At 45.8% G+C, this 115,343-nt stretch carries 100 protein-coding genes and 1 riboswitch (2 of these 101 only partly in view); of the genes, 26 read left to right on the forward strand and 74 right to left on the reverse strand.

Annotation, left to right across the window (positions count from 1 at the left end; translation table 11 throughout):
- The 38 genes from wecB to speE form a co-directional block, all read right to left on the reverse strand.
- Positions 1-184: the 5' end (the start) of a non-hydrolyzing UDP-N-acetylglucosamine 2-epimerase gene (gene wecB / locus ACQCN2_RS10280; RefSeq protein ID WP_426928817.1), read on the reverse strand. It extends 971 nt beyond the left edge of the window; only the first 184 of its 1,155 coding nucleotides appear in the window; it begins with the start codon at positions 182-184; the stop codon falls past the left edge of the window.
- A 9-nt stretch (positions 185-193) separates the two neighbouring features.
- Positions 194-823: a uracil phosphoribosyltransferase gene (upp, locus tag ACQCN2_RS10285; protein WP_426928818.1), complete on the reverse strand. Its 630-nt coding sequence runs from the start codon at positions 821-823 to the stop codon at positions 194-196.
- Positions 824-1,254: 431 nt separating this feature from the next.
- A complete protein-coding gene (locus ACQCN2_RS10290) occupies positions 1,255-2,505 on the reverse strand; it encodes a serine hydroxymethyltransferase (protein WP_426928819.1) in 1,251 nt (416 codons plus the stop codon).
- 30 nt (positions 2,506-2,535) lie between these two features.
- A complete protein-coding gene (locus tag ACQCN2_RS10295) occupies positions 2,536-3,105 on the reverse strand; it encodes a TIGR01440 family protein (RefSeq protein WP_426928820.1) in 570 nt (189 codons plus the stop codon).
- A 1-nt stretch (position 3,106) separates the two neighbouring features.
- Complete coding sequence (gene rpiB, locus ACQCN2_RS10300; protein ID WP_426928821.1) at positions 3,107-3,562, reverse strand: ribose 5-phosphate isomerase B; 456 nt, start codon at positions 3,560-3,562, stop codon at positions 3,107-3,109.
- 219 nt (positions 3,563-3,781) lie between these two features.
- Entirely contained in the window at positions 3,782-4,222 is a 441-nt protein-coding gene (locus ACQCN2_RS10305) for a low molecular weight protein arginine phosphatase (protein ID WP_426928822.1), read from the reverse strand.
- Between the two features lie 30 nt (positions 4,223-4,252).
- Complete coding sequence (locus ACQCN2_RS10310) at positions 4,253-4,813, reverse strand: manganese efflux pump MntP (RefSeq protein WP_426928823.1); 561 nt, start codon at positions 4,811-4,813, stop codon at positions 4,253-4,255.
- Positions 4,814-4,870: 57 nt separating this feature from the next.
- Positions 4,871-5,938 (reverse strand): L-threonylcarbamoyladenylate synthase, encoded by a 1,068-nt coding sequence (locus ACQCN2_RS10315; RefSeq protein ID WP_426928824.1) that lies wholly within the window; start codon positions 5,936-5,938, stop codon positions 4,871-4,873.
- A gap of 158 nt (positions 5,939-6,096) precedes the next feature.
- Positions 6,097-6,831: a stage II sporulation protein R gene (gene spoIIR / locus ACQCN2_RS10320; protein ID WP_426929046.1), complete on the reverse strand. Its 735-nt coding sequence runs from the start codon at positions 6,829-6,831 to the stop codon at positions 6,097-6,099.
- Between the two features lie 109 nt (positions 6,832-6,940).
- On the reverse strand, positions 6,941-7,849 hold the full coding sequence (gene prmC / locus ACQCN2_RS10325; RefSeq protein WP_426928825.1) for a peptide chain release factor N(5)-glutamine methyltransferase: 909 nt from the start codon (positions 7,847-7,849) through the stop codon (positions 6,941-6,943).
- Entirely contained in the window at positions 7,833-8,909 is a 1,077-nt protein-coding gene (prfA, locus tag ACQCN2_RS10330) for a peptide chain release factor 1 (protein ID WP_426928826.1), read from the reverse strand. Before prfA ends, prmC begins: the two co-directional genes overlap by 17 nt.
- Before the next feature lie 78 nt (positions 8,910-8,987).
- Entirely contained in the window at positions 8,988-9,485 is a 498-nt protein-coding gene (locus ACQCN2_RS10335; protein ID WP_426928827.1) for a sporulation protein, read from the reverse strand.
- A gap of 78 nt (positions 9,486-9,563) precedes the next feature.
- Positions 9,564-10,184 carry a thymidine kinase gene (locus ACQCN2_RS10340; RefSeq protein WP_426928828.1) on the reverse strand — a complete coding sequence of 207 codons (621 nt, stop codon included), beginning with the start codon at positions 10,182-10,184 and terminating at the stop codon, positions 9,564-9,566.
- A 186-nt stretch (positions 10,185-10,370) separates the two neighbouring features.
- A complete protein-coding gene (gene rpmE / locus ACQCN2_RS10345; protein WP_426928829.1) occupies positions 10,371-10,571 on the reverse strand; it encodes a 50S ribosomal protein L31 in 201 nt (66 codons plus the stop codon).
- A gap of 104 nt (positions 10,572-10,675) precedes the next feature.
- Complete coding sequence (locus ACQCN2_RS10350) at positions 10,676-11,941, reverse strand: radical SAM family protein (RefSeq protein ID WP_426928830.1); 1,266 nt, start codon at positions 11,939-11,941, stop codon at positions 10,676-10,678.
- Between the two features lie 65 nt (positions 11,942-12,006).
- The gene (locus ACQCN2_RS10355; protein ID WP_426928831.1) at positions 12,007-12,897 is read right to left on the reverse strand and encodes a peptidoglycan DD-metalloendopeptidase family protein; all 891 of its coding nucleotides are present in this window, start codon (positions 12,895-12,897) and stop codon (positions 12,007-12,009) included.
- Positions 12,898-12,968: 71 nt separating this feature from the next.
- Complete coding sequence (gene rho / locus ACQCN2_RS10360; RefSeq protein ID WP_426928832.1) at positions 12,969-14,321, reverse strand: transcription termination factor Rho; 1,353 nt, start codon at positions 14,319-14,321, stop codon at positions 12,969-12,971.
- 52 nt (positions 14,322-14,373) lie between these two features.
- Positions 14,374-15,336: a class II fructose-bisphosphatase gene (gene glpX, locus ACQCN2_RS10365; protein ID WP_426928833.1), complete on the reverse strand. Its 963-nt coding sequence runs from the start codon at positions 15,334-15,336 to the stop codon at positions 14,374-14,376.
- A 34-nt stretch (positions 15,337-15,370) separates the two neighbouring features.
- The gene (locus ACQCN2_RS10370; RefSeq protein WP_426928834.1) at positions 15,371-16,642 is read right to left on the reverse strand and encodes a UDP-N-acetylglucosamine 1-carboxyvinyltransferase; all 1,272 of its coding nucleotides are present in this window, start codon (positions 16,640-16,642) and stop codon (positions 15,371-15,373) included.
- A gap of 102 nt (positions 16,643-16,744) precedes the next feature.
- On the reverse strand, positions 16,745-17,389 hold the full coding sequence (gene fsa / locus ACQCN2_RS10375) for a fructose-6-phosphate aldolase (protein ID WP_426928835.1): 645 nt from the start codon (positions 17,387-17,389) through the stop codon (positions 16,745-16,747).
- 13 nt (positions 17,390-17,402) lie between these two features.
- Positions 17,403-18,257 (reverse strand): class II fructose-1,6-bisphosphate aldolase, encoded by an 855-nt coding sequence (gene fba / locus ACQCN2_RS10380; RefSeq protein ID WP_426928836.1) that lies wholly within the window; start codon positions 18,255-18,257, stop codon positions 17,403-17,405.
- A gap of 150 nt (positions 18,258-18,407) precedes the next feature.
- Positions 18,408-18,773 carry a response regulator gene (locus tag ACQCN2_RS10385; protein WP_426928837.1) on the reverse strand — a complete coding sequence of 122 codons (366 nt, stop codon included), beginning with the start codon at positions 18,771-18,773 and terminating at the stop codon, positions 18,408-18,410.
- A gap of 426 nt (positions 18,774-19,199) precedes the next feature.
- Complete coding sequence (gene pyrG, locus ACQCN2_RS10390) at positions 19,200-20,798, reverse strand: CTP synthase (RefSeq protein ID WP_426928838.1); 1,599 nt, start codon at positions 20,796-20,798, stop codon at positions 19,200-19,202.
- 218 nt (positions 20,799-21,016) lie between these two features.
- Complete coding sequence (gene rpoE, locus ACQCN2_RS10395) at positions 21,017-21,565, reverse strand: DNA-directed RNA polymerase subunit delta (protein WP_426928839.1); 549 nt, start codon at positions 21,563-21,565, stop codon at positions 21,017-21,019.
- A gap of 197 nt (positions 21,566-21,762) precedes the next feature.
- Positions 21,763-25,008, reverse strand: coding sequence for a fused isobutyryl-CoA mutase/GTPase IcmF (gene icmF / locus ACQCN2_RS10400; RefSeq protein WP_426928840.1), 3,246 nt, complete (start codon positions 25,006-25,008; stop codon positions 21,763-21,765).
- Between the two features lie 33 nt (positions 25,009-25,041).
- The gene (locus tag ACQCN2_RS10405) at positions 25,042-25,671 is read right to left on the reverse strand and encodes a TetR/AcrR family transcriptional regulator (protein ID WP_426928841.1); all 630 of its coding nucleotides are present in this window, start codon (positions 25,669-25,671) and stop codon (positions 25,042-25,044) included.
- 146 nt (positions 25,672-25,817) lie between these two features.
- Complete coding sequence (meaB, locus tag ACQCN2_RS10410) at positions 25,818-26,759, reverse strand: methylmalonyl Co-A mutase-associated GTPase MeaB (protein WP_426928842.1); 942 nt, start codon at positions 26,757-26,759, stop codon at positions 25,818-25,820.
- Between the two features lie 13 nt (positions 26,760-26,772).
- On the reverse strand, positions 26,773-27,915 hold the full coding sequence (locus ACQCN2_RS10415) for an acyl-CoA dehydrogenase (protein ID WP_426928843.1): 1,143 nt from the start codon (positions 27,913-27,915) through the stop codon (positions 26,773-26,775).
- 20 nt (positions 27,916-27,935) lie between these two features.
- Positions 27,936-29,075: an acyl-CoA dehydrogenase gene (locus ACQCN2_RS10420; RefSeq protein ID WP_426928844.1), complete on the reverse strand. Its 1,140-nt coding sequence runs from the start codon at positions 29,073-29,075 to the stop codon at positions 27,936-27,938.
- Positions 29,076-29,138: 63 nt separating this feature from the next.
- Positions 29,139-29,990 carry a 3-hydroxybutyryl-CoA dehydrogenase gene (locus ACQCN2_RS10425; RefSeq protein WP_426928845.1) on the reverse strand — a complete coding sequence of 284 codons (852 nt, stop codon included), beginning with the start codon at positions 29,988-29,990 and terminating at the stop codon, positions 29,139-29,141.
- A gap of 53 nt (positions 29,991-30,043) precedes the next feature.
- Entirely contained in the window at positions 30,044-31,222 is a 1,179-nt protein-coding gene (locus tag ACQCN2_RS10430) for an acetyl-CoA C-acetyltransferase (RefSeq protein WP_426928846.1), read from the reverse strand.
- A 211-nt stretch (positions 31,223-31,433) separates the two neighbouring features.
- Complete coding sequence (locus ACQCN2_RS10435) at positions 31,434-33,512, reverse strand: (Fe-S)-binding protein (RefSeq protein WP_426928847.1); 2,079 nt, start codon at positions 33,510-33,512, stop codon at positions 31,434-31,436.
- A 248-nt stretch (positions 33,513-33,760) separates the two neighbouring features.
- Positions 33,761-35,116, reverse strand: coding sequence for a lysine 2,3-aminomutase (gene kamA, locus ACQCN2_RS10440; RefSeq protein ID WP_426928848.1), 1,356 nt, complete (start codon positions 35,114-35,116; stop codon positions 33,761-33,763).
- A gap of 143 nt (positions 35,117-35,259) precedes the next feature.
- The gene (locus ACQCN2_RS10445) at positions 35,260-36,708 is read right to left on the reverse strand and encodes a sigma-54 interaction domain-containing protein (protein WP_426929047.1); all 1,449 of its coding nucleotides are present in this window, start codon (positions 36,706-36,708) and stop codon (positions 35,260-35,262) included.
- Between the two features lie 243 nt (positions 36,709-36,951).
- The gene (locus ACQCN2_RS10450; protein WP_426928849.1) at positions 36,952-37,368 is read right to left on the reverse strand and encodes a YwiB family protein; all 417 of its coding nucleotides are present in this window, start codon (positions 37,366-37,368) and stop codon (positions 36,952-36,954) included.
- Positions 37,369-37,430: 62 nt separating this feature from the next.
- A complete protein-coding gene (locus ACQCN2_RS10455) occupies positions 37,431-38,678 on the reverse strand; it encodes an MFS transporter (protein WP_426928850.1) in 1,248 nt (415 codons plus the stop codon).
- A 425-nt stretch (positions 38,679-39,103) separates the two neighbouring features.
- Positions 39,104-39,973 carry an agmatinase gene (speB, locus tag ACQCN2_RS10460; RefSeq protein WP_426928851.1) on the reverse strand — a complete coding sequence of 290 codons (870 nt, stop codon included), beginning with the start codon at positions 39,971-39,973 and terminating at the stop codon, positions 39,104-39,106.
- A gap of 13 nt (positions 39,974-39,986) precedes the next feature.
- On the reverse strand, positions 39,987-40,820 hold the full coding sequence (speE, locus tag ACQCN2_RS10465) for a polyamine aminopropyltransferase (RefSeq protein WP_426929048.1): 834 nt from the start codon (positions 40,818-40,820) through the stop codon (positions 39,987-39,989).
- Positions 40,821-41,203: 383 nt separating this feature from the next.
- Between speE and ACQCN2_RS10470 the strand changes: the two genes are divergently transcribed.
- Positions 41,204-43,252 carry a transglycosylase domain-containing protein gene (locus tag ACQCN2_RS10470; protein WP_426928852.1) on the forward strand — a complete coding sequence of 683 codons (2,049 nt, stop codon included), beginning with the start codon at positions 41,204-41,206 and terminating at the stop codon, positions 43,250-43,252.
- Between the two features lie 105 nt (positions 43,253-43,357).
- Here the strand turns inward: ACQCN2_RS10470 and ACQCN2_RS10475 are convergent, their stop codons facing one another.
- Both ACQCN2_RS10475 and ACQCN2_RS10480 read right to left on the reverse strand, forming a co-directional pair.
- Positions 43,358-43,579 carry a hypothetical protein gene (locus ACQCN2_RS10475; RefSeq protein WP_426928853.1) on the reverse strand — a complete coding sequence of 74 codons (222 nt, stop codon included), beginning with the start codon at positions 43,577-43,579 and terminating at the stop codon, positions 43,358-43,360.
- Between the two features lie 339 nt (positions 43,580-43,918).
- Positions 43,919-44,422, reverse strand: a complete 504-nt coding sequence (locus tag ACQCN2_RS10480) for a YwhD family protein (RefSeq protein ID WP_426928854.1) — start codon at positions 44,420-44,422, stop codon at positions 43,919-43,921.
- A 148-nt stretch (positions 44,423-44,570) separates the two neighbouring features.
- Here ACQCN2_RS10480 and ACQCN2_RS10485 point away from each other — a divergent pair, with 148 nt between their 5' ends.
- Positions 44,571-44,837 (forward strand): hypothetical protein, encoded by a 267-nt coding sequence (locus ACQCN2_RS10485; RefSeq protein WP_426928855.1) that lies wholly within the window; start codon positions 44,571-44,573, stop codon positions 44,835-44,837.
- 96 nt (positions 44,838-44,933) lie between these two features.
- On the opposite strand, the gene ACQCN2_RS10490 is transcribed toward ACQCN2_RS10485, so the two are convergent.
- From ACQCN2_RS10490 to mnmH, 12 genes are all read right to left on the reverse strand, one after another.
- Positions 44,934-47,276, reverse strand: a complete 2,343-nt coding sequence (locus ACQCN2_RS10490; protein WP_426928856.1) for a lipase/acyltransferase domain-containing protein — start codon at positions 47,274-47,276, stop codon at positions 44,934-44,936.
- A gap of 62 nt (positions 47,277-47,338) precedes the next feature.
- Entirely contained in the window at positions 47,339-51,826 is a 4,488-nt protein-coding gene (locus ACQCN2_RS10495) for a hypothetical protein (protein WP_426928857.1), read from the reverse strand.
- Complete coding sequence (locus ACQCN2_RS10500; RefSeq protein ID WP_426928858.1) at positions 51,826-52,605, reverse strand: copper amine oxidase N-terminal domain-containing protein; 780 nt, start codon at positions 52,603-52,605, stop codon at positions 51,826-51,828. The genes ACQCN2_RS10495 and ACQCN2_RS10500 overlap by 1 nt, the downstream gene beginning before the upstream one ends.
- Complete coding sequence (locus ACQCN2_RS10505) at positions 52,571-53,203, reverse strand: hypothetical protein (protein ID WP_426928859.1); 633 nt, start codon at positions 53,201-53,203, stop codon at positions 52,571-52,573. Before ACQCN2_RS10505 ends, ACQCN2_RS10500 begins: the two co-directional genes overlap by 35 nt.
- Before the next feature lie 405 nt (positions 53,204-53,608).
- Positions 53,609-54,133, reverse strand: coding sequence for a YwgA family protein (locus tag ACQCN2_RS10510; protein ID WP_426928860.1), 525 nt, complete (start codon positions 54,131-54,133; stop codon positions 53,609-53,611).
- The gene (locus tag ACQCN2_RS10515; protein WP_426928861.1) at positions 54,126-55,418 is read right to left on the reverse strand and encodes an HD domain-containing protein; all 1,293 of its coding nucleotides are present in this window, start codon (positions 55,416-55,418) and stop codon (positions 54,126-54,128) included. The genes ACQCN2_RS10510 and ACQCN2_RS10515 overlap by 8 nt, the downstream gene beginning before the upstream one ends.
- A 394-nt stretch (positions 55,419-55,812) precedes the next feature.
- A complete protein-coding gene (locus ACQCN2_RS10520) occupies positions 55,813-58,926 on the reverse strand; it encodes an efflux RND transporter permease subunit (RefSeq protein ID WP_426928862.1) in 3,114 nt (1,037 codons plus the stop codon).
- Between the two features lie 2 nt (positions 58,927-58,928).
- Positions 58,929-60,161, reverse strand: coding sequence for an efflux RND transporter periplasmic adaptor subunit (locus tag ACQCN2_RS10525; RefSeq protein ID WP_426928863.1), 1,233 nt, complete (start codon positions 60,159-60,161; stop codon positions 58,929-58,931).
- A gap of 63 nt (positions 60,162-60,224) precedes the next feature.
- Complete coding sequence (locus ACQCN2_RS10530) at positions 60,225-60,848, reverse strand: TetR/AcrR family transcriptional regulator (RefSeq protein ID WP_426928864.1); 624 nt, start codon at positions 60,846-60,848, stop codon at positions 60,225-60,227.
- Between the two features lie 136 nt (positions 60,849-60,984).
- Positions 60,985-61,941, reverse strand: a complete 957-nt coding sequence (locus ACQCN2_RS10535; protein WP_426928865.1) for an RluA family pseudouridine synthase — start codon at positions 61,939-61,941, stop codon at positions 60,985-60,987.
- Between the two features lie 116 nt (positions 61,942-62,057).
- Complete coding sequence (locus ACQCN2_RS10540) at positions 62,058-63,170, reverse strand: aminopeptidase (protein WP_426928866.1); 1,113 nt, start codon at positions 63,168-63,170, stop codon at positions 62,058-62,060.
- A 115-nt stretch (positions 63,171-63,285) separates the two neighbouring features.
- Positions 63,286-64,344, reverse strand: a complete 1,059-nt coding sequence (gene mnmH, locus ACQCN2_RS10545; RefSeq protein ID WP_426928867.1) for a tRNA 2-selenouridine(34) synthase MnmH — start codon at positions 64,342-64,344, stop codon at positions 63,286-63,288.
- A gap of 101 nt (positions 64,345-64,445) precedes the next feature.
- Between mnmH and selD the strand changes: the two genes are divergently transcribed.
- Both selD and ACQCN2_RS10555 read left to right on the forward strand, forming a co-directional pair.
- Complete coding sequence (gene selD / locus ACQCN2_RS10550; RefSeq protein WP_426928868.1) at positions 64,446-65,495, forward strand: selenide, water dikinase SelD; 1,050 nt, start codon at positions 64,446-64,448, stop codon at positions 65,493-65,495.
- Between the two features lie 510 nt (positions 65,496-66,005).
- Complete coding sequence (locus ACQCN2_RS10555; RefSeq protein ID WP_426928869.1) at positions 66,006-67,301, forward strand: MDR family MFS transporter; 1,296 nt, start codon at positions 66,006-66,008, stop codon at positions 67,299-67,301.
- Between the two features lie 52 nt (positions 67,302-67,353).
- Here the strand turns inward: ACQCN2_RS10555 and ACQCN2_RS10560 are convergent, their stop codons facing one another.
- Entirely contained in the window at positions 67,354-70,008 is a 2,655-nt protein-coding gene (locus tag ACQCN2_RS10560; protein ID WP_426928870.1) for a DUF4855 domain-containing protein, read from the reverse strand.
- A gap of 77 nt (positions 70,009-70,085) precedes the next feature.
- Positions 70,086-71,252: a THUMP domain-containing class I SAM-dependent RNA methyltransferase gene (locus tag ACQCN2_RS10565; protein ID WP_426928871.1), complete on the reverse strand. Its 1,167-nt coding sequence runs from the start codon at positions 71,250-71,252 to the stop codon at positions 70,086-70,088.
- Between the two features lie 147 nt (positions 71,253-71,399).
- Here ACQCN2_RS10565 and ACQCN2_RS10570 point away from each other — a divergent pair, with 147 nt between their 5' ends.
- The 6 genes from ACQCN2_RS10570 (at position 71,400) to ACQCN2_RS10595 (ending at position 77,576) form a co-directional block, all read left to right on the forward strand.
- Positions 71,400-71,798, forward strand: coding sequence for a hypothetical protein (locus ACQCN2_RS10570; RefSeq protein ID WP_426928872.1), 399 nt, complete (start codon positions 71,400-71,402; stop codon positions 71,796-71,798).
- Positions 71,795-72,736, forward strand: a complete 942-nt coding sequence (locus tag ACQCN2_RS10575) for an FAD:protein FMN transferase (protein WP_426928873.1) — start codon at positions 71,795-71,797, stop codon at positions 72,734-72,736. The genes ACQCN2_RS10570 and ACQCN2_RS10575 overlap by 4 nt, the downstream gene beginning before the upstream one ends.
- Positions 72,733-73,278: a hypothetical protein gene (locus tag ACQCN2_RS10580; RefSeq protein ID WP_426928874.1), complete on the forward strand. Its 546-nt coding sequence runs from the start codon at positions 72,733-72,735 to the stop codon at positions 73,276-73,278. Before ACQCN2_RS10575 ends, ACQCN2_RS10580 begins: the two co-directional genes overlap by 4 nt.
- 6 nt (positions 73,279-73,284) lie before the next feature.
- The gene (locus ACQCN2_RS10585; RefSeq protein ID WP_426928875.1) at positions 73,285-73,980 is read left to right on the forward strand and encodes a response regulator transcription factor; all 696 of its coding nucleotides are present in this window, start codon (positions 73,285-73,287) and stop codon (positions 73,978-73,980) included.
- Positions 73,958-75,385 (forward strand): sensor histidine kinase, encoded by a 1,428-nt coding sequence (locus ACQCN2_RS10590; RefSeq protein WP_426928876.1) that lies wholly within the window; start codon positions 73,958-73,960, stop codon positions 75,383-75,385. Before ACQCN2_RS10585 ends, ACQCN2_RS10590 begins: the two co-directional genes overlap by 23 nt.
- A 226-nt stretch (positions 75,386-75,611) precedes the next feature.
- Complete coding sequence (locus tag ACQCN2_RS10595; RefSeq protein WP_426928877.1) at positions 75,612-77,576, forward strand: heavy metal translocating P-type ATPase; 1,965 nt, start codon at positions 75,612-75,614, stop codon at positions 77,574-77,576.
- A gap of 328 nt (positions 77,577-77,904) precedes the next feature.
- Here the strand turns inward: ACQCN2_RS10595 and ACQCN2_RS10600 are convergent, their stop codons facing one another.
- From ACQCN2_RS10600 to ACQCN2_RS10610, 3 genes are all read right to left on the reverse strand, one after another.
- Positions 77,905-78,897, reverse strand: coding sequence for a potassium channel family protein (locus ACQCN2_RS10600; protein WP_426928878.1), 993 nt, complete (start codon positions 78,895-78,897; stop codon positions 77,905-77,907).
- Between the two features lie 109 nt (positions 78,898-79,006).
- Entirely contained in the window at positions 79,007-79,780 is a 774-nt protein-coding gene (locus ACQCN2_RS10605; protein WP_426928879.1) for an aminoglycoside adenylyltransferase domain-containing protein, read from the reverse strand.
- 67 nt (positions 79,781-79,847) lie between these two features.
- Positions 79,848-80,522, reverse strand: a complete 675-nt coding sequence (locus tag ACQCN2_RS10610; protein WP_426928880.1) for a uracil-DNA glycosylase — start codon at positions 80,520-80,522, stop codon at positions 79,848-79,850.
- Positions 80,523-80,678: 156 nt separating this feature from the next.
- Between ACQCN2_RS10610 and ACQCN2_RS10615 the strand changes: the two genes are divergently transcribed.
- Together ACQCN2_RS10615 and ACQCN2_RS10620 are read left to right on the forward strand one after the other, a co-directional pair.
- Positions 80,679-81,044, forward strand: coding sequence for a MerR family transcriptional regulator (locus ACQCN2_RS10615; RefSeq protein ID WP_426928881.1), 366 nt, complete (start codon positions 80,679-80,681; stop codon positions 81,042-81,044).
- 14 nt (positions 81,045-81,058) lie between these two features.
- The gene (locus ACQCN2_RS10620; protein WP_426928882.1) at positions 81,059-81,661 is read left to right on the forward strand and encodes an NAD(P)H-dependent oxidoreductase; all 603 of its coding nucleotides are present in this window, start codon (positions 81,059-81,061) and stop codon (positions 81,659-81,661) included.
- Positions 81,662-81,751: 90 nt separating this feature from the next.
- On the opposite strand, the gene ACQCN2_RS10625 is transcribed toward ACQCN2_RS10620, so the two are convergent.
- The 8 genes from ACQCN2_RS10625 to ACQCN2_RS10660 form a co-directional block, all read right to left on the reverse strand.
- Positions 81,752-82,531: an aldo/keto reductase gene (locus ACQCN2_RS10625; RefSeq protein ID WP_426929049.1), complete on the reverse strand. Its 780-nt coding sequence runs from the start codon at positions 82,529-82,531 to the stop codon at positions 81,752-81,754.
- A gap of 214 nt (positions 82,532-82,745) precedes the next feature.
- Entirely contained in the window at positions 82,746-84,410 is a 1,665-nt protein-coding gene (locus ACQCN2_RS10630) for a glutamine--tRNA ligase/YqeY domain fusion protein (RefSeq protein ID WP_426929050.1), read from the reverse strand.
- A 115-nt stretch (positions 84,411-84,525) separates the two neighbouring features.
- Positions 84,526-84,837 carry a YciI family protein gene (locus ACQCN2_RS10635; RefSeq protein ID WP_426928883.1) on the reverse strand — a complete coding sequence of 104 codons (312 nt, stop codon included), beginning with the start codon at positions 84,835-84,837 and terminating at the stop codon, positions 84,526-84,528.
- A 152-nt stretch (positions 84,838-84,989) separates the two neighbouring features.
- Positions 84,990-86,426 (reverse strand): NAD(P)/FAD-dependent oxidoreductase, encoded by a 1,437-nt coding sequence (locus ACQCN2_RS10640; RefSeq protein ID WP_426928884.1) that lies wholly within the window; start codon positions 86,424-86,426, stop codon positions 84,990-84,992.
- Positions 86,427-86,516: 90 nt separating this feature from the next.
- Positions 86,517-86,615, reverse strand: a riboswitch (purine riboswitch).
- A 294-nt stretch (positions 86,616-86,909) separates the two neighbouring features.
- A complete protein-coding gene (gene thiE, locus ACQCN2_RS10645; protein ID WP_426928885.1) occupies positions 86,910-87,566 on the reverse strand; it encodes a thiamine phosphate synthase in 657 nt (218 codons plus the stop codon).
- A gap of 1 nt (position 87,567) precedes the next feature.
- Positions 87,568-88,395: a bifunctional hydroxymethylpyrimidine kinase/phosphomethylpyrimidine kinase gene (gene thiD, locus ACQCN2_RS10650; protein ID WP_426928886.1), complete on the reverse strand. Its 828-nt coding sequence runs from the start codon at positions 88,393-88,395 to the stop codon at positions 87,568-87,570.
- A gap of 74 nt (positions 88,396-88,469) precedes the next feature.
- Entirely contained in the window at positions 88,470-89,279 is an 810-nt protein-coding gene (gene thiM, locus ACQCN2_RS10655) for a hydroxyethylthiazole kinase (protein WP_426928887.1), read from the reverse strand.
- Positions 89,280-89,549: 270 nt separating this feature from the next.
- Complete coding sequence (locus ACQCN2_RS10660) at positions 89,550-90,434, reverse strand: LysR family transcriptional regulator (RefSeq protein WP_426928888.1); 885 nt, start codon at positions 90,432-90,434, stop codon at positions 89,550-89,552.
- Between the two features lie 142 nt (positions 90,435-90,576).
- Between ACQCN2_RS10660 and ACQCN2_RS10665 the strand changes: the two genes are divergently transcribed.
- Positions 90,577-91,626: a YeiH family protein gene (locus ACQCN2_RS10665; RefSeq protein ID WP_426928889.1), complete on the forward strand. Its 1,050-nt coding sequence runs from the start codon at positions 90,577-90,579 to the stop codon at positions 91,624-91,626.
- A 66-nt stretch (positions 91,627-91,692) separates the two neighbouring features.
- On the opposite strand, the gene ptsP is transcribed toward ACQCN2_RS10665, so the two are convergent.
- The 5 genes from ptsP to ACQCN2_RS10690 form a co-directional block, all read right to left on the reverse strand.
- Positions 91,693-93,417: a phosphoenolpyruvate--protein phosphotransferase gene (ptsP, locus tag ACQCN2_RS10670; protein ID WP_426928890.1), complete on the reverse strand. Its 1,725-nt coding sequence runs from the start codon at positions 93,415-93,417 to the stop codon at positions 91,693-91,695.
- A gap of 16 nt (positions 93,418-93,433) precedes the next feature.
- Positions 93,434-93,694 carry an HPr family phosphocarrier protein gene (locus ACQCN2_RS10675; RefSeq protein ID WP_426928891.1) on the reverse strand — a complete coding sequence of 87 codons (261 nt, stop codon included), beginning with the start codon at positions 93,692-93,694 and terminating at the stop codon, positions 93,434-93,436.
- A 123-nt stretch (positions 93,695-93,817) separates the two neighbouring features.
- Positions 93,818-94,732, reverse strand: a complete 915-nt coding sequence (gene pfkB, locus ACQCN2_RS10680; protein WP_426928892.1) for a 1-phosphofructokinase — start codon at positions 94,730-94,732, stop codon at positions 93,818-93,820.
- Complete coding sequence (locus tag ACQCN2_RS10685) at positions 94,729-95,481, reverse strand: DeoR/GlpR family DNA-binding transcription regulator (protein WP_426928893.1); 753 nt, start codon at positions 95,479-95,481, stop codon at positions 94,729-94,731. Before ACQCN2_RS10685 ends, pfkB begins: the two co-directional genes overlap by 4 nt.
- A gap of 138 nt (positions 95,482-95,619) precedes the next feature.
- Positions 95,620-96,495 (reverse strand): LysR family transcriptional regulator, encoded by an 876-nt coding sequence (locus tag ACQCN2_RS10690; RefSeq protein WP_426928894.1) that lies wholly within the window; start codon positions 96,493-96,495, stop codon positions 95,620-95,622.
- Between the two features lie 143 nt (positions 96,496-96,638).
- Here ACQCN2_RS10690 and ACQCN2_RS10695 point away from each other — a divergent pair, with 143 nt between their 5' ends.
- Positions 96,639-97,790, forward strand: a complete 1,152-nt coding sequence (locus ACQCN2_RS10695; protein WP_426928895.1) for an MFS transporter — start codon at positions 96,639-96,641, stop codon at positions 97,788-97,790.
- A 58-nt stretch (positions 97,791-97,848) separates the two neighbouring features.
- Here the strand turns inward: ACQCN2_RS10695 and ACQCN2_RS10700 are convergent, their stop codons facing one another.
- The gene (locus tag ACQCN2_RS10700; protein WP_426928896.1) at positions 97,849-98,226 is read right to left on the reverse strand and encodes a PH domain-containing protein; all 378 of its coding nucleotides are present in this window, start codon (positions 98,224-98,226) and stop codon (positions 97,849-97,851) included.
- Between the two features lie 179 nt (positions 98,227-98,405).
- Between ACQCN2_RS10700 and ACQCN2_RS10705 the strand changes: the two genes are divergently transcribed.
- The 5 genes from ACQCN2_RS10705 to ACQCN2_RS10725 all read left to right on the forward strand — a co-directional run bounded on the left by ACQCN2_RS10705 (position 98,406) and on the right by ACQCN2_RS10725 (position 104,144).
- Entirely contained in the window at positions 98,406-99,776 is a 1,371-nt protein-coding gene (locus tag ACQCN2_RS10705; RefSeq protein WP_426928897.1) for a sensor histidine kinase, read from the forward strand.
- A gap of 20 nt (positions 99,777-99,796) precedes the next feature.
- The gene (locus ACQCN2_RS10710; protein ID WP_426928898.1) at positions 99,797-100,435 is read left to right on the forward strand and encodes a response regulator; all 639 of its coding nucleotides are present in this window, start codon (positions 99,797-99,799) and stop codon (positions 100,433-100,435) included.
- A gap of 115 nt (positions 100,436-100,550) precedes the next feature.
- Entirely contained in the window at positions 100,551-102,656 is a 2,106-nt protein-coding gene (locus ACQCN2_RS10715; RefSeq protein ID WP_426928899.1) for an AMP-binding protein, read from the forward strand.
- A 5-nt stretch (positions 102,657-102,661) separates the two neighbouring features.
- Complete coding sequence (lplT, locus tag ACQCN2_RS10720; protein ID WP_426928900.1) at positions 102,662-103,888, forward strand: lysophospholipid transporter LplT; 1,227 nt, start codon at positions 102,662-102,664, stop codon at positions 103,886-103,888.
- 13 nt (positions 103,889-103,901) lie between these two features.
- Positions 103,902-104,144, forward strand: coding sequence for a YiaA/YiaB family inner membrane protein (locus ACQCN2_RS10725; RefSeq protein ID WP_426928901.1), 243 nt, complete (start codon positions 103,902-103,904; stop codon positions 104,142-104,144).
- 71 nt (positions 104,145-104,215) lie between these two features.
- Here the strand turns inward: ACQCN2_RS10725 and ACQCN2_RS10730 are convergent, their stop codons facing one another.
- On the reverse strand, positions 104,216-105,187 hold the full coding sequence (locus tag ACQCN2_RS10730) for an NAD(P)H-dependent flavin oxidoreductase (protein WP_426929051.1): 972 nt from the start codon (positions 105,185-105,187) through the stop codon (positions 104,216-104,218).
- Between the two features lie 300 nt (positions 105,188-105,487).
- On the opposite strand from ACQCN2_RS10730, the gene ACQCN2_RS10735 reads away from it, so the two are divergent.
- Positions 105,488-106,180: a response regulator transcription factor gene (locus ACQCN2_RS10735; RefSeq protein ID WP_426928902.1), complete on the forward strand. Its 693-nt coding sequence runs from the start codon at positions 105,488-105,490 to the stop codon at positions 106,178-106,180.
- A complete protein-coding gene (locus ACQCN2_RS10740) occupies positions 106,158-108,326 on the forward strand; it encodes a sensor histidine kinase (RefSeq protein WP_426928903.1) in 2,169 nt (722 codons plus the stop codon). The genes ACQCN2_RS10735 and ACQCN2_RS10740 overlap by 23 nt, the downstream gene beginning before the upstream one ends.
- A 73-nt stretch (positions 108,327-108,399) precedes the next feature.
- Here the strand turns inward: ACQCN2_RS10740 and cidR are convergent, their stop codons facing one another.
- Positions 108,400-109,314 (reverse strand): cidABC operon transcriptional activator CidR, encoded by a 915-nt coding sequence (gene cidR, locus ACQCN2_RS10745; RefSeq protein WP_426928904.1) that lies wholly within the window; start codon positions 109,312-109,314, stop codon positions 108,400-108,402.
- An 81-nt stretch (positions 109,315-109,395) separates the two neighbouring features.
- On the opposite strand from cidR, the gene ACQCN2_RS10750 reads away from it, so the two are divergent.
- From ACQCN2_RS10750 to ACQCN2_RS10770, 5 genes are all read left to right on the forward strand, one after another.
- A complete protein-coding gene (locus tag ACQCN2_RS10750) occupies positions 109,396-109,812 on the forward strand; it encodes a CidA/LrgA family holin-like protein (protein ID WP_426928905.1) in 417 nt (138 codons plus the stop codon).
- Positions 109,809-110,495, forward strand: coding sequence for a CidB/LrgB family autolysis modulator (locus ACQCN2_RS10755; RefSeq protein WP_426928906.1), 687 nt, complete (start codon positions 109,809-109,811; stop codon positions 110,493-110,495). The genes ACQCN2_RS10750 and ACQCN2_RS10755 overlap by 4 nt, the downstream gene beginning before the upstream one ends.
- A 474-nt stretch (positions 110,496-110,969) precedes the next feature.
- Positions 110,970-113,315, forward strand: coding sequence for an RNA polymerase recycling motor HelD (helD, locus tag ACQCN2_RS10760; RefSeq protein WP_426928907.1), 2,346 nt, complete (start codon positions 110,970-110,972; stop codon positions 113,313-113,315).
- 131 nt (positions 113,316-113,446) lie between these two features.
- Entirely contained in the window at positions 113,447-114,301 is an 855-nt protein-coding gene (gene glcT, locus ACQCN2_RS10765) for a glucose PTS transporter transcription antiterminator GlcT (protein ID WP_426928908.1), read from the forward strand.
- Between the two features lie 186 nt (positions 114,302-114,487).
- Entirely contained in the window at positions 114,488-114,745 is a 258-nt protein-coding gene (locus tag ACQCN2_RS10770) for an HPr family phosphocarrier protein (protein ID WP_426928909.1), read from the forward strand.
- On the opposite strand, the gene ACQCN2_RS10775 is transcribed toward ACQCN2_RS10770, so the two are convergent.
- Positions 114,742-115,343, reverse strand: the end of a protein-coding gene (locus ACQCN2_RS10775; protein ID WP_426928910.1) for an MATE family efflux transporter. 754 nt of this gene lie beyond the right edge of the window; only the last 602 of its 1,356 coding nucleotides appear in the window; its start codon lies off the right edge, out of view; it ends in the stop codon at positions 114,742-114,744. The two genes, ACQCN2_RS10770 and ACQCN2_RS10775, sit on opposite strands and share 4 nt — an antisense overlap.

Here is a 115,343-nt window from a genome sequence, read left to right on the forward strand (position 1 = left end):
AATCAATATCCGGTTCAATCGAAAAAATCTCCAACACCTGATCAAGCATTTGGCGGTGTTGTGCCGTTACACAAACAATCGGCTCGATTTGATCCGGGTATTTCTTCAATTCATGAACGAGCGGAGCCATTTTGATTGCTTCCGGACGTGTACCGAAGACAGTCATTACTTTAATTTTACTCATATCTGACACCTACTTGGTTCCGAATAAACGGTCGCCTGCATCGCCCAGACCAGGAACAATGTAGCCGTGATCATTCAATTTTTCATCCACAGCAGCTACGAAAATATCCACATCCGGGTGATCATTCTGTACCATTTGGACACCCTCTGGCGCAGCAATCAGGCACATTAATTTAAGATGTTTCGCTCCACGCTTCTTCAGAGCCGACAATGCCATCGAAGCAGATCCACCTGTCGCAAGCATTGGGTCAATGACGATCAGATCACGCTCTTCAATATCGCTAGGCAACTTCACATAATACTCAACTGGAGACAATGTTTCTGGGTCACGGTATAGCCCAACATGTCCAACCTTGGCAGCCGGGATCAGATCCAAAATACCATCGATCATGCCTAACCCTGCGCGTAAAATTGGAACCAAGCCAACCTTTTTACCCGAAATGACTTTGGCACTGCAAGGCCCAACCGGCGTTTCAATTACCGTATCCTCCAATGGCATATCACGAGTAATCTCATAAGCCATCAAAGTGGCCACTTCGTTAACAAGCTCGCGAAACTCCTTGGTACCAGTATGTTTGTCACGGATAAACGTCAGTTTGTGTTGAATAAGAGGATGATCAAACACATAGACACGACTCATAACATTTCCCCCATTTCTATTGTCCGAATGATTTTTACTGCAAAGTCAACTGTCCAAATAAATCCTGTCATGGACATACCTTTCTTATCATAAAGGAGCAAAAGGGTAACGTCAATTTTTCAGAAAGTAAGCAAGAAAAGACTTCGTCCCTCGTCGCTCTGTTTAAGCTCGCTTGTAGCATCTGCTATCCGTTCCGTTCACTACGGAAGGGAGTCGACAAGAAAATCACTTCGTTACTCAGTCTGATGTAAAGAGTGCCGACTCTTTTCCTTCCTATGTTCTCTACACTAAGTATCGCTTAAAATGAGCTTTAGTGACGAAGTCTTTTCTTGGATGAGCTGACGCGAAAGGAGAGAAAGTCGATAAAAAACCCGCTTGACTCTAGCTTGCGCTTTTGTCAGCGGGTTTACCATTTGGTTGGGTGCCAAATATTAGATTGTCAAACCTTCATACATCGGATAACGGCTGCACAGAGCAGCTACACGATCGCGTGCTTCTTGGTGCTTCTCGGCATTCTCTGGGTTTTTCAATGCCAATGCAATGATCGCGGCTACTTCTTTCATTGCTTCCTCGTCAAAACCACGAGTGGTTACAGCAGGCGTACCCATGCGAACACCGCTCGTTACGAACGGACTTTCTGGATCGTAAGGGATGGTATTTTTGTTGGTCGTGATACTTACTTCATCCAGCAAATGCTCAGCAACTTTACCAGTTAAGCCGAGGTTGCGCACATCAATCAGCACAAGGTGATTATCTGTTCCGCCAGAAACAAGTGTTAAACCTTCAGCGATTAAAGCATCAGCAAAAGCTTTTGCATTTTTAACGATTTGTTCAGCGTATTTTTTAAATTCTGGTTGAAGTGCTTCACCAAAGGCAACTGCTTTTGCCGCGATGATATGCATCAACGGTCCGCCTTGCACACCTGGGAATACGGATTTATCAATAGCTTTCGCAAATTCCTCTTTGCAAAGAATCAATCCACCGCGTGGTCCGCGAAGTGTCTTATGAGTAGTAGAGGTTACAAAATGAGCATGTGGTACTGGATTTGGGTGAAGCCCCGCAGCAACCAATCCAGCAATGTGCGCCATATCTACCATGAAGTAAGCGCCAACCTCATCAGCGATCTCACGGAATTTTGCAAAATCAATGACACGCGGGTAAGCACTCGCACCACATACGATAAGCTTTGGCTTGTGTTCAAGAGCTTTGGCGCGAACGACATCATAATTGATTTGGTGGGTATGTTCATCCACACCGTACTCAACAAAATTATAAAGGGAACCAGAGAAGTTGACTGGGCTTCCGTGAGTTAAGTGACCGCCATGGGAGAGGTTCATCCCGAGAACAGTGTCGCCCGGTTTCAAAATCGTAAAGTATACCGCCATGTTCGCTTGAGCGCCAGAATGAGGTTGAACGTTGGCATGTTCTGCTCCGAAGATTTCTTTTACGCGATCACGCGCAATGTTTTCGGCAATATCCACATATTCACAGCCACCGTAATAGCGGCGGCCAGGATATCCTTCAGCATATTTGTTGGTCAGTACTGTTCCTGCTGCTTCCATAACCGCACGGCTAACGAAGTTCTCGGAAGCGATCAATTCAATTTTGTCACGCTGTCTGCCAAGCTCCAAGCGAACTGCTTCCAATACCTGTGGATCTTGCTTACTCAAAAACTCAAACATGCCTATCTTCCTCCTCAAATATGTATCGTTTTATTTACAACTATTGTTGGCTTGCGTCACTTCATATACAGCTCTTGCTCCACCAATCAACTTCGGACGAGAATAGGCCGCTGTCACATGGGCCTCGCCAATGGCTCGCAAGCTTGGACGAATAGGAACAGCCACATGCTTCAAATGCATCCCGATAAAGGTGTCTCCAATATCAATTCCAGCGTCAGCCTTTACCGCTTCCACCACTACAGGGGCAGCCAACTGCCTGTAGGCATAGGCCGCCATGGATCCTCCTGCTGATGGAATTGGCACAACAGATACTTCCTCAAGTCGTAATTGTTCCATGGTGGAGCGCTCCATGACCAGTGCGCGATTCAAATGCTCACAACACTGAAACGCAAGCGCAAAACCCCGTTTCGTTGCGACCTCGTTCAATCCGTTGAATAAGGCAACCGCTACTTCTGAACTTCCAGCTCTGCCGATATGTTTTCCTAGAACTTCACTTGTACTGCAGCCGATCACGACCAGTTTGCCTTGTGAAAGCGCCGCTTGATCCGCTACTTCCTTCAGAATTGTTTCAGCTTGTTGCTGAATACCGGAGAGATCCACCTTACTTCACTCCTACGTGCTTCGCTTCAATCTCCTTGATCTTTTCTACACGTTTGGTATGTCGTCCGCCTTCAAATTCTGTTTCCAACCAGATTTTGACGATATCCGACGCCAATCCAGGTCCGATTACACGTTCTCCCAACGCAAGCACGTTGGTGTCATTGTGTTGACGGGTTGCTCTAGCCGAGAATGTATCATGTGCCAACGCACAGCGAATGCCCGGAACCTTATTGGCCGCAATGGACATCCCAATGCCTGTCCCACAGACCAGAATTCCACGATCAAATTCACCCGCTGCTACTTTCTCTGCCACTGGCAACGCATAGTCCGGATAATCAACAGATACATCACATTTACAACCAAAATCCTCAACTGCGATATTCATGGACTGAAGTAATTTGAGAATCTCTTCTTTGAGCTTATAGCCACCGTGGTCAGACGCCAATGCTACTTTCATGTTGACCCTCCGTTAGTTTTTTATTGTATTATACCTTATTTCTCGAAAAGGAAATAGTAAAAGTGACACTTTTTTCTCTGAAACTAAACAAAACCTGTACATTATCAGTATCATACACCGAAAATGTTCGTGTATAAAACAAAAAAGAGAAAAGCTCTTATTTGAGACTCCTTCCTCTTTGTTAGCTACTTCCTTGTCTTCAAGTTATTCCGAGCGAGTTTATTTGGTTACTTTTTGATAAAGCTGATTGAGCGCCTGTTCGATTTCCCTGGCACTTCTTTCATAGGTTCCCAAACTACCGCCAAACGGATCAGCAATATCCAGATCCCCCTGATGTCCCACGTACTCCTTTAACGTATAGGTCTTAATGGAAGCGTGCGGAAACCATTCCGAAATCATATCTTTATGGGTGCGTGTCATGGTCAAAATCAGATCAGCCCACGCAATTAAGTCTTCCCGAAGACGTTGAGATTTATGGTTGTGAATGATTCCACGGTCTTCTAATACTTTCCCAGCGTGAGCAGACGCGGAAGAGCCCTCCATTGCGGCAATTCCAGCGGATTGAACGGAAATCGGCAACCCTTGCACCTTGTCGCGAAACAATGCCTCGGCCATTGGACTTCTACATGTATTTCCCGTACAAACGAATAAAATCCGCATGGTAACCTCCTTGCAAGCAATTCTTTATTCCTAAAATACCAACCGGATACCGAAAAATAGGAGAATAATTCCTCCTAAGACCTCACTATATTCACCTAACCAACCGCCTACTCTTCTCCCCAATAAAAGGCCGCATCCGGCAAGCAAGCCTCCCATGATCCCAAACAAGCAGACGGCTAGAAACACATTTACTTCCAACAAGCCGCAAGAAAATCCTACAGATAGGGCATCTAGGCTTACACTAAAAGCAAATAAAAATAACCCCATTCCCTTCGTCTGCATGATACTTCCTTCTTCTGAGCGAAAAAAACCATTCCACAGCATATGCAATCCTAGCACCATCAGAATTCCTCCGCCGATCAGAACGGCAATGTCCCCTATCATTTCAGACAGATAAATTCCAATAAAGATGCCCAATAGCGGCATGCCAATATGAAAAAGACCAATTGTAACACTGACTTTTAGAATATCCTTGAAGCGCATTCCCACCATGCCTACCCCGATACCTAAGGAGAACGCATCCATACCAAGCGCACATGCCACCATTAACAGCGTAACAAACTGTCCCCACTGGAATAACGTTATATCCACGAATCGCCACCCTCCTCGTCATTTCACCTTATGCGGACAAGAAGGGAAAGATTCGCTTTATACGTTGATTATTCTGCCACCTGCTGCTTTTTCTAAACGATTCATAACCGCAAGGCCCAGACCTTCTCTAGAAAAGGCTTCCGCAACAATGAATTGCACGCCGCATTCGTCAAATTGACGAAGAGTTCCGTACAAATCGCGGGCAGCACTGCTTAAATCATGACGGGAACCGCAAACCAACACAATATCAGCACTCTCCTGCTGGTTCCAGTATTCCCCAGTTTCTTGGGTTGCCAATACTCCCGTTTTGCGGCCAAGCTGTTTGGCTTCTTGCAGCATGTGGTTCATCTGATTTTGGGTTTGCTCTACATTTCCTGCAACGATCCACAGTTCACCCTGTGGCGCATAATGAGTATATTTCATTCCAGGGGAACGGGGCTTCAGGTCTTCAGTAGCCAAGAAAACCGGATCAATTGTTACCTCCGGGATAATCTCTTGCAGTTGTTCCAGTGTAATCCCGCCAGGACGCAAAATCATTGGAGGTTCCACGGTGACATCAAGTACAGTGGATTCGACCCCAACGCCTGTACTCCCCGCATCGATGATTCCTGCAATTCTTCCGTTCAAATCTTCCATGACGTGTTGCGCGGTCGTCGGACTTGGGCGACCTGAGCGATTGGCGCTTGGAGCCGCTATTGGGACGCCCGCTTGACGAATCAATTCAAGGGCTACCGGATGATCAGGCATTCGCACACCGACACTATCGAGATTCGCTGTCACACGTGTGGCAACCTGATCGGTTTTGGGTAGAATCAAGGTTAGTGGTCCTGGCCAAAAAGCACCCATCACTTGCTTCGCATGCGGCGGAAGCTCTCTTGCGATCATTGAAAGCTGCGATTGATCTCCAATGTGAACAATCAGTGGATTATCGCTGGGACGCCCCTTGGCTGTGAATATTTTTTCCACCGCCTCATTACTCAATGCATTCGCACCGAGCCCGTAAACTGTTTCCGTTGGAAAAGCAACGACCTCTCCTGTCTTCAACAATTGGGCGGCATCCGCAATTTGTGTACAACTCGAATGATTCTCCACATGTTTATCCACATTCCATACTTTCGTTTCCATCTTGCAAACTCCTTCTATCCGTTGATTTCCAACGGTTCGTTTCCCTAGTATAGAATCTACTTGAAAAGTTTTCAACAGCCTGTGCATAACCTGTGAATAAGTCGTAAAAAAACCTACCCGGTTTAAAGGTAGGTTAGGGGGAGCAATCGTTAGTCTTCCTAAAATAAGGAGGCGAGCTTATCCCAAAGGTAGAATCGGATTTCTACTTCAGGGGCCTGGGATTTCAGGTCTACTTGCGCAACTTGTTGCTTCACTTCAGGCTGGGAATTTTCCGATTGAAAATTTTCTTTCACAAGGTTATCCACATTATCCACAGTTCTACGTGATTGTTGTACATCTTCGGTTGGCTTGGCCTCTTCTTCTTTTGGTTTTGCAGTTTCTTTAACCTGAACAGCATCACCGTTCGACATATCAATGAAGCAAAGCGGCGGGAACAATACACACCACCAATTCTGTCCCTTGGCTTCACCGATTCGTACGCGAAGCGCCTCATAATTACCGGCAGGGTACACATAAGAACCGTACAGCTTGGTTGGAAACGGCACCTCTCCAAAATCAACATCTGCTTTATAGGTAAATCCATATTGAGATATGGTATGATCCACAACTTTTTGTAATTCCGGCACCTTGGTCGCCACATAAGCGTGTGCCTCATCATAGGAATGCAAATCCTTAACCCATACGTTCATCTGGTCTACGATGGCATCTCGAACTTTGCGCTTTAACCATTGATCTTGGAATGAATCACTGTTGGCGATAATCCGTAAACGAATCGACTCTTGGGGGATTGGCCCCTTGTCTTGTGCAGTAGCAGAAGCTGCTTCTGAACGTTGCATCTCCCAACTCATCACCAAAAGAACTAGCGCAAAAAGAATCAAAAAGAACCGCTTCATCATGACCGTCTCCCCTCAAACTTTAACGGTAGGATTTGTTATCTCTCTAGCCGTCAGTATAGACAAGATTCAGATCATTCATACGCGATTCCAGTAAATTTACAGAAAATTATTGAGACTTGACCTTATAACCGATGACTACTCGATCAATTCCAGCGAGATCCGGAATAATCTCGACGTGTTCCATCTGACCAATTGTTTGTAAAAGGCTCGCAACGTCTTGTGCCTGATGAATCCCAACTTCAAAACCAACAAGTGAAGTCGGCTTCATCATCTGGGGAAGCGCCGTACAAATACGTCGATAGAAATCAAGACCGTCTTCTCCCCCATCAAGTGCTAACCGCGGCTCAAACTGGCGGACTTCTTCATCCAGTTCTTCTACATCAGCCGTAGGAATATAGGGTGGATTGGAGACGAGAATATCCAGCTGCGCCTTCTCATGGAGGAGAGGCTCGACCAAATCTCCATGCAAGAAGCGGACCTGATTCTCTACTCCGAGAGACTTGGCATTCTGACGAGCGATCTCAATTGCTTCAAGGGAAATATCGACGGTGGATACCCTCCACCCAGGCCGTTCACTACTAAGCGTGATCGGAATAGCTCCACTCCCCGTTCCAATATCCACAACCTCAAGTACCTGAGTTTCATCGGGCCAGAGACGCTTGGCATGGCGCAAGAGCTGTTCGATCAGGATTTCCGTTTCCGGCCTAGGGATTAACACTCCCGGAGCGACCATAAACTCCCGTCCATAAAACTCCTGAACGCCCAGCATGTATTGAATCGGTTCGGAATTGGCTCGGCGCTGACAAAGGTCTGCCAGCTTCTCTACAACCTCCGCCTCAATCGGATCGGGCATGGATACCAGAAAGGCTGTACGATCCATATTCAGCAGGTGCCGCAAGAGAAGTTCAGCCTCAAACTGCGGGTCTTTACTGCCCGATTCCTTTAAAAAAGAAGAAGCCGCAAGATGGGCTTCACGAATAGTTCCTATGTTCATTCCATTAAATTGCGGCTGCATGACTCTTCATCAACTCCGTCTGCTCGTGCAGAATCAATGTATCAATGACTTCATCCAAATCTCCAGCCAAAATAGCGTCTAGCCGATGCAAGGTAAGTCCAATACGGTGATCGGTTACGCGGCTTTGCGGGAAGTTATACGTACGAATACGTTCACTTCGGTCACCAGTACCGACCAAACTCTTGCGTGCCGCATCCTGCTCAGCCATCGCTTGTTGTTGATGGAAGTCAAACAGGCGAGCGCGAAGAACGCGAAGCGCCTTATCCTTGTTGGAGTGCTGTGATTTCTCATCCTGACAGGAAACGACGATTCCCGTAGGTACATGCGTTACACGAACCGCGGATTTGGTGGTGTTAACGCTTTGTCCACCAGCTCCACTTGAACAGAATGTATCGATACGAATATCTTTTTCATTGATTTCAACTTCAAGTTCCTCAACTTCAGGAAGAACGAGTACAGTAGAAGTAGATGTGTGAATACGACCGCCAGACTCGGTTGCTGGGATACGTTGTACACGGTGAGCTCCACTCTCAAACTTCAGTTTGCTGTAGGCTCCCTGTCCATTTACAGAGAAAATAACCTCTTTGTAGCCACCAATACCTGTAGCATTGGCTTCCAAAACCTCAACTTTAAAGCCGTGACTCTCCGCAAAACGAGTGTACATACGGAACAAATCAGAAGCAAACAAAGCAGCTTCATCTCCGCCTGCTGCCCCGCGAATCTCCACGATTACGTTCTTATCATCGTTCGGATCTTTTGGCAGAAGCAAGATTTTCAGCTTTTGCTCCAGCTGTTCCTTGCGCTCGGACAATTCAGAGATTTCCATTTTGACCATCTCGCGCATCTCATCGTCCAGCTTTTCATCGAACATGGCTTTGGCGTCTTCTAGTTGGGTTACAACAGATTTATATTCACGATAAACGGTTACCGTCTCTTCTAAAGAGGATTGTTCCTTGGAGAGTTCCCGCAACTTCTTGGTGTCACTGATGACGTCGGGGTCACACAATAGGTTTGTAACTTCTTCATACCGCTCTTCAACAGCAGATAAGCGATTTATCACCGTAATTCACCCCAATTTACAAAATGCTAGATAACAGCACAATTATAGGGGATACCGGTAAAAAAGTCAAAACATTCTTCAACGATGATAACCGTCGTTTGACGTAATATGGAAGTTGTATCGCGGAGCTTTTTGACTTAATTTCTGAATGACCTGGCGCTCAACACTCCTCGCTTGATTTGCTGTTACATTGTGGACTAAATCAAGAGTAACAAAGGCATTGACGCCGCTTACCGTGATACGGGCATTCTCTACGCCAGGTACGCTCTTGGCCATCATCTGCATATTTTTGATATCAACACCAGTATTTTGCACATCTTGGTGACCGATTACGAGATTGGGGTTAGCATTTCGTCCCATCAAAGTATCCCTATCCCCCATCGAACGGCTTGTTCCTGTCACATTCTTGTTGGCATCTGTTCCTGGGGTTGCAATTTGCTGACGGTCCATTTTCCGTACACCATAGCTCCGCGCATCGGGAGTAGAGGTAGAATTACAGCCAACGACTCCTGTTAAGAGGCAGCCAGCCAAACTGATCGATAGAAGCCCGCGCCCCACTGTTACGATTTTGTGCATAAGAAAAGCCACCTCCTGTTGTATGCCTAGTTTGTGCAGGAAGTGGCATGATTTATCCTTCTTTTACAGATGAGCTGATTAGATTCCTTGCGGGCAAAGTTCTTCAACCTCTAGCGTGTTGCTGGAACTGTCACTTGGAGGATTGTAGTAATGGCGGCGGCAAACACTGCTGTAGGTCTCTTCTCCGCCAATTTGAATCGTCTCTCCAGCATAGACGGGAACTCCGTCTTTAAATTTAAGAATATGAGTCGCTTTCTTGTTGCAGTATACACAGACGGTTTTGATTTCTTCGATTTTGTCCGCTTCGCATAAAAGCTTCTCGCTGCCTTCGAACAATTCGTTTTTAAAATTCTTCAATAAACCGTATACGATAACTGGAATCTGCAAAAGATCCACGATCTTCGTGATTTGTATTACGTGATGCGCACTTAAGAATTGTCCTTCATCAATTAAGACACAATCCGGTTTGCACTCTTGCTCCTCAACTAAACGAAAGATGTCCGTATGGGTCTGGATTGGATATGCTTCCCGACTAACACCAACTCGAGATGCTACCTTGCCGACGCCGTACCGGTCATCGATCGCTGGAGTAAGTACCATTACTTTTTTTCCAGACTGCTCATAATTGTGGGCTACCGTTAATAATTGTATGGATTTGGATGCGTTCATTGCTCCGTATCGAAAGTACAACTGTGCCACGTCATTTTCCCCCTAACAACCTACCCGCTCGACTTCAGATCAGCTAACTTGTACGTTTTGTGGTGATCATTGAACACTCGATCAAGACATTCAGGTTTCATCATACCACCTAACAATGATCACGCCAATGAGTTGTGAGAAAAGAAAAGAACCAGGCAGAATAATCTACCTGGTTCTTGGTTTGAATTAAGAAAGGTTGTATTTGCGTTTGAAGCGATCTACACGACCACCAGCATCCACGAATTTTTGTTTACCTGTGTAGAATGGATGGCAGTTGGAGCAAATCTCAACTTTAAGAGTTTGCTTAACAGAACCGGATTCAAACACGTTACCGCAAGCGCAAGTAACATTCACTAAATTGTATTTAGGATGAATACCTTGTTTCATTATTTCCACCTCTTTCCGCCCTGAATCGTTTGCCGAAACAGAGTTATATAAAAGCACATGAAAAGATATTAACACGTTCACATAGCGAATGCAATAGCAATGCCTTAGACCATTTTTTTGTTGCGCAGCTGATCGGCTGGCGGAAGGTGCGTAAATGAGCCAATCACCACATCTGGCAATTCTTGCTGGTAAATCTCAATCGCCTGCTTCATCCCAAATACTTCGCCCTGCGCTTTCGGAATCATTTCCAGGTAGCTGTCAGGGTCAATGTTCAGATTGCGAAGCTGAATCAATTTGATTCCCGTACGACGAATGAACTCAATCATCGCTTCCATCTCTTCTTCACGGTCAAATACTCCCGGGAAGCACAAATAGTTGATGGAGGTATAAACCCCTTGCTTCGAGGCATACTCGGCCGAACGCGCTACGTTCTCCAACGTGTATCCACGTGGTCGATAATACGCGTTGTAATGCTCTTCAATCGCACTAATCGTACTAATCCGCATTAAATCCAGACCCGCGTCCACAATTCCTTTGATATGGTCGGTCAAGCCCGCATTCGTATTGATATTAATAAAGCCCATGTCAGTGGTCTGACGCACTCGGCGCATCGCAGGAACAATGATGGACGCCATCGTGGAAGGCTCACCTTCACATCCCTGACCAAAGCTAATGATGCTTTCTGGAGTTTTCAGGTGGTTCAGCATCACTTCAACCAGTTCATCCTCTGTTGGTTTGAAGTTCATTCGTGTCTGCGGAGCGACAAATCCGCTCTCTTCTGGTTGTTCAGAAATACAACCGTAGCATCCAGCGTTACAGGTGTACGATACTGGCAGCGAGCCCTCCCAACGATTGAAGAAGTTATTGGAGGCTGTTAAGCATTCGTACTCCAACGCACAGTGGGACAGATGCTTGAGAATTCGATTCTCAGGGAACTGGTTCAGCGTCTGATCCACTAGTCCTCTTAGCTCATCCATCGGAAAGTTCAACGGATTCCACTTGTGCGGATTATCACTTTTGCGACCGGCAACCCAGAAGCCGCCGTCTTTCCACACCACTGCGGTATAGCCAAACAACGGGAATTTTTTCGTTTTGTCTGTCTTCACATAACCAGGTAAAAGTAAACGGGTGTATCCCTGCGGCAACAACGCTCCCACAGCTGTGTAACCCGATAGTTTTGTCATTTTGCCAGTTTCCGGATCCATCCCCACAGGCTCCGTATCAGGAAGACTTACCAGTGTTGCTCCCTCTGGCAATGGAATCAGTTCTTCCTCCAGGATTTCCGTTAACATCTCTCCATTTCTGGCAACGGACCAAATGGCGGGGTGATCGTATACTTTTCCACACGCATCTGCATAGACCAAATTCATTGTGTACAATCCCTTCCTCATCATGCTTAGGCCATTGTATCGTATTCGAAAGGGCTTGTAAAACGTTAGCGCAGATAGCGAATGGGATTCATCGGCACTTGATCTTGCCTCACTTCAAAATGCAAATGGTACCCTGTCGAATCTCCCGTATTCCCCATCAACCCAAGTACCTGTCCTCGCTGAACCACCTCGCCGATGCTCACAAGAATTTTGCGCAAATGGGCATAGCAGGTCTGTAATCCACCCCCATGATCAATGATGACCATATAACCATATCCTTCATGATTGGCTCCTGCTTCAATAACCGTTCCTTCCTTTGCCGCGACGATTTGGGTATTTCCCTTCGCTTCGTTCCATAGGTCCAACCCTTTGTGCAGCTTTCCCCACCTCTTGCCGAAACCACTCGTAATTGTCGCATGCTCAACGGGCCAGTCCATCTCTCGGCTTCGGTATGAACCCCGACTTGCTACCTGCGCTATTTGACGCCGTAACGGCAAAGAACCTGCCAACACAGTCTTGGCCTCTGGAATCGGAATGTACAGAACCTGTCCAACATACAGGTTATCCGGGATCACTTGCAGCAGGGGGTTGCGAGCAATCAGCTTCTCTTTCGGCACCTGATAGCGCTCGGCAATTTGATCGAGTGTTTCACCGCGGCTTACTGTATGCGTGATATTATTTTGTCCGATCATTAGCTTCATCCCAATGCCTACCAAATGAGGGTTGGTGATTTTGTTTTCTTCAATCAGCTCTCGTAGGGTAATCCCATATCGATGGGCAATCTCCGAGAGAGTATCACCCGGCTTCACACTGTACATAATGGTTGATCCTTGTGAAGTTGTGTTAGATGGCAAAGAGGCAAATGGATTAAATACTTGAAACAGTGTTTTTTCAATCACAGTTTGTTTCGCCTCATCTGCCGTAGAAAACGTCACTGGCACTTCCGAGTACACCATTCCGCTTCCTCCTTCTCATCACAATACCATCCTAAATGTATGCGTACGAAAACAAAAAAATGACGACCAAATTACTTGGTCGTCGTAGTTGTCGCCGCAGTTGCGGCGGTTTGCCTTGTTCTTGTTGTTTTGGTCGTTGTTTTGGTCGTTGTTTGGGAAGAAGTTGTCTTCGAACCGGGACGGGAATTCTTCAAATCCAGCGTTTTGAAAAACTCTTCATTCGTTTTTGTATCTTGCAGCTTTTTCAAGAAAGATTCTACGAACTCCTGGCTGTCCGACATGCTTTTGCGAATGGACCATAATTTGTCCAATTCATCCTTAGACAGCAACAATTCTTCTCGACGAGTCCCAGAACGACGAATATCGATAGCTGGGAAGATCCGTCTTTCGGATAGCTTGCGATCCAGATGAAGCTCCATATTACCAGTACCTTTAAACTCTTCGTAAATGACGTCATCCATTCTGGAACCTGTTTCAACCAACGCGGTTGCCAAAATTGTTAAACTGCCGCCTTCCTCAATATTACGCGCCGAACCAAAGAATCGCTTCGGTCTATGAAAAGCAGCCGGATCGATCCCTCCAGACAACGTTCGACCACTTGGCGGTATAACCAGATTGTAAGCTCGCGCCAATCGTGTAATCGAATCGAGCAAAATAACAACGTCCTTCTTATGCTCAACAAGTCGCTTGGCACGCTCCAGCACAAGCTCCGCTACTTTAATATGATTTTCAGGAAGCTCATCAAAAGTAGAAGCAATGACTTCACCTTTTACCGAGCGTTGCATATCCGTTACTTCTTCCGGTCGTTCATCAATGAGGAGCACGAATAAGGAGATATCCGGGTGGTTTTCCGAAATACTGTTGGCAATCTCTTTGAGCAGCAACGTCTTCCCAGCTTTCGGTGGGGCTACAATAAGTCCGCGTTGTCCTAGTCCAACCGGTGCCAACAGATCCATGATTCGGGCAGATAACCTAGAGGGCTCTGTCTCAAGAATCAGCTTTTGTTGAGGATAAAGTGGTGTTAACGCAGGGAAGTGAAGGCGTTCAGACGCCAATTCGGGGTCTTCTCCGTTTACAGCCTCGACTTGTAAAAGTCCAAAATAACGTTCATTTTCTTTTGGCGGGCGAACTTTACCCGAAACCAAATCACCCATCCGCAAATCAAATCGTCGAATTTGAGATTGAGAAATATAGATATCCTCAGAGCTTGGCAAGTAGTTGATCGGTCTGAGGAACCCGTATCCCTCAGGCAAAATGTCAAGGACACCTTCCATGAACATTAACCCGTCTCGTTCCGCTCTAGCTCTAAGAATAGCAAAAATCAATTCTTTCTTTTTTAACTGAGAGTAAGACGTGATTTGAAATTCTTTGGCAAGCTTATATAACTCAGTTAATTTCAGTTCTTCTAATTCAGACAACAACACGTATTATTCCACCACTCTTTACGTCTTCTCTTACTCTATTCTAGCCTAGAAATTATAATGCAAATCGTGGATTTCTCTCCAATCGATGGGTTCCTTCAATAAAACGAACGGTTCCTGTTTTGGCACGCATGACAACGGAGTGAGTTGTCGCCATTGTTCCACGGAAGCGGACGCCACGTAAGAGCTCACCATCTGTTACCCCAGTAGCCGCAAAAATCGCGTCGTCTCCTTTTACCAAATCATCCATGAGCAAGATTTGACGAGGGTTTGTCAAGCCCATTTGAATACAGCGTTGTTCTTCTTCCGGGCATTGCGGAAGTAACTTCCCTTGAATTTCGCCACCCAGACATTTCAAGGCAACTGCTGCTAACACACCTTCAGGAGCACCGCCAGAACCAAACAAAATATCTACACCTGTGTCAGGAAAGGCGGTATTAATCGCTGCCGCTACATCTCCATCCGAGATTAGTTTGATTCGAGCACCCGCTTCACGGATCTCATGAATCACACGTTCATGGCGTTCTCTGTCCAGTACGATCGCTACCAGGTCGCTTACATCCTTACCTTGTGCTTGAGCAACCGCTTTGAGATTATCAATGACCGGAGCGTTAATGTCAACTTTACCGACTGCTTGTGGGCCAACAGCAATCTTTTCCATATACATATCAGGAGCATGAAGCAGATTTCCTTTGTCCGCAATCGCAATAACCGAAATGGCGTTCCATGTTCCTTTGGCTACGATATTGGTGCCTTCTAGAGGGTCAACCGCTACATCGACATATGGAGGCACTCCTTGACCAAGCTTCTCTCCAATATATAACATCGGGGCTTCATCCATTTCCCCTTCACCAATGACGACAACGCCTTCCATAGGGACTTTCTCAAATTCCCTGCGCATCGCAGTAGTTGCTGCATCATCCGCTTCATCTTTTTTGCCCAAACCCATCCATCTGGCCGAGGCTAAAGCAGCCGCTTCTGTTACGCGTACCAATTCGAGTGTTAAACTGCGCTCCATTTCAATCTCTCCTTTAGTTGCCGTTCTCTTATCTCTATTTGTATTCTGTCTGCTTACGAATTTGACGAAGCATATCCGCACCAAGACTTCGTAATTTTCCTAGCAAATTCTCATATCCACGATCGATATGATGTAAACCGTCTATCTCAGTAATTCCATCAGCAAGCAAGCCTGCGATGACCAATGCAGCTCCAGCACGCAAATCAGTCGCCACTACTTTGGCTCCCATCAGCTTTTTTTCACCTTCAATAACAGCTGATCTGCCTTCTACCTTCAAATTGGCTCCCATGCGACGCAGTTCATCAATGTGGCGAAAACGAGAACCATAGATATTATCCGTTACAATACTTGTACCTTTGGCCTGAGTTAAAAGAGTCGTCATTGGTTGTTGCAAATCCGTAGGGAATCCGGGATATGGGTTGGTTTTGAGATCAATTGCCCGATATTCACGTTGTCCAATTACTCGGATACTGTCATCGTACACCTCAACCGTTACACCCATCTCACGAAGCTTAGAAGTAATAGGTTCCAAATGTTTGGGAATGACGTTCTCAACAGTTACATCTCCACGGGTTGCCGCAGCAGCAATCATGTAAGTGCCCGCTTCAATTCGGTCAGGAATAATCGTATGTCTGCAGCCGTGCAGTTGTGTAACGCCTTGTATACGAATCACATCTGTTCCGGCACCTTTAATATTGGCCCCCATATTATTCAAGAGGGTAGCAACATCGACAATTTCCGGCTCTCTCGCCGCATTCTCAATAATCGTTAAACCTTCTGCGCGAGTAGCCGCAAGCATAATGTTAATGGTAGCGCCAACACTTACCATATCCAGATAAATTCTAGCGCCTGTCAACTTCTCCGCTTTGATCGTCATGACCCCGTTGCGATTCTCAACACGAGCGCCCAGCGCTTCAAACCCCTTAATATGTTGATCAATCGGACGCGGCCCCAAATCACAGCCTCCTGGCAAGCCAATTTGAGCTTCCCCGCTTTTGGATAGCAAGGCTCCCCATAAATAATAAGAGGCGCGCAGTTTTTTTATGCGTCCATTCGGCATAATGACTGGTTTAATGGATCGGCTGTCGACTTCCATCCAATCCTCTTCAAACAGAACTTCGACTCCCATTTCACGCAATAGTTCTACAAAGATTTCGACGTCTTGGATATGGGGCAAATTCTCAATCACAACTGGACCATCTGCCATCAAAGCGGCAGGAATCAAGGCAACTGCACTATTTTTCGCCCCGCTAATGGACACTTTTCCAGAAAGCGTCTTGCCTCCTCGAACGATCAGTTTCTCCATCGTTAGCTCTCCCCAATGTACTTTCATGTCTATTTAGCAGGTATCTCGAAAGGAGCACCTTCTCCTGCGGGAAAAGGTGCTCCAAACATACCACTTCAAACATTATTTCTGCATACCTGCCCAGTCGGCAAGGAATTTTTCAATTCCAATGTCTGTCAATGGGTGTTGCAGAAGTTGTTTGAATACTTTATAAGGAATCGTTGCGATATGTGATCCACGGCGAGCTGCTTCTGTTACATGCAATGGGTGACGGATACTTGCAGAGATAATTTCAGTTTCAATATCGTGGATCGCAAAAATATCAGCGATTTCAGTAATTAGCTTAAGCCCATCCTGTCCGATATCATCCAAACGGCCCAAAAACGGAGAAACATACGTAGCTCCGGAACGAGCAGCCATTAAAGCTTGATTGGCATTAAAAATGAGCGTGACGTTTGTTTTGATTTTACGTTTGGATAAAGCTTTTACCGCCTTTAATCCATCTTCTGTCATCGGAATCTTGACGACAATGTTTTTGGACAAGGAAGCCAGCTTCTCGCCTTCTTCAATCATTCCTTTGGCATCTGTGCTGATTACCTCGGCGCTGATCGGTCCATCTACAATGTCGATGATTTCCTTTAACGTCTCAATAAAATCACGGCCTTCTTTTGCAACAAGTGAAGGATTGGTTGTTACACCAGCCACTACACCCCAATCATGAATCTCACGTATTTCCTCGATATTGGCTGTATCAATAAAAAAACGCATAGGTACCTCCTAATTATGCACGGTTGCTGCTGCCGAACAAACGAATTTTACCTTTAACCGTTTCTTTGATCGCATCGCGAGCAGGTCCGAGATATTTGCGAGGGTCGATTTCATTTGGTTTCTCAGCCAAAACTTTACGAATAACGGCAGTGCTAGCCACTTGGTTCTCAGTGTTTACGTTGATTTTACCAACACCGTTGCGGATTGCTTCTACGATCGCTTCGTCTGGAACCCCAGAACCACCGTGCAATACAATCGGAGCTCCGATGTTTTTCGCTACTTGATCGATGATATCGAAGTGAATTTTTGGCACGCCTTTGTACACACCGTGAGCTGTACCTACAGCGATTGCCATATAGTCTACCTTGGTTTCTTCCCAGAAACGGATCGCTTCTTCAGGTTTAGCCAAAGCTGCGCTTTCTTCATCTACAGAGAGGTCATCTTCCACCCCGCCAATTGTACCTAGCTCACCTTCAACGGAAACACCAACAGCATGAGCTGCTTCAACCACTTGTTTGGTCAAACGGATGTTATCTTCAAATGAGTGATGAGAACCGTCAAACATAACAGAAGAGAATCCAGCTTGGATACATTTCATCACAACATCAAAGCTGCTTCCATGGTCTAAGTGAAGGGCGATTGGAACACCCGCACGTTTAGCCGCTACTTTCGCCATAGCTACTGTGTAGTCGAGTCCCATGTAACGCATTGCGCCTTCGGATACACCAAAAATAACCGGTGCTTTTTCTTCGATTGCAGCATCTGTAATGGCTTGAACGAATTCAAGGTTGTTGATGTTGAATTGGCCCACCGCATATTTATTCTTCTTCACGTCTTCAAGAAACGCGGTCATAGGTACTAGTGGCATAATGAGGTTTCCTCCTTGAGTTATCTAGTAACAACTTGGCTTATTATACCACAATCATTCTTTTCTTAGCAGGGCGTAAACAATAAATTTTGTCCAAAGTGTATATGTTATTAAAGCGCTACAATTACCAATTTTCCCAACAGTGGTGCACTATCCAGCGAGTTGCTGATTCACTGCGTGACGAAGCTCATCGATATCAAACGGCTTCGTAAAATGTGTAAGCGCACCCAATTGCGTCGCTTCTTTAATCATATCTAATTCACCATAAGCAGTCATCATGATGACTTTGATGTTTTGGTCAATTTTTTTAATATGCTTTAATATTTCAATTCCGTCCATGCCTGGAATTTTCATATCCAGAATAACCAGATGGGGTTGTTCTTTCTGTACAATCTCTAACGCCTGTTTGCCGTTGGCCGCTTGGAAAGTCGAATAACCTTCCTTGCCCAATACCTCATATAAGAGGATGCGAATTCCATATTGATCATCTACTACTAAAACCTTCTTCTTTTGCATGTATTTTTCCCCCTAGTGAAGATGATTAGGATCATTCTGCATCAAGCGCAAAGTACTCGCTTTTAAACCTTCTCCAACTTTCAGGAAAATCCTGCCTTATTTGCTAAGAAAAGATGAAATTAAACAGAAAAGACTTCGTCCCTTTTCACTCTGTGGAAGTTCGCATTGATGCGGAAAAGTCCGCTTATCCACTACGAAAGGGGAGTCGCCAAACGCTTCGCGCCCTTCGGGTTGGGTGGCGACTCTTTTTCCCTTTCTCCGTTCCTAAGCTAAGTATCGCTTCCAAGGAGTCTAGAAGTGGCCGAAGTCTTTTCTGTTTTGGGCTTACGCAATGAAAATCAGCAATCACCTTACTATAGTAAAGTGATTGCTGATTTATAAGAAAAGAGAATGCCATTTAGCATTCCCTTTTCCTGTGAAGCTCGATTATTTTTGTTGCAAAGCCGCTTTTACAAATTCACGGAACAAAGGCTGTGGTCGGTTCGGACGGGAAGTGAACTCAGGATGGAATTGAGTAGCCAAGAACCAAGGATGGTCTGGAACTTCCACAATCTCAACCAAGCGTCCGTCTGGTGAAGTTCCCGCAAAGGAAAGACCCGCCTGTGCCATTTGGTCACGATATTCGTTGTTCACTTCATAACGATGACGATGACGTTCATAGATCAAGGTATCATTGTACGCACGAGCAGCCAAGCTTCCTTCTATCGCTTTCGTTGGTCCAAGACCAAGTCTCATTGTACCGCCCATATCTTCAATATCTTTTTGTTCAGGCAATAGATCAATTACAGGGTACTTCGTTTCCGGATTGATTTCGGAGCTGTTCGCGCCTTCGAATCCAAGCACGTGGCGAGCATATTCGATTACTGCGATTTGCATACCCAGGCAAATTCCCAAGAACGGGATTTTGTTCTCACGAGCGTAACGAGTCGCTGTGATTTTACCTTCAATACCGCGATCCCCGAATCCGCCAGGAACGAGAATACCATTTACGTCTCCAAGGAGTTCCGCAACATTATCACTTGTCACTTCTTCAGCATTGACCCATTTAATCTCCACGTCGGAATCATTAGCAAACCCTGCGTGGTACAAAGCTTCCGCTACGGACAAATAGGCGTCATGAAGCTGAACATATTTACCAACGATTGCGATACGAGTAGAGTTGCTCAAGTTCTTCACCTTGTTAACCAACGATTTCCACTCGGTCATATTCGCTTCTTGGCAAGTAAGACCTAAATGACGGCAAACATACTCATCCAATCCCTGTTCTTGCAACATAAGTGGTACTTCGTATAATGTATCCGCGTCTCTTGCTTCAATAACGGCATTTTTATCAATATCACAGAACAGAGCAAGCTTGTCCTTCATGTCTTGAGAAAGAGGTTGTTCATTACGGGTTACGATTACGTTTGGCTGGATACCCAAGCTGCGCAATTCTTTAACACTGTGTTGGGTAGGCTTGGTTTTCATTTCACCAGCCGCATTGATATAAGGAACGAGTGTAACGTGGACGTACATAACATTATCTCGTCCAATGTCACTTTTAATTTGACGAATTGCTTCCAAGAATGGCAGGCTCTCGATATCGCCAACAGTTCCTCCAATTTCGGTGATGACTACATCTGCGCCAGTTTCACGTCCCGCGCGAAATACGCGTTCTTTGATTTCATTGGTGATATGAGGAATAACTTGTACGGTTCCTCCCAAATAATCACCACGGCGTTCTTTGGCGATGACAGCAGAATAGATTTTTCCGGCAGTTACGTTCGAGTTTGCATTCAGATTGATATCGATGAAGCGCTCATAGTGTCCCAGATCCAGGTCAGTCTCAGCTCCATCATCTGTAACAAACACTTCTCCATGCTGGTACGGACTCATTGTTCCCGGGTCTACGTTAATGTACGGGTCAAACTTTTGAATCGTTACTTTAAGACCCCTATTTTTCAGCAGTCGTCCCAGTGATGCTGCTGTAATTCCTTTTCCAAGTGAAGACACAACCCCACCTGTAACAAAAATGTACTTCGCCATTGAATTCCGTCCCCTCTTTCCCTGTACCGTTCAGTAAATGTGCGTATATAAACAATGAGGATAGCTCCCAAAAAAAGAAAAAACAAAAGAGGTTCCTATCCCGTTATAAACGAGTAGGGGTCACTTTTGTTTTATAGCTTTCCATATTTGGTATTCCTTCATGTGAAGCCCAAGCAGTATTTTATAATGTCTTTTACACCAAAGTCAAGACAGATAAATTAATCTTCTTCACTTTCTTCATCATACTCTTCTTCTGCGAGTTCTTCTTCTTCAAACATTTCTTCCTCGTCCAGTTCTTCATCGAGTTCTTCGTCGAGGTCCTCATCTTCGTCTTCTTCGTCGGTTGCTTCATCGTCAACGAATTCTTCATCATCGTCGAACGCTACGAGATCATCTTCCTCTTCAAACACTTCTTCAACCTCGTCATCCATATCATAATCATCATCGAAGTCATCGGTAACAATTTTCTTCTTCTTGCCGCCGCCTTCTTGGGTCTCTTCAACGGTTTCAGTAGGATACCAGCGTTTCAAGCCCCAATTGTTTTCACCCAAGCACACGAAACGACCATCAATATTTACTTCTGTGTAAACCTGAGCGATCATTGACATCACTTGCTCTTCGGTCATATTACGCAGCGCAGCGATTTCACCCATTAATTCACGAAAGTTATACGGGCGGTTCTGTTCTCTTAAAACCTCATATGCGATGTCCACCATCGCCATTTCGAAAAGTTTCTCTTGGTCGATATTTTGGAGTAATTGACTCAAGCCGTGCACGTCCTTTCACAACAATAAGTTGGCTATCATACAGTATTCCTCATTTTAACCTAAAATGCAAGAGTTTCAAACTAAAGCAATTGACTTCACTTCATACTGGATTGGCTAAGCCGTGCGAAACCGAAAAACCCCCTTAAAAAGCTCTTAAGGGGGTACATTCATTGAAATTCGCTTATTGATGAAGAGACTTACATGTTGCGTCGGTATTGACCGCCCACCTCGTACAGCGCGGCTGAAATCTGGCCGAGAGAAGCAACCTTAACCGACTCCATTAACTCAGCGAAGATGTTGCCTCCAGACACAGCAACCTCTTGCAATCGCTTGAGGGCTGTGCCCGCTTCATCGCGATGAGACTCCTGGAAGGCGCGCAGGTTATGAATCTGTTGTTGTTTCTCTTCTTCTGTAGCGCGAGCCAATTCAATTTCATAGTCTTCTTCAGATGAGTTCGGGTTCAAGAACGTGTTGACCCCGATGATCGGCAATTCTCCCGTATGCTTCTTCATCTCGTAGTACATGGATTCGTCCTGGATTTTGCCACGTTGATACTGGGTCTCCATTGCGCCCAATACGCCTCCGCGAGAACTGATCCGTTCGAATTCCTGTAGAACGGCTTCTTCCACCAGATCGGTTAATTCCTCGATGATGAATGAGCCCTGAAGCGGGTTCTCGTTCTTCGCAAGGCCGAGTTCCTTGTTAATGATCATCTGAATCGCCATCGCGCGGCGTACAGAGTTCTCAGTAGGCGTCGTGATCGCTTCATCATAAGCATTGGTATGAAGCGAGTTGCAGTTGTCATAGATGGCGATCAGCGCTTGCAGGGTGGTCCGAATGTCGTTGAAGTCCATCTCTTGGGCGTGCAAGGAACGGCCAGATGTCTGGATATGGTATTTCAATTTTTGACTGCGATCATTTGCCCCGTATTTGTTCTTTAACGCAGCGGCCCAGATTCTGCGGGCTACACGTCCGATTACGGTATATTCCGGGTCGAGTCCGTTGGAGAAGAAGAACGACAGATTTGGCGCAAAATCATCGACTTTCATGCCACGGCTTAAATAATATTCAATGTAGGTAAAACCATTTGCCAACGTAAAGGCCAATTGGGAAATCGGATTCGCTCCCGCTTCCGCAATATGATAGCCAGAAATGGAGACAGAGTAGTAATTGCGAACCTTGTGATCGATAAAGTACTGCTGGATATCTCCCATCATGCGCAGAGCAAACTCCGTGGAGAAGATACAGGTGTTCTGCCCCTGATCTTCTTTGAGAATGTCCGCCTGAACGGTTCCGCGTACAGTAGAAAGGGCGTAGGCTTTAATTTGAGCAAACTCTTCCACGTTTGGTTGTCGACCTTCTCGTTCCACAAACATCTCCACTTGTTGATCAATAGCCGTATTCATAAACATCGCCAGAATCATCGGTGCCGGTCCATTAATGGTCATGGAGACAGAGGTGGCTGGAGCGCACAGGTCAAAGCCGGCATACAGCTTCTTCATATCGTCCAGCGTACAAATACTTACGCCGCTGTTTCCAATTTTCCCATAGATGTCCGGACGGTAATCCGGGTCTTCTCCATATAAGGTCACGCTGTCAAAAGCCGTACTGAGACGCTTGGCGTCGTCGTTCTTGGACAAGAAGTGAAAACGCCGGTTGGTACGCTCTGGAGTTCCCTCTCCAGCGAACTGACGTCTAGGGTCCTCGCCCTCCCGTTTAAACGGAAATACACCAGCCGTATACGGGAATTCTCCTGGAACATTATCCTTCAATGACCATTTGAGGATTTCTCCCCAATCTTCAAACTGTGGCACACTTACTTTGGAGATGCGCGTTCCAGACAAGGATTCGCTAAACAGCTTCGTTACGATCTCTTTATCGCGAATTTTGGTGACGAGCTGATCCTGAGCGTACTCCGCTTTAAGAGAAGGCCATCTGTCCAGAATGCGACGGCTATCTGGGTGCAGCTTTCCTTCGAAATGAGTAATTTGAACATCAATCGCGGCCAAGAGTTCCCCATCATGACCAGCAGAGGCCAACGTCTCCTTGGCACCATGGAGTTGGTATAGCTTGCGGGCAACAACTGCTTGCTCCTCGGCAAACTGGCGATAACTGCGCACAGTATTGGCAATCTCCTGAAGATAATTAATACGTTCTACGGGGATCACCGATTTCTTCATGACAGCGACTGGAGTATCATCCAGTTGATCTACTTGCCAGTCGACATTCGTCTTTTGCACAACTTTTTTCATTAAAGCGGCGAACAGGACATTGGTTCCCTTATCATTGAATTGGCTGGCAATCGTGCCGTAGACCGGAATTTGCTCATCCGTGAGTTCAAACTGATTGTGATTGCGGCGATACTGCTTGCGTACTTCTCTCAGCGCATCATCAGAGCCTTTGCGATCAAACTTGTTGATGGCGATCAGATCAGCAAAATCCAACATGTCGATCTTCTCCAACTGAGAAGGCGCTCCGAATTCACTGGTCATCACGTACATGGCGATATCACAAATGTCTTTAACCTGAGCGTCGCCTTGACCGATACCACTGGTTTCTACAATGATCAGATCGAAGCAAGCGGCCTTAAGTACCTTCAAGGAATCCTCTACGGCCATCGACAATTCGGAACCAGATTTGCGTGTTGCCAAGCTGCGCATATACACTCGTGGTGTGTTGTTGGCATTCATGCGAATTCGGTCTCCAAGCAGCGCTCCGCCTGTTTTTTGCTTCGAAGGATCAATGGAAAGAATGGCTACGGTTTTATCTGGATACGTATGAATAAACCGACGGACCAACTCATCTGTTAGCGAGCTTTTGCCTGCTCCGCCCGTACCGGTAATCCCAAGGACAGGAATGGTCTGTTCTTGCGTTCCAAGCTGCTCTTCCACCTGTTGAAAAAAAGAAGCATCCGAAACAGCATACTCCGCTACCGAAATCAATCGCGCTACAGCCTTGTGGTTCTGTTCACGCAATTCATTGATTTCAGATTCGACCTGCTTCACTGTTGGAAAGTCAGTTTCTTGCAACATCTGGTTAATCATACCTTGTAGACCTAAGGCGCGACCGTTGTCAGGCGAAAAGATCTTCGCAACCCCGTACTCTTCCAATTCACGGATTTCACGTGGTACGATTACTCCGCCGCCACCGCCATATACACGGATATGACCGGCTCCACGCTCCTTCAGCAGATCTACCATGTATTTAAAATACTCGACGTGCCCCCCTTGGTAGGAGCTAATCGCAATCCCTTGGACGTCTTCCTGGATAGCCGCCGTGACAACTTCATCAACAGAGCGATTATGACCCAAGTGAATAACCTCGGCACCTGATGCTTGCAGAATTCTACGCATAATGTTAATTGACGCATCATGACCATCATACAAACTGGCAGCCGTTACAAAGCGAACTTTATTTGTCGGACGATACACTTCTGTTTCCATTCTCACGTGCCTCCTTAATTAGCCTTCATCAATCTACTCAGCGCTCACTTCACGGAGTAAAAGGGCAGTTTGTTTATCAATATACTCATCTAAGCTATAGTTTCTCTTCAAAGACCAACGGCGGAAAACCCACATCTCACCCAGCACGACAATATTGGCCGCCATTAATTTGACCTGCTTTTCGTCTACTCTGATGGAACCATCTTCTATTCCCTTTTGCAGAATTCCCTCAAAAATAGACGTAATCGCCTCTTCTTTTCCTAACACATAGCGCAGCGTTTCACGCGGCAGCGACTTGGTTTCTTGGTAGATCAGCATAACGCGATCGCTCATCTGATCCATTACGCGGAAGAAGCTTCGCAGGGCCATCTTGAGTATTTTCAGTCCCGTTCCTTTAAATGTGATCGCTTCACGCAAGCGGTTCTCCACTTCACCGTGAATCGCATCACATACGAGATAAAGCACATCTTCTTTGGACTCGATATATTCATATAACGTCCCGATGCTAAATCCGGACGCTCTGGCAATTTCGCGTGTTGTGGTTTTGTGGAAACCCTTGTGGATAAATAAATCCACCGCCGCTTCAATAATTTGTTCACGGCGTTTCTCTATCAGTTTAGGATCCTTCACTAGGGAAGGAATCATTTTTTTCTTTTCAGACACCTAAGACTCCCCCTGCTTCTGACTGAGCGTTTAATCAGAGAACCTTGGAAATATAAAGATTGCGGCTCCCTCTTCGTATTATACCCACAGAGGAAAATCAGCGACAATCTTTAAATCTCTTGAGACTGTGAATGTCATACTATCTTCTATTCATGGAACCACTTGCTGACGATCTCATTGGCTACGCCATAAGGGTCTTCACGTCTTGATGCCACATTAGCCAACTCCTGTGCAAAAGCTCCCGATTCAATCCCACGGATCATCCGTTGATAAATCTGATAGTTGACGATTTCGATAACTTCCTCACGCAAATGTCGGGATCGTCTCGCTTCCCATTCACCGCTTGTTTGAAGATATTCATGATGGCGGAGCGTTTCTTGCCAAAGCTGGTCAATGCCTTGACTGAGAGTGGAGATTGTTTTGATGACAGGGGGACGCCATGGAGCATCATGCTTGACGAGGTCGAGCATCTGCTCCACTTCAATCTCCAGCTTATCCGTCCCTGGCAAATCCGCCTTATTGATAACGAACAGATCGGCAATTTCCATGATTCCCGCTTTGAACGCCTGAACAGAATCTCCACCGCCGGGATTCAGTAAAACAATGGTTGAATCGGCAATGTTCATGACATCGAGTTCAGACTGCCCTACACCAACCGTCTCAATTAAGATGACGTCACAGCCGTAGGCATCGAGAATTCGCACCGCATCCTTGGTATTGCGCGCCAAACCACCCAGACTGCCTCTCGTTCCCATACTGCGGATGAACACCCCAGGATCTGTCGCGTGAGACTGCATCCGTACACGATCCCCCAAAAGCGCACCGCCAGTAAACGGACTAGTCGGGTCAACGGCAACTACCCCGACCAGTAACTCCTTCGCCCGCAAAAAGCTGATCAAAACGTCTACCAGCGAGCTTTTACCGGCACCGGGAGTTCCTGTGATTCCAATCAGCCGGGCACGTCCTGTATGAGGAAAAATCTCTCGCAAAATCTGTGTCCGCTCGGGATAATCGTTCTCTATACAAGTAATGGCGCGAGCTGCCCCGCGCACATCACCTGCAAGAATCCGACGAGTAATTTCGTGCATACTGTCGTTCCCTCTATTCTTTCAAAAGGAAGTTACTAATGACCACACGTTGGATCTCGTTTGTTCCTTCATAGATTTGTGTAATCTTCGCATCACGCATGAATCGCTCGACTGGATAATCTCGGGTATACCCGTATCCACCGAAGACTTGTACCGCTTCTGTGGTAACTTCCATCGCCGTGTCACCAGCAAATACCTTGGACATTGCCGATGCTTTACCGTACGGCAAGCCTTGATCCTCCAACCATGCCGCTTGATAGGTTAAGAGACGGGACGCTTCGATTTTGGTCGCCATATCAGCCAGTTTGAATTGGATGGCTTGCAAGGCAGCAATAGGCTTGCCAAACTGGTTGCGTTCCTTCGCGTAGTTAAGCGCATGCTCATAAGCACCTTGAGCGATGCCCAATGCTTGTGCGGCAATTCCGTTGCGACCGCCGTCCAAGGTCATCATGGCGATTTTGAAACCTTGCCCTTCTTCACCCAGCATGTTTTCTTTAGGAACTCGCACATCTTCAAAGATCACTTCAAGCGTAGTAGAAGAACGGATTCCCAGTTTCTTCTCTTTTTTACCCATTGAGAAGCCTGGCATACCTTTCTCTACGATGAAAGCGCTGACGCCTTTATGTTTCATTGCAGCATCTGTTACCGCAAATACGATATAAGTATCCGCTTCACCGGCATTGGTGATGAAAATTTTGCTTCCGTTGAGGATGTAGTCATCGCCATCTTTTACAGCAGTCGTGCGCATACCTGCCGAGTCAGAACCCGAACCTGCCTCCGTCAAGCAGTAAGCACCCATTTTCTTGCCTTCTGCGAGTGGACGAAGGAATTTTTGCTTTTGTTCTTCTGTTCCGAATTTATAGAGTGGCCAGCTAGCCAGCGATACATGAGCGGAGAGTGTTACCCCGATGGAGGCATCCACGCGGGACAGCTCTTCCACAGCGATCACGTAGCTCATATAATCGGCTCCGGCTCCGCCGTATTCTTCCGGCCACGGAATACCGGTGAGACCCAACTCTGCCATCTGTTCGAAGATGGAACGGTCAAAGCGCTCTTCTTCATCGCGCTCAGCGGCTGTTGGCGCAACAACCTCCTCGGCAAATTCACGAATCATTTTACGCAGCATCTCTTGTTCTTCGGTTAAATGGAAATTCATTACTCCCACTCCTCTGTTTTTTATGAAAATAAATGCTTGGCAATAACGATTTGTTGAATCTGATTGGTACCTTCGTAGATCTGTGTAATCTTGGCATCGCGGAACAATCGCTCTACCGGATACTCTCGGGTATAGCCATAACCGCCCAATACCTGAATAGCTTCCGTTGTAACTTTCATCGCAGCGTCTGAGGCGAAGCGTTTAGCCATGGAGGCTTCTTTGCCGCATGGGAGTCCTTGACTGCGAAGGAATGCCGCATGGTAGACCAAAAGTCGAGCTGCCTCTACCAATGTCGCCATATCGGCTAACTTGAAGGCAATCGCTTGCTTGTTGGCGATAGCTTCACCGAACTGCTTGCGTTCCTTGGCATAATCCTTGGCGTATTCCAAAGCCGCTTCAGCTATCCCCAACGATTGTGCCGCGATTCCAATTCGTCCGACTTCCAGATTGGCCATCGCAATGGTGAAGCCGTCACCTTCTTTGCCCAACAAATTCTCGACTGGAACTCTTGCGTCTTCAAAAATAAGCTCAGTGGTGTTGGAACCGTGAAGTCCCATCTTTTTCTCTTTTTTTCCGACGGTAAATCCTGGGGTGTCCTTCTCCACGATAAAAGCACTGATTCCTCTTGAGCCTTTGGAGGGATCCGTTACAGCAAACGTCAGATACGTATCGGCTTCTCCGCCATTCGTGATAAATACCTTGGAGCCATTCAAAATGTATTCGTCGCCTTTGCGAACGGCCTGCGTACGGATACTGCTTGCGTCCGATCCGGCACTTGGTTCGGTTAAGGCAAACGCGCCCAAGAGCTCACCCGCTGCCAATCGTTTGACGTATTTATTCTTTTGCTCAGGTGTTCCGAAATAGAGAATCGGATTCGTTCCTACGGATGTATGAACGGAAAGAATTACGCCCAGTGTTGCGCTGACTTTGGAAATCTCATGAATAGCCAAGATATAGGAAGTGAAATCGGCTCCGACTCCTCCCCATTCTTCGGGAATTGGAATCCCCATCAATCCCATCTCGCCCATTTTCTTCACAATGTGTCGAGGAAACTGTTCAGTCTCTTCCATAACCGGAATGAATGGCGCAATCTCCTTTTGAGCAAAATCACGAACCATTTTGCTCATCATTAGTTGTTCTTCGGTCAAACGAAGATCCATGATTGTCCTACCTTTCCCACAGGAGATAGGGAGACACCTGAAGAAGATGCCCCCATCCGCTGATTACTGATATGAGTAAAATCCGCGACCGGTCTTCTTGCCCAACCAGCCGGCTTTCACGTATTTGCGCAAAAGTGGGCATGGACGATACTTGGAATCGCCGAACCCTTCATACAGAACTTCCATGATGTACAGACAAGTGTCCAAGCCGATAAAGTCTGCCAGCGTAAGCGGCCCCATCGGATGATTCATCCCCAGCTTCATTACTTCGTCAATCGCTTCTGGTGTCGCTACGCCTTCATAGACACAATAAATCGCTTCATTGATCATCGGCATCAGGACACGATTGGAGACGAAACCTGGGAAGTCGTTGACGCTAACAGGTACCTTGCCCATTTGTTTGGACAGATCTTCGACTAATTGGTACACTTCATCAGCTGTTTGCAACCCGCGAATGATCTCAACCAGCTTCATCACGGGAACAGGATTCATGAAGTGCATGCCAATCACTTTCTCTGGGCGTTGGGTCATTGCGGCAATCTCGGTAATTGGCAAAGAGGATGTATTGCTTGCCAAAACCGTATGCTTTGGACAAACTTCGTCCAGCTTCTTGAAAATTTGAGCTTTCACTGCCATGTTTTCAGTTACGGCTTCTACGACAAAATCAACATCTTTTCCGTCTGCCAAGTCTGTGGATAGTGTAATGCGAGCCAGAATCGCTTGCTTTTCTTCTTCTGTCAGTTTGCCTTTTTCTACATTGCGGGTCAGATTCTTCGTGATGTTGGCAAGCCCACGGTCAACGAATTCTTGCTTCACATCATTCAAAACAACTTGTAAGCCAGCCTGAGCAGCTACTTGGGCAATCCCGCTGCCCATTTGTCCGGCCCCAACCACCATAAATTTGTTCACGTTCATCTTCTTACCTCCAAACAATCAATAGATTTACAACTCTTTCTTTTAAGGAATTCTTAGTTTACTTGTATTAAAACCGCATCGCCTTGAGCTGCTCCGCTACAGATAGCCGCAATTCCAAGTCCACCGCCACGACGACGAAGTTCATAAATAAGGCTCATAATAATCCTCGCACCGCTGGCTCCGATCGGGTGACCGAGAGCGATTGCTCCTCCGTTGACGTTCACCTTCTCTTCATCCCAGCCAACGATTTTGCCGCTCGTCAATGTAACAGCCGCAAAAGCTTCATTTACCTCGAACAAATCAATCTCTTCTAATTTGACGCCTGTTTTTTGAAGCAATTTGTTGATCGCGTGTCCTGGTGTGGTCGCAATATACGGTGCTTCAGCTCCTACTTCCGCGTGTCCAAGAATTTTGGCTAACGGTTGAAGTCCCAGCTCTTGCGCTTTTGTCTCGGACATCACGACCATCGCAGCAGCACCATCATTAATCCCTGGTGCGTTACCTGCTGTAATCGTTCCATCTTTTTTATAAACAGGAGGCAGCTTAGCTAGAACGTCTAATGTGGTTTCAGGACGTGGTCCCTCGTCTTTATTAATCGTGATGGAGTTGCCTTTCTTCTGCGGAATCTCAACCGGCACAATCTCTTCATCGAAGATTCCGTTCGCTACAGCTTGCGAGGCGCGTTGCTGACTCCGATAAGCCCATTGATCCTGCGCTTCACGGGTAATACCATATTCTTCCGACACATTACTGCCGTGTACGGCCATCGGTACAAAATCAAATGGACAGGTAAGACCATCAAACATCATCAAATCTTTCACTTGGCTGTCTCCCATACGCATTCCGTAGCGAGCTTGCGGCAACGCATAAGGAACATTGCTCATGCTTTCCATCCCACCAGCTACGAGAATATCGGCATCGCCAGTTCGGATGATTTGATCGGCCAACGTGACGGCACGCATGCCAGATGCGCACACTTTGTTAATGGTTTCACTCGCCACTTCCCACGGCAATCCAGCTTTACGCGCGGCCTGGCGGGATGGGATCTGTCCGGCTCCAGCTTGCAATACCATCCCCATGATGACCTCTTCCACCATGTCACCACTTACTCCAGCCCGATTAAGCGCTTCTTTGATAACAATGGCTCCCAAGTCTACCGCAGCCAGATCCTTCAATGCTCCACCGAACTTGCCAAATGGCGTACGAGCAGCACCAACAATCACTGAACCCATCCACGCTCACTCCTTTTATCGTGTTTACTCTTTTTCGTTTGAGTTGTCTCAAACTGATTGAGCGATCGCTCACCTTACTCCCCTCATCATATCAAAACTGTGGTCAGACTAGAAGGGGAAAAGGGAAAATTCTATGAATTTCAAAATCTCCTTCTCATGGCTAGTGATAAAGAAGCCGTACCGCTTTCTAGCGCAGTACGGCCTATTTTTCTCAAATTGCATCCGCTAAGATTTCAGCGATGTCTCTTGTTTTTACTTCTTCATCCTTTTCTTTCATCTTTACGCCGTCGCTCATCATGGTTAAGCAATAAGGACACGCACTGGCAATGGCAGTTGGCTGCACTTCCAGAGCCTGTTCTGTACGAGCCACGTTGATACGGCTACCTTCATGCTCTTCCATCCACATCAAACCACCACCGGCACCGCAGCACATACTGTCGCAGCCGCTGCGATTCATCTCCAGAATCTCAACTCCTGGAATCGCTTCAAGAATCTGACGAGGTTTATCATAAATTTCGTTATAACGTCCCAAGTAGCAGGAATCGTGGTAGGTAATGCGTTCTTTTACTTCCTTGGTTGGTTTTAAGCGGCCTTCTTTTACCCATTGAGCGAGCAATTCTGAATGGTGGAACACTTCTGCCTGCAAACCAAACTCAGGATATTCGTTTTTGAACGTATTGAAAGCGTGTGGATCACATGTGACGATTTTCTTCACGCCGTATCCTTCAAACAACGCAATGTTCTCTTGCGCCAATTGCTGGAACAAGAATTCGTTACCAATCCGGCGTGCAGTGTCCCCGGAGTTCTTCTCTTCGTTACCGAGAATGGCGAACTTGACGCCCGCTTCATGCATCAGCTTCACGAAGGCGTGGCTGATTTTCATGCTGCGATTATCGTAAGAGCCCATGGAACCTACCCAGAAAAGGTATTCAAATTCTTCTGTGTCTTTCACTGTTGGCACTTCTGCTTCCCCATTCAGACCTTCAATCCATTTCATGCGGTCTTTACGGTTGATTCCCCAAGGGTTCCCTTGACGCTCGATGTTGTTCAAGGCGCGCTGCGCTTCAGCTGGCATGCTGCCTTCTGTCATGACGAGATAACGACGCATGTCAATGATTTTGTCTACATGCTCATTCATTACCGGGCACTGGTCTTCACAATTGCGGCAAGTCGTACAAGCCCATAGCTCTTGTTCTGTAATAACATCTCCCACGAGATTTACGTTGAACTCGAACGTGGATGCTTGCGAACCCTCTGCTGCAGCGGCTACCTCTCCGGATTGCATCGCAATTTGATTGGCTTGAGTATTGGAGAATGCGAAGCTTGGCATCCACGGTGTACGAGAAGTAACCGCAGCGCCTTTTTGCGTCAAGTGATCGCGCATTTTCACAATCAAATCCATTGGAGACAGCATCTTACCTGTGCCAGCTGCCGGACACATATTCGTGCATCGTCCACATTCTACGCAGGCGTACAAGTCAATTAATTGGGTTTGTGTGAAATCTTCAATTTTTCCGACACCGAACACTTCTTGGGTCTCGTCTTCAAAGTTGATCGTAGACAATTTGCCAGGAGGGTCCAGCTTCTTGAACCAAACGTTAAACGGAGCAAAAATCAAGTGTGCATGCTTGGATTGCGGAACATACACAGCGAATGAAAGCAAAATCAGTAAGTGCATCCACCAGAACACATAGAATAGTCCGGCACCAACCGTTTCTCCAACTCCCCCGAATGCGGCTGCAATCAAGGATGAAACTGGTGCGAATGGAGACGCTTCTTCATGGAGCCAAATCCGTTCAAATCCTAGGGACAAGAGAACGGATGCCATTAAGCTTGTAAGGAAAATCAGAACCAAACCGGATTTGAGGCCGCGCTTGAGTCGTTTGAGCTTCTCGATATAGCGACGATAGAAGGCGTAAGAGACAGCGAGCAGAATCAGGAGTGTCGTAATCTCCTGCATCAAGCTGAAGTACTTGTGAGCGCTACCAAAAGGGAGTTCAAAGCCATTCACCAGCCCTTTGATAATTAGCTCGATCGCACCAAATTGCAAAATGATAAAGCCGTAGAACATGATGACGTGCATAAAACCGCTTTTCTTGTCTTTCAACAGCTTCTTCTGAAACACGACGTTCTCAAGTACCAAATTCAGGCGTGTACCAAAATCGTCCTTGATGTCACCCTTCTTCCCGAGCTTGATGAAGAGGTAACGGCTGTAGACCACGTGTGCGAACAAATAAAGTCCATACGCCAGCACAAGGAAAAATGCAATAAGGTTCAATAATGGCAGCAATGTTCTCAGCTCCCTTTTCCAAATTTCTTTTTGTCTATTTTTTCATATTACCAGAACTACCCCAGAAAATGAATGACTATTCATTTGAATTTTCCCAAAGTTGCAAATTCCAGTACAACCAGAATGATAGCCTTCTATTTTGACTGAGCGTTCGTTCAGATTTATTAGTTTGAATATAGCATATTCTCTGAGAAAGGGCTAGGGATAAAAAAGACCCTGCTAGTTGGCAGGGTCCTGAGTGGAGTTCGTTATTTACCCGAGACGTCCAGTTGCTTATTGGATTCGGGTTTCTTATCTTTTTGCTCTTTGCGCACGTCGGCAAGCGACTTGACTTTGGTCTCATGAATCCGCTCGTTTCGCTTCAATCTTGAAGGCTCCAGGTTATCGCCTTCGTCCTTCATCAGAGAAGCGACGCCGACATGCGTACCCTTGGCTGTCTGGCAGAATTCGCAGTTCTCTTCATCGTGAGCATGGTAGTTTTTCGGTTCTGGATAGGAAGTGATCACGCCTTCAAAGTTACGGAGCACCACTTTGTCAGCGGACTGTGAAATCATATAGTTCGGCATCACTGGAATCTTGCCGCCGCCATGTGGTGCGTCTACGACGAAGGTTGGCACAGCGTATCCGGAAGTATGGCCGCGAAGGTGCTCGATGATTTCGATCCCTTTGCTGACAGGGGCACGGAAATGTCCGATTCCTTCAGAGAGGTCGCATTGATAGATGTAGTATGGACGGACGCGAATCTTCACCAGATCTTGCACCAGCTTTTTCATCACGTTCGGGCAATCGTTGATACCGGAGAGAATGACGGACTGATTCCCCAGAGGAATCCCGACGTTGGCGAGCATTTCGCACGCCTTTTTGGCTTCTGGCGTAATTTCGCGCGGGTGGTTGAAGTGCGTGTTGAGCCAGATTGGATGGTATTTTTTCAGCATATTACAGAGATTCTCTGTAATGCGCTGCGGGAATACGACCGGAGCACGTGTCCCAATGCGAATGATCTCCACATGTGGAATCGCCCTCAGGTTGCTGATGACATATTCCAAAATACGGTCATTGATGAGCAAGCCATCCCCACCTGAAATAAGTACGTCGCGGATCTCAGGAGTACGACGGATATATTCGATGCACGCATCCAATTGCTTCTTCGGCACGCCCATTCCTACCTGTCCGGAGAACCTGCGGCGCGTACAATAACGGCAGTACATTGAGCATTGGTTAGTTACGAGGAACAGGACGCGGTCGGGATAACGGTGGGTAAGTCCCGGAACTGGAGAATCCTCATCCTCATGTAGCGGGTCTTCCATATCATATTTGGTTCTCACCATTTCATTGGAAAGCGGAACGGATTGCATGCGAACCGGGTCATGTGGATTGTCAGGGTCCATCAACAAAGCGTAATAGGGGGTAATATTCAATGGAATCGTCGCATTGGAGATTCTGACTCCCTCTTCTTCTTCCGGGGTCAAGTTGACAACTTGCTTCAGTTCATCAACTGTGCGGATGGTATGGGTTAATTGCCACATCCAATCGTTCCACTGATCCTCTGTTACGTCTTTCCACATCTCAATTTGTCGCCAGTCTCTTACTTGCGTTATCGTCATGGGTAATCCCCCTTTTGGCTTAATAAGGCTCTCTTGTAAAACCTCTTTAGCCAAAAGAGATTGCAAAACTCATGCCAATCAAATCAAAAAATTCAGAATACTGTAACAGCAAGCTTTTAGCCGATTACATCCACAGAAAGCGGCTATTTGCCTGCCGAATTTTTGGCACTATTAGGTTGATCGGCTGATAGCCCCAGCTGAGTCAGCTTATATTGAAGCGTTTGACGAGGAATCCCCAGCAATTGAGCGGCATGCTTAATGTTACCTCGCGTCTCGGCTAACGCTTGGAGGACCAGCTTTTCTTCAGTTTGACGCAGGGCCTCGCGCAGATTCGGCAATTCTCCTGTAGTCGGCTGATAATCTACAGTCTCTCGCTTGATTAACGCTCGCTCCACAATATGCATGGGCAGATGCTCCAGGTGGATCATGTCGCCCTCGACCAAATTCATTGCGGCTTCGATCGTATGCTCCAATTCACGCACATTCCCCGGCCACTCATAGCTGTTCAAATATTTGCATGTCCGATCGTCTACTCCAGTAACCTTTAGGTGGAATTTCCGGTTGAATTTATCAATAAAATGACGAGTGAGAAGCGGAATATCTTCCCGACGGTCGCGAAGAGGCGGCAGAGCAAAAGAGACTACATTCAGCCGATAATAAAGGTCTGGCCGCAACGCTCCCTGCTTCACAACCAAGGATGGTTCCTCGTTGGTGGCGGCAATCACCCGGACATCCACCTGTACCGATGACAAGCTGCCAATCCGGCGAATTTGGCCGTCTTGCAGGACCCGCAACAGCTTCGCCTGCAATTCAAGGGGCATACTGTTCAATTCATCGAGAAACAGTGTTCCTCCATTCGCTAACTCAAAGAGACCAGGGCGATCCTCCGCACCAGTGAAACTCCCTTTGGTCGTCCCAAACAGGATGCTTTCCAAGAGAGATGCCGGCAAGGCCGCACAGTTTTGGGCGATGAACGGCCGACTGTTTCTGCCTGAGGCTTGATGGATCGATTGGACGAGCAACTCTTTTCCCGTTCCTGTCTCCCCATAGATCAAAACAGGCGAAGAAGTACGCGCCGCTCTCCTTGCCCTCTCAATAATCATCAGAAGCGCAGGACTACACGTAACGATATCTTCAAAGCGATACACGACCTCGTCTGTCTCTGATTTTTTCAGTTTCTTGGGGTTCCCCACCTGTGCTTGCAGCTTCAGCAACCGATCCGACAGCTCCCGAAGTTTGCGAATATCCTTCGCTACCTCTACCGCTGCCACCAACCGCTGTTCCACATAAACAGGCAATGTAGTATTTACGGCTTCTACATGGACTCCGCGCCAGTTCGTATAGGTTTGGTGCTGATTGTAGATCGGCTGGCCATTGTCGATTACTTGCAGGAGTGTGCTCGATTCTTTGGACAAAGACGGGAACACCTCTAAAAGCGGTTTGCCCAGCACTTCGTCCGGTGTTAGACCATCCAGCTTGGCAGCTACATGATTGTAAAAAATAGAGATACCCTCCGCATCCACAACATGGATCCCCTCATCGATTGTGCCTAAAATGGCTTGAAGCATTTCAACCGTATCTGACATAGGCAATCTTTGCATGAAGCCCTCCCCCAACAAGAGTTACTGATTTACGATCAAAAGGAACAAACTGCCGAAAAATTGTCAATAGTGCCAAAAATCCGTCACTTATGTGTAAACTTCTTGATTTGAAAAGCGAGAAGAGGGTAAACCTGTTGACCACATAACGGGGTATGGCAAAGCTGCGAGGGTAAAATCAGAAGAAATAGTCAGGAAAGCGATTGAAGCGCTGCTCCCCCGACTCGTCCTGAGCTTCTACGTCCACTTCAACGAATAATGAAGCTCAACATCACTAGTGTATTGATCATTTAACCATAACTGATACCCTACTGAAATTTCTTGAGGTTGACCGTTTTCCTCTTTTATACGCAAGTGATGAGTATGTACCTCCATAAGGTAGGAGCCATAAGGGCTAACATAGCGGGACGAGCTGCTCAACCCTTTCTGAAAGGATTGCTTCATCTGCACCGCTCCTTGGCGTAAAAGCGTGAAATCTTGCTTCCCAACTTTCAAAACAGCATTCACTTCCAGCTGGTCTTCCAGTTGTTCTTTATACGTAATGAACCACACGTCGTGCTTCAAAACCGCTTTGGCTTCATAGTTGTGTCGGCTCACATCTGACTGCCCATTGATTTGTTGTTTGCTCGTTAATTGCAGGATGACTTGCTGCATAGATGTGTCTCACCTTTATTCTGATCCAAATTCGCTTGGCTCTATTGTACCTTATTGTACACTCACTCTTCTACCGTATTGAGATGAAGCGCTTGATCACTGTCTTCCGTCAATAATGAGCGCATTGAGAAAAAGCATCCGAGGGCTCCAAGGATAACCAAAAAAGCCAATACCAAATAGGCTGCCCCTGCTCCTGTGATGTCAATCATGAGTGTGAACGATCCTAGCAAAATCAGACGAACGAACATGCCAACCGATTGAAAAAAGCTCAACACTCTACCCATATGCTGTTTGGGTACGATGCGCATGTACACGTTTTGACGGATTAAGCGAACAGAAGTATTTCCCCAGCCGATAAAAGTCGTGAGAAAAACAAACATCCAACCATAGGGCAGCATCACAATGAATCCTAGCACCAAAGAAAACATCACCATATTCCCGACCATCGCAGCAAGCGCTCCGAATCTTCTCGTCATGTGCATGACCAAAAATCCTGCGGCAACAGCTCCAACAGCATATGTCATCTCATGAGTAGAGAAAATGATAACATTGGCGTGCAGCGTCTGATTGACCCACACCGGAGCAAGCAGGTTTCCTACCATAACCGCAACAAAGGGCAACATAGCCGTTGTTCCAAAAACCAGGAATCCCCTTTTCCCGCGAATGAATAACCAGCTGTCATGAAGCTGACTCCACCAGTTCTTCCCTGCATTGGCTTTTACGTGATGAGCTAACGTGAATCGATAGTCCAACGTCGAAATCAATCCAAAAGCGAACAAATAAGTTAACCCATCAAACAACAGAACAATGGGCAAGCCTAGCTGTTCCAAGAATATTCCGGCAACTCCCCCCGCAAGTACTGATGCAGTCTGTGATTCAATCTCCAGCAAGCTGTTAATGTCGTTGTAATGGCGATCAGTGAAGCTCTCCTGAACCAACGCGGATTGAGTAGGATAATGAATCTGATTGATGAATAGCGTGACCATATAAATGAGAATGAGCATCCAATCCTGATAAGGAAGGGCGAAACCCCAAACCGCACAGAATCCCAGCACAACAAAGCCTAATCCGTTCACGAACAACAGCAGGTTTTTCCGAGAAAAACGATCAATCAAGGTTCCCAGATAAGGACCGATGAAAAAGAACAGAATCGATGAGATAAACATCGTGGTTCCCAATACGTGAGCTGACCCAGCCTGATTCACCAGGTACCACGAGATCCCGATTATGCTCATCCCTTGGCCAAAGCCTGAAAATAAATTGGAGAAAAATATTTTTTGAAAACTCCGCTGTCTGAACACTTCCCTCATCCGTACACCCCCATTTATTGCCACTTTCATATCCTACCATTAAATTATCGGAAAGAAAAAGAGTTCGTCCCTTTACGTTCTGTGGAAGTTCGCAATGTAGCGCCAACTGTCCGTTCACTCACTCCGAAAGGGACGCCGCCATATACCCACCCGACTATAGCTAACGCTGCCGTCGGGCGGGGCCCCTTCTTGCTGGCGCCCCTACGGGGTTGGGTGGCGGCTTTTTTCCCTTTCTCCGCTCCCTCGCTAGGTGTCACTTCCAAGGAGGCTACAAGTGACGAACTCTTTTTCTTGGTGGGCTTGCGCGAAATGAAAAGAAAGATAAATTGTCTTATGTGAGGCAATTTATCTTTCTTTTTTAGCGGAAAAAGTGCCCTCATTTCTGAGAGCACTTTTTCCATGTTCTATAGCGTATTCTTGAGGCCTTATTTCACGAAGCTAAGAATCATTTCACGCAAAATCTTCGAAGCGACGATTTGCGTCATTTCACTGCTGTCATAGATTGGCGCTACTTCCACGAGGTCGCATCCGATTACATTGGCTCCGTTTTGGGCCATGAAATGGATGGTTTCGAGCAACTCACGGGATGTGATGCCGCCCGCTTCAGTAGTACCGGTACCTGGCGCATGTGCTGGGTCAAGTACGTCGATGTCAATCGTGAGATAAATTGGACGGTTCCCGATGGTAGGAAGAACTTTCTTCACTGGCTCAAGAACGTCAAATTTATACAGGTGCATGTTTTCTTTGGCCCACTCGAATTCTTCTTTCATTCCGCTGCGGATACCAAAAGAGTAGACATTTTTGCCGCCGATCAGATTGCAAGCTTTCTTGATCGGAGTCGAGTGAGAATACTCATAGCCCTCGTAGTTGTCACGCAGGTCTGTATGAGCGTCGAAGTGGAAGATAACCAAGTCTTTGTACTTCTCATATACCGCTTGAATAACCGGCCAAGTGACAAGATGTTCTCCACCCATACCGATTGGCATTTTGCCGTCTGCAAGCACTTTGCTTACAAACGAACGAATGGCATCCAGACTTCCTTCTACGTGTCCGAACGGAAGTGGAATATCTCCTGCGTCGAAGTATTTCACGTCTTCCAACAGGCGGTCCAGATAAGGACTATATTCTTCAAGGCCAACAGAAACCTCACGAATACGAGGAGGACCGAAACGGGAACCTGGACGGAAGCTTACCGTCCAGTCCATTGGCATGCCGTAAATTACAGCTTGGCTTTCTTCGTAGTTTTGGTGGCTTCGGATAAATACATTACCAGAGTAAGCTTCATCAAAACGCATCAATTACAGCCTCCTATTCGCGAGTCAGCTCAGCCACGAAATTAGGCAGCTTGAACACGGAATGATGAATCTCAGGGGAGTAGTACTTGGTGTCAAGATTTTTGATTTTAGTCGCATCTACTTCCAATGGGTCGTATTGTTTAGAAGCGATGGTGAAGCTCCACAATCCGGATGGATAGGTTGGAATGCTTGCTGTGTACAAACGAGTCACAGGGAAGATGGATTTCAAATCTTTAAATACGCGCTTGATCAAATCGCGGTTAAACCAAGGAGATTCCGTTTGCGCAACCATGATACCATCTGGTTTCAAAGCGTCATGAATGCCTTGGTAGAAGCCTTTTTCGAACAAGCCTACTGCTGGCCCAACAGGTTCTGTAGAGTCAACCATGATCACGTCATATTCGCCTTTGTGGTCATGGATGTGCTTGATTCCGTCGATTACTTGCACATCTACACGAGGATTGCCAGTCAAAGCGCTTGCGATATTAGGGAAGTACTTTTTGCAGGATTCAATTACGCCGCCGTCGATTTCAGCAAGAACTGCTTTTTCAACAGACGCGTGTTTGACGATTTCACGGATTGCTCCGCCGTCTCCGCCACCGACAACCAAAACTTTTTTCGGATTTGGGTGGGTGTTCAATGCGATGTGAGTGATCATTTCATGGTAAACAAACTCATCCACATCCGTTGTCATAACCATTCCATCGAGCACGAGCATGCGGCCAAATTGCTTGGTCGTGAAGACATCGAGTTTTTGGAAGTCAGTTTGTTCTGTATATAGAGTTTCCGTAACTTTCGTTGTAATGCCGTGATTTTCAGTTTGCTTCTCGGTGTACCACAATTCCATATCCATTTTCTAAAAACCTCCTCTTATGTAAGGGAAACTTGGCCGTTAAAGCCGCCATGTGTTTCTTCATCCGGGGTATTTTATGCATATCAAATTGAATTATAGTGTCTACCACCCAAAAAGCAAGTAAATTTTTCTTTGAAAAACGTCTCGACGTTTTTCATAAAAATTGATGTGACTGCATGGCGGTCAGCATAAAACGGTCATGACCGTTTATGTAACCAAGCAAAACCTGTTAGAAGAAGTATATCATCCGATAGATTTTTCCATACTGATTGAGAAGTGACTTTTCTAGTATGCCCAAAAAAGGGGAGTAAATCCCGCTCGGATCTCGCAGCCAGTTCGAAGGTAAAACCTGTTCAACGTAAGGATGTGATTAAAGTATGGAAGTAGTACGAGAGCCGAGGATAATTCGGTGGCTTAGACGACTCAAACAACTCCTCAAATTAACCGTAATGTCCACGCTTGTGGGAGCATTTGTTATCTTAATGTTCATTTTATATCTTCGTTCACAGCCCTTGCCTGCAACAACTATTCATCAAACCACCACGATCTACGCGAGTAACGGACAATCGCTGGATGAGATTCATCAGGGAGAAAATCGAACCGTGGTACCCCTAAAGGAGATTGCTCCCACTCTCGTTCAAGCCACCATCGCTATAGAAGACCGCTCCTTTTACAGTCATCTTGGCTTTGACTTTAAGCGTCTCGGAATGGCTGCCTATACGGATATCGTTAACATGAGTAAAGCTCAGGGCGCCAGTACGATCACCCAACAATTGGCCCGAAATCTTTATTTAAGTCACGATAAAACATGGGAACGCAAACTCAAGGAAGCCCTTCTCACCGTACAGCTGGAGCTTAACTACTCCAAAGAGGAAATTCTTGAGTTGTACATGAACCAAATCTACTACGGCTACTCGGCATATGGAGCTGAGGCGGCCGCCCAAACGTATTTTGGAAAAAGCGCGAAGGATCTAACCCTGGCCGAAAGTTCTATGCTGGCTTCCGTCCCCAAAGGACCTACTTATTACAATCCTTTCGATCATTATGACAACGCGAAAAAGAGACAAAAAATCGTCCTGGATTCCATGCAAAAAATGGGCTTTATCTCAGCGGACCAAGCCAATCAAGCTCTCACAGAAAAGCTCGTCTTCCAGAGCCGAGAGCAACTGAAATCACCGGCAACCGCTCCGTATTTTCGGGATTACATTTCTTCTCTTATCAAAGACAAATACGGCATCGAGGAAGACTTGTTCGCCAAGGGCGGGCTGAAGATCTATACAACGCTTGATTACGACATGCAAAAAAAGGCAGAAGAAATTATCGCCAAAGAACTGCCGAAGGACAAACTAGACCTGCAAGCCGCATTAATCGCCATAGACCCTTCCACCGGACAGATCAAGGCACTGGTTGGGGGCAGAGATTATCAAAAAAGCCAGTTTAACCGTGTGTTTGCCAAGCGGCAGCCTGGTTCATCCTTTAAGGCCTTCTTGTATTTAACCGCACTTCAGCAAGGCTTCACACCTTTGACACTGATGAAAAGCGAGCCAACCGTCTTTACGTACGACAATGGCAAACAGTATACCCCAAGCAATTTTGGCGATCATTACGCGAACGATTACATTACACTTGAGCATGCAATTGCTACCTCTGACAACATTTATGCCGTAAAAACCATCCAACAAATTACGCCGGAAAAGGTTATCCAGCAGGCCCAAGCTCTAGGGATTACGAGCGAGCTGCAAGCTGTTCCTTCGCTTGCGTTAGGCACATCTCCCACTTCACCTTATGAGATGGCGGCAGCCTATGGAACCATTGCCAATCATGGTGTCAAAGCAAAGACAATCGCAATTACCAAAATTGAAGATAGTGAAGGAAACCTGCTCGCCGAAGAAAAACCGGAAAGTACTCAGGTCGTTGATCCTACGTTCACATTTTTGCTTACTCATCTCATGCAAAGTGTATTTGAACCAGGTGGTACCGCTTATCGGGTATCTCAGTTCCTCAATCGTCCTGTAGCGGGCAAAACCGGATCAACCGATTACGATGCGTGGTTATGTGGATTTACACCCCAGCTTGTTACAGCGGTGTGGGTGGGATATGACGAAGGGAAGAAGCTAGATTCCGTTACCGATGCGAGACTGGCCGCTCCAATCTGGGCAAAATTCATGGAAAGCTCCTTGAATAAACAGCCCCCTACCTTGTTTGACGTTCCCCCTGGGGTTGTCCCCGCCTACATTGATCCGATAAACGGCAAATTGGCGACAGAGAGTTGTCCCAACCCGCGGTTTATGTACTTTCAGGCAGGAACTGAGCCACAGGATTACTGTACAGAACACCTGCCGAACTCCAAAGCACAGCCCAAACCAATCAAGACTCCAGATAAACAATCGATCTGGCAGCGGATGGGTAAAATCTGGCGACCCTAAATAAAAGAAAAAGGGATGTTTAATTGCTTTACGGAGGTAAGTAATTGAACATCCCTTCTATTTGCGTTAGCCCGCTAAAGAAAAGACTTCGTCCGCCGTCTTTTCTTATTCTTCGCCCCCACCAACGATACCGTTTCCATCGGTGAAAACATGATCATTTAATACGGTGATCAAACCCGCTTTGTCAAGATTATCAAGTACTTCGAACAAGCTGTCCCTTTTTCCAGCCGGAAGTTTGCGCACATAGTTATTAATTTCTTCGGAGGTTACATTGTTGCGAAAATGAATTCCTCCATGACGCGCGAAATGATCGTTATCGGTTGGCATCTGGATCGCACTCCTTTACCCAATTGTTTTGGAATACTCGGCTCTCACAGAGTTATGCTCTGACGAAGCCCGCAGAATACAATTGTAGTTTGTCTCGATCGCAACAATTGTAAACATAGGGAAAAACTATGTACACAGTCAGAAAGCCAACCATTATAAACAAAAATACATCCCTAAAAAAGACAAACAGAGAAAGATGACGGAATCTTCCTCTGCTTGTTGATCTACTGCTATTTTTGTATGCTTTGTACCAATAGTTTACAAAAGTTAAACGGAGTTCACAATCGGTTTCCTCATTTGTTCACATTCCGTTCAAGATTCTTCTGGGCTTGTTAAAGCCTATGCTAATGAGCTTTTCAACTCGTCTGTCGAGTTTTCCCAGATTGCAGGATTGTTCTCGATAAGGAGTTTCTTCAATGCGGCTTTGCTTACTTCGTCCAATTCGGAAACCAGGATTCGTCTCTTCATGGAATAATCCATTCGGTTAACATGATCGGCCAAAATTTTATAGCCCTTCCGTTCTTCGCGATCTATCTCCATGTAGCATGCGGTTACTCCAGCGTAGTAGGCTCCCTTTTCATTCCGGTCCACAGTTACCCACACAAGCCAATATGGTTTTCCGTTAGGAACTTCGTCTTTATTCGTAGTCCATTTGATACCTTTTTCAACTGCGCTTTTTGCATGCAACGCTCCCATATCAATATAGGCATCTTCGCCATCAATAATTACTGAGGTTACTGCATTCAAGTCAAGTACGCCCTGACCATATCCACCATGTACATCTGTTTTGGCAGAGATAATCGTGAAACCGGCTTTCTTCTTGTCGTTATTTAAGAGATCCACTCTCCCGCCTCCTAATGAAACATTTTCACTTACTATGTATTGTACCCTGAAATAATCATCATGTGCAATTTAATGGCTGTACACTTCATGTTTTTTCATCAGGAGGGCAGACTACCGTAGATGACATTAGACAAGGTGGGATTATTCCATGACGGATGGACCTCGCGAACGAGATGTTCAACTGAACCGTGAACGGCAACTTCAGGAACCTTACCCCAACCCCGCTTTTGTTGTGGACCAGCTGTCTGCGGAAAAACAATCTCAAGCAACTACACCACCCCCTCAAGGACCAGTACCCTCTGGTGAGAATCTGGGCCTAAAAACGGGCGTCCCAAGTAACTATGAAAACAGCTTGGGTGGAGAGCCTCGTCACCTAACCGCTTTCGAAGTGAAAAGACCGCCCGGAAGATTATAAGTTGAGGAAGGGAATCCACTATGTGGAGGTATACCCGCCCAGTATTGACTTTTGGTGCAATGCTGGGCGGTTTTTCGCGGTCACAAAAGCATGAAGCTACTCGATAATCGATTGTCCATTTGATTTAATCGAGTGGTTGGTGACATTATCCTTATTGGTTTGTGTGTTGACATGATGTCTTTCAATGATTATGCCTGAATTTTTTTGTACTTGATATTGCGGGACCATACGAACTTGACGATTGGCATCTTCCAACGGCAAAAAGATCACGATCACATTGCCAATGTAATCGATTTTCATATCCTTGCTTTCCTTGTTCCGAATCTCTTCTTCTACACGTTCCTGTTCTGTCTGGTTCTTAAAGACTCGCTGTTTGCCTGCGATATCAAGGGAAAACTCGGGGAATTCCCCATCCTCACGATAAATGATCAGATAGTCCTGTTGATTGAGAACTGGTTGTGGCTTGTCCCGCATGCCTGTTAATGTGGTTTCAATTCCTTTTAACAGGTTAACTACCTGTTCAATCACATTTTTATTTTTTACTAGGTCCAAATGTGAGGAATTGATATAAAACTTCTTTTTGATCTCGTCTTTTAACGAGAAGCTGCTGCTTATAACCGGTACAGTTCCATCTCCTTGTGCCTTATCATACATTGGAACGAGCTGGTTAGTTGCTGCCTTGACCTCGTATCCTACAGGAGTATATTGACCTTCCCCGATAATGGCATACTGCGGTACCGTCACCATCCTCGAATCCCATTTGGCATGCTGTGCATCAGCATATTTCAGTAAAGGCTGGTATATGGAGTTCACATGTCGGTTACTGTATAGGTCTTGGTACGATAGCGGCTTAAGCTGTTCCTGATCCCGAAGGTAAAGAAATTTTTGTTTTTCTACAAACTGACGTGAAGGTAAAAGCTCGAAGACAGCAGGTGCAAACTGAGAAATCTGTTTGCCTGTTTTTTCGCTAAAAGGTGGAATGTCAAAATTATACCCCGATGTAAGTGCTTCAAAAGCCCGTGGCGCACCTAGAAAGGGGGTCCCTATATAGATGACTTTACGTACCTTCTGCTGATAACTCGGATTAGAAAGGAGAGTTTCTTTAATCAGTATGCCTCCCATGCTGTGAGCCACTAATTGGACTTGTTTGGCTCCAGAATTCTGTAAGGCACGATCAATTGTCTGCTTGAGTTGTGTTGAGTTTGTACTGCCGCTTAACCTCCAATCGTAAGGAAACCCGAACAAAGTTCTTCCCTTCTGGTATCCAATGGACTGTAGCTTTTGCGCCATGGAGAAGTATTCCTCCGACAGAGACTGCCCAACCCCATAGTCTAAATATTCAATTGCATGAAAACCGTCATCCCCCGCTTCAGGTAAAATCGATATTTCAGGATGTAACTGGACAACTTGATTACTTCCTGGCTCTTTTGGCTTTAGAGACAGGCTTCGCATATGGTTACTTTCGTTAAATACCATTCCAGACAAATTTAGCCACGATTCTGACAGAATTCCTTTTTCAAGCATACTTAATCGAGAACCGCCAATACCGGGGACGAGGATAACCGGGATTGTTTTCACCGCTACTCGTAATTGGTACTTGTTCATTACAATTGTGGAACGCTTGTTAAACTCCACTTTCACATAATAAGTACCCGGATCTCCCTGATAAACAATCGATTCGTCAGAGTTTTTAGCATTACACGATTTCATCACAGGTTTGAAATTACTGTCAAGCAGGTACAAGTCCAGGTCCATGCCTTCGGGAATATCCGTTAACGATAGGTTGATAGTTGAGCCCAGGGCATGGCTCATTTTGTAATAATCAACATCTGCCGCATCATGAATGGTTGCTTCGATAAAATCATTTCCCGTAATGCCCTTGGCCTCTTGCGGACTATTGTTGGGTTCGTAGGTATCAGGATTTACCGTCAACCCTACTGGTATGTAAGTAAGTCTAATCATGTAGTAGAGCTTATTATTAAAGCTTCTATTACTGCTGCTAACCGCTAAGTAATACCAATGGTCTTTTGTAATGGGAATCGAATCAATTTGCTCCGTGGTCGACCCTTCCTGATCGGAGTGAGTGATCTCCTTTTTGTCTTCCCCATACACTTGCAGTCTGTAATTTACGTCTTTCGGCATCTGAAGAGTAACGGACAAAGCCCCATCTCCCGGCGCTTTAAATTTCCAGAAATCAATATCATCTGCCGTTTGGATTTTCCCATAAACAACACGGGCAGCATTTATCCAATCGGCCTTGCTAGAATCATTATTCGGCTCCAGCTCATATCCTACATTTACGGAAGTACCCGATTCTGGATCGTCTATCGTTACGGGAGTATCCGAACCTGGTTTATCCGCAGATACGGGAATTACCCCACACATGATCGAAGAAAGCAAAAGGAACATACAACTGAGTACATAGACAATTCTTGGCATACAAAACCCCTCCCATCTCTACCAAAATGGTAATAAAAGACAGAAGGGGTCTGCAAATTAATTTATTGCTTCGTGTGATTGCGAATTCCCTGTCGCTCCCAAGCATTGGCTATAACCCTAAATGGTAGTTTGTAATCGGCTTGATTATGCCCGGAATACGCAAGTTTATTGTAGGGAGCATAGCCTTTGGAGACTCCAAACGCAAAATTGACCTGGAAGTAAACCGCATACTGACCGCCTTTGGCGAATCCCTTCATCTTGTCCCCCATTTCAGGAGTATCCACGCCTGCTTCTCTTTGGCCAAGCTTCTGGACATTCTGTTTGGGCCCGACCCATAGCTCGTTTACCTTCTTTACTAGGGACAATTGAGATTGAAGGCTTTCTCCGTTCTTTCCGGCCTCCGAAATCCAAGACGAAACAGCCAAAATCTGAGGAAATTGCTTGCTGAACGGGTGTCGATGCCGATCTGTCATTTGAAGATGGGCAATGATCCTTTCACCCGCATAGAAATCATTCGCCTGACTACCCGGATATCGATCTCTTGCGTGATACTCCGCCCATTCCGCCGTATGATTGAGCAGCCCATTCGCGTTAGGCTCATAAACTTCAAATGAGGTCTGATCCCCTTGAACCGTAATTGAAAATGAGTTGCTTATCTGCCCAGAATCTGTTCCCGGTGTGCATTTCTTAATTTGCGGAGGAGTCGAGTTAGGATCATTCGGGTCAGGTGTCCAATTCGGGTCATTTATCATCTCGCACTTCTCATAGCTGACGTTAAACTTGACATCGTATGGCACATCAATCGTAAACGGTTCTACCTGTACAGCATAATCTCGATTGTTTAGCGTACTGCTCCATGTTGTGAGTGTTGGAGTGATCGTACCCGTGTAAATGCTGGATTGTGACGGTTGCTTGGGATCGAGATGAAAGCTACCGTCAATTCCTGGCCCGGTTACGGTAAGTGGTACCAAAGCTGGCCATCTCGTCAGCGCATTCGATTGCGAATTCCAGGTTGGGGGTTCTGCGGTGACGACTACATTTTCATACTCTGGAGCCGGGTATTTTCCTTTTAATTCAGCGATCTTGTCATTAATAGCTTGATTGATTTTCCCGTCTATGGAGGTAAATGCGGTTTGAATATTGGTTTGATCAATAACTACCTCGATCCGGGCTGGCTCCCTCTCCCAAGTACCATCAGCAGTACTAACCAATTTGCGATTAGAGGAGTCGTAGATGTTGATCTTCATTTTTCCGCCGTCTATGTCACCACCTGGAGCTGGCGTACCTCCACCACCGCCTGCCCCTACAATTACCGTTACGTTAAAAGTACAACCAATCGCATTGGGAAACGCTGTATCTGTTATGGTGGCTGATATCGTGTAGGTTCCCGGCCCGACATTACTCATCCGATAACCTTGTGGCCCACCTATCTCATTCGGTTTGGTTCCATTAAAATTCCCCTTTATACCTACACCGATATAATCAGTTGGACTATTGTTTGCAACTAACCCGATTAGGTCGACATGATCGGCGTTGACGGTTACTGTACTTCCGTTTGCCACATCTAAGGTCCATTGATTTACCGAATCATACAGATGATAATGAACACCGCCGCAACCAATTTGACCATCCTGAATTTCGAAGGTAAACGTGAACTGACAGCCCGCAAGCTGCGGATAGCTTGGGTCATTGACGGTTGCCGTTACGGTGTAAGTTCCCTTCGGTGTGGCTTTATGCTCATAGTAGGTAGCTGGGGTTGAAGACTGATTGGATAATGTCGCTGTCCAGCTGACCTTAATTGGCTTTCCGCCATAATCCGGGGCGTGCCCATCGGTGACAACCACTTTCCAATCAAGAGGCGATTTTGCAAGGAAACTTGCCTTACCATTCGATACGCTGGTCCATGAGCTTTTTTCAGAATGGGTGTAATACATCGTCAAGTCAGCGCATTGAATTCCCGTTAAGTTTATGGTGACTGTATGCGGACATGTCATGGTACCCAGTTTGACATTGACCGTGAGCGTATAAGTGGCAGGGGCAGTATCCGTAAACGTATAGGAAAACGCGCCTTTACCAACGAGAGTGTTGCTTCCTGTCGAACCATTTTTCTTCAATATCCAATCGGCTGTTACACCCGTAGAACTTCCGCTGTACAACGCTTTGAAGTCCACATTGTACGATGGAGCTTTGCCCAAAACAAGATGCAACGTATCATTTTGCATACTCACACTACTTCCATTTACATTTGCGGAAATAGATGTTTCGCTGCAGGAGTACGGTGAGAAGGTAACATAAAAGACCTTCACGCACGTAATGCCTCGGTAAGTGATCGTTGCTTTTATTGTATAGGTTGTGGGAGTTGCGAGCGGTGTAAGCCATACTTGATAGAATTCCCGATTATTCACTGTGATCGGGCTTGATAGGTTTCCGCCTGTTATCTCCCAGTTAGCCGGAATCCTGGCCCCTTGATAGCTTGCTTCCAAGGTTGTCCAGACTTTCTCACCAGCATCCCTAGCCCCTGTGTACGGATCACTTATGGGTCCGCTTCCCGTGTATGTAAAACCTGCTGTAGCGCTATAGGCAACTGCTTGAAGATCGCTACAAGAAATGCTGTCATCAACGTTAATCGTAATGGACCAAGAGCATTTGTCTTCCCAATCAGGATATCCCGTGTAGTCATGCCATAACGTATAGGTTCCTGTTTGATTGAGCAGCACCGAAATATCATGGCCGGGTCCTGGTACAAAAGTTCCTCTGTCGTTGATACGTCCACTGACCTTTTTAATCGTGTGGTCTGGATATTCCATCATCCACGGAATATCGGCATCCAGTTTTTGACTTGTATTCGGATTATAATACTTGGAATAAAGTTTCAAAGTATCCCCAAGGTGTCGATTGAGCGTTGCACCTTTATCAATCATTGGATCGAACGTATCATTTGCCCAACCGGTATCGCTAGGTTGGTAAACTTTTGGACAATCTGCCGGCTTGTTGCTTGATGAAACTACTACAAATGTTTTGTTCCAGCAGCGTTTGCCAGTTGAGCTGACGAACTTCACGTTCAGATTCGAACTTGAACTAAGTGGAATGTTATTAAATGTGCTCTTGCTTGTGGGGCCATTCAACCATCCTGTTGTATCTGTCGAGCTTCCTCCGTACTTGTAGAAAAAATCCCCTTGGATAGTCGATTCAATGTCTACTTGCACACCTTCATCGACATTAAGTGTCCCTCCGCTAGCCTGTGTGGTGTCAATTGCGCCTTTCCAAACTTGCATGGTGACATCGTTGGTAAGGCACTCGACTGTACCGCCACCAGTCGGAACAAGTGTAAAAGTCATCGGACATTTTGTTTTGTCAGTGGGCGTGAATTCAAACGTAGTTGCCCCATTAATGAGGATATTGTTGAACTGTGTATTAGCGGGAAGTTGTGTGCTACCGACCGTTAGTGTGCCAGGTACGGGGAAAGCCAGTGAAATGGTGTTGATGTTCGCGGGTAGGTTTTTGGTATTCCCGGAGTTTATGGATTGGTCTGGGTTGCCGGAGACTCTTAATGCGGCTGAGATTGCGGTACATGGGCCGCCGCTGTTGTCTATCACTTGAAATGTGGTTTTGACCGGCAGTGCCGTACTCATGTCCGAAGATCCTTGTGGGGTTCGGCCGTGTTTATCGGTGTAGATCCACGTGACTTCGTAAGTTCCGGGTCCGTAGGTTGGATCTATTGTGTACGATTTAATGGATTGTGTAGACGCGTCGAGGAGTTGTTCAGAGCCTTTTCCTAGGGTTTTGTTGTATACGGAAAAGCTGATATGTTTTAGGCCTTTGTCGTAGATGGAGTAATCTGTGGCTTCATGGAGTGTAAAGGTGATCTGATCGCCTAGGTTGTAGGTTGTTTTGCTAGGAAATAATTTGATGGAGCCGTAACTAGGGCGTGGGGTTACTTTGTAGGTGGTATAGTTGTACCAATTTCCTGCTGCATCTTTCTTAAAGCCGAATTGATCTCCCATGCCGCCGCATTCAGCAGCGATTTCGGCTAGGTTATAGGCCTGGTATGAAATAGTATCGCTAACATTATGAATCGTGTATGTTTTGACAACACTTCCTCCAAAGACATACGAAGGGTTACCATTAAATACGTCAATCCATTTTAATGCTTCTGTCTGGTCAACCATGACATAGCCATTATCCGCAGTTTTATTAGCATCTGAAAATAATAATGCCTTACCAGTAATGGAATCTATAGTAATTCCATTTCTGTCAACACGATTAACTGTAACGTCATTACGCACAACGCCATAGTCAGATTTTGGAAGACCGTCGATAATGAGTATTGTGGAATTCTCAATAGTTTGATTACTATTTAATGAACCAACTTTGAGTTTATGTAAGTGATTACTATTCAATTCATTTTCTGTGACTGGGGAAGCAGATGGCCATTGGTATCCATCTGCAACCGTCACAGTCCTAGCTAATACATAATCTGTATTAATTAACTGACTTAATAACAATGTAGCCAGCAAAAAATACTTATAAAAAAGCTCTTTTCTCCTCATTAGTAGTCGGTCACATCCAGTGGGGCAAGATCTGGTAAGCTTCTATACGAATAATGACCCAATCTTTTTCCATTCTTTCGGTCATAAATTACATAAGACAACGAACTTATTTCCTTTACTGGATACGAAAAACTATCCGCTTTCTCTAATATTTTGTCTTCAATACCCTCTTTGACAAAACTTATTTCCAAGTGAACCAAAAGATCCTCGGTAGATTTTATCGGCAACTTCCCTGATAGAACTCCGTTTTTAATCTTTAGACTAGCCTGGAACTGTTTATACAACTTTGTCCCATAGGCGTCATGTACTTTAGGCTTTGTGACAATATAAACATCCTTGTGTAACTTATCCCAGATCACCTGCGCCCCATAAGCCTCACTTACAAACCGCAAAGGAACAAACGTCCGCCCCTCTTTAATCGTAGCCGCTGTATCAAACGAAATCGTCTTACCATCAACTGTCGCTTTCTTTTCTCCGATCTTCAAAGCAATATTCTTTCCCGCCCTCGTAATCGTAACGGTTCTCTTCGCATCGTCCCAATTCACCTGTGCACCAAGTGATTGACTCACAAAACGAACGGGTACTAATGTCCGAGCTGAAGCGGAATCAATGAAAGGCTTAACATCCGGAAGTTGGATAACCTTATCATCCACATAAACTTTAATTTCATTTTCAGCCGCATTTCCCACTCCTACAAGGGAAGCTACCGTTAGGAGCGCAGCAAACATCACGGCGGATAATACACTACTTACGAACTTGCCCATCATTTTTCGGATCATCTTTTTTCCCTCCTTTCTCTAGTAGATTTGCTTCTACCATACCATCCATTTTATGTAAAAAGGAAGAAACTTCTGTGTACGTTACAGGCGTGGTGATATCCCCATTGTGCTTCACCCATGATTGAACATCTTCTAGCTTGACCAACTCCTTCCCGGCCTTCTTGTTAATGGCCCGAAAGATAAACTTGCTGGCATCGAGAAACGTAATCTTTTCATCCGGTTTGATCTGGCAAGAGCAATCAAAAAGCGCTTCATTTTGAGCGGTAGCATAAATTGGCGCAGCCCAGTGATTCTCTGCACCATGAGGGACGATAACTCCTTGCTGAGCTGGCTTGTATACGGCTAACAGCATCTTGAGGAATTCTGCCTGAGTCATAGACTGATTGCCTGAAGAATTGGCTGATACCAATCCCTTACTCATTGCCCATTGCAGGTCACTAAGGGGCTGATTGGGTTGCTCCTTGACTACTTGGGGTAAAGTCCCTTCACTGGCTACCACAATGCCTCCCGCAAAAAAGCAAATGCCGATCAGCGTAACGAGCAGCAACAATCGCTTGTCTTTCCACTTCGAACTCTTTGTCCACAACAACTTTCCCACTAAACTCCCCCCTACATAATCATTCTATGGCCTTCCCTCAGGCGATTATCTGGTACGAGAGTGGGACAAAAAAAGAGAAGAAAAGACTTCGTCCCTATACGCTCTGTTTAAGCTCGCTCTGATGCTGGTTCTGTCCGCTCCGTTCACTGCGGAAGGGAGTCGGCAAGAAAATCACTTAGTTTCTCAGTCTGATGTAAAGAATGCCGACTCTGTTCCTTCCTTCGCTCACTACACTGGGTTTCGCTTAAAATGAGTCTTCAGTGACGAAGTCTTTTCTTTGGTGGGCTTGCGCAGATGGGAGAAACCCCAAAACACTTTACTACTTGAAGTGTTTTGGGGTTCCTATATTTAAACAAAAAAGAGACCAATCCTGATCGATTAGTCTCTTACTTGCACTCGTATATCCTAGCTGCCAACTTCCTCTGTTTGTCCGGGCAAATCTCGCAGCTCTGCCAAAAACCCTATGGCTCGCTGGATTTCATCATCTGTGTAGCGTTGCATGCTTTTGAGCGTTAACACCTTGTTACACATCTCTTCATACGAAAGCTGTTCAAAATATAGCACGGTCGATACCAGCTCAAGGAAGCGGGAGTTTTCCTCATTCATGCGACGAATCAGGTATGTACCATGACCCAAGTCTACATTTTGGTAGCGTAGAAAATCCCTGCCCGCTTCGTTCAAGGTGTAACGATAGGTATCCACTGCCCCTTTGGATTCTTTACACTCGTCCAGTAACCCAAGGTTGCACAATTCATCTACCTTCATCGTCAGCTCTTCTGAGTATGGTCCATACATATGAAACCCAAAATGCTCATCAAAATCAACCTGAAGCTTCTTGGCGATGTACACCATCTTGTGAAGCTTCTTGCGTCCCGTCACTTCGCCGACCAATTCGACAAGGCGCATGATTTTGGCATGATCCCTAAACATCCTCCATCACCTCTAGGCGTTCTCGTATCTTAGAAGACATATTTTCTGGCAGAGACAGTATTTTATCAAGTGGAAAAAATAGTTTATAGTCAAAACGTCGTTTCCCGCTGATCGATTCTACAATTTCAGATTTCGTGGACAGCTCCTGCAACTGACCGGAAGGCATAAGCAACATGATCGGAATGCGTTCTTCTTCGCCCGGACGGTAAAAGTCATAGGGAAGATCCGAGGTAGAATCTACCTCCATGTAATAGTCTGGATCAATTCCCGCTTCCGCCATCAGTTGCTTGCATTCCTCAAGGACTCGATAATGCCTTGGATTAAATTCGACGTATTTAAATAATTTCCTGTCAAGAAAGCGATTACATAGATCCGATAAGATCGGGTCTTGTTCCTCGCGCCATTGATGCATATAGAAAAAAGCAATCGATTCATCCAGCTCCAGATAGTTGCGAAGTACAATCTGTTCCTTGAAAAACGGAATGAAATGTTTGGGTTCGATCTCGAATGAATAGCCTTCCAGATAGAGCTGCTTGGCTCTTTTAAAGATTTTGTTCAGCACGACCTCCGCGCTTCGCGTCACTGGATGAAAGTATACCTGCCAATACATTTGATAGCGAGACATGATGTAGTCCTCTACGGCATGCATGCCGCTGAATTTGATCACCGCTCCATCCTCATGAGGACGCATCACCCGCAAAATCCGCTCAATGTCAAAGTTCCCGTAGTTGACGCCCGTATAATACGCATCGCGCAGCAGGTAATCCATTCGATCAGCATCAATCTGGCTGGAGATCAGACTGACAATCAGTTTGTTCTCGTAGGTTTTGGCAATAACCTCCGCTACCTTCTGTGGAAATTGTTCTCCCACCGTACACAAAATCTGGTTGATCTGCGTATCCCCAAGAAGAATCGCTTTGGTCCAGTCTTCGTGATGAAACCGAAATACTTTTTCAAAAGAATGCGAGAATGGCCCGTGACCGACATCATGAAGCAGAGCCGCACACATACACAACAGGCGTTCTTCACGGTTCAAATTGGCTCGTCCCTCAAAGGTCTCCAGGATTCGTCGCATGATCTCATACACACCAAGGGAGTGATTAAACCGGCTATGCTCACCGCCATGAAAGGTAAGATAGCTGGTTCCCAATTGTTTGATCCGACGCAGACGCTGAAACTCTCGTGAATTAATTAAGTCCCAAATGAGTTTCTCGCGCACGTGAACATAGCGATGAACGGGGTCCTTAAATACCTTCTCTTCTTGTAATAGCTGAGGCTCCTGCATACCATGGACACTCCCTTCTCTTACCCGAGCTTGCGCTTGACACACTTGTTAAATCATTATACCAAAACTTGTCTGAAAACCTACCGAAAAGACTTCGTCCCTCTATGCTCTGTTTAAGCTCGTGTAGCATTTGCTGTCCGCTACGTTCACTACGGAAGGGAGTCGACAAGAAAATCACTTCGCTTCTCATTGACGCAAAAAATGCCGACTCTTTTCCTTCCTACGTTCACTCCGCTTTGTTTCGCTTAAAATGAGCGGCGAGCGGACGAAGTCTTTTCTTGGCAGGCTGGCGCAAATGGAAGGAATGCTTAATCACTTTACTTCTGTTAAGCAATTAAGCATTCCGATATTATGAAAAGACTTCGCCATCAGACGAAGCCTTCTTCTGGTTAGCCTATGAGTACAAGTCAGCATCAGGACCATATAAATCCGGTCGCTTCGCTGCTTTCTTCGCTAGTTTCTTTTCTTTACGCTGTGCCAGTACGGTGTAGAAGGATGGTACAACGATCAAGGTCAGCATGGTAGAGAACAACAGACCAAAGATAATCGTTACCGCTAATGGCCTGAATAATACGTCTCCAGAGAGTGCGAGGGGCGTTAAACCAGCGATAGCCGTCATCGTGGTCAACAGGATGGGACGAAGGCGAGCTTCACCCGCTTGAATAACCGCTTGCTTCAACCCGACTCCCTCATGTCGCGCGTCTTCGATAAATTCAATTAACACGATACCGTTCCGAACGACGATACCAGAGAGCGAGATCACTCCCATCATCGTCATAAAACCAAGCGGAGTCTGGGTGATGAACAGACCGATCAAGCTGCCCGCAAAGGCGAGATAGACCGTGCTCATCACAAGCACAGGGATGGTAAGCGAGTAGAATTGCATCGCGATCAGGATAATGATCAGGAAGACGACGATAATAGACAGTTTCCCCAAATCAATGAAAATATCAGTCTGTTTGGAGGTTTCCCCAGCCACTTCCCAGCGATACCCTTCTGGGAACTTCATGCTTTGTATAAGCGGCCGAACTTCTTTCATGACCTCCGTAGCTGTCCTCCCTTTTACATCAGAGGATACTGTGACGATGCGCGATAAATCTCGGTGGGGGATTTTTTGAATGCTAAAGGTTGGTTTGAGATGGGCGATCTCTGAGAGCGGTATCTGTTCTCCTCGCGCATTGGCCACCGTCAAGCGTTGGAACACCACTTCTGGGTCTTCGTTCTTGGACTGAGAGTACAATTTGATATTGATTAAATCATTTCCGTTATCAAATTCACTCACCGTAAGCCCTTCTCCCAAAAGTCGAATCGTTCGGGTCAGATCCGTGTAGTTGACTAGCTTTTGATCCATCAAATCCTTATTAACCTCAAACTCAACGGCATAGCGCTCGATCCCAAAATCATCCTGCACATCAAACGTCCCCGGAACCTTGGAAACCTTGCTCTGGACTTGCTGAGAAAGACTCCGAAGCGTGTTGATGTCCTCTCCATAAATACGGATAACAACTGGCATCCCAACTGGAGGACCGGTTTCCAATTCTTTTGGAATGATGCTCGCTTCCGGGAACCGTTTTTTAAATTCTGTACCCCATTGATCAACTGCCTGTGCTGTTTTCAGATGAACCTTATCGACTTTTACGACCAATTGAGCAACCGTGACTCCACTTCCTGCACTCACATCTCCGCCAAACATTTTCGGAGCACTGCCGCCTACATAGCTGGCAACCATCGTTACGCCTGGCTGCTTCAAGATATAGTTGGTTACTTCTTGTGTCAGGGAGTCTGTCTTTGCGATGCTGCTGCCCACTGGCACGCGAATGTTAACTAACATCTCGGCACGGTCATCAATCGGGAATAATTCAACCGGAGTCATTGGAATTAACCCGTAAGCAGCCGTTCCGATCAATACACCAACCATTCCTGTAAATAACGGCCGTTTCAGCATACGAGGCATCAGGTTATTCGAATACCATTTGATTAATTGAGCGATTTGATTACCTAAGAGTCCTGCTGGCTTACGGTAGCCTTCAGCCCCTTTGGAGAATCGTTGTTCATGCCACTGGCGGAAAATCGGTATAATCGTAAGCGACATAATCATCGAAGCCAACATAGTCAATGAAATAATCGTCGGGATCGGCCGGATGAATTGCCCTACATCGCCCTGTAAGAAAAGCAACGGAGCAAACGAGGCGATCGTAGCCAGGGTAGCTGTCAGAATAGAGATCGACACTTCCTTAGCCCCATTTACGGCAGCTCGAAATGGCTTCTCACCTAGTACGGATAGACGCCGCTCGATGTTGTCATTCACAACTACTGCGTCATCCACCAGGATACCCAGTACGATGATGAGTCCGACAATAGTCATTTGGTTCAGAGTAATATGGAGCGATGGCAGGAAGACTAATCCGATGGCCAGAGAAATCGGGATCGCCAAGGCAACCACAAGTGCTGTCGTTATATTGAGACCAAGCGTACATACAAGCAGGACGGCAATAATGGCAATCACCATTTCCCGGGTAAGCTGGCCAAACAATATATCGACGCGTTCATTCTGCGAGAAAATCGAATCTTTTTTCGCCCATGCCGGCAGACTCTTTTCCAAGGTCACCATCATATCGTCCACTTGTTTCTGTAGAGCTGGCACATCGCTGCCCATTTCGGCATTAATGCTCATCGTTACAGCCGGTTTGCCATTGTGATAGGCCAGATAATCAACCTTTTCAGTCGCTAAGCTGACTTTGCCGATGTCTCGCAAATAAATCGGGAATCCGTCTTTCGAACGGCTGACAATGACCTTCTCCAATTCCAGCGGGTCTTTGCTTTCTTGAATTTTCAACTGATAGGTACGATTTTTTACGTCATAATTGCCGAGTGGAATCTTCTCATTTTCTGTCTTCACGGCATTTAATACCTGACCCCAGGTAATTCCGTATTGTTGAAGTTTTTGCGTATCAACATCAATTCGAATTTCCTGCTTAGGAAGTCCATCAATCGTGACATCTGCTACACCATGAATGGTGCGAAGCTGATCCTTCCAGGTTTTTAACATGTCGCGAAGACTATACAGCTGCTCGCGGCTATCCGCCGTAATATTGATGGTCTGAACAAACGTACGGTTCAGGTCATCGTTGATGATGGGCTGTTTAGCGTCAGCGGGAAGGTCTTTTTCCGCATCTTTTACCTTTTTGCGCAGTTCATCCCACTTCTGCTTAGCGTCTACCTCTGGTTTGGCTTCGACAAGAATGAAGGAAACACCGAAGCTTGAGGTGGAGGAAACATAGTTGAGACCTTGCAATTCGTTGATTTTTTCCTCGATTTTCTTCGTGACTGTCTGCTCTACCTTTTCAGGGGAGGCACCGGGAAGAACTGTTGTAACAGTTGCCATGCTGACGACGATCTCCGGAATCTCTTGCTTGGGCAATTGAAAGAAGCTGAGGAAGCCAACCAGCATAATCATCACAAAGAATAGCAGGGTGATCTTCCGTTTGCGGACGATGTATTCAATCACGGTTACTTCCCTCCTGTTGCCTCGATTGGATCACCGTCAAACAAACGGTCTACTCCCTTAACGACAACCTGCTGGCCCACTTGCAATCCTGAAGTAATTTCGAGCTGGTTTCCGATCAGTTCCCCAATCGTTACTGGGGTTTTAATCACTTTATTTTGGGATGCGACAAATACGTAGGGTTTGGCTTCTCCCCGGCTGATGACCGCTTCAATTGGCAGGAAGATTCCCTCTTTGGATTCAAGCTTGCGCGTGGCTTTTACCACTTGCCCGGCGAACCAGTCATGCTTCGGATTGGCGATGGTGACTTCTACTCCGATTGTGCCTGTGCTTTGATTGGTGGAAGGAAACAGCTTCGTTACTTTCCCTTCACGGCTTGAGTCATACAAGGAGAGGGAGACTGAATCCCCTTCTTTCCATGAAGTAATTTCTCGATCTGGAACCGGGAGCACAATCTTCAAAGAGTCAATGTTCCCGATTCGATACACGGGAGCTCCTACGGACGTCAACTGACCGATTGAGGACTGTTTCGCAATCACGGTTCCCTCGATTGGAGACTTCAATTGAGTCTTGGATAAGGTCAAAGCCGCCATTTCCTTGCCGATTACGGCTTGATCATAGCTCGAGCGCTGTGCTTGCCGATCCTCAGAGCGGGCACCTTCCACGGTGAGCGCATACGATTGCTTGGTAGACAGCAGGTCTTTTTCGGCAATCGTCAAACGATTCTTCGCATTCTCATAATCATTTAAGGAAATCGCCTTTTCCTGATACAGCTTCTCCATACGCTTGAAATCGTCCAAGGCTTTTTGATAAGAGACGGTAGCTTTATCGAGTATGGATTTCGATTGAATGATTTCTTCCTGTCTTGCTCCATTGATCGTCTTGTCTAAAGCGGCTCCGGTTTGTGTTACGGTAGAGTTAGCCCTGGCGAGTTGAAGTGAGTAATCACTTGTGTCAATACGCGCAAGAATTTCGCCTACCTTGACATGATCCCCCTCGTTTACGCTTAGTTGAGTAATTCGACCTGCCACTTCAAACGACACGGTTGCTTCTTCTCTCGGAGCCAATGTTCCTGATAATTCTGACACGCGGGAAGCTTTTCCTGAAGTTACAGTTTGTACTCCCACCTGCTTCGCTTCCATCTGGGGTTGCGCAGTTGTTGCAGGTTGATTACTGTTACAAGCTGTTGTGGCTAAAACAGTTGTAGCCATCAAGACGATCAGCCACTTCTTATTCATCCGTACCTCTCTCCAATCGCTATGGGGATTCATCAAACACTACGGCCAACATCCAACATAATTTCAAGAAACTTGCAACGCTCGGATCAATATATCGACAGAGCGATCCAAGAGACGCTTCTCGTCAATCGCAAAATTCTCAATACCCGCTTGAATTCGGACGAAAAAAGCCGAATAGAATGAGGAAATAAGCATATGCGCGGCAACTGCCAAGTCACAGTCCACAATTTTTCCGGCTTGATGTAAGAGAGCAAGTTTGTCAATCAGAACGAATATTGCAGCGCTTGGCAGCTTGTAAAAAATACAGTGCGTTTCATCCATTAGATTCTTGGCCTCGATGAAGGTGATCATTAGGATTTCCTTTCGTTCCTGAAGCGCTTGATTAAACACTTCCGTATAGCTGATTAAGAAATCTCTTACGGTTGGATAATCGAGTGGATTCAACACTTCCAACTGCGGCTGGATCGTAGAAACCTCCTCCAGCAAAGCGGTAATCAAGCCTTCCTTGTTGCCAAAATGGCGAAAGATTGTGACTTCATTCACCCCAGCTTCTTCCGCAATCAGTCGCGTTGTCGCTCCCTTAAAACCCTTCTGAGCCATCAGATGACGAGCGGCTGCAAGGATTTTCTTCCTGGTTTCCTGTTCCTCTGCCTTCCCCTCCGTATGATGCTGCTTGTTTTGATCCATGATAACCCCCGCCATGCAAGTACTTACTTACAATTTTTTCAACACTGCCAATTATAACCACAAAAGTTTATGCATGTAAATACTTGCATGCAGTTATCAGGCTATCCGAAAAAAAGGAGACTTCCTCTAGATCGCTCTAGAGGAAATCTCCTTTGGCTGTGGCAGATAGTTGCTGTTGAAAATGGTTCTGAAAATAGCTTTGAAAATCGTTCGGCAGTGTCGCCTCGACACTGATCGACTCCTGCGTCACGGGATGGGTAAATGCTAGCTTGCTCGCATGCAAAGCTGCTCGGTAGAATCCTGATTTCTTCCCGCCGTACAGCGTATCACCCAGCAACGGATGGCCTAACCAGGCAAAATGCACGCGAATCTGATGGGTTCTTCCCGTTTCCAGCTCTACTTGGACAAGGGAGCCGCTTTCATGACTTTCCATCACCTCATAGTGTGTGATAGCCGCATCTCCATTGGGATGAACTCGTCGTCTGGTCGAGTGATTCGGATCGCGCGCAATCGGTTGATTGATGGTCTCTTTTGCACCCTTCGCTTCTGATACTTCACCCGTTACGATTGCGAGGTATTCACGGTGCAGTTCATTGGCTCGCAAAAGTTTATCGGCCAGTTGATGAGCATAGCTGCTTTTGGCGATGAGGACCGTCCCTGTTGTCTCTTTATCCAAACGATGAACAGCATGCGGAGTGGCGCCCTGAGCTTCCAGGTAAGCAGCTAATTGCTGAACGAGTGTGCCTGTCTGACTTGGATTGGTCGGGTGTACAGGCATTCCAGCAGGCTTGTTCACTACGAGAAATAGTTGATCCTCAAACAAAATCGGAACCGGAGCCTCTATAGCTCCCGCATGGACAGGCGGAATTGCACCTGGTGGCTTCTGATCCGTGATTCTGACCGATATTCGATCACCCACTTTTACTTCACGCTTCAAAAAGGGAGCTTTTCGATTTAATTGAATGCCCTTGCTTCTCGTCAGACGTTGAATCATTCTGCCGGAGATATTCAGCGTTTCCTTCAAAATCTGTTCAACCGTGCGGCCTACGTCTTCATCTGTTGCCGTATATTCTAACCACGCCTTATTCTTCATGGAAACCTCCCGCTTACATCACTTCTTGCCCATTGTATCCGAAACCAGAACCAGAAGAAAAGCCCAGGTCATCACACGCACCTGGGCTTCCATTCCTATTGTATAATCTTCGCTTCTTAACCTTTAAGATTTTCCGGGTTCAAGCCTAGCAATTCAGGCAGAACGAACAAACCATCTTTACGAATTAGTTTATCGTCAAACCAAATTTCGCCGCCACCGTATTCTGGGCGCTGGATGTTGACCATGTCCCAGTGAACGGTGCTTTTGTTGCCATTGTTGGCGTCTTCATATGCCTGACCTGGAGTGAAGTGGAAGCTTCCCGCAATCTTCTCATCGAAGAGAATATCATTCATTGGGTTTAAGATATACGGATTCACACCGATGGCGAACTCCCCGATATAACGAGCGCCTTCATCGCTATCCAGAATCTCGTTCAGTCGTTTGGTATTATTCGCAGTCGCTTCTACGATCTGACCATCGCGGAAGGTGAGGCGGACATTCTCGAATTTGGTTCCCATGTACTGGGTTGGCGTATTATAAGAAATCGTTCCGTTGACGGAATCACGCACAGGAGCGGTGAAGATTTCCCCGTCCGGAATGTTATTCTCGCCAGAGCAGATCACATTCGGGATTCCTTTGATGGAGAAGCTCAGGTCCGTTCCCGGTCCAACCAGACGGACGCGATCCGTACGATTCATTAATTCTTTCAGCGGCAGGAATGCCTCGTGCATTTTCTTGTAGTCGGTTGAGCACACATCAAAGTAGAAGTCCTCGAACGCCTCTGTTGACATGTTGGCACTTTGCGCCATTCCAGGTGTCGGGTAGTTGAGCAGCACCCATTTCACATTGGATGTAATGTAGTTGTTCATATCTTTCAGCACTTTTTGATAAGCTTGGCGTCGTTCAACCGGTACGTCAGACATCTCGCTGTCATTGCTTGTTCCTGCGATCACGACCATCGCGTGCATGTCTTTCCACATGGGCTCTTCCCATTTCAACACACGATGAGCGCGTTCTTCTGTTGTGCCCATCATCAGTTCACGCTGGATCGATGGATTAATGAAGCGTACAAAAGGGTGAGCACCCAACGCATACGCTTGCTTCACCAACTCACCCGCCAACACGTCACCTTCCCCGCGCACTTCAATCATGACGTTCTCGCCAGCCTGCAAGCGGACAGAATGGTTGAGAAGATTCTGTGCCAAGGTAACAATCCGTGGATCTTTCATCAAACATACCCCCATATCATTATTTGTCCATATATTTCTGACAATTATTGTAGCACACAGGGGTACCGCGAAACAGACTTGTTAAAAATTTTTCTATCGACAGAAAAAGCCAATCCTACTCAGAAAACCGCTCCTGCAAAAACTGGCGGACTTGTTGCTCTGCCATGTGAAGGTCCGCTCCATCTATTGTTAGGAATTCCCCTTGGTAGTCTCCAGAATGACCAGAATATCGCGGATCATAATAGTCAACGAGCAAAGAAGCAATAGCGGTAGAATAATCACCTTCAAGCAAAGCTCGTTTAATCAAATTGGCCTGGTCGGTAGGAATTTTTCGATAGATCTTTTGGAACGAATCCAATACATTCGATTGGAAATCTGGCCGCCATTTGAAGGGGGCAACATAATCTTCATACAAGCGACATACTCTTACATCCAGAGGCGCTTGCACGAGCAGATGGATGGTCGCCGATGTTTTGGCGTTTAGTAAAAATTCCGGCAACGTCGCATTGCCAATCCGTTTACTCTCCGCTTCCATGATGATGTAGGGCGCATTCTCCAATCGGCGAAGACCCTCAAACAATCTTGCGTCGAACATCTTTTGATTGGCTGGTTTTCCTTTGCCCAAATGACCAAATACAGACCCGCGATGACCAGCCATCCGTTCCAAATCCAGCACGGGCTGTCCGCTTGCCTCCAGCGTTTGAAGCAGTGTGGTTTTGCCTACTCCCGTCATTCCATGCACGAGCACTAAGGGAGCCTTTAGCTCATATGGTTCAAAGGTCTGCGTAACATACTTGCGATAGGCGCGGTAGCCTCCCGTTAGACGCTGAACTTCCAGCCCGGCAAAAGTGGAAAACGTCGCCATCGCCCGGCTGCGCATGCCGCCCCGCCAGCAAAAAATGGTCGGGATCTCTCCCGTCTCCTCCGCTCGGCCTTTAATCGTCTGCATCAAAAGCTCTATTTTCGGCGAAACAAGCTGCATGCCAAGCCATTGTGCCGCTGCTTGGCCTTGTTGTTTATAGGTAATTCCTATTTGGGCCCGTTCCTCATCGCTAAATAAGGGCACATTACAGGCACCGGGAATTGTATCTCGGGCGAACTCTCTTGGCGAACGGACATCGATTAGATTACTGTATCCTTGGTGAAGGATTTCCTGAATATTAACATCTCTCAATGAACAAACACTTCCATTTCTGATATGCTTACACTAGTCCGTGAAAAACAAGAAGACTCTATAATCATATCATTCTATCCAATCAGGCAGGAGGTTATAATATGACAACATCGGTTAAGTTAACATCACTTACTAGTAAAGGGGGCTGCGGCTGCAAGATTAGCCCTGACGCCCTTTCTTCTGTCCTCAAAAGTCTCCCTCGTCCCGGCAGCGATAACCCTCGACTACTAGTGGGAGTAGAAACCTCGGATGATGCGGGTGTCTATCAAGTGACAGACGATCTAGCTTTGGTCCAAACATTGGATTTTTTCACTCCGATTGTGGATGATCCATACTGGTTTGGACAAATTGCGGCAGCCAACGCCTTAAGTGACGTGTTTGCCATGGGTGGACGGCCGATTACAGCTTTAAATATTGTCGGTTTTCCGATTACGAAGCTTGACCCATCCATTTTGACCGAAATTTTGCGCGGCGCTTCTGAGAAAATTGCAGAAGCTGGTGCTGCACTGGTAGGCGGCCATTCGATTGATGACCCTGAGCCGAAGTTCGGTCTTTCCGTTACGGGGCTCGTTCATCCAAAGCAAGTACTGACGAATGCAGGAGCCAAACCAGGCGATGTCCTAATTCTCACCAAGCCAATTGGTGTTGGTATCCAAACAACAGGCATTAAGCGAGATGCGCTTCAACCTGAACAAATCCAGACCGTGATGAAAATCATGGCCACCTTAAATAAGCAAGCCGCCGAACTGATGGCAGACTACCCTGTCAATGCGTGTACAGATGTGACGGGATTTGGCTTACTGGGACATTCCCTCGAAATGGCGGAAGGAAGCCAAGTGGGAATCCGCATCCATTCCACGAATGTGCCGATTCTGCCGGGGACTCGCGAATTGGCAAAGCAGGGAATTATTCCGGGCGGCAGCAAATCCAATGCCAAATGGGTATCGAATCGAGTCGAGTTTGCCTCAGAGCTGGATGAAATTGATCGGATTATTCTTTGTGATGCCGTAACGTCCGGGGGACTTCTGATGAGTCTGCCTGCTGACCAAGCCAATGATTTACTTGCGACTCTACACGAAAATGGAGTGGAGTGGGCAAGAATTATTGCCGATGTGGTTGAGGATCATCCTGGGCGAATAACGATTTTGTAAAATTTTCCTTGCATTTTTAGAAATTACTGGCGTATGATAGTTAACAAGTCATTTCCCAATTTAATGAAAAATGTTGAGATGTACTTCTCATAAAACGAAACGGAGTGTTGGATATATGATTCGTCCTGTAGATTTCACCATCTGATGGGCCTCGCTGAGGGGCACCATCGCCTCTCACACCATCATATTGTTGAAGCTGCAGGATGAGTATACGTCCGCACCGTTTTCATATGTTACGACATATGGAGGCGACGGTATTCTATTGGTGTATTCGTGCACCCTTGAATACTTCGCCTTCACTTTTTTCACAAGAGTTGGTCTAGATCGAGATGATTTCTAATCGATCCAACACTTGTTGAACAAAAGCAAAACGCGAGCGGAAGAAATTCACTACTAGACTTCCTCCCTCGTGTTTTGCTTTTTTTTGTGGACGTCTCCTCCTCATCCTGCGGTGTACGATATTGTTTTTGATCCAAAGGTCATCTTGATAATAGATTGGAGGAATCACGCTTGAGCTGGTTATCGTGGAATTCGAACCTGAAAGTTCGCTTAATTGGAGAAACGATTTTTCATATTTTTTATTGGATGTTCTTCCCATTCATGGCTTTGCACTTTACTGAATCCTTTGGGAAAGAAGTGGCGGGTCTTATCCTCACCATTCCTCCGCTTGTCGGAGTATTCTCCAGCCTGATTGGAGGACGTATGGCGGATCGCATCGGTCGTCGTCCGACCATGCTGCTGGGCGTCGCAATCGAAGTCGCAATGTTTGCCCTGTTCTCCGCTTCGTCCTCACCCTGGGTTGAGTTCATTGCTTTTACCGGATTATCCATTGGCGGCTCCATTTATTGGCCCGCAAGTTCCGCTATGGTGGCGGATTTGACAACTGAAGAAGATCGCCGTGAGGTATTTGCCACTTTTTATACCGCGATGAATGTCGGCGTAGTCGTCGGTCCCATTATCGGTTCGTTCTTCTTTGAGAATTATCGCTCCCAGCTTATGCTCATTTGCTTTCTCATTAACGCTGTGTTTGGTATCGTGCTGTTCTTTATGTTGAAGGAAAGCTTGCCAAAATCAGCACGCGTCGAAAAGTCCAGCTCGTCTGCATCCAGTCTCATGGACCAATGGCGCAGTTACAAGGCGATTTTCAGTGATCGTATATTTGCCTGGTACATTATCGCGGGGATTCTGATCAGCTTCACGTTCATGCAGATGGACTTGTACATGCCGGTCTACATCAAGGAATTCGTTCCGACTCAATCCCTGTTCTCGTGGGGAGATTGGTCTTACTCGATCAACAGTACGCAAACTTTTGGCTGGATGGTAGGAATTAACGGCCTGCTCGTCGTGCTGTTTACCTTGATGATTACCCGCCTCTTCTCTCATTGGTCTGATCGCAATTCACTGATTCTCTCTTCTATAATCACGGGTATCGGAATGTTTGCGATGGCTTTTACCACCAATGTTTGGCTGCTCTTTGGCTGTATGGTCGTCTTTACGATTGGAGAATTAGTTCGTACGCCAGTTGCTCAAAGCTTTATTAGCAAATATGCGCCTGAGGACAAACGCGGGCAATATATGGGCGCCTCCACGCTGCAGTTCTCGATTGGACGCTTTCTCGCTCCGTTCTCCATCGGAGTTTCCCAATGGCTGTCTCCCATCGGTGTGTTCGGTATGATCATGTTGTGCGCATTCATAAGCGCATTGATCTACTTCCGACTTTTCCGCGTGATTGATAAACAAATTGCGAAGCCTCAGTCTGTCAAAGCGGGCAAGGGTGGAGAGTATGCTAAGGTAGAGATTAGTTAAGAAACCCCGTCAGATATCCTGACGGGGTTCTTCATTAGCCGAACTGGCCACGTTATGGAATTTGCGGAGCGATTGGCTTCATATAATCGCTAATCGTAAACTTGCCGTTCATCCATTTGTAGGTGTCATCGTAAACGGCACGGAAATGCTCATCCTTGCTGGAATAGGCTTCTAACAGACTTTTCGAGCCGTAGTAGTAGGCGTGGATTTTATTCTTATCGATCCCAAGCTTATGACCGGCGATCAATTGGTTGTAATAAGTCTGGAAGAATTTCAGGTCACGAACCATTTTCTCGTCACCTTCCACTTCAATCCCCATTCCGTATTGATTGGCTACAGAAAGTGTTGATTCGATTCGCTCAGTTGACACGTCAGTGAAGTAGAAGTTAGGTTGTACAAACGCGTAGTCAAAACCAAGTTGCTTCCACTCCGTAAACCCTGGTGCTCCGTAATATGGAATCCAGTAAAAGCGCAAGGCCTTTTGGTGAACCATCTCAGCCGCTTCCCAAATAATATCTCTTTCCCTCGGAGAAGCATCATCTACAAGCTCATGGAACCAATAAATTCCTTCCAGTTTTAAATAGGAATAATCGGCGGCATTCCAGCGCTTCATCAGTTCGTTGAAATACCAGTTCATTGCTTGAAGGCGATATTGGTAGGCTCTCTCTCCACCAACCTTGGAAGCCTGGAAGGAAAGCGGATCCTGGTCTTCAAGCACTTGGCCGAAGTTTGCCTGATTCGGATCGGGATATGGCAGGGTGAGCACGACCTTTTCAATCGTTCGATGATTGACAAGCGTACCTCTCTGCTTGTTATACTCCAGCATCGCCGTGTTCAGCGCATCTAGCTGTCTGCCTTGCTGGAACAGGTCGTTCAAATACTTATTCCAACTGTCTTTGGTAGCTGTCATGGTTGGATAAGGCAGGAACAACACACTGTCAAAGAGTTGATCGGCCATTTTGCCATCCTGGTTAATATAGCCAACCAGCGGAAGGAAGTTGTCGACGGTCCAAGTTCCTCGTTCCCCATTGGCTCCCGAATAGGCAAGCAGCAGATTTCTCATCCGATCTTCCGCTTTGATGTCTTCAGCCATTCCTCCATTCTCGACACGAGTCGGTGGCAGCAAGACAAGGGAAGGTGCAGCCTGATTATTACCCAACACTTGCAGCTGACGGGCGAAAACCCAAACCTTCACCGGAAACCGTACCCGTACAGACTGCAATTCAGTGGATGGCAATTGAACGGTTAACGAACGAATTAGAGAAGTTTTATCTCCCGGAGACACGGCATGCGTTACTTTCCCTGCATAGGACCAACGCTTGCCGTCTTGGGAAACTTCCACTTCCATTGACTTAGGAAGCTCAATTCCTGCTCCTTGATCCTGTTTAAATTGAAGCGAGATTTGCTGAACGTTTTTCTTTTCAGGTAATGTAACAGTAATCTCCCTGCCAAATTGACGATTGTATCCTGTCCATGTCTCCGATGGCGTAACGATTCCACCCACTGGACCTGGATACTTCTTCTCCATATTGCCAAAAAAGGCATCCTGCGGCCCGGTAAAAGCGACTGAACTAAAGCTTCCAGGCGCATAGTTAACCAGATCGGTGTGATTAGCGTTAGATTCTGACGTCTCTGGTTTTGTAGTGGCTGAAGTGTCAGTTCCTGATGGAACAGTCACAGCCGAATCCGCAGAAGAGCTGCCCGACACACTGGTCGTACTGGCAGAACCCGTTGTCGGATTTGGACTACCATCCGCTGTTACCTCTACTGGAATCTGGAGCGTTTGATAGCCAACTGTCACAGTAACTTGTCCCAAACCGGTCTTGGTCCCTGCAACGAATGTACCGTCTGGTTCGATGGCTCCTATGTCTGGATTGTCCAAGGAGAAAATCGGCGTGAACGGCAGCTTCCCTCCGCCTTTGCGAGTAATCACCAGCTGTTCGCTTGTACCGGCAATCAGTTTCAAGTGATGATGGTTAGCCTCTATCTCCACTTGTTGCGCTTGTTCCAAACGGGCTTGCCAAATTCTATCCATGACAACGGCCGCTTCCCCTCTCGTAACGTTCCGAATAGGATAGAACATTCCATTGCTGCCGAGTAACCAGCCCTTTTGCCCGACAGTATAAACAGCGTCCTGCGCATAAGAAGCCACGCTCTTTTCATCTATGTAAGGTTTCGGAGCCGCTCCTGTTCCACTTGGTTGATTAGCCGTCGCATCCATCACACGAGAAAGAATGACCGCCATATCCTGTCGAGACAAGGGGGCTTTTACCTCCAGGCGATCTCCCTTTCCTTTCATGATCCCCGCGTCGATCAAACTGGATAGGTAGGGAACATAAGGGCTGTTCGTAGATACATCCGCAAAAGAAAGTGCGGATTCTCCGCCTGCCTGCAATCCGACGATTTTGGACAGCAAAAGCGCAAAATCCTGCCGGGTAATGGTTTCATTCGGATGAAATAATTGATTGCCGCTTCCATTGATTAACTGCAACTCATTCAAGTGCTGAACGGCTTTCTCCGAGAAATGTCCATGAACATCGGTAAACTCCTTTATTTCCGCAGGAGTCGTCATAGTACCTGGATTAACTTGGGGCATCTGAGTAGCGGGCATTGCAGGATTAGCATTTGCCCACGTTGGGGTAAGAAGCATGATCGCTGCCATTCCTACCGTAATCCATTTGGATGCCCTTCGTGTCTGACTTCTCAAAACAATGTTTCCTCCTCTACTTCCCTATTGATTTATCTCTCTAGTTGTGACGATTTTTTCTTTCTATCTTATGACGATTAATCTGCCAGTTTCGTTTCTTCCGTCTGCTTTGGACGGGGTGGCTTCGGTCCAAAGAACTGATAGTAATCAACCTTTAAATTACCGTTGAACAGTTTGCGTTTTTTACTCGCGGTACGACCAAAATGCTCTTCAAACTGTTCATCAGAGGTAATCACATAGAATGACCATGTATCTAGCTTGGAGCATACTTGTCCTAACTCCTTATTAAGACGAGCAGCTCCTTTCCAATCGCTTAATCGCTCCCCGTACGGTGGGTTGGTGATGAGATAGCCATACTTTCTTTTCGAACTAAGCTCCTTCATCGCCATCCGCTGAAAATGAATGGACTCCTCCACTCCCGCTTCCATCGCATTGCGTCGGGCTATTTTGAGAACCTCTTCGTCAATGTCTGTTCCGATAATCTCTAATTTGCGATCATAATCCGCGAGGTCGTGTGTTTCCGCGCGTGCTTCTCTCCACAGAGTTTTAGGGATAATTGGCCAGCTTTCGGAGACGAATTCGCGGTTCATTCCCGGCGCAATGTTTTGTCCAATAAGCGCGGCCTCAATTGGAATCGTTCCCGAACCACAGAATGGGTCAACCAGTACGCGATCAGGATTCCAGCGAGACAAAAGAATCAAGGCGGCCGCCATGGTTTCCTTCAATGGTGCCGTACCAATTAACTCACGGTATCCTCGCTTGTGAAGTCCGGGGCCGCTCGTATCAATGGTTAAGGTGGCGACGTCTTTCAACAAGGCCACTTCAATTTTGTACATGGGTCCTTTTTCTTCAAACCATTCCGTTTTGTATTTCTTCTTCAAGCTCTCGACTACTGCCTTTTTCACAATCGCTTGGCAGTCGGACACACTGAATAAAGTGGATTTAACGGATTTTCCTTCAACCGGAAAAGTTCCGTTCTCTGGAATCCAATCAGCCCACGGCAAATCTTTGGTCTGTTCAAACAGCTCATCGAATGTAGTCGCACGGAATTCACCGATTTTGACACGTACACGATCCGAAGTGCGAAGCCATAGGTTTGTCCGTGGAATGGCGGACAAATCAGCTTGAAATGACACTTTGCCATTCTCCACTTGCAGATCAGTATAGCCTAGCTTTTTTACTTCTTCCGCAACAACGGACTCAAGTCCAAAGGTAGATGTAGCAATTAGCTCAACTTTATTCATTTCTATAAATCTCCTGTCTATAAGGGTTACCTCATCTTATCATACCCTATTTAGCGGTTCATTTGGCAATTTCGAGTGGATCGCTTTCTTCATTTAGAATTCAGCTTTCTAGTTTACATTGATATCAAGCTAACCGAGGAGGTATTGATGATGAACAAAAAAGCCATTGTAAACTGGGGCGTAAGAATAGCTAGTGTTGCTTTTGTAGTTTCCGTCGTAGGCACCCTTGCTGGACAAGCACCATCCTCTGACAAGAAAAGCGCATCCAATTCAAATGATCAACCCGCCAAGCAATATGTATTCGCCGACAATCCATCTGATAACCAGGCTAAAGAGCTACCCAAAATTGTCAGGCGAACGTATGAACATTGGGAGAATGAAGATCATGATCATGAGCATGAAAAGAAGCATGATGATGACGATGATGATCATTGGGAAGAAGACCAGCAAGAGCCACAGTTGCAGAGTGCACACAACGCTAACGGATTTATTGAGTTAGCTCCATCGTATAATGCACCAACAGATACAAGGACGCGAGCTTCATGACGACACACATCCATACTTTTCAAGCAATGAATACACAGGTAGAAGTCTGTCTGGAACATGATTCTTCTCCCCTGACAGCTTCCGCTTTTCAAGAAGCTCAGGCTCTGTTTGTCCAGGTTGAAGCAGTCTGCAGCAGATTTATCCCAGAGAGTGAGCTATCCTGCTTGAACGCTCAGCCAGCTGGTCATATCCGTGTGGTATCTCCCTTGCTGTTTGAGATTTTACAGGCAGCCAAGCAGTACTATAAGGAAACACAGGGGATATTTCATCCGGGGATTCTGCCTAATCTATTGGCGGCAGGCTATCGGGTATCCTTTGACTTACTGCAACATCGCTATGATTGCGACCATTGTGCGGACTCCCAGCCATCGCTAGAATCACTTGTCCCAGGCCGACTGCCACTCCCTGGCATGCTGCCCTACGAAATTATCGATTCTACCGAACGCCTTGTGCAAGTTGCGACCCCACATGCCATTGACTTGAGTGGAATTGCTAAAGGATGGTGTGCGGATCGAGCTGCTGAGTTACTCGCTTCGACAGGCTGTGGTTACGTGAATGCGGGTGGAGATTTGCGCCTGTTCGGTCAGAAAGGTTCCATGTGGAAAATCGGCATTGAAGATCCTTTCTACCCTGAGCGCAATAAAGCCATCCTGCATTTAACCCAGGGAGCGGCGGCAACTTCATCAACCTGGAAAAGACGTTGGAGAGTGGGCCAAGACATACGGCATCACTTGATTGATCCACGAACCGGTATGCCAAGTAAAAGCAGCATTGTTTCAGCTACCGTCATGGCTCCATCTGCTATACAGGCAGACATCTTCGCCAAAACTTTGCTCATTCTTGGCGAAGAGGAAGGTTCCGACTGGATCGAGGCACATAAGCTGCAGGCCTTGGTGATTTTGAGCAACAAGGAATGTAGGAGGGTTGGTGTGTCATGAAATTCTTGGACATTTGGTATTTGACCAGAGCGAGCGGGTTGGTGGCCTATTTTCTGCTGTTTATGGCCATCTCTTTGGGATTAATAATCCAAATCCAGCGTCAGCGCAAGAAATCGGTTTGGCTGTGGCCGATCATTCATCAGGCAATTGGAAATTGGGCGATGTATCTGTCACTGTTTCATGTGGGAATATTGCTGTTTGACAACTATCTCAAACTCACTTGGAGTGAACTATTTATTCCGTTTGTCTCCAATTACCACATGTTTCCTTTAGCGTTTGGTATCATAGGATTGTACGGTTTAGTTGCAGTAATCATATCCTCTGATTTCCGACAGCAGATCGGTACGTTTCTTTGGCGCAAGATACATATTTTATCTCCACTTACGTACATTCTCGTAACGTTCCACGGAATTTTTATTGGAACAGATGCAACACATGCCATTCCCCAAATACTTTATGGTGGCTCCGCCTTACTCGTCAGTCTTCTTGCCATCCTCCGTCTCTCGATGGAGATTCCAGGAGCCATAGTAGAAAAGAGGTAACTCCACTTGCGTTTACTAGTCGTAGAAGATGATGTCCACTTGGCCGCCATTCTGAACAAAGGGTTAAAAGAAGAGGGCTATCACATCGACGTTGCTACCGATGGTGAAGAAGCACTCCTTTACACAAACGATCGTGAATATGAAGTCATCATTCTGGACCGTAAGCTTCCACGGTTATCAGGAGATCAGGTACTGGCAAAGCTTCGTTCTTCTGGAAGTTCCGTACCCATCCTGATGCTGACTGCACTTGATTCTGTGGATGACCGGGTCTTAGGCCTGACGAGCGGTGCTGATGACTACCTGTGCAAGCCATTCGCCTTCGAAGAGCTTCTCGCCAGAATCCAATCCTTGCAACGACGGAAGACCAAGACCTACCTGACCAATCAGCTTGTTTGGAACGATCTTGTTGTCGATCTTTCATCTCATCAAGTGCGCTGCAAAGGTATTCCCATTGATCTAACACCACGTGAATTTCAGATACTTGAGGTTTTCTTGCGCAGGCCAGAGCAGGTGATTCCAAGAGAGCGCCTGGCTGAACAAGTCTGGGTCGAACCATGGGACGTACAGGCCAATACCATCGAAGCGCATGTCAAAAACTTACGAAAAAAAATCGAGCCAATCATGAATAAGCGGATTATTCAAACCATCCGGGGATTTGGCTACAAGCTGGTGAACCAGAATGAAAACGACATGGAATCTTAGTTTCCCTTTACGTATCGCTGTTCGTACAGGATTGGCGATGACCCTCGTATTATTCCTGATTATTGTAAGTGCCTATTTTAGTGTAGCTTGGCTAATGAACCGCAACACGAACTCCATGTTGCTGGTGGAAGTCAACTCCATGATTTCACGCTGGACACAAGATCATCACATCACTGAACTGGAATGGAAAAAGGGGTATTACCGCGTTCTGGATAGTGAAGGAAACGTTATTCTTCAAGAGGGAAAACTGCGTGATTCGCTCAACGAAGGGCATGAGCATGTCCCTTTAGACTATAAATCAGACGAAGGCGAACATTTTTCCAATATAAATGAGGGTGAGAATTCCCACCTGATACGCGAGTCATTCTCTTACTTCACCACTCTTTTTTCTGAAAAGGCTCGATACCGTGAAGTGAACGTTCCATTCTCCATTGGAGACGAGACGTATATGCTTGAGCTCGCCGTAGATTTGGAAGACGTTCAGGAATTCCTGCATACAGTATTAATGATATTTATTAGCATCTCCGTCGGCGGTGTTCTGTTAATTACGAGCGTTGTCTCTTATTCGACGATCCGAGCGTTCCGACCCATTCGAGAGATCGCAGAAAAGCTTCAACCAATTGAGCAAAAGTCCTTGTCTACTCAAATAGAACTACCCGTAAAGGACCGAACTCTTCAAGGACTCGTTCAAGGTATTAACGCGATGCTTGGTAGGTTATACCGATCTTTTCTGGCTCAGAGCATGTTTGTCCAAGATGCTTCTCATGAGTTGAGAACCCCTTTAGCCGTTCTGCGCTCAGAGATCGAGATTACCCTGCGCCGTCCCCGAACAGAAGTGGAGTATCAGGAATCATTGAAAAGATGCCTGACAGAAGTGGACCATATGACATCCTTATCCACTCAATTGCTTACGCTTGCTCGATTTGAACAGGGCAAACAGCTCGTAAGCAACACCCTCCCTATCGACGAAGTACTTGAGATAAGCATTCAAAAGGCAAAGCATTTCCTGAAATCAAAACAAATTGATTTTATTCACGAGAAACATGGATTCTGTGTACAAGGAGATCGTGTTTCTCTTGAAATGGTGTTTACCAATTTGATCAAAAACGCCATTACCGCCATTGATTCCGTGGGTACGATTGAAATCTCCAGCAAGCAAAACGATTACGAGGTGTTCATTACCATCAAAGACAATGGCTGCGGAATACCAGAAGAGGCCATTCCTAAGCTTTTTGACCGTTTTTATCGGGTAGATGAATCACGAAACCGTCAATCAGGCGGAACCGGACTAGGATTGGCCATTTGCCATTCCATTATCGAAGCTCACCATGGAAGAATTGAAGTATCCAGTTCTCCCGGAAAAGGCAGTGAATTCCGTGTATATTTTACCTCCAGAAAGAATTAACGTAATACAAGTTGAAAAAGGTAAAAAATTCGTTTCCTTTTTGTTATTATTAGATTATAATTAATATAGTAATGTTGCACAAAAGCAATTTTATTGCCCATACACAAAATAATAATCATTCTCAATTGTCATGCTACTGTCCATCTGGACAGTAGCATGTGGCTTTTTAAGGGCATCTATATTGATTCTTATTATCAATTACAAAAGAAAGAGAAGGTGATCGTTTATGAAAGCACCAGTAAAAATCTGCACAAATCCAATGATGTGCAAAACGTCTGCGTGTCAATCCTCAGCTTGTAAAGCACCCAAGAAGGAACCCAATAAGCTTTTGGCATTCCTCCGAAAACATTTTGAAACCATCGCTGCACTCTCGAGTGGTTTGCTTATTGCCATTGCCTGGGCCTGCGAGCAAGCCAGCCTGTCTTATGCGGCCGTCCCTCTTTTTATTGCGGCTTACGCTGTTGGCGGATATGTCAAAGCAAAAGAAGGAATCACGACTTTAATCGAAGAGCGTTCGCTCGATGTGAATCTCCTGATGTTAGTGGCTGCGATCGGTGCCGCGAGCATCGGTTATTGGATGGAGGGCGGCCTGCTCATCTTTATCTTCTCATTAAGCGGCGCACTGGAATCCTATTCATTGGCGAAAAGCCAACGTGATCTTCACGCATTAATGGAAATGACGCCAGATACGGCCACTCTTTTTTCAAACGGATTTGAACATGAAGTTCGCATCGAAGAACTGCGCATAGGAGATATCATTATCGTCAAACCGAGCGAAAAGATTCCTGCCGATGGGAAGATCGTCCAAGGAAGCTCCAGCATCAATGAAGCCTCGATTTCGGGCGAGCCTGTTCCTGTAGATAAAACCGCCGGAAGTGAAGTATTTAGCGGTACATTAAACGGTCAAGGCGCCTTGCTGATCGAGGTCACACAAACGAACGAAAACAGCTTGCTCTCCAAAATCGTCAAGCTCGTTGAAGAAGCCAAAACCGAGATGCCAGCCAGTCAGCAATTCATTGAACGCTTTGAGAACATTTATGCCAATGCCATTATCCTGTTTACAGTGGTGTTGATGTTTGCCCCACATTATCTACTCGGCTGGAGCTGGAGTGAAACCTTTTATCGATCCATGGTATTTTTGGTAGTCGCTTCGCCTTGTGCGCTTGTCGCCTCTATCGTTCCCGCCATGCTCTCGGCTATTTCCAACAGTGCTCGCAGTGGCGTGCTGGTAAAAGGAGGCACACACCTGGAGAACCTCGCGGGCGTTGGACTGATTGCTTTTGACAAGACGGGAACACTTACTCAAGGTAAGCCGCAGGTAACCAATATGCACGCTTACCAGGGCTATTCGGAATCAGAGATGTTACGGATTGCGGCTTCCATTGAGAGCATGTCGGAGCATCCTCTTGCCAAAGCCATCGTGAGTCAGGCAGAAGCTTTCCAGCTGCAGCTTGATCACCCGGATTCACTGCAGGCGGTTACGGGTCAAGGCGTAGAAGCTACTTATCTGGATCAAACCTGGAGAATCGGCAGTCCTCGCTATTTGAATCAGATTGAACTGACCGAAGAAGCACAACAGGTGATTGATCAGCTTTCACAGGAAGGAAAAACCGTCATTCTCATTGAGAATGGAGCAGGTCTCGTGGGGATCTTTGGTTTGCAAGACACGATTCGCCCACAAGCACGCAAAACCATTGACGAGTTGAAGAAGCTGGGACTTCAGGTTGCCATGCTCACAGGTGATCGTTACTCGACAGCTGAAGTAATTGCCAAGCAAGCCGGAATTGATTTGTTCTACGCTGATTTGCTTCCTCAGAACAAAGTGGAGAAGGTACGAGAGCTTAGCAACCAGTACGGAAAAATCGCGATGGTAGGCGACGGAGTGAACGATGCGCCAGCCTTGGCGATTGCAACCGTAGGGATTTCCATGGGTGGCTCCGGCAGTGATGTCTCTTTGGAGGCCGCCGACGTCGTTCTGATGAAAGACGCTTTGGAGAAAATTCCTGCTGCAATCAAGCTAAGCAGACGTACACGCTCTGTGGTGAAGCAAAATATTGGTTTCGCTCTCTCTGTCATCCTACTGCTCATGCTTTCGAACTTCTGTCAATCAATTACGTTGCCGCTTGGAGTTTTGGGGCATGAAGGAAGTACGATTTTGGTCATTTTGAACGGGTTGCGCTTGCTGCGTTAAACAGAACGGAGAAAAAACTTCGTCCCGCTCCGCTCTGTTTAAGCTCGCGTGTAGCATTTACTGTCCGCTCCGTTCACTTCGGAAGGGAGTCGACAAGAAAATCACTTCGCTTCTCAATGATGTAAAGAATGCCGACTCTTTTCCTTCCTACGTTCTCTACGCTGAGTTTCGCTTAAAATGAGTCTTCAGTGACGAAGTCTTTTCTCCAACGCGGATGGAAAAAGTTTAAGTACTTTACAACTGTAAAGCACTTAAACTTTCATAATTAAAGGACATAAGAAGGACCCTGTCATCACGACAAGGTCCTTTTATTCATTTTGCTGATCAATTATTTTTTCATGGCGCTTTCAAATTGTGTCAGTTGGCGTTTGGTTCCAAATACAATCAACAAATCATTTGCTCGCAAGAACTCATCTGCTGGTGGATTGCTGATAATAGAGTCCCCCCGCTTAATCGCTACAACGGTAACTCCAAAGAGCTCACGAACCTTATTCTCTCGTAGTGTCTGATTGGTCATACGGGAACTTGCTTGTAACACAATCTCTTCCACGCTGTAATCCTCTTGTTCGGCATGCAGGATGGTATCGACAAAATCCACACTGATCGGCTTGAGAATCGACATCGCCATCCGTCTTCCCCCGATACTCGATGGGTTAATCACTTTATCTGCTCCAGCACGATGAAGCTTCTCTTCCGTTTCTGGTCGTTCGGCTCGCGCTACGATGTGAATATTAGGTTGCATCCCTTTGGCCGTAAGTGAGATGAACACATTATCCGCATCCTGTGGAAGTGTGGCAACCAATCCCAGTGCTCGCTCAATACCCGCTTCGATCAGAATTTTATCCTCTGTGGCATCGCCTTCAATAAACAGAAGCTCTTTATCAATTTCCTCCAATTGGCTGACGTCTCGGTCAATTACCACAATGGGGATGTTTTCTTTTTTCAATTCGCTTATGACCTGTTGCCCCACTCGTCCTAAGCCACACACAATGATATGATTTTCCAATTTCGCAATGGATCTATTCATCTTTTTCCTCCACAAGGTTTTCGAAAAACTGCCCTCTATCACCCCTGCAACAATCGCACCCAAGGTATAGGTAAGCAAGCCTACTCCAATCGGAATAACGAACATCCCGAGCACCTTAGCTTCAAACGATTGGGGAACAACATCCCCATACCCAATCGTAAGAAGTGAGATCATCAACATCCAAACCGCATCAAAATAGGAGATATGATCGAGCAAGTGAAAGCCATACGCTCCACCTAAGAAAATTATTATAAGACCGGTCAACGGCAACGACACTTTTCGTGAGACACTCATATTCTTCACCTGGTTTTTCTTGGATCAAAATCGTCATATTCTTTATAATAGCTTGTTTACATCTTACAGTGGTACATATTTCTTGCGGAGGAATTAATAGACTCCATTTTTATTCGGATATCTGATTCATCCAAGCAAGGATCAAGTCAGCGAACCGTATTAATCGAGTCTCGGCATACTGCTTGGCATCAACTAATTCGCCTCGATAATCTTGTAGACATTGTGCAACTAACATTTCAAATTCTCGGATCAGCGGAAGTGTGTTCAGTGCCCATTCACCAGCTTCTTGCTTGGATGACAAGATACCCTCCTGTAAAAAGTAGAGAGCTCGAAGCAAATTGAGAACATAATAGACTGGGTTACCGCTAATCTCCTGCTTTACAAACTTTAAGTCAGAAAGAATGGATTGTACAAAGAACTGCCTGTCGATAGGTGGAATCAACTCTTTCAGGGGACGACCATAGAGGCAAACTCCACGTTCATAGGTTATAGTTAAGTGTGCGGCTAAGTCTTCATCTACCCCATCTGTGCAAAGATAACCAGAGTCTTCTGTATACTTTTTATGATGGGCAATGGAGTAATGAAGCTCATATGGAGTCGGATAAAGAAATGGATTCAAGACTGATTCATGAACCACACTGAACTCCAATCCTTTTAACGGCAATTGACCTTCCAACCGTAAGACATTATGGATTACCGCATATTTGTCTTCTAGAGTTAACTTCTCCGAAACAAGTACCAGTAAATCTATGTCACTTTTTTTGTGATGAAAACACCCCATAGCAAGCGAGCCATGAAGATAGATACCACTTACCTTTTTACCCAATGGTTGGCGAAAACAGTCCACGATACGACTTAAAAGTCTATTTATCTCCTCCATCATTTTCCCCTCTATAAAAAGAAAAAGCGCCCCTTAAAACCAATTCAAGGACGCATTTCTCTTGGTGTGATTATATCATCGGAAGTTGCCAATCAATCGGGGTGCTCCCGATCTGGTGTAGAAACTGGTTGGTCCGAGAAAACGGACGACTGCCAAAAAATCCGCGGTTCGCGGAAAAAGGACTCGGATGCGGTGATTGTATGATGTAATGATGCGCAGATGTAATCAGCTCTCGCTTTTCTTGGGCATGCTTTCCCCACAGAATAAAGACAATTGGCTTTTCTCGGCGGTTCAAGGTACTGATCACTTGATCCGTGAAAGTCTCCCAACCCATCCCTTTATGGGAATTCGGCTGACTTTCGCGAACGGTCAGGACTGTGTTTAACATAAGGACACCTTGTTTCGCCCAGCTTTCTAAAAATCCGTGATTCGGAATCGAGCAGCCCAGATCAGCCTGAAGCTCCTTGTAGATATTTTGCAGGGATGGGGGTGTGTTTACTCCCGGCTTGACCGAGAAACTAAGTCCGTGAGCCTGCCCTTGTCCATGATAAGGGTCTTGTCCCAGTATAACCACCTTGGTCTCCTCATAAGACGTATAATGCAGGGCGTTAAAAATATCGTATTGATCAGGATAAATCGTCTTCGTCTGATATTCTTCCCGTAAAAATTGTCTCAAGTGCAAATAGTACGGCTGCTCAAATTCTTGCTTCAGATAGGTCGCCCAGTCGTTTTTTAGAATAGTCATCGTTAATCTCCTATACGTAATCTCCCTAAACGTTCATTTCTCCTCTCATGATAAGACAACCAACCGGGTAAAAAAAGAAGAAATTCATCCGAACAGCTATTGACCTAGAGTATACTCGAGGTTTTATCCTAGCGTTAAGAGAGGATGTGCGCACATATGCTTCTCAAGATTAGTGATGTTGCCAAACAATTAAATATCTCCATTCATACGATTCGATATTATGAGAAGCTTGGCATCCTACAGTTTACCCGTAAGAATAACATTCGCTATTTCTCCGATCAGGACGTTCGTCTCCTGAAAGCTCTGCTTGAATGGAAGGAGCTTGGCTTTACCCTCGAACAAGTGAAGCTTATCGCTCAATTGGAGAAGAACGGATTAGGGTGTCAAGATTCAGAACTGAACCGCTTAAAAGAAGATTTGTCCATTAAAAAGCTGGCTGAGCTTAAGAATCTGCGAGAGAAAATTGATAAACGCATTCTAGAACTGGAACGTTTTCTAACCGTTCTCGAAAACTATCCCTAAAAAGGAGACTTCACATGAACTGTCTTCTCGTCATCGCCCATCACAATCCCCAAAGCTTTAACCATGCGATTCTTCATACAATCTCTGATGAATTAGCCTCTGCAGGCCATTCTGTTCAAATCCGAGATCTTTACCAATTAGATTTTGAAGCTAGATTCAAGCCGACACCTGGGTCTGTTCAAGAGGATGTTGGAGCAGAACAGGAGCATATTCTCTGGGCAGACGTCCTTGTCTATATCTACCCTACGTGGTGGGCTAGCATGCCTGCAATTCTAAAAGGTTATATTGAACGAGTTTTTGCTTATGGCTTTGCGTACAAATACGTTAACAATCAGATCGAGGGACAATTTGCCGACAAACAGGTCTTCCTGTTTACAACGCACAATAATACTGAAGCCGATTATGTGTGCTCAGGAATGCTCGCCAGTATGAGCCAAGTGGTGGACGACGGAGTATTCCGCTTCTGTGGGGTACATCATCTCACCCATACCTATCTGCCTCATATCCATGAGGTAGCGGATCATGAACGAAGCAAAATGTTAGAAGACGCCAAACAGCTGATTACTTCCAGGCTTTCGGAAGAATCAAAGCGAACTGAAGCAATTAGCACGTCTTGAGCACACCCAAACTAGCAAAAGCCACTGCAGCCCATAAGGCTGAGTGGCATTTTGACGTGAGCACAACGACTTCTCAATCTCAATCGCGAATTAAAAATCAAAGTTATCGGGATCTGGACCAAAGCGTTTGTTCTGGTTTAACGCAGAAATCTTCTCCATATCTTCAGCAGACAGTTCAAAATCAAACAGATTGGCATTCTCCATAATACGGCTTTCGGTAATGGATTTCGGAATGGTCACCACGCCGTTTTGCAAATCCCAGCGCAGCACGATTTGAGCTGGCGATTTGCCGTATTTATGCGCGAGCTCCTGCAATAGCGGTTGATCCAGATTTCCTTGCATGAGCGGGCTCCACGCCTCTAGTTGAATCTGGTTCTCTTTGCAGAAAGCAAGCAGCTCTTGTTGTGTAAGCAGAGGATGATATTCCACCTGATTCACCATCGGCTTAATCTGAGCATCAGTCAGCAGGTCCTGAAGGTGATGAACATGGAAGTTGCTTACGCCAATCGCGCGGACAGCTCCATCACGGTACAGCTTCTCCAACGCTCTCCACGTTTCTTTGTACTTTCCTTTAACCGGCCAATGGATGAGATACAGATCGATGTATTCCAGCCCCAACTTGCTGCGGCTCTCTTCAAATGCAGCCAAAGTGCTCTCATACCCTTGATCGGAATTCCAAACTTTTGTGGTGATAAACAATTCTTCACGGGGAACGCTTGCTTCTTTGAGGGCTTTGCCTACCCCTTCTTCGTTTTTATAAATAGCGGCAGTATCCACACTCCGATAGCCCGCCTGCAAGGCAGCTTTCACGGATTTTTCCACTTCATTGCCCTCGTTGACTCGCCATACGCCCAGGCCAAGCCAAGGCATTTTCACGCCGTTATGTAGAGTGGTTGCATCTTGAAGATGTGTAGTCACATGACATTCCTCCCGCCATCGTTTCGATTTTTTTATTACCACCCGAGTATACCACAATTTGGATATTGATACCTTCCATGGGTACAGTTCAGCCAGATCAAAAGTAAGCAGATCAGGCGAGAAAAAAAGCTGCTGATCTCCGATGATCAACAGCTTTTTAAGCAATCTATTTAATTTCAAAAGAGCTTTTCAGCGAAACAATCCGGTTAAATACCAAATGATCTTTGGTTGTCATCTTCGAATCGACATTGAAGTATCCGTGACGGAAGAATTGGAACTTGTCATGTGCTTGGGAGTCCTTCATATTCGGCTCCACAAAACCATTGAGGATCTCCAAGGAGTTTGGATTCACGTAATCCAAGAAGGTCTTGCCTTCTTCTTCTTCCTCATCAGTGATTAATGGCTCGTACAAGCGGAACTCTGCTGCCACCGCTTGGCTTGCCTCTACCCAATGGATGGTTCCTTTTACTTTACGTCCGGTAAAGCCGCTTCCACTCTTCGTCTCTGGGTCATAGGTGCAGTGCAGCTCCACTACATTGCCGTTCTCATCTTTAATGACCTCGTTGCACTTGATGAAGTAAGCATTCTTTAAGCGTACCTCATTTCCTGGGAAAAGTCGGAAATACTTACTTGGCGGATTCTCCATGAAATCATCCTGCTCAATGTAGATTTCACGGGAGAACGGAATTTGTCTATTGCCCATCTCCGGATTCTCAGGGTTAATCTCCGCATCCAGCATCTCCACTTGTCCCTCTGGATAGTTGGTGATAACCACTTTCAGCGGATTTAACACAGCCATAGTACGTGGAGCTTTCAGCTTCAAATCTTCACGGATAAAGTGCTCCAGCATTCTTTCGTCTACCGTGCTATTGCTTCTAGCGACACCAATTTCGCGGCAGAAATTACGGATAGATTCCGGTGTAAAACCACGTCTGCGCAAACCAGAAATGGTCGGCATGCGTGGGTCGTCCCATCCGTCCACATATTGTTCCTCTACCAATTGCTTCAGTTTGCGTTTACTCATGACTGTATTGGTCAAGTTCAGACGCGCAAACTCGTATTGATGAGGAGTCGATTCCATTTCGCACTCTTCAACCACCCAATCGTAGAGCGGACGTTGGTCTTCAAACTCCAGCGTACAGATGGAGTGAGTAACACCCTCAATCGCATCTTCCAATGGATGAGCAAAAGCGTACATCGGGTAGATGCACCATTTATCCCCTGTATTGTGATGGTGTGCGTGAGAGATACGGTAGATAATCGGGTCTCTTAGGTTGATGTTAGGTGATGACATATCGATTTTGGCGCGAAGGACTTTGGCTCCGTCCTCAAACTCGCCGCTGCGCATGCGCTCGAACAAATCGAGGTTTTCCTCAACAGAGCGATTGCGGTATGGGCTTTCTTTACCAGGCTCTGTTAATGTTCCGCGCGCCACTCTGATTTCTTCTTGAGTGGAGTCGTCTACGTATGCTTTTCCTTTTTTAATCAAGAGAACAGCTCGGTTGTACATCTCTTCAAAATAATTGGAGGCAAAAAACAAGCCGTCCCATTCAAATCCCAACCATTTCACGTCTTCCTTGATCGATTCCACGAATTCGATATCTTCTTTGAGCGGGTTGGTATCATCAAATCGCAAGTTGGTTTTTCCTTTGAATTCATCGGCCAATTCAAAGTTCAAACAAATAGATTTAGCATGTCCAATGTGCAAATATCCGTTCGGTTCTGGAGGAAAACGGGTGATGATATGATCAACCTTACCCGACTTCAAATCCTCGATCACGATATTTTTAATAAAGTTCGATGACGCTGATTTATTTTCCACTCTGATCAACCTTTCTATTAATAGGAAGCTGACATTTGTATCCGCTCCGGCCGACAGTACATCCTTCGTTACTGTCAAGCAATCATGTATTCAATAATAATGGTTACCTAGCGATAGTTCAACTTTATCCTCTAATGATAGCGATGTGATAGGGATAAAAGGAAGATGTCATTAAATTGTACTTAATCGCCGGGTCGTTCTCCATGATGCTTCTGCCTTCTTCCTCCTCGTCTACTTCGAGGATGACAATGCCAAAAGTGGATTCGTCCATAACCAGCGTTCGCCCTGCAAGCACAACCTTACCTTCCTGGCTTAACTGCTGCAAATACTGGAAATGATTATGAATAATCTGTTCATCTTCTTTGGTACACGTATTGTCGAGCAGTCGCTGACAGGGTTTCAATACGTAAATGAATTGTTGTTTCTGATTTTCCACCGGGAACACCTCAATTTCTAACTTTCCTATACCTATTGTGACTCGGCATCGTAGTTTCCTGCCTTCTATATGAATTATTTCTTTTTAGCATACGAAGAATACAAAAACCCACCCGCTATACTCTGCGGATGGGTTCTTCAGTATTCCTACTTCTATGAAAGACGTTCAATAATATTTCGAGCGATCCAGACACCTGCGGCTCCAGCTTGCGCCAATCCTCTTGTTACACCCGCGCCGTCTCCGCCACAGAATAAGCCCTTGATCTCTGTCTCGAACTGTTCGGTCAGTTTCGGACGAGCCGAGTAGAACTTCGCCTCTACTCCATAGAACAAGGTATGTTCTGAAGCGATACCCGGAGTTACTTTATCCAGCGCTTCGACCATCTCAATCAAGCTCTTCATCGTGTTGTAAGGCAATACCAGTCCAAGGTCGCCCGGAACCGCTTCTTTCAAGGTCGGCTCCAAGAATCCTTCTCGAATCCGCGCTTCGGTAGAACGTCTGCCTCGAAGAATATCGCCGTATTTTTGCACGATGACCCCGCCGTTTGACAGGTCGTTAGCGCGTTTGCAAATTTCACGCGCGTATTCATTCGGCTTATCGAATGGGTCCGTAAACTTATGGGAAACCAGCAAAGCAAAGTTCGTATTCGTCGAACCGAGTGCCGGGTCCTTGTACGAATGACCATTGGCCGCCATGACTCCGCTATGGTTCTCAACCACCACATGTCCCGATGGATTGCTGCAGAATGTACGTACCCGAGTTCCCACAGATGTGTTGTAGATAAACTTGCCTTCATACAAATGCTCGTTGATTTCGCGCATGACGACGTCAGAAGTCTCGACGCGCACACCGACATCCACTTGATTGTTGATCATCTTCAGTTTGCGTTTCTTGAGAATCTCGGTCAACCAGGCAGAACCGTCACGACCCGGAACAATGACCACGTGATCACTCAAGTATTCTTCTCCATTTTTCAAGACCACACCCTGCACGCGGTACCCGTCACTGCCTTTTTCTGTGAGAATATCTTGTACTTCTGTCTTGAACCGCAAGTCTATTCGGGTTTTGAGGTACTCGAAGATCGATTGGAGAATCTCAAGGTTCTGTTCTGTCCCCAAGTGACGGACTTGTGCGCGCAATAGCTTCAGGCCTGCGGCATAGCCTCGTTGTTCAATGCTTTTCACCGTTTCCGTAGTCGGGTCGGTTAATTGAGGAGTAGCCCCATGCTTGAGGTTGATCTCATCCACGTACTTAATTAAATCCAATACTCGCGATGGGGTGATATAATCGGTCATCCAACCGCCAAATTCCGTTGTGATGTTAAACTTTCCGTCGCTGTATGCGCCTGCCCCGCCGAATCCGCTTGTAATGGAGCATGCCGGTAGACAGCCTGCGTAATCCTTCTTGCCTGCAGGCGGTGGACATAATTGAATTTTTTCTTCCAGAATCGGACAGCGTCTGCTGTAGATATCGTGTCCCTTATCAATCAACAGCACTCTCGATTGCGGAGAGCGTAACGTCATTTCGTAACTTGCAAAAATCCCTGCTGGTCCTGCACCGACCACAATTACATCGTATTTATTCTTCATCGTATCCTCCTGAACAAGAATTTCTTGATGTCATGTTTCCATTTACCAAAAAAATAATTCCTAGACTAAATGGATATGAGAAATCCATATAAGATATCTCAACCCATTCGTAGCTAGGAATTTACGGTTCCTTGTAGAAACCCTCAAACCGTATCTTGAGGATATACGAACAGAACAATTATCTCTTAAATTTTTTAACAATTGTATGTTATAGCAGAATCACCAACGTGTCAATATTGTAAAATGTGTTATATTCGTGTTTAGTGTTCAGAAATTGAAAAATATGTTTATTTGTATGTTAAATTCAATCAATAAACGAACAATGTAATTTGTTTCACATGCACCTCTCCAAATGTTGCAATTCCCTATTTCCGAACATTATGCGACTTAAGATATTCTTTGTTCATCAATCGCCCATTTATCAATTTCCCAACAAAAAAAGTCCAAGGATTCCCCCCTTGGACTCTTCAACCTTCGTTCCGATTAAGCTTGTGACACAATTCTTCGTAATTCTCTTGCGTTGGCTATAGGATCTTCCGCTGAGCTGATGGCGGAAATAACCGAAATCCCGTCGGCCCCCGCTTCGATGACAGACCCAGAGTTTTCAGCCGTAATGCCTCCTATGCCGACAATAGGAAGCTGGATGCCTTGCTGCCGCAATGAGCGAATGATTTCAGGGCCTTGCGCTGCCTTGGCATCCTGCTTCGTTTGAGTTGCAAAGATCGGCCCCACGCCCAGGTAATCCGCTCCATGAGCAACGGCTCTTTGGGCTTCCTCCCAATTATGCGCGGATACCCCCAAAATTTTGTTTCTCATTTTGTGTCTCACTTCTTCAGCCGACTCATCGTCTTGACCCACGTGCACGCCATCCGCCTCTAGCGCCACAGCTAGATCCACATCATCATTGACGATAAACGGAATGCCTTTTTGCTTGCAAAGAACTTGCATTTTTCTGGCCAAACGAAACTTGGACGCGCCAGTAAGTGCACCGTTGCCCTTTTCACGAAACTGAAAAAGGGTAATCCCCCCTTCAATCGCTTCTTCGAGCACCTCAAGTGGATCCTTCGCGCAATTGTTGCTACCCATAATAAAATATAGCCTCAGCCACTCCGACAATTTTTCGTTTTGCATTGTTGGCAAATCATTCGACCCCCAGTTGTTGCGGTTTCCGTTGACGTAAATTGTACGCCCAGTGATTGGTTGGCCCATGTCCGCTGCCAATTCCCAGATGGTCTTCAATAGCAGCAGCTATGAATTGTTTGGCAACCGAAACGGAATCTGCCATCGAAAGTCCTTGAGCTAGCTGAGCAGTGATAGCGGCAGCAAAGGTACACCCTGTTCCATGCGTATGTCTCGTGATTACCCGGGGACTTGTAAAGGTAACAAACTCCTTGCCGTCATATAGCAAGTCCGTAACCATTTCTTCGTTTTCTGCATGGCCGCCTTTCATCACGACGTGCTCGACACCATATTCCAGCAGTTTGGATGCTGCACGTTTACGGTCCTCCAATGAACGAATCGTCATCCCGGTGAGAATCTCCGCTTCCGGAATGTTAGGTGTAACCACGCGGGCGAGAGGAAGCAGGAACTCCTGCATGGATTGGACAGCCTCCTGTTGCAACAACGGGGAACCTCCCTTGGCGACCATCACTGGATCGACCACAAGATTTCGCCACTTATAGTCAGCGATTCTTTGAGCAACCGCTTGAATAATCTCCCCGCTAAACAGCATGCCTGTCTTCACAGCATCCGGCTCCAGATCGTCACCGATCGCTACCAGCTGCTTTTCGACCGCTTCGACCGTCATCGGGTATACCGCGTGTACTCCTATCGTGTTTTGGGCCGTAATCGCCGTGATGGCGGACATCCCGAATACCCCTAGTTCCTGAAAGGTTTTGAGATCCGCCTGGATACCTGCTCCACCACCACTATCCGAGCCGGCTATCGTCAATGCTTTCACTACCTTCATCCATCATCTGCCCCTTCCCTTGGTCATTCAAGACAGTCTCGTTATAGACTTAGGAATCGTCCAGTTTTCAAGAATTATGACAATTGCGTAAAGGAAGCCAGCTTGCTTACCTCGTCCGCCGAAACTTTTGCCAATTGGTTAAGAAACTCGATTTGAAAGCTACCTGGTCCTTGCTCTCCTTGGTTGTACCAGGCGATCTGCGCAGCGACACCATAGCTGACAAGTGCAGCAACTGCCGCTTCCAGTTTATCCGACCCTACTGCCGCAAACGCACCAATCACTGCCGTCAGCAAACAACCTGTTCCTGTAACCTTGGTCAAAATAGGATGACCGTTATGTACCAAAAAGGTTCTTTCTCCATCTGTAATCACATCGTTTTTACCTGTAATGACGACAATGGACCGAAGTTGTTTGGCAGCTCTATGCGCAAGACTCACGACATCCCCGGAACCTTCCCCGGCATCTACACCTTTGATTGCCCACTTCTCGCCAATGACGTTAGCTACTTCGGCTGCATTCCCCCGCAATACCGTAACATTCACTTCACGCGTAATGGTTTGGGCCGTTTCTGTACGATAAGCGGTAGCACCCGCTCCAACCGGGTCAAAAATAACCGGTACACCCTGCTCATTAGCAGCCCGACCAGCAATCAGCATAGCTTCAATCTGCGCTTCATTTAAGGTTCCAATGTTGAGGACAAGCGCCCCAGCAATTCGGGCCATGTCTGACACTTCTTGCACAGCATTGGCCATGACAGGTGAAGCGCCCAGTGCCAACAATCCATTTGCGGTAAAGTTAGTCACGACCACATTCGTGATATTGTGAACCAATGGATTCACGTCCCGCACTTTCTCCAGCAGGTTGATAATCGTTTGTGTATTCATGGATAACCATTCCTCTCCATACCAACATGTTGGAACTACAATTTGGGAGATCGTTGAACCCTACGTCTTGCTTCACGCAAAAAAGCACTTTTGCGTAAGCAAAAGTGCAGCTCGTACCTCATAACACACTCCCTACGCTGGCATTACCCAACAGGTTCAAACGGTTAACGACGGATTAGTCGTACTCTCAGCCTGATTCCACAGACTCCCGATCCTATGTAGTTCACTTGACTAAAAGTCTACTCCGATCCCCAACCGAAAGCAATGGCTTCAAAAACTTTTCTCTTCCCTTATTAATCCCGCGAATATTTCCATCGCCTTGGTCTGAAAATTAGTAGCTTGCGTAAGCAACGAAAACTTGCGAATGATCGGAGTCCCCTTCAGTGGAAGCACCTGGATCGTTCCTAACTTCAGCTCTTTTTGGATCGCCCAGTTGGACACCAAGGTAATTCCTAGTCCCGCTTCAACTGATTCTTTAATGATTTGGGTACTACCGAATTCCATTACGTGCTCCACTGAAATCTGTAACTTGGCGAACATCCCCTCAGTCGCTTCTCGTGTTCCTGACCCGCGTTCTCGGACAATCCATGTCTCTCCAGCTAATTCGGACACATGAACCTCTGTCTGTCCAGCAAGTCGATGGTTCGCACTCGCGATAACCACCATCACATCATCCGCAATCGGTTCCATCATCATCTTCTGTGAAGGTAAGTCTCCTTCGACAACGCCAATATCAATCTGATGATTCGCAATCAGCTCTGCAATCTCAGTGGAATTCCCAATGCGGATAGTTGGTTGAATTAACGGATAACGGTCCCTCAAACGCGCAATGATATGTGGTAGAACGTACTCCCCATAAGTATAACTGGCCCCAATCGAAATAACGCCAGTCGCCGCATGTGTCATATCGTCTACCAGATACTGCATTCTGGAATACAGCGTGAGGATTTCTTTGGCATGGTGGTACACCACTTCACCCGCCTTGGTCAGACGGACGAATTTATTGCTTCTCTCCAGCAGCCTAGTACCCAACGTTCGCTCCAACTGCTGGATATAGTGACTAACGGCAGGCTGAGTCATATGTAAATCTTCCGCGGCTCTCGAGAAATTTTGCTTCTCCACCACACTCACAAACACCGACAATTGCTGATCCATGTTCATTCATCACCCTATCGCTGGAGACTATCCTTTAACTATATATATTTACTTATCGTGATGATCTATATGATTTATTTTATTTATCATCATACTTGCTTTATGCTAATTCTGCAAAGGTTACAGAAAGGAATGAACGATCATGAAAGACTCATTGCCTTTGGAGAATTCACAATCCCGCGCCAATCCTTCGGGAAGGGACAATGACAAACTCTTATGGCTGGGCGGCATTGCGTTTACGGGTCTCATCGCCTTGCTCGGTTATGGGATAGCTCAATTGCCGTGGTTAGACCATCTCGGACCGCTTGCTTTAGCTATTCTCTTGTCTGTTCTCTATCGCCAGATTTGGGGGTATCCTGAAAAGCTGCGCTCAGGTATTCAGTTCAGCTCGAAAAAACTCCTGCGATTAGCCATTGTGTTATATGGACTCAAATTAAATATCGCGGTCATTTTGCATCAAGGGATGGGGTTACTGGTTCGAGATTTGGGGACGATTGTTTTCTCGATTGTGCTCATGATGCTCCTTGCCAAATGGCTAAAAGCTGACCGTTCAATTTCACTTCTTCTTGGTGTAGGGACAGGTATTTGTGGAGCGGCTGCCATTGCCGCAATTTCTCCTATTATTCGATCACAGGAAGAAGATACGGCGATTAGTGTTGGTATTATTGCCTTTATTGGAACGATTTTTTCCGTCGGCTACACATTGCTTATGCCTTGGCTTCCGATCACAGCCAATCAATACGGGATCTGGACAGGAGTAAGTCTGCACGAGATCGCTCACGTTGCTCTCGCAGGCGCCCCAGCGGGTCAAGATGCTCTTGCCCTCGCTTTATTAGCCAAACTAGGGCGAGTTCTGTTGCTCATCCCTGTCAGTTTCCTCTTCATGTACTGGATCAAACGAACAGATAAAGGAAAGCAGCAAACTGGCGCCAAGCCTGAATTTCCTTGGTTCCTCATCGGCTTTATTCTCATGAGCGTATTGGGGAGCTGGATGCAAAGCAGCTCGATCGCCGTTTCTACAAGCCTGCTTAATACCATTTCCTCCGCCACTGTCTTTATTCTGTCGATGGCAATGGTCGGTCTGGGACTGAATGTAAGCTTCAAGGATCTGCGTACCAAAGCTCTTCGCCCTGTTATTGCCGTTACGATTACCTCTGTTCTTTTATCAACCCTTACTTATTTCACTTTGTAATAATAGTCTCACCTACAGCAAAAAAGGTTGCAAGGATATCCTCCTGCAACCTTTTCTCCTATCTATTTACACGGTTTGGTAAACCGTTTCCTTCACATATGCTTTAATCGCATCTCCGCTCTCAAGTGTAAGAACATGCTCGGCCAATTTTTTCAGCTGCTCACTGTTCAAATTCTTGATGATGCTACGCGCGCGAAGGACAGATGTTGCGCTCATGCTGAATTCATCCAAGCCCATTCCCAAAAGAATCGGAATCGCTGTCTCCTCACCTGCCATCTCCCCGCACATACCTACCCATTTGCCTTCTTGATGAGCTGCTTTGATCACTTGATTGATCAAACGCAGGACCGCCGGGTTGAATGGGTCGTACAGGTAAGATACTTGCGGATTCATGCGGTCTGCTGCCATTGTGTACTGGATCAAATCGTTTGTTCCAATACTGAAGAAAGCAACTTCCTTCGCCAACTGATCAGCAATCATCGCCGCCGCAGGAATCTCAATCATAATTCCGACTTCCAACTCTTTGTTGAAAGCGATACTTTTACTTTGCAGCTCGGCCTTTACTTCTTCGAGAACCGCATTCGCTCGACGAAGTTCAGAGAGAGTCGCAATCATTGGATACATAATTTTAATGTTACCGAACGCGCTTGCTCGAAGCAGCGCACGAAGTTGAGTTTTAAACAACTCCACACGATCCAGACAAAGACGGATGGCACGGTACCCCAGGAATGGATTGAGTTCCTTCGGCAATTCCAAATAGGGCAACTCCTTGTCCCCACCGATATCGAGTGTACGGATAATGACCGGACGTTCTCCCATTGTCTCCGTAACGGTTTTGTAAGACTGGAACTGCTCTTCCTCGTTAGGGAAATCCTCTCTACCCATATAAAGAAACTCGGTACGGAACAGCCCGATTCCCTCTGCGCCATTCTCCAATGCTTGCTTGGCGTCAGCAGGCTTCCCAATGTTGGCTACCAATTCCACATGATGTCCATCGCTTGTAACGGATGGTTCATGAACCAGCTTAGCCCATTCCGCTTTTTGTTCCAGATAGGTCTTCTGCTTCTGCGTATAGGTTTGAACAAGGTCGGCTTCCGGATTGATAAACACTTCACCAGTCAGTCCGTCAGCAACGATAAGATCCCCTGTTTTTACTTGTTTCGTAATATCAGAAAGACCTACGATTGCTGGAATTTCCATTGTTCTTGCCATAATCGCCGAGTGAGAAGTGCGTCCACCGATATCTGTAAGAAAGCCTTTAACCTTCTCACGATCGAGTTGCGCTGTGTCAGATGGAGTCAAATCATGCACCACCAGAACAATCGGTTCAGTGAAGCTGGTATCCATATGATCCACTACGCCAAGCAGTCGTTTGAGAACCCGCTGGCTCACGTCACGCAAATCGGCTGCTCGTTCACGCATGTACTCGTTATCCATGCTTTCAAACATCATGACAAAAAGATCGCGAACCTCGACAAGCGCAGCTTCCGCATTGATCTTGTCATCTTGAATTTTGCTCTCCATTGCCCCTACGAATTCCGGGTCGCTCAAGAACATTTGATGCGCTTCAAAGATTTGAGCTTCTTTTTCCCCAATCTCTTTGCGTGTTTTCTCTTTGATTAGCTCCAGTTCCTGCCCAGCCGCTTTCAAGCTTTCTTGTAGCCGCTCAATTTCTTTCGATAGTTGGTCAGCTGGAATGGATTGACGGGTAAAGTTCAGTTCATCGTCTTTTTTCACAACTGCACGACCAATTACGATCCCTGGTGCTGCAGCGATTCCTTTACACAGCATAAGTTCTCTCTCCTCGTTACTCGTGAACAGCCTCTAAAATTTTTGCTAATTCATCGAGTGCTTCTTGTTCGCGTTCTCCGCTGGTTTCAAGCGTAATTTCATCGCCTTTGGCAATAGCTAAGGACATGAGGCCCATGATGCTTTTTCCGTTTACGGTTTTGGTTCCTTTAATAATATGAATTTCACAAGGGAATCCGGTTGCCTTTTGTACGAACATACTAGCTGGTCGAGCGTGCAATCCGGATGGATTTTGAATCGTGACGGTTTTTTTTAGCATAATCTACATCTCCTTTAGTAATTAAAATCGAACAATCTTTCCACTCTTACTATACCCTTCTCATACACACACCATTAGTTTCTAAGTAAATTAGGTCCCAAAGCATTTTCAAGGTCAAAGCTTTCATGATTGCTTGGTGATGATGATTTCGGGCAAATAATTTCGAATCTTCTCGCGGGTACAAAATCCTTCAGATAACGCCGTAGCACTTCCCGCAGCAACCGCAAATCGGAAGACTTCTTCAATAGAGTAGTTCTGTGCGGTTGCATACAGGAATCCAGCGATCATAGAGTCACCGGCCCCGATAGAATTCACTGCTTTTTGTTTGGGAAATTCGGCTATGAATGCCTCTGATTGATTGACGTAAGCAGCTCCCTCACCCGCTAGTGAGACAATTACTTGTTGAGCGCCCATTTCAACCGCTTTACGAGCGCAGGAAATCGCTTCGCCCGGTGTCGAGATGGTTACGTCAAACACTTCCCCTAATTCATGGTGATTGGGCTTGATCAGGTAAGGGTGTTCCTGTAATCCAGCCAAGAGAGCTTCACCCTTGGCGTCGAGCAAAACCCTAACCCCTCTACCGCGAACCTGCTTCATGATGGTTTGGTAAATGTCGCCTGGTACACTGTCTGGAACACTGCCTGCAAGGACCAGCGTATCTTGTTCTCCCAGTTGCTTTACCTGCTCCATTAGCTGATCGAGTGCTTCAGCGGGGATATGTGGAGCAATCCCGCTCATATCTGTTTCCTTGAGCGCTTTGATCTTCAAATTGATTCTTGAATCTTGTTCAATTGGAATGAACTGATGATGAATGCCCACCGTCTCCAATTGACTTTGAATGTATTGACCGGTGAAGCCGCCAATGAATCCTAATGCTGTACTTTCCATCCCTAGAATGTGCAGGACGTGTGATACATTCAGGCCTTTTCCGCCAAAGACTTTCCATTCTTTTTGAACCTGGTAAATGGAGCCCTCCTGTAAGGCTGGGACCCACACATGATAATCAATCGATGGGTTCAACGTAACGGTGTAGATCATGTTCTCACCACCACTAACTTCGTCAATTGGCGATAAACCTTTTGTTCTTCATCATCCAAACGGTCGTCCGTAATAAGCTTGACATGATCCAAATCAATGATCTTGGCAAACGTAACTCTAGAAAATTTGTTGGAATCGCACAAAACATAAGTCTCATCAGAAGATTGACAAGCTAACTGTTTGATGTACGCTTCTTCCGGATCAGGGGTGGTAATTCCGTGGACGGTGTCTATCCCGTTACTGCCTAAGAAACACTTGTCAAAGCGAAACTGGCTGAGGTTTCGAATCGCTTCACAGCCGACCAGCGATAAAGTACCCGCTTTCAATTCTCCGCCAAGTAAAATGGTTTTGATTTGTCGGATCACGAGCTGCAAGGCAATGTCGACGCCATTCGTTACCACCAAAATGTTCTCAGGAAGATGCGCTAGCATGTGAAACGTTGTGGTTCCTCCATCAATAAAAACGGAATCCCCCTCGTTTACCAGACTGGCGGCGAACTTGCCAATAGCCATTTTCTCGGTTTCATGTTTGACTGCTTTTTCAATAAAGGTTTGTTCTTCAATTTTGCTTTGAATGGAAGCAGCCCCGCCATGAATGCGCTTTAACAAATGAAGTTCTTCCAGTTCGCTTAAATCACGTCGAATCGTTGACTCTGAAACACCCGTTGCTTCAACAATCTCGTGAATGCGAACTACGTCTTTCTCTTTTAACATTCCCAAAATCATTTGATGACGTTCAGGAGTAAGCATGCTTTTCTCTCCCTGTCTTGGGCCTTTCATTGACCTGACTTAATCGTACAGCAAAAAACAAGCAAAAACAATCACAAATAATCATATTCGATCACAAATAATCAAAAACAGCTAAAATCCTTCGTAAAATTGTCATACTTATAATCGTTCTTGCGCGAATTTGATCCATTCTCTGGCTGCAAATGACAGATATTTATCTTTCCGCCATATCAGAGACAACTCCCATCGAATCGAAGGTGTAAGCGAAACCGTTCGCAAATCCTCGTATTTCAACTCCCGGGTGATCGATTCTGGTAAAAATGCAATCCCCAGCTTCGCCAATACCATTTGGCAAATAAAATCCCATTGAGAGCTTTGATAGACAATATGGGGGTGAAATCCTGCCTTTTCGCAATGATCGAGGAGTAACTGCTGCAAGCTAAAGTCCTCGGGAAACATAATAAACCGCTCTTCCCTCAACTCCTCCAAGGAAACACTCTCCCTGTAAGCAAGTGGATGATTAGAGTGGACCGCAAGCACGATGAAGTTCCCCCCAAAACGAAACGATTCAAACTGCTGATGACATTCGGAAGACAAGACGACTCCGATATCTACTTCGCCCATCTCCACTAGACTTTCCACCTTCTTGGCTCCCATCTCCACCAGTTGCATCGTGATTGCCGGGTACTTCTCGTTGAACTCGCCCAGAATCTTGGGGAAACGACGCGCTCCTGCCATCGGTGGCAGTCCAATACTAATTTTCCCCCTTTTTATGTTCATCAAGTCGTCCAGTTCATCTAATAATAGATCTGTAGATTGAATAATTCTTTGGGCACGTTCCAGGACAACCTCACCTGCATCCGTCAATTCAATCTGCTTAAACGATCGGTCAATTAATGAGACACCTAGCTCTGTCTCAAGATCCTTCACCATTTTGCTGATTGACGGTTGAGATACATGCAGAGTTTCCGAAGCTTTGGTAAAGCTTTTTTGTTTCGCAACCTCTAAAAAATAACTCAAATGACGCAGATCCATCTCCACATTCTCCTCACCTATAGAAAAAAAGCATCCAAAGTATTCGAATTATATATTTTACCTATAGAAGCGATCCATGTACAATTTTTAGGTGAATTTAACATCGTATTCACGTCCATAAACTAAATAAAGGAGAGATCATAATGGAACCAGCTTCCGCTAATAACAAGCACGCTCGCTATATTACTGTTTTTGCGACATTCCTGGCGTTCATGGGAATTGGTGTCGTTGATCCGATTCTTCCCATAATAGCTGAACAGATCGGAGCTACTCACTGGCAGGTCGAGATGCTGTTCACTGCCTATATCTTTACCATGGCATTCATGATGATTCCTGCCGGTTTACTAGCCAACCGAGCCGGAGATAAACGATTGATGGTGATTGGATTATCAATTGTTACCGTCTTCTCCATCTTGTGCGGTATTTCCAACAGCGTGACCGAGCTTTCCCTGTTCCGAGCTGGCTGGGGTTTTGGGAACTCCATGTTTTTTGCCACGGCAATGACCCTGTTGATTGCACTCACCCCTAAAGCGAATGATGCCGTTGGTTTATACGAAGCGGCAATTGGTCTAGGAATGGCAGCAGGACCATTGGTCGGAGGGATACTTGGAGGAAGTTCCTGGCGCTATCCGTTTTTTGCAACCGGCATTCTGATTTTCCTCGCCTTATTACTTGTTTCTATTTTCGTTAATGAACCCGGTTCCAAGTCAAAGCGCAAAGTCGCCGGTAAAGAAGAGCTGCTTCATTTGTTTTCCTACAAACCATTTATTAAGGTAGCCATTTCGGCTATGCTGTACTATTACGGATTCTTTGTTGTCTTGGCTTATTCCCCACTGATTATGAAAATATCCGCTATCAGCTTGGGATTCGTCTTCTTCGGATGGGGGATTTGCCTGGCTTATGGATCGGCCATTCTCTCCCACAAATTGGAGATCAAATACGAACCGAAACAGATCTTGCCATACAGCTTATTTATCTTCGCTGTGCTCCTAGCCCTTCTGTTCGTCGTTCAATCAACCTGGATGAGTATCGTGTTGATCATTCTCTCTGGACTTGTCTCCGGGTTAAACAACGCCTTGTTTACCAGCTACTCTATGTCCATTTCCCCTTATGAACGAAGCATTACTTCCGGTGCCTATAACTTCGTCCGCTGGCTGGGCGCAGGGATTGCTCCAGTACTCTCCGGGGTATTAGGTCAGATCGTCTCCGCAAGATCACCGTTTATCTTTGCTTGTGTCGTTGCCCTGATCGCATTTGTACTTGTCAAACAGCAGAATAAAAGAGAAACAGCATAATAGAAAGAAAAAACCTCCTAAAGTCGCATACAAACGACCATCAGGAGGTTTTTTCCTACTATTTCAGTACGTATTCAGCTAAAACCGCCTGAAGCTCGTAAATACTTAAGCTCTTGTTAAACTGCTTGGTGATAGGAGTTGCATGGCCAGAAATCCAGATCTTCAGTTCCGCATCCAGATCAAAATGCCCCGCTGTCTCAATGCTAAAGTGATGAATACTTTTATAGGGGATCGAATGGTATTCCACTTTCTTCCCTGTAAGCCCCTGCTTATCGACCAGGATTAATCGCTTGTTCGTGAAGATAAACATATCCCGAACGAGTCTATACGCTTTTTCGATGGTTTCTGTTGACGTTAAAACCTTTGCAAACTCTTTTCTGGTCTCTTCGATATTCACTTCAGAGGCATTTCCCAATATTCCATCAAATATTCCCATTGAAGCTTCCCCCCTACCATTTCTGAACCCTTTGACAGTAATACGAGTGAACACCTTAATTGTTTCGCTATAACAGTCCTTACTTTTTCAAACATTTATTGGAAGTAGCCTTCTATCTTGATTTATACTAAAGAATAGAAATAAGCCAACAATTATAAATATCCTACAGGAGATCAATTATGTATGTTACCGCTTTACTCGCTATTTGGGTGTTCGGGCTGCTGATTCTGTTTACAGATCCGACAAGAACTTCGACGCGATGGGCAAGCGCAACAGCATTAATCGGGGGATTAGGGTTCTTCTCAGAAGTAATTGAGCAGTTATTTTATATGAATAACACCTACTTTGCGCAACACCCAATTCTTAATACATGCGTCCTCATCCTGATCATCAGTGCTTCCTTTCTCTGTCAGACAGGTTTGCCATACGCGTTCTTGATGTTTGCGATTCATTCCAGTGACTTTTTATCGCGGCGCATTCAAACAAGGATTCAATACGCGGCGCTACTCCCGCTATTGGCGATGCTGCTTGTATCCCCGATCTATCCAGCCTTGAAGTTTAACTACTGGCTGATGATATCGTGGGTAATCCCGTATTTTCTCTGTTCTTGTACACTGCTTATCTATCTTTATCGAACCGAAAAGGACCCGCTGTTGAAAAGAAGCAGACTCCTCAACAACATTTTGATGATTCTGCCCTTATCACTTGTCTTTACGTTTCTCTATATTATGCGCCTGTTTGACAACTACGAGGCTTGGCGATATAACACGCTTGTCGTCGGGATTCAATCCATTCTGTTCGTGATCATCAGCGTGAAATACGGTTTGTTAGGCGTTAGACTCAAGCTGGAGAAACGTCGGATGGACAGCACGTTTCGAGCCATGACCTCGGGTACTTCTATTATCAACCACACCATCAAGAACGAATTAGGCAAAATCACACTGTTTGCAGACCGTATTCAATCCTATGCCGATGAATCCAAACAAGCAGAAATGCGGGAAGACATGCAAATTCTGCTGCAATCTACACAAAATATTTTAGCCATGGTGAATCGTATTCAAGGGCAGATTCAAGATATTGTCCTCAAAGAATCAGTCGTCTCTCTTTCAGAAATCATCGATCGGGTAGCTCACGACCTTAAACCATATACCGAGCGTTATCAAATCAATCTCACTTCCAATTTGAGCGACAGCTTCATGTTGCGATGTGACCCTGTACATATTCGGGAAGTGCTCACCAATCTTTGTATGAATTCGATGGAAGCGATGAAATCAGGTGGTTCCATCACTCTTTCAGCCTATCCGTCTCGCAAACAACTCATTCTCTCCGTTGCTGACAACGGTTCAGGAATCGCCAAAGAGAATCTGCCTTATGTGCTAGATCCGTTCTTTTCCACGAAAAAACAGCAAGGGAAGAACTTCGGGCTCGGCTTGACCTATTGCTACAACGTCATGCAAAAACATCAGGGATCGCTCGAAATTCATAGTGTAAAGAACGAGGGTACAACCGTTTATCTATTCTTCCCGATGAAACGTCTTATCATCGAATAATCTTTCTAAGGAGCAAGCCAATGGACCCCATCCGTATCGTTATTGTGGAAGATGACGTAGTCTGGCGCAAAGGCCTGGTAGACTACGTGAACAAGGAGCCTGATCTGACGGTGATTGGAATGGCGGACAATCCCACAGATGCCGCTCGCATGCTAGAGCAGCTGGATTTTGATGTTGTCTTATTAGACATCAACCTTTCGGAAAACAACCTGGATGGCATCGATCTCGCGATTGACCTTACGCAGATCAAACCTGGAAGCAAAATCATCATGCTGACCTCGCTAACCGATCAAGAAATCATCATCGAGTCGTTCTCAGCTGGTGCCGTCAACTTCATCAGCAAACTGAACTTCAAGGAAATACCGGATGCGATTCGTTCCGCCTACCGGGAACATTCAGCGATCCATCCAACAGCAGCAGCCGCTTTGCGTTTGGAATTCATGCGCCTCAAACAGGAAGAGGACAGCAAGCTCCTCTCCCCATCCGAAAAAGAAATTCTTCACCTCATCCACCAAGGACAAACACAATCCCAAATTGAGCAGACGCTCCACATCGCCAAACGAACCATCAAAAATCACATCAATCGCATCCTAAAAAAAATGGGTACCAAGTCTAGTAAGGAAGCAGCAGCCAAAGCCAAGAAAAAGAAGCTGTTCTAACCCCTTTCTTGGGGCCCCCATCACAGGTACTAAGAAAACTTGGTACTTTTTTAAAAATATCGGAGCCTTACAATTAACTTTAGTAAGTAGTCCTTGTGTAAAGGTGTGAATTTATATGTTCATTATTACCTTCATTCTAAAAGCTTTCTTCCAAATCTGCTTTCGCGTCGAGGTACGCGGATTACGGAGCATTGATTTCTCCAAACCAATGATTATCGCTCCGAATCACGTATCTTTACTGGATGCCGTCGTGTTGCTTTTATTCTTGCCCAATTCGGTAACGTTTGTAGCCAATACCGGAATTGCCAAACGCTTCGCTTTCTTCCTGCGCTTCCGTAAACATATCACGGTTGATCCCCTTAATCCTTATTCCATTCGTCAGATGATTCGGACAATCAATAATGGAGATTCACTCGTGATTTTTCCGGAAGGTCGAATTACAACAACTGGCGGGTTGATGAAGATTTACAGTGGCGTCGGTTATATTGCGATGCGTACCCGAGTCAGCATTTATCCCATTATCATTCAAGGCTTAGAGCGTACCCCGTTATCTTATCTTAAAGGCAAAATCAAGCTGTCCTGGTTCCCCAAAGTGACCTTAACAGTGGGAACTCCCTTCCAAATCGAAAGAAAAGAAAATGTATCCATGCGTGAACAAAAGGCGCAAGCAAGCGACTTTATTTTACAGACTTTTCAAAAAGAATTGTTTCAAGCCCGCATGAAGCCGCAAGTTAATTTATTCAATGAATTACTTGATGCAGCACGTACGCATGGGCAAAGCTTCGAGATTGCCAAGGATATCACAGCAGCCGTGACGTACAAGAAACTGTTGATTGCCAGCTACGTGCTCTCCACCAAATTCCGTTCCATCCTGACAGCCAATCAAACGGTCGGGGTTCTCTTGCCCAACTCGATTGCCCATGTCGCTACCTTGTTCGCTCTGTTCCGCAATGGAACGAAACCAGCCATCTTGAACTTCTCGCTTGGTGTACAGACACTGCGCGACTGTTGTGAAACCGCAGAAATTCAAACGATCCTTACTTCACGCCAGTTTATTGAAAAAGGGAAGCTGGATCATCTGATTGCCGGACTAGAAAAGAATGCCACCATCCTCTATCTGGAAGATATCCGTGAGTCCGTTACATTATCCGAGAAGCTCTCGTCTCTTAGCCTATATATGACAGGCAGCAAGTCGCAAGCGATGAATAACGAACTCGTCCTGTTTACGTCAGGCAGTGAAAGCAAACCCAAGGGCGTTGTCCTGACACACGAGAACCTTTACGCCAACATTCAGCAAGCCAGAAGCGCCATTGATTTTACTTCACGTGACAAGATGTTGAACGCATTACCGATGTTTCACAGCTTCGGTCTGACTGCCGGATCTCTCCTTCCTGTGTTAACTGGGATGTCCGTCTTTCTGTATCCAACTCCCTTGCACTACAAAGTGATCTCTGAACTCTGTTATGACCAGAACATTACCATGCTGTTTGGAACCTCAACATTTTTGGCTGGCTACGGCAAGCATGCTCATCCTTACGATTTTTACTCTTTGCGATATGTCTTTGCTGGTGCGGAGAAGCTAAAGGACGACGTAAGACAATTGTGGCAGGATAAATTCGGAGTACGTATTTTCGAAGGTTACGGGGCAACCGAAACATCTCCCATCCTTTCGCTTAATACTCCTTTGGCAAATAAAAAAGGTTCCGTGGGCCGTCTGCTGCCGGGAATCGCATGTAAGTTGGAACAGGTTGAAGGAATTGATGGGGGCGGTCAATTATTCGTCCAAGGACCTAATGTGATGAAAGGGTATTTGATCCATGGCCGTGGCTTTGTTCCGGCAGAGGAATGGTACGCGACAGGCGATCTGGTCGAGAGAGATTCAGCCGGATTCCTGACAATCAAATCACGACTCAAACGTTTCGCCAAAATCGGTGGAGAGATGGTCTCTCTTAATCAGGTGGAAGATCTGGCAACTCAATGCTTTGGTCATTCGGAATTTGCTTCAACCGCTATAAGTGATGCTCGCAAAGGCGAAAAAGTTCTATTATACACAACAGATTCTGAAGTACGTCTAGATCGTTTACGGGCCTATCTCACAGGTCAGGGATATTCCCCGCTTCTGCTTCCATCATCTATCAAATTCATTGATCAATTACCGCTCTTGGGAACAGGAAAAACAGATTACGTCAGCCTGAAGCAAATAGCTGAAAAAGGGGAGTGAGCTTCATGAGCAGCCCAGCTAATCCATGGTTGAAACCGTTGCAGGCCCTATATTTCACACAGTTCTTATCTGCTTTTGCAGACAATATGATCTTGTTCGTCATCGCCAATCTATTAACCGAGAACGGCTTCTCTCCAGTGATGCTTGCTTTGGTAACCATGGCCTTTTTTCTACCGTATATTATTCTCGCACCGCTTGTGGGGGCTTTTGCTGATAAGAATCCCAAATCAACTGTGCTCGTCATCGGCAATCTGATCAAGGCGGTCGGCGTCCTATTGTTGCTTGTCATTGATCATTCCAACATCTTGTTACTCATGCTTAGTTACTTCACCGTTGGCGTGGGAGCAGTGGTTTACTCACCCGCTAAGTATGGGATTTTACCGGAACTAACCAAGAACGAGACGGAATTGTTTCAGGCGAACGCGCGGATTGAGTCCTACACCATCATTGCGATTCTGATGGGTATCGGCGGCGGTGGAGCGATTGCTTCAGCTACAACTACCTTGATCTCATCTTTAATTTGTCTGGGGTTGTATCTACTATCCGTGTGCATGACCTTTGCAATTCCTCGGATTCAAGCCAATTCAGCGATTAAATACCGTATCGAAGCGCGTAACTTCGCGCGCAACGTCCAACTGCTGCTTCATAAACCATCAACCAACTTCTCCTTAATTGGGACCGGTTCGTTCTGGATGAGCTCAGCTGTATTACGAATAGCGATTCTCGCTTGGATCCCTGCTTCATTGGGTTTCAATCCCAAAGATTTCTCAGTTTCACTCATCCTTGCCACAGTTTCTATCGGGATTATCGTTGGTGCGCTCTGCTCGACCAAATTAATCCCACTCAAGCAGTTTTACCGTTCAGCATTATATGGCTATTTCATGTTTGGCCTGATTGTCCTCTTTCCATGGTTCCATTATACGGCGATTGCTATTGCCTTCTTGTTAGTAGTAGGGTTTATGGGCGGAGTCTTTATCGTCCCAATGAATACGATCCTCCAAGAAGAAGGAAAAGAAATGGTTGGTTCAGGCAAAACCATTGCCGTACAAAACTTCATCGAGAATTTATTGATGCTAATCGGTTCAGGTGTATACTATATCATCGTCTATATGGGATTATCTGTATCGGGCGCTATTATCACTCAAGGAATCATTCTGTTGGTCTTCTTGTTTTATCTAACGTACAAGAAAAAACACATTCTTGAAGCCACTTCTACTCTCTCATCAAATTAAGGAGTTGTGTCTTATGAAAAGAAGAAATACGCAAGCATTCACCTTTATGGCTTGGGCCTCGTTCGTTGCCTCAACTTTGGCGATGTTCATTGGGATTTACACTTTGGAAGCAAGCCTTCCGGTTAAAGGATATTATGCCGTTACTACGTTTTTCCTCATTATGTCTTGCTTCGTTTTACAAAAAACCATTCGCGACAATCAGGAAGACGATGAAAAATTCGGCCCGTCTCCTTCCAAAATGGATCAGGATTTATAGAACACATAGTTTATGCCCAGCTAAAGACGAAGGCTGCCTCACTCATCGTGAGACAGCCTTTTGTTTGATCTCTAGCTAATTCCTTGATTTACGGCTTGTCGGTATTCTCCGATAATATTATCGATGATTTGCTGCACAGGTAGAATTTCTTTAATTTCATGCACGCGCGCCCCTGCAAATACCAACCCATCCTCAACATCTCCGCCAACTGATCGAAGAAGTGAATCAAGTGTGCAGAATCGGTAGGAACAGTTTTTTAAGCAGTCATTACACTTCTCAATTTTTAGTTTATCGTCACCAGAGATACGCTCTGTAAAGTTGTTTTTGATCGCGCGTCCTTGTAATCCTACGGTCGTTTTGATAAGGACGGTATCTCCTTGTTGGGCTTCCACGTACTTCTGCTTAAATGCTAGAGGCGCATCGCATTCTTCGCTTGCTACAAAACGAGTCCCCATTTGAACGCCGGAAGCACCCATTCTCATCGCTTTGGCGATATCTTCACCGGTCATAATACCGCCGGCTGCAATTACCGGGATCGAAACAGCTTCGACAACCTCTGGCAGAATATCAAACAACGGCCTGTCCGTTCCAAGGTGACCGCCTGCCTCAAAACCTTCCACGACGACAGCTGCTGCTCCTAATTTTTCGGAAATCTTTGCTAATTTAGCAGAAGAGACAATTGAGATAACAGGTACATCGTATTCCCTTCCCCATGCGTACATATCTCGAGAGATTCCGGCCCCAGAGATAATGAAGTCTACCTTTTCCTCCATCGCCGTTTTCATCTTTTCGGCGAAATCCTTCATCGTGAAGAGCACATTAACTCCCACGTATCCGATATTATCTTTGATCGCTTCTTTGGTTTTGCGAATGTGGTCTCTCATTTCATCTAGCGAAATACCCGTTCCTGAAATAATTCCGATTCCGCCTGCATTGGCTACAGCAGAAGCGAGACCGCTAAGTGAGATGCCTACTCCCATACCGCCTTGCATAATCGGAATCTTGGGTAACATATGTGCAATTTTTAGTTGCGGAAGTCCCAACGTCAATACCCCATTTCGTTGTATATATGGCAAATCCCTATCCAGAAAAAAATGTCCTGAAGGGATCAGTACTCATTCCCGTTTTGCGGGACTATTTCAGTATGCCAAAGCGGGGCGTGTTCTCGTATGACAAAAATCACAAATACTGTTCAATCGTGAATATTTTTACATACTGGACGTATCTGTCAAAAACAATATTGAACGATCTTAAGAAATTTGTAAGACTTTTAGTAATGGTTTTGTAAAAAGTACCCTTTAATATATAAAAAGGATTCAGAGGTCAGGAAAGTGAGGTTTATTATGTCGCAGCACAATGTGTTGGTCGTAGATGATGAGGTAGAAATTAGAGAGGCCATCGAAATTTATTTGAAAAATGAAGGGATTACCGTATATCAAGCACAGAACGGTCTTGAAGCGTTATCCATTCTGGAGCAGAAAGAAGTTCATCTGATCATTCTGGATATCATGATGCCGCAGATGGACGGGATCAAGGCCACCTTTAAAATCAGAGAAAGCCGTAACATCCCAATTATCATGCTGTCCGCCAAAACAGAAGACACGGACAAGATATTGGGGCTAAATGTAGGAGCAGATGATTACATAACGAAGCCGTTCAATCCGCTTGAACTGATCGCACGGGTGAAATCACAACTTCGAAGGTACACCAATCTGGGAAATTACAAAGTGAACGCTGATGAGATTCAAGTGAGAGGACTTACCTTAAACAAAGCAACCAAAACCGTAACAGTAGACGAAGAAGAAGTTCGCTTAACGGCGACGGAGTACAAAATATTAGAACTTCTCATGGAAAATAAGGGACGAGTTTTTTCGATCGAAGAGATATACGAGCGTATATGGAAGGACCCTTCATACAATGCCGAAAATACGGTAGCGGTTCACGTAAGAAGAATCCGTGAGAAAATCGAGTTCAACCCGAAAGAACCGAGATATCTGAAGGTGGTGTGGGGAATTGGATACAAAATTGAAAAATAAATATCTGCCAGTTCTGTCGGTGATACTCGCGGTTTACTTATTCGGAGTTACCGTGCTTGCTGCGGTGGATTTCACTACACACAAAGAGTATTTGGACACGAATTACTATTTTAAGAGCTATGCTTTTGAGAACCAGCTTGAAACATCTTTTCTGATTGTAGAGTCCTACTACAAAAAATATAACGATTATGATCATTTAACTCTCGTCGATAAAGTTGGTCGCAAGCAATTTACCTCCTTGCAGCAACAGTTTGAAACGGCTCGTCAGGCAAAAGAATTCGAAATCCAAACGGAGTTTAATCAAAAAATCCAAGCAGCAACCAACAACCATGACACCAAACTTGTTGCTCTATTACAGTCCCAAAAGGAAAAAAACCTTGCTGATGCCAAACAAGAAATGGAAAATAATTTCGAGCAAACGATCCAGAAGATTGTGTCAGTGAAGGATCAGAAGTATGGAGATATAAAAGACTCGCTCATACGAAGAGACGGTTCATTCAAGTATTTCATTACGGATAACCAGTCCAAACAAGTCTTTTCGAATATGCCAAATGAACCGGATCAAGCCTATTTGCAAAACAACGCACTTTACAGCGTAAAACTCCCCTTACGCAACTCAGATGATTTCTTCTGGGGGACAGTATCGGATCATTTCGAGAAAAACAATTGGGAAGGTTATCTGATTATACCCAAAGAGGTGTCAGGCTACAGCCAGGTTCACGTAGATTATCAATATTACCTTAGCATTCGCGAACGCCTTATAAAAGAATTTGGCCTTGGGCTAGTCACATTACTGAGTGGAATCCTGCTCTTGATATACGCTAGGAAACAAGGATGGATCGATCAACCGGTGGTTACCTATTGCTCAACCGTCATAAAACGAATCCCGATCGATATCCGTGCAGGTCTGTTCCTGTTTGTCAGCTTACTCTTGCTTTTCTTTACCCTTGTTGTGACATTCTTCTATACATCGTTTGATTTAGCTCAAGTGATAATCTTAAGCTTCACTTCTCTGCTGCTTGCTTACTTGCTTTTGAATCTTAAAGAAGTTCTCCCTCTCTTCCGCAGTAAGGAAGCATTCATCAACGAATGGAACAGAAGTTTTATTTCGACCTTCATCCGCTTGGTAAAGGAAAGTTTTCTCGTGAAAAGTATTCTGTTTAAGGTCGCAACTGTCCTTGCTCTTACCGGACTCTACGGAGTGTTTATCGGAGGTTTATTTCTTCATCCAAACTCTGGTGAACTAATGATTCTTACTTTCGGATATTCGCTGTTTTATTTCGTCCTGGTGGTTCCGTATATCCTCAAGCGAATCGGTTCAATGAACAAAATTCTGCAAGGTACTGAAGAGATCGCCTCTGGCAACCTAAACTATGTGATCGCTCAAGAAGTGACGGGAAATCTCTCCTCTCTCGCTGATAATATCAACAACATGAAACAGGGATTCAAGAAATCGTTAGAGAGTCAGATGAAGAGCGAACGACTTAAGTCGGAGTTGATCACCAATGTTTCTCACGATCTGAAAACACCATTAACCTCCATCATTAATTATGTGAATCTCTTGAAACGAGATGAGTTAACATCAGAAGATACCAAGAAGTACGTAGAAGTGCTGGATCGAAAAACACAGCGGCTTCAAATTCTGATTGATGATCTCTTCGAGGCGTCCAAAATGGCGAGCGGTGCTGTCGAGCTAGATATAGAAAACGTTGATTTGGCGGCTCTTCTAACACAAGCCTTGGCCGAATATGACGATAAAATTAACAGTTCAACTTTAACCTTCCGAGTAAAAACAGAAAGCCCCAAGATATTCGCGCGTCTGGATGGCAAAAAAACTTGGAGAGTGCTTGAAAATCTCATTAGTAATGCGTTGAAATATTCTCTCCCCCATTCGCGGGTCTATATTACGATTACTGAACAAGTGGATAAGGTTATTCTCTCGGTTCTAAATACTTCCGCCTATGAGCTTGATTTCGATGAAGAAGAAATCTTCGAGCGGTTTAAACGTGGAGATCAGTCCCGTCATACAGAAGGCTCCGGACTCGGACTGGCGATTGCCAAAAGCATTATGGAGCTTCAAGGGGGAGACCTTCGGATCGAGGTAGAAGGCGATCATTTCAAAGCGATCGCAGAGTTCCAAAAATGATTCCATACGATTCTCGTAAGAAAACAGCATATACAAAAAACCGCGTCGAATCAGCTTAAACGCGGTTTCTTTTTTAATTGGGAAGGCTTGGCTGATCTTCTTCTTTTGCTGCTAACAACATTTGCGTAATCCGGATCCATTCTCTTGCCGCAAACGAGAGGTAACGGTCCTTTCTCCAAATGATCGCCAGATGCCATGGAATGATCGGTTGGCTTAGCGGAATCACTCTTACACGGGTCGTATCCAGCTCCTGACAGATTCTCTTGGGCAGCAGTCCAACACCTAGGTTAATCGCAACCATCTCCCGGATAAAATCCCATTGTGAGCTTTCATAGATCACTTCCGGTTGGAATCCGGCACGCAAACACGCTTTGATGATGATATCGTGCAGGGCAAAATCCTCGCGGAACATGACAAAGGCATCTTGCGCAAGCTCTGGCAGAGATACCTCTTTTCTTTCTGCGAACGGATGAGAAGGGTTAACAATCAGCATTAAGTGATCTTTTACAAGCGTAAAGGTGTGAAACCTCTCTTCATTGGTTGGCAATAGAACGACACCAATATCAAGGATGCCGCTTCCGACGTCAGCTTCTATCTTTTTAGCTCCGTCCTCCACTAAATGAACGGTAATTCCCGGATACTGACTGCGATACTCACCTATTACTTTTGGAAAAAAGCTGGATCCAACCATGGGCGGCAACCCGATGCGAATGCTGCCGCGACGCAGGTTCATTAGATCATCCAGCTCCGATGTAAGGTTTTGAAAGGACTTGACGATGCTTTGGACCTGATCAAAGATAATTTGGCCGGCATCCGTCAGCTCCACGCGCTTCCCCAAGCGTTCAAATAATACGACGCCCATATCCTCTTCCAGATTCTTGATCATCTTGCTTATGGTTGGCTGTGTGATATAGAGGGATTGCGCAGCCTTGGTGAAGCTCTTCCACCGGGCTACCTCCAAAAAATACTGCAGATGTCGGATGTCCATCTCAGTTCCTCCGTTCGTACCATCCTATTCTCTTTAGATAGACAACATCAATGAAAACTATTCCATATATTCATTTTACCTATGAAAGCTCATGATGTACACTTCCTCTATGAGGAGGAGTTACAAGTGATTCGATTAGCGAAAGTAATCGGGCAGGTTTCTATTTTTGTTATTATTGCCTATGTCATGAACAAGTTTGTTGAGGTGACTCATCTACATATTCCCGGTAGTATTTTAGGGTTTATCTTGATGTTTTTATTACTTCAGCTGAAATTGATACGACTTGAGTGGGTAGAGCTTGGAGCCAATCTGCTCCTGGCTGAATTGTTGCTGTTCTTTATTCCCTCTGCAGCCGGAATCATTCAATACACCAACATTCTGTATGACAGTGGGGTTCGTATATTGCTTGTCGTGATCTTGAGCATGGTTACCGTCATGGCCTTTACTGGATTATTTGCTCAAGCACTCGCAAGAAGAAGGGAACGAAAAACATCGTGATACTCGCTATTTTTTGTCTTTTATTAACAATCGCTACCTATTGGGCGGCCAAATGGGTGTACCAGCGCAAGCCGCTTATGTTCTTGTCACCTCTTTTGGTTACACCGATTTTATTGGTCGCCATTTTGGTTGGGACACACACTCCCTACGAAAACTATTACTCTGGAGCCAAATGGTTAACGGATATGCTGCAGCCCGCCACGATTGCATTCGCGATTCCGTTGTATAAAAACTTTGCGGTACTAAAAAAGCACGCGACCGAGGTTGTGGCCAGCGTACTCTTAGGTTCGATTATGGCTATTGTTTCTTCTGCTTTATTCGCCGAATGGTTCCACCTGAATACTAGCATGGTCGATAGTTTGGCTCCCCGCTCTGTTACGACTCCCATTGCGATGGAAGTTTCTCAGAACATTGGCGGGATCCCTTCGATTACAGCGATATTTGTCATCATAACAGGATTGCTTGGTACCATCATTGGTCCCGTAATTATCCGGCGTTTGCGGATAAAAAATGAGATTGCTCGCGGTGTCGTCCTAGGAACAAGCGCACATAACGCTGGTACATCCAAAGCGTTTGAATTTAGCTCGATCTCAGGCACCATCTCCAGTGTATGTATGATTCTGACCGCGTTGATTACCTTATTCATCGCACCATTCATCATGCCCTTACTTACATCCATCTAACAATTGCATCCATGAAACGAAGAAAAGACTTCGTCCCTTTTCGCTCTATGGAAGCTCGCAACGAAGTGGTTAAGTCCGCTCCTTCACTACGAGAGGGAGTCGCCAAACGCTTCGCGCCCCTAATGGGGTTAGGTGGCGACTCTTATCCCTCTCTCCGTTCATTCGCTTGGTATCACTTCCAAGGAGACTAAAAGCGGACGAAATCTTTTCTTGGTGGGCTCACGCGAGTGGAAGGAATGTTTAATCACTTTACCTCTGTAAAGCAATTAAACATTCCGACATTATCAAAAAAGGAGGCGCACATAGCGTCTCCTTTTGTATGTATTGAATTCATTAGGCGTCCATGATAAAATAAAGAGTGATGTCAACCATATCTGTATCAGCATACATTTTCTCTACTTTAATGTTATCACAAAGATTATAGTTTGTCAAACCTGTTGGAACTGGAATTTTTCCAAACAAAGGAGCGATCCCATGAAAACACCTGAACAAGAATGGCAGGATGAGCAACGTCGGGTTGATCAAGTGGTCCACATCATTGAAGAACGTGTCTCTTCTCTGGAAGAGCAGGTCGGCGTAATAAAAGCTGATATCGTGGATATCCGCAAAAACTTCTGGGAAGACGTAACCGTCAACTTCGACGACCACCATGAGGCAGCCGAAACCTACGCCAGTTTGCGTCAGCAGGCCGAGGTTCTGTCCGAAAGAGAACGCAGTCACCGACACTCGCAGAACCAGCTGAAAACTCTAATTCGCTTGAAACAGTCCCCTTATTTTGGACGGATTGATTTTCGTGAGGGACATGAAACCGATCCCATTTACCTTGGAATCGCTTCCCTTCTCGATGAAAGTGAAATGAACTTTCTCGTTTACGACTGGCGGGCTCCTGTAGCCAGTATGTATTACGACTATCCTCCCGGGAAAGCGCAGTACCTGACACCCGATGGTATCATATCAGGCGAGATTGAGTTGAAACGGCAATATATCATTCGCGATGGCAAGATACGCGGTATGTTTGACACCGGGGTAACGATTGGTGATGAACTATTGCAAGAGGTTCTTGGCAACCAGGCCGATACCCAAATGAAAAGCATTGTGGCCACCATCCAAAAGGAACAAAACCAAATTATCCGTAACGAACGCAGTCGACTATTAATCGTACAGGGTGCGGCTGGCAGCGGAAAAACATCGTCAGCCCTGCAACGGATCGCTTATCTTCTTTACCGCTATCGAGAAACCTTGCGTTCTGATCAAATCGTTCTCTTTTCTCCCAATCCACTCTTTAACAGCTATGTCTCCACTGTCCTCCCTGAGCTTGGTGAAGAAAATATGCTGCAAACCACTTTTCAAGAGTATCTGGAGCTTCGCATCGGAAGGGGATTTGAGGTCGAGGATCCGTTTAATCAATTGGAATATACGCATACTACTATGAATAAATCTGGCTATCCGGCGAGAATGAATGGGATTGCTTATAAAGCCTCCCTCGACTTCTTGAACATGATGGAACGATACTTGGAATCTCTCGCTCAAAAAGAGTTGATCTTCAAGGATTTGATGTTTCGAGAACAAACGCTTGTTTCCGCACAGCGTATCCATGAGCAATTCTACTCGTACGACACGTCCATCCCGATATCGAATCGAATGCAGTTGGTTGTCAAATGGCTGCTGACTGAGCTAAAGGAGCTCTCCCGCCTGGAACGCAAAAAGCCATGGGTGGAAGATGAGGTCGAACTGATGGATCAGGATGATTTTCATGAAGTATATCAAGAGCTTCGTAAAAGAAAGCGTCACGATGGAATTACATTCGATGATTTTGCTCTTGAGCAAAAGCTGCTGTCGTCGATGGTCGTCGAAAAGCATTTCAATCCGCTAAGAGCAAGTGTGAAACGCCTTGATTTTATAGATATTCCAGCGATCTATCGACAGATGTTCACGAATACAGACGATTTTTATAGTGATGAAGGAGATCACCTGCCTTCACTCTGGAAAGAGATTTGTGACCAGACCTTGGAGAACCTGAATCGTAATCTGTTAGCCTATGAGGATGCCACTCCTTATCTCTACCTTAAAGAAAGAATTGAAGGCTTCAAGACCAACCATTCCGTCAAACACGTGTTTATCGATGAAGCTCAGGATTACTCTCCTTTTCAATTTGCTTTTCTGAAGAAGCTGTTCCCTAACAGCAAGATGACGCTGCTCGGAGACTTTAACCAGGCGATTTTCGCTCATGCCAATGTGCAAGCGGATCTCACTCATTTCGCTTCATTAGGCGAACCCACCTCAACGGAAGTGGTCGTCCTGAATCAAAGCTACCGTTCTACCCGACAGATTGTTGAATTTACGCGAGGCTTGATCGAGGGAGGCTCTACAATAGTCCCATTCAATCGCAATGGGGTTAAACCGACCGTCGCTCTTGTCCCAGATCCGTCAGCTCTTGCGGCCCAAATTAACGAACGTATCCAGACGCTTCAACAATCAGGCTATCGAACCATTGCGATTATCTGCAAAACCGCACAGGAAAGCCAGCAAGCCTACGAGGAGTTAAAAGACTACTTCCCGCTGCGACTGATCGGAAAAGAGACCGTTTCCTTTGAACCCGGTATCGTGGTGATTCCTACCTATCTTGCCAAGGGAGTAGAGTTTGACGGGGTGATCATTTACGACGCTTCGGAACAAGTATATGGAAGAGAACATGAACGGAAGCTGTTTTACACGGCTTGCACTCGCGCCATGCATGAACTGCATGTCTTCAGCAGTGACGACATCAGTCCGTTTATCTCGGCACTTGATCCGGACACCTATGTGCTGACGACTTGCTAGCTAAACGCTTCATCTGTCGAAGAAAAAATACTCTAGTATTTCTTACGTCAAGATGATATTGTTTCTTATGAAATCGTTGTTGTCCTATAACAATTGTCCTGTCATCCCGATAAAGAGATAAGGTGATCCGCATGGAAAAAAACAGATGTTATAAGATCAAGAAGATAATTAGCAATAATGCGGTTTTAGCTTTTGATGAACGGGAACAGGAAGTGATCCTGTTAGGAAAAGGCATCGGTTTTTCACGCACTAAGAACGATATTATCCCTCATTCCGAGGCCATCGAAAAAATCTTTATTCTATCATCCGCAAGCAACCGCGAAGCGATTCTTAGACTTTTGACCGAAACAGACGATGAGGTCTTGAGTGCTATTAATGAATACATCCGACACGTCGAACAAACTCTCCAAAAGAATTTACCAGATCGCTTTATCCTCTCGTTTATTGATCACTTATCCTTTGCGATTAAACGATTACAGCAGGGGATTCTGATCCATAATCCATTTGCACATGAGGTAAAAAGCCTGTATCCGGCCGAATTCTCTATTGCCCAATCTGTTGTCCCTTTAATGAAAATCAGGTTGAATATCGACATCCCAGAGGATGAACTCTGCTTTATAACCCTCCACCTGAGAAGCGCTCAAACCAACCAAAGCATCACAACGATGAATCGTTACTCGCAATTAATTGCCACCTTGATTGAACTGATCGAAGAAGAACTCTCCACCCAAATTGACAAATCATCAACCGACTACGCAAGGCTGGTAACTCATCTGCGTTTTGCCATTGATCGAGCAGAAAAACAGCAGGGTTTGGGGGAGAATCATCCACTAAGCGCTTTATTGCAAAAGGAATATCCTCTATGCTACAATCTCAGTTGGAAACTTGTAAAAATCATGCAAAATGAACTTCGAATGAACATACCGGAAGCAGAGGTTAGCTATTTAACACTGCATATTCAACGATTGCGGCACCACTCAAAGTAAAAATTGCTACCATGTGACTGATACGATTAGGCATGAGTAATTGCTAACCGGTGGAATTCCAGAATCCCGCCAGTTCGGTTACTCATGCCTTTTTTGCATCTCAAAACAACTTTCTAAGGACAAGCTGCTGCAAGACATACAAGCAACAACCGGCTTGAACCAATAACGTAGGGGAGGAATCTCATAATGGAACAAGTATTTACGGTAAAAAGCGAATCAGGTATTCATGCTCGACCAGCAACCAGACTCGTGCAAGTGGCAAACACTTTCCCTTGCGAAATTCACATTGAAACGAAAGGCAAGAAAGTGAATGCCAAAAGCATCATGGGAATCATGTCTTTAGCCGCAAGAAAAGGGGATGAATTGAAAGTCATTGCTCAAGGTGATCAAGCTGCTCAAGCCATTCAAGCCCTCGGAGAAGTCATTGAGGCCATCGAAGACTAGGGCGCAGCCTTCAGCTTCTTCCGCTGAAGCGACAATAATCTTCCGAACAGAAACACAGCTCCAGCGGCAAGGCCCAAAATTAAACCAATCCAATAACCAAACGCGGAATAAGACGTGTAATTCGCGAATAAATACCCGACTGGCAGGCCAATGACCCAGTAAGAGACAAGTGCCACCAAAAAGGTTACTCTCACGTCCTTGTACCCGCGAAGTATTCCTTGGATGGGTGCTCCAACCGCATCTGACAATAAAAATAGAATCGAATACAACAGGAAATGCTGAGTTAGCTCCAATACCTCCATGTCGCTCGTATAGAACCCAGCAACCTGTTTGCTAAAGAGCAGCAATCCAATTGCGCATAACATAGCTAAGCATACGGCAATTCCGATTCCTAAGTAGCTGTACTGGCGAGCGTCCTTGAACCTTTTGGCTCCCACCTCGAACCCAACCACAATCGTTAAGGCCATGGAAATGCTCAACGGAACCATATAGATAAACGAAGCAAAATTCATGGCCGCCTGGTGGGCTGCGATGGTAATCGTATTAAATTCGCTCATCAACAAGGTGACAGCCGCAAAGATACTGACTTCAAAGAATA

The organism is Brevibacillus ginsengisoli (assembly GCF_050113715.1).
Lineage (GTDB): Bacteria > Bacillota > Bacilli > Brevibacillales > Brevibacillaceae > Brevibacillus_H > Brevibacillus_H ginsengisoli.

Excerpts from the sequence above, each read along its gene's own strand:
- rpmE (WP_426928829.1), bottom strand. The coding sequence starts at position 10,571 with ATGAAACAAGGTATTCATCCTAAATACAATTTAGTGAATGTTACTTGC.
- prmC (WP_426928825.1), bottom strand. The coding sequence starts at position 7,849 with ATGCAGCCGCAATTTAATGGAATGAACATAGGAACTATTCGTGAAGCC.
- ACQCN2_RS10625 (WP_426929049.1), bottom strand. The coding sequence starts at position 82,531 with ATGCCTTGGCTTGGCCTGGGCGTATGGCGAGTCAACGAGGGCAATGAA.
- thiD (WP_426928886.1), bottom strand. The coding sequence starts at position 88,395 with ATGAAGGTAGTGAAAGCATTGACGATAGCCGGCTCGGATAGTGGTGGT.
- ACQCN2_RS10470 (WP_426928852.1), top strand. The coding sequence starts at position 41,204 with ATGGAAGTAGTACGAGAGCCGAGGATAATTCGGTGGCTTAGACGACTC.
- ACQCN2_RS10715 (WP_426928899.1), top strand. The coding sequence starts at position 100,551 with ATGTTCATTATTACCTTCATTCTAAAAGCTTTCTTCCAAATCTGCTTT.
- ACQCN2_RS10610 (WP_426928880.1), bottom strand. The coding sequence starts at position 80,522 with ATGACTATTCTAAAAAACGACTGGGCGACCTATCTGAAGCAAGAATTT.
- kamA (WP_426928848.1), bottom strand. The coding sequence starts at position 35,116 with ATGACGATAACGCAAGTAAGAGACTGGCGACAAATTGAGATGTGGAAA.
- ACQCN2_RS10590 (WP_426928876.1), top strand. The coding sequence starts at position 73,958 with ATGAAAACGACATGGAATCTTAGTTTCCCTTTACGTATCGCTGTTCGT.
- ACQCN2_RS10475 (WP_426928853.1), bottom strand. The coding sequence starts at position 43,579 with ATGCCAACCGATAACGATCATTTCGCGCGTCATGGAGGAATTCATTTT.
- ACQCN2_RS10540 (WP_426928866.1), bottom strand. The coding sequence starts at position 63,170 with ATGAAAGATCCACGGATTGTTACCTTGGCACAGAATCTTCTCAACCAT.
- ACQCN2_RS10595 (WP_426928877.1), top strand. The coding sequence starts at position 75,612 with ATGAAAGCACCAGTAAAAATCTGCACAAATCCAATGATGTGCAAAACG.
- ACQCN2_RS10430 (WP_426928846.1), bottom strand. The coding sequence starts at position 31,222 with ATGGGTTCAGTGATTGTTGGTGCTGCTCGTACGCCATTTGGCAAGTTC.
- ACQCN2_RS10620 (WP_426928882.1), top strand. The coding sequence starts at position 81,059 with ATGAACTGTCTTCTCGTCATCGCCCATCACAATCCCCAAAGCTTTAAC.
- ACQCN2_RS10615 (WP_426928881.1), top strand. The coding sequence starts at position 80,679 with ATGCTTCTCAAGATTAGTGATGTTGCCAAACAATTAAATATCTCCATT.
- ACQCN2_RS10770 (WP_426928909.1), top strand. The coding sequence starts at position 114,488 with ATGGAACAAGTATTTACGGTAAAAAGCGAATCAGGTATTCATGCTCGA.
- glpX (WP_426928833.1), bottom strand. The coding sequence starts at position 15,336 with ATGGAGCGCAGTTTAACACTCGAATTGGTACGCGTAACAGAAGCGGCT.
- pyrG (WP_426928838.1), bottom strand. The coding sequence starts at position 20,798 with ATGGCGAAGTACATTTTTGTTACAGGTGGGGTTGTGTCTTCACTTGGA.
- ACQCN2_RS10495 (WP_426928857.1), bottom strand. The coding sequence starts at position 51,826 with ATGAGGAGAAAAGAGCTTTTTTATAAGTATTTTTTGCTGGCTACATTG.
- ACQCN2_RS10575 (WP_426928873.1), top strand. The coding sequence starts at position 71,795 with ATGACGACACACATCCATACTTTTCAAGCAATGAATACACAGGTAGAA.
- ACQCN2_RS10425 (WP_426928845.1), bottom strand. The coding sequence starts at position 29,990 with ATGAACGTGAACAAATTTATGGTGGTTGGGGCCGGACAAATGGGCAGC.
- ACQCN2_RS10570 (WP_426928872.1), top strand. The coding sequence starts at position 71,400 with ATGATGAACAAAAAAGCCATTGTAAACTGGGGCGTAAGAATAGCTAGT.
- ACQCN2_RS10750 (WP_426928905.1), top strand. The coding sequence starts at position 109,396 with ATGAAAGCTCATGATGTACACTTCCTCTATGAGGAGGAGTTACAAGTG.
- ACQCN2_RS10690 (WP_426928894.1), bottom strand. The coding sequence starts at position 96,495 with ATGGATCTGCGTCATTTGAGTTATTTTTTAGAGGTTGCGAAACAAAAA.
- ACQCN2_RS10290 (WP_426928819.1), bottom strand. The coding sequence starts at position 2,505 with ATGTTTGAGTTTTTGAGTAAGCAAGATCCACAGGTATTGGAAGCAGTT.
- ACQCN2_RS10735 (WP_426928902.1), top strand. The coding sequence starts at position 105,488 with ATGTCGCAGCACAATGTGTTGGTCGTAGATGATGAGGTAGAAATTAGA.
- ACQCN2_RS10485 (WP_426928855.1), top strand. The coding sequence starts at position 44,571 with ATGACGGATGGACCTCGCGAACGAGATGTTCAACTGAACCGTGAACGG.
- ACQCN2_RS10490 (WP_426928856.1), bottom strand. The coding sequence starts at position 47,276 with ATGCCAAGAATTGTCTATGTACTCAGTTGTATGTTCCTTTTGCTTTCT.
- ptsP (WP_426928890.1), bottom strand. The coding sequence starts at position 93,417 with ATGCTGTGTAAAGGAATCGCTGCAGCACCAGGGATCGTAATTGGTCGT.
- meaB (WP_426928842.1), bottom strand. The coding sequence starts at position 26,759 with ATGCACGAAATTACTCGTCGGATTCTTGCAGGTGATGTGCGCGGGGCA.
- ACQCN2_RS10350 (WP_426928830.1), bottom strand. The coding sequence starts at position 11,941 with ATGAATTTGGTCTATGCAGATGCGTGTGGAAAAGTATACGATCACCCC.
- ACQCN2_RS10605 (WP_426928879.1), bottom strand. The coding sequence starts at position 79,780 with ATGATGGAGGAGATAAATAGACTTTTAAGTCGTATCGTGGACTGTTTT.
- helD (WP_426928907.1), top strand. The coding sequence starts at position 110,970 with ATGAAAACACCTGAACAAGAATGGCAGGATGAGCAACGTCGGGTTGAT.
- ACQCN2_RS10695 (WP_426928895.1), top strand. The coding sequence starts at position 96,639 with ATGGAACCAGCTTCCGCTAATAACAAGCACGCTCGCTATATTACTGTT.
- glcT (WP_426928908.1), top strand. The coding sequence starts at position 113,447 with ATGGAAAAAAACAGATGTTATAAGATCAAGAAGATAATTAGCAATAAT.
- ACQCN2_RS10500 (WP_426928858.1), bottom strand. The coding sequence starts at position 52,605 with ATGATCCGAAAAATGATGGGCAAGTTCGTAAGTAGTGTATTATCCGCC.
- ACQCN2_RS10335 (WP_426928827.1), bottom strand. The coding sequence starts at position 9,485 with ATGCACAAAATCGTAACAGTGGGGCGCGGGCTTCTATCGATCAGTTTG.
- ACQCN2_RS10710 (WP_426928898.1), top strand. The coding sequence starts at position 99,797 with ATGGACCCCATCCGTATCGTTATTGTGGAAGATGACGTAGTCTGGCGC.
- cidR (WP_426928904.1), bottom strand. The coding sequence starts at position 109,314 with ATGGACATCCGACATCTGCAGTATTTTTTGGAGGTAGCCCGGTGGAAG.
- ACQCN2_RS10385 (WP_426928837.1), bottom strand. The coding sequence starts at position 18,773 with ATGCAAAAGAAGAAGGTTTTAGTAGTAGATGATCAATATGGAATTCGC.
- ACQCN2_RS10530 (WP_426928864.1), bottom strand. The coding sequence starts at position 60,848 with ATGGATCAAAACAAGCAGCATCATACGGAGGGGAAGGCAGAGGAACAG.
- ACQCN2_RS10565 (WP_426928871.1), bottom strand. The coding sequence starts at position 71,252 with ATGAATAAAGTTGAGCTAATTGCTACATCTACCTTTGGACTTGAGTCC.
- ACQCN2_RS10665 (WP_426928889.1), top strand. The coding sequence starts at position 90,577 with ATGAAAGACTCATTGCCTTTGGAGAATTCACAATCCCGCGCCAATCCT.
- ACQCN2_RS10415 (WP_426928843.1), bottom strand. The coding sequence starts at position 27,915 with ATGAATTTCCATTTAACCGAAGAACAAGAGATGCTGCGTAAAATGATT.
- ACQCN2_RS10675 (WP_426928891.1), bottom strand. The coding sequence starts at position 93,694 with ATGCTAAAAAAAACCGTCACGATTCAAAATCCATCCGGATTGCACGCT.
- ACQCN2_RS10455 (WP_426928850.1), bottom strand. The coding sequence starts at position 38,678 with ATGAGGGAAGTGTTCAGACAGCGGAGTTTTCAAAAAATATTTTTCTCC.
- ACQCN2_RS10580 (WP_426928874.1), top strand. The coding sequence starts at position 72,733 with ATGAAATTCTTGGACATTTGGTATTTGACCAGAGCGAGCGGGTTGGTG.
- ACQCN2_RS10510 (WP_426928860.1), bottom strand. The coding sequence starts at position 54,133 with ATGTTTAGGGATCATGCCAAAATCATGCGCCTTGTCGAATTGGTCGGC.
- ACQCN2_RS10370 (WP_426928834.1), bottom strand. The coding sequence starts at position 16,642 with ATGGAGAAACTGATCGTTCGAGGAGGCAAGACGCTTTCTGGAAAAGTG.
- thiM (WP_426928887.1), bottom strand. The coding sequence starts at position 89,279 with ATGAATACACAAACGATTATCAACCTGCTGGAGAAAGTGCGGGACGTG.
- ACQCN2_RS10420 (WP_426928844.1), bottom strand. The coding sequence starts at position 29,075 with ATGGATCTTCGTTTGACCGAAGAACAACTAATGATGAGCAAAATGGTT.
- ACQCN2_RS10600 (WP_426928878.1), bottom strand. The coding sequence starts at position 78,897 with ATGAGTGTCTCACGAAAAGTGTCGTTGCCGTTGACCGGTCTTATAATA.
- pfkB (WP_426928892.1), bottom strand. The coding sequence starts at position 94,732 with ATGATCTACACCGTTACGTTGAACCCATCGATTGATTATCATGTGTGG.
- ACQCN2_RS10640 (WP_426928884.1), bottom strand. The coding sequence starts at position 86,426 with ATGAAGAATAAATACGATGTAATTGTGGTCGGTGCAGGACCAGCAGGG.
- ACQCN2_RS10685 (WP_426928893.1), bottom strand. The coding sequence starts at position 95,481 with ATGCTTACTCCTGAACGTCATCAAATGATTTTGGGAATGTTAAAAGAG.
- ACQCN2_RS10450 (WP_426928849.1), bottom strand. The coding sequence starts at position 37,368 with ATGCAGCAAGTCATCCTGCAATTAACGAGCAAACAACAAATCAATGGG.
- fba (WP_426928836.1), bottom strand. The coding sequence starts at position 18,257 with ATGCCACTAGTACCTATGACCGCGTTTCTTGAAGACGTGAAGAAGAAT.
- ACQCN2_RS10660 (WP_426928888.1), bottom strand. The coding sequence starts at position 90,434 with ATGGATCAGCAATTGTCGGTGTTTGTGAGTGTGGTGGAGAAGCAAAAT.
- rpiB (WP_426928821.1), bottom strand. The coding sequence starts at position 3,562 with ATGAAAGTAGCATTGGCGTCTGACCACGGTGGCTATAAGCTCAAAGAA.
- upp (WP_426928818.1), bottom strand. The coding sequence starts at position 823 with ATGAGTCGTGTCTATGTGTTTGATCATCCTCTTATTCAACACAAACTG.
- ACQCN2_RS10355 (WP_426928831.1), bottom strand. The coding sequence starts at position 12,897 with ATGGTGTACTCGGAAGTGCCAGTGACGTTTTCTACGGCAGATGAGGCG.
- ACQCN2_RS10315 (WP_426928824.1), bottom strand. The coding sequence starts at position 5,938 with ATGGAAACGAAAGTATGGAATGTGGATAAACATGTGGAGAATCATTCG.
- fsa (WP_426928835.1), bottom strand. The coding sequence starts at position 17,389 with ATGCGTTTTTTTATTGATACAGCCAATATCGAGGAAATACGTGAGATT.
- selD (WP_426928868.1), top strand. The coding sequence starts at position 64,446 with ATGACAACATCGGTTAAGTTAACATCACTTACTAGTAAAGGGGGCTGC.
- ACQCN2_RS10705 (WP_426928897.1), top strand. The coding sequence starts at position 98,406 with ATGTATGTTACCGCTTTACTCGCTATTTGGGTGTTCGGGCTGCTGATT.
- speB (WP_426928851.1), bottom strand. The coding sequence starts at position 39,973 with ATGCGTTTTGATGAAGCTTACTCTGGTAATGTATTTATCCGAAGCCAC.
- ACQCN2_RS10725 (WP_426928901.1), top strand. The coding sequence starts at position 103,902 with ATGAAAAGAAGAAATACGCAAGCATTCACCTTTATGGCTTGGGCCTCG.
- ACQCN2_RS10525 (WP_426928863.1), bottom strand. The coding sequence starts at position 60,161 with ATGAATAAGAAGTGGCTGATCGTCTTGATGGCTACAACTGTTTTAGCC.
- ACQCN2_RS10700 (WP_426928896.1), bottom strand. The coding sequence starts at position 98,226 with ATGGGAATATTTGATGGAATATTGGGAAATGCCTCTGAAGTGAATATC.
- icmF (WP_426928840.1), bottom strand. The coding sequence starts at position 25,008 with ATGGAAACAGAAGTGTATCGTCCGACAAATAAAGTTCGCTTTGTAACG.
- ACQCN2_RS10305 (WP_426928822.1), bottom strand. The coding sequence starts at position 4,222 with ATGCGGATTTTATTCGTTTGTACGGGAAATACATGTAGAAGTCCAATG.
- lplT (WP_426928900.1), top strand. The coding sequence starts at position 102,662 with ATGAGCAGCCCAGCTAATCCATGGTTGAAACCGTTGCAGGCCCTATAT.
- speE (WP_426929048.1), bottom strand. The coding sequence starts at position 40,820 with ATGGAATTGTGGTACACCGAGAAGCAAACTGAAAATCACGGCATTACA.
- spoIIR (WP_426929046.1), bottom strand. The coding sequence starts at position 6,831 with ATGAAGCGGTTCTTTTTGATTCTTTTTGCGCTAGTTCTTTTGGTGATG.
- ACQCN2_RS10535 (WP_426928865.1), bottom strand. The coding sequence starts at position 61,941 with ATGAAGAATAAGGCGTGGTTAGAATATACGGCAACAGATGAAGACGTA.
- ACQCN2_RS10515 (WP_426928861.1), bottom strand. The coding sequence starts at position 55,418 with ATGCAGGAGCCTCAGCTATTACAAGAAGAGAAGGTATTTAAGGACCCC.